Below are 115,343 nucleotides of genomic sequence, written 5' to 3' on the forward strand. Positions count from 1 at the left end.
AGAAAACACCGAGTTACCCACAGAACACCATTCGCTATCACAGTTTGATCACGTCGCTCCTTGACGCTGTGGACAGACGGGAGCCGTCGTGGTGAACGACACAATGGGGTGCCGTGTCACTCGTGCCGCCCGCCACGGGACGAGGACGCGGCCGGTAGGACACCGCTGGAAGGGGCGAAACATGGAAGGCCGCCGTGTCTGAGGGACAGATCAACCTCGCGATGGTGTGGTCGAGAGTGCTGGACAACCTCGACAACAACAGCCTTCCTCCCCAGCACCGGGCCTGGCTGCCGCAGACCCGGCCCCTGGGGCTCATCGAGGACACCGCACTGCTCGCCGCCCCCAACGAATTCGCCAAGGAAATCCTGGAAACCCGGCTGCGGACGGTCATCAGCCAGGCGCTCTCCGCCGAACTCGGCCGGGAGATCCGGGTCGCTGTCACCGTGGATCCCAGCGCGGTGCCGCCGTCCGCGCCCACCGAGGAAGCGTCGAGCACCAGCAGCCCAGACAGCTCGCACCCGGCTCCCGACCAGGGCTCGGCCAGCTACTCCGGGCCTCGCGACACGGCGCGGCAGCAGGCGTGGTCCCAGCAGCCTGTGCTGCCTGATCCACAGCCCACCGCGCCCCAGTTCACCCCGTCGGGACGGCCGGGCCCGCTGCCGGGCGAGCCGTTCTCCCGCGGCCCAGACCTGCTGTCCTCGGGGTGGAACCCCTCCTCGGCCGACCCCGGCAGTCCTGCATCCCCTGCCCCGGTCGCCGAGTCCGACACCGGCCCGCGCTACCAGAGCTGGGACACGTCGGCTCCCCACTGGGACCAACCCAACCGCTGGGAGACGCCGCGCCCGTGGGAAGGCGGCCCCCACCCCGGTGCCGGAAACCGTCCGCACGACGTCGGCGGCGACTCTGGCGTGCCTTCCGCAGAGCAGCCGCCGGTCACTCCGCCGCTGGGCGTGACCGAGCGGGGGGACGGGTCGACCAACCCCACGTCAGGCGGCCCGGACCAGCTCAACCCCAAGTACACCTTCGACACGTTCGTCATCGGCTCCAGCAACCGCTTCGCGCATGCCGCCGCGGTCGCCGTAGCCGAGGCCCCCGCCAAGGCCTACAACCCGCTGTTCGTCTACGGCGGCTCCGGGCTGGGCAAGACCCACCTGCTCCACGCGATCGGCCACTACACCCAGCGGCTCTACGAGGGCGCGCGGGTCCGCTACGTCAGCTCGGAAGAGTTCACCAACGAATTCATCAACTCCATCCGGGACGGCAAAGCGGACGGGTTCCGCCGCCGCTACCGGGACATCGACGTCCTCCTGGTCGACGACATCCAGTTCCTGGAGAACAAGGAGCAGACGCAGGAGGAGTTCTTCCACACCTTCAACACCCTGCACAACTCCAACAAGCAGATCGTCATCTCCTCGGACCGGCCGCCCAAGCAGCTCGTTACCTTGGAGGACCGGCTGCGCAACCGGTTCGAATGGGGGCTGATCACCGACGTCCAGCCCCCGGAGTTGGAGACCCGGATCGCGATCCTGCGGAAGAAGGCCGCCCAGGAGGGACTCAACGCTCCCCCGGAGGTGCTGGAGTTCATCGCCAGCAAGATCTCCACCAACATCCGGGAGCTGGAGGGGGCGCTCATCCGGGTCACCGCGTTCGCGAGCCTGAACCGGCAGTCGGTCGACCTGCACCTGACCAGCATCGTGCTGCGGGACCTGATCCCCAACGACGAAGTCCCAGAGATTACGGCCGCCGAAATCATGGCCCAGACCGCTTCATATTTCGGGTTGACCCCCGAGGACCTGTGCGGCACTTCCCGCTCACGGGTGCTGGTCACCGCGCGGCAGATCGCCATGTACCTGTGCCGGGAGCTGACCGACCTGTCCCTGCCCAAGATCGGGCAGCAGTTCGGTCGGGACCACACCACAGTGATGCACGCGGACCGCAAGATCCGCTCGCTCATGGCGGAGCGGCGCTCGATCTACAACCAGGTCACCGAGCTCACCAACCGCATCAAGCAGCAGGCCCACCACAACCACCACCATCTGTGAACGGGCGTCGGGGGTGGACCGCCACCCCCGACGCCCGTTCACGGGCTGGTCAGGGGGAGGTCACTGCACTCCCCAGGGGTGTGAAACCACTCACTTCGCGGCGGTTCGCCCCGGACTTTCCCCCTGTTTTCCCCATGCCCCTCCCGCGGCCCTATACCACATCCCAAGCTGTGGATAAGCCGTGGATAACTCTGGGGATAACTCCCAATTTTCTGTGGACAGCCTGGGGATACGCTGTGTATAACCCGCCACGACATCCAGTCATCCCATGAGGGGATCTGTGGGTAAAGTCGTGGACAAGCTGTGGACAACCTGGGGATGACTTGGGGACAACCGCGCTCTGTCCACAGGACGCCGAGTTTTCCACACCCGCCATCCACATCTCCTGTGGACAAAAATCACCGAGCTGACCTGCGAAAACAGGGTTTGTCCACAGTATCCACAGCCCCTATTACTACTGCGCCACAAAGAGAGATCTTCGTGGCTTAGTAAACGGGCTCGGCCGATTTCTGTGGACAACGCTCCCCGCTGCCCCAACTTCTGTCCACAACTCTCCTTCTCGGAGAGTCCCCTCCGACTCGACGCCTCGACCGTCGTACACTCGCGCCCGAATAGGGGTACCGTGGTGAACTCACCCCCGATGTCCTGACCGACATCCCGACGCGGACGGTCCCGTCCGTTGACCCGCAAGCGCCGACACGTGCGACCCAGGGCGTCGGTCGGCGGTTCATAGTCGTCGAGGAAAGAGAGACCGATCGTGAAGTTCCGGGTCGAACGCGACGTGCTCGCAGACGCCGTCGCCTGGACCGCTCGTACTCTGCCGGTCCGTCCGTCGGTGCCCGTCCTCGCTGGAATGCTGCTGGACGCCGACGACGTGGACGGACACCAGCGGCTCACCCTGTCCAGCTTCGACTACGAGGTCTCCGCCCAGGTATCGGTCGACGTCGATATCGACGAACCGGGACGGATCCTCGTGTCGGGCAAGCTGCTCGCCGAGATCGTGCGCAACCTTCCTCCACAGACTGTGGAAGTCAGCACTGACGGGGCCAAAGTCGTCGTCTCCTGCGGCAGCGCGAAGTTCACGATCCTCACCCTCCCTGTGGAGGACTACCCGACCCTCCCCGCCATGCCGGCGCTGACCGGATCCGTGCTCAGCGACACCTTCGCTGCTGCCGTCAGCCAGGTGGCCGTCGCCGCCGGACGCGACGACACCCTGCCCATGCTCACCGGGGTGCGCATCGAGATCGAAGGCTCCACCGTGACCCTCGTCTCCACCGACCGCTACCGGCTGGCGGTCCGGGAACTCACCTGGACCCCCGAGGACCCCAACGTGTCCGCGGTCGCCCTCGTCCCCGCCAAAACCCTCGCCGACACCGCCAAGTCGCTCACCGGCGGCGCCCAGATCTCCATCGCCCTGTCCACCGCGGAGAACGGCGGCGAAGGCATGATCGGCTTCGAAGGCGGCGGCCGACGCACCACCACCCGGCTCCTGGAAGGGGAGTTCCCCAAGTACCGGAAACTCCTCCCGGAGTCCTTCAACTCGGTGGCAGAAGTCCAGAAGAACGAGTTCATCGAAGCCGTCAAACGCGTCTCGCTGGTCGCGGAACGCAACACGCCGCTGCGGCTGTCCTTCACCAGCGACCGCCTGGTGCTCGAAGCCGGCACCGGAGAAGAAGCCCAGGCTGTGGAGGAACTCAGCGCCACCCTGGAAGGCGACGACATCCAGATCGCCTTCAACTCCACCTTCCTGCTCGACGGGCTCAACGCGATCGAATCAGACGTGGCCCACCTGCAGTTCACGACCTCCACCAAACCGGCCATCATCACCGGCAAGCCCGCAGACGACGGCACCGCCTCGGACTACCGGTACCTGATCATGCCTGTGCGGATCTCCAACTGACCCACCCGCGCCGGCCACCCGCACACCACCCACCTGGCTACGAGTAAGGGAAGACGAGCATGCAACTCGGCATGATCGGCCTCGGCAAGATGGGCGGCAACATGGCCGCACGGCTGCGCGACAAGGGGCACGAGGTCATCGGCTACGACGTCAACCCCGAGCTGCGCGACGTGGACTCCATCGCCGAACTCGTGGAACGACTGTCCGCCCCGCGGACCGTGTGGCTGATGGTGCCGGCCGGGGAGCCCACCCGGAACACGATCCGGGAGCTCGCCGACCTCCTCGACGAGGGCGACCTCGTCATCGAAGGCGGCAACTCCCACTACCGGGACGACCGCGTGCACGCCGACGAACTCGCCCGCCGCGGCATCGAATACCTTGATGCGGGAGTCAGCGGCGGAATCTGGGGACGCGAAAACGGCTACGGCATCATGGTCGGCGGCAGCGCCGAGAACGTGGCCCGCGCCAAGCCGATCTTCGACGCCCTCACCCCCGAGGCCGGGAGCGGGTTCGTCCACGCCGGGGAAATCGGTGCCGGGCACTTCGTCAAGATGGTCCACAACGGCATCGAATACGGCATGATGCAGGCCTTCGCCGAAGGCTACGAGCTCATGGCCGCCTCTGGGATCGTCAAAGACGTCCCCGGCACGCTCGCCAGTTGGCGCCAAGGCACCGTGGTGCGCTCCTGGCTGCTGGACCTGCTGGTCCGCGCCCTGGAAGAAGACCCCGAGCTGGAGCAGTTGCGCGGATACGCTGAAGACTCCGGTGAAGGACGCTGGACCGTGCAAGCCGCCGTTGACCACGCGGTGCCCGCCCCAGTTATCACCGCCGCCCTGTACGCCCGGTTCGCCTCCCGGCAGGAGGACAGCCCGGCGATGAAAGTCATCGCCGCACTCCGCAACCAGTTCGGCGGGCACGCGGTCGTCAAGAAGAACACCGACTAGGCTGCGCGGTCCACAGCCTGTGGACGACACGGCCGCCCCACACCTCCCGGGTTCGCGCCCACGCCCGCGCGACCCCGGTCTGCGTCCCCAGGAGCCGCCCCATGCACGTCTCCCACCTTCAGTTGGCCGACTACCGGTCCTACGAGGCCGCGTACCTGGAGCTGGAGCCGGGAGTCAGCACCTTCATAGGCCCGAACGGGCAGGGCAAGACCAACCTGGTCGAAGCGATCGGCTACGTCGCCACCCATAGCAGCCACCGCGTGGCCCACGACGCTCCCCTCGTCCGCCGAGGAGCCCAACGAGCCGTCATCCGCGCGGCCGTGGTCCGCCACGGCCAAACTGCCCTCATCGAGCTGGAGATCAACCCTGGGCGGGCCAACCGCGCCCGCCTGAACCGCTCCCCCAACACCCGGATGCGCGACGTCCTCGGCATCCTCCACACCGTCCTGTTCGCCCCCGAAGACCTGGCCCTGGTCAAAGGAGACCCGGGGGAGCGCCGCCGCTTCCTCGACGAGCTGCTGACCGCCCGCGCCCCCCGGTACGCGGGGGTGCGCTCCGACTACGAACGCGTCCTCAAACAGCGCAACGCGCTCCTCAAATCCGCAGCCGCCCAAAACCTCCACCACCGGGGCGGCCGCGACCTGCCCACGCTGGACGTGTGGGACGAGCACCTCGCCCAGATCGGCGCGGAACTCCTCGCGGCACGGCTCGCCCTGGTTGCGGAACTCCAGCCCTTGGCCGCGAAAGCCTACGGCGAACTCACCGCCACCCAAGACCCGATCAGCCTGCGCTACCGCTGCTCGGCCACTGACGAGGAGCTCGACACCACCAACCGTCCACAGCTTGTGGAAATCCTGCGCGCTGCACTGCTGCGCGCCCGCCCCGACGAACTGCGGCGCGGTGTCAGCCTCGTCGGCCCCCACCGCGACGACCTGCAGCTGTGGCTCAACGACCTGCCAGCCAAGGGCTATGCCAGCCAAGGCGAATCCTGGTCGTACGCCCTCGCGCTGCGGCTCGCCGGCTTCGAACTGCTCCGCGCCGACGGCGACGACCCCGTCCTCCTCCTCGACGACGTTTTCGCGGAACTCGACGCTGAGCGGCGGCGCCGCCTCGCCTCTTACGTCCGCACCGCGGAACAAGTCCTCGTCACCGCTGCCGTACCCGACGATGTCCCCCAAGAACTCTCCGGGGCACGATTCCGGGTCACAGGAGGGAGCGTGGAACGTGAACGGTGAGCACCCCGCCCCGGAACGCACCGACTCTCCCCAGACTGAGGAGAACATCACACCTCCCACCCCCCTGCGAGGTGTGGAACTCGCCCGCCAAGCCCTCGCTAAAGCCCGCGCCGAAGCCAAAGCCCGCGGCGCCGCCCCCCAAGGACAGGACCGCAAACCCCAGCGCAGCCTGGTCCGCAGCCGCGGCGAACCCCAACAGTTCGGCGACGCCATCCGCGCCTGGCTCATCGAACACGGCTGGCAGGAGCAGGTCGCTATCGGCGGCATCTTCGGACGCTGGTCCCGGATCGTCGGCGAACGCCTCGCCGAACACGTCCGACCCTGCAGCTACGCTGACGGGGAACTCGTCGTCGCCGTCGACTCACCCGCCTGGGCCACCCAGATCCGTGCCATGGCCCCCCAACTAGTACGCAAGCTCAACGAAGAGCTCGGCCACGGTGCCGTCCGGGTCATCAAAGTCAACGGCCCCGGCGGATACCGGACCTCACGAGGCCAGTGGCGGGTCCGGTGAACCGGCGCCCACGCCAGCACCGGGCCACGACCCGTGCCTACCCATCAACCAACAGCACTGATTCAACCGGGGCGTTCACGCCGGGGTAGGTCATGTGTTGGGGACTCGTCTCCTACACCGTTCGTTCGTTCAGGGCCGTTCCAGGCGCCTTAGATGCGACTTTTAGGTTTCGCGCAAGGTATCATGAAGGCAGTTCTCTTGGACGCCTCCACCGGCAGAGACCGCACCTAGGAGCGGATACCGGGAATCGGGGTCGCAGCAGCGTCTTGGCGGGGGCGTAGCATCGCGTTTCGCCTGGATCGCCGTGTGTCCGCCGGTTGTCATGCGGATGGTCGGCGTCCCCGGGCAGGAGGGTGTTTCCAACTTTGGCCTACGACGCGCGTTCAATCACGGTTCTGGAAGGCCTCGAAGCGGTACGCAAACGCCCCGGTATGTACATCGGATCCACGGGCGAGCGCGGACTGCACCACCTTGTCCAAGAGGTTGTGGACAACTCTGTGGACGAGGCGCTCGCCGGATACGCGACCGCTATCGAGGTCACATTGCTCGCTGACGGCGGGGTCCGGGTCACCGACAACGGACGGGGTATCCCGGTCGACCCGCACCCAGTAGAAAAGAAGCCCGCAGTAGAGCTTGTCCTCACCACCCTGCACGCGGGTGGCAAATTCGACAGCAAGTCCTACGCGGTCTCCGGCGGCCTGCACGGCGTCGGCGTCTCCGTCGTCAACGCCTTGTCCACCCGGCTCGAAGTCGAAGTCCGCCGGGACGGCTACCTGTGGACCCAGAGCTACGAGATGACCAAACCGGTCACCGAGCTCATCAGGCGGGAGCCCACCGACGAGACCGGCACCCAGATCACGTTCTGGCCGGACGGCTCCATCTTCGAAACCACCACCTTCAACTTCGAGACGCTCTCCCGGCGGCTCCAGGAGATGGCGTTCCTCAACAAGGGACTGTCCATCACCATCCGAGACGAGCGTCCCGAATTCGTCGGCGACTCCCCGGTCACCCAGACCTACTACTACGAAGGCGGGCTGTCGGACTTCGTCCGCCACCTCAACGCCACCAAGGAGCCCGTCCACTCCTCCATCATCGCGTTCGAAGAAGCCGGCGACGGGATCGCCGTCGAGATCGCGATGCAGTGGAACCAGTCCTACACCTCCTCGGTGCACACCTTCGCCAACACCATCAACACGGCTGAAGGCGGCACCCACGAAGAGGGCTTCCGCGCCGCACTCACCTCCATCGTCAACCGGTACGCCCGCGACCAGAAACTGCTGCGGGACAAGGACGAGAACCTCACCGGCGACGACATCCGGGAAGGCCTCACCGCCATCGTCTCGGTGAAACTCGCCGACCCCCAGTTCGAAGGCCAGACCAAAACCAAACTCGGCAACACCGAAGCCAAGTCCTTCGTCCAAAAGGTCTGCCACGAATACCTGCGGGACTGGCTCGACCGCAACCCGGGAGAAGCCAAAGACATCGTCACCAAGGCGACCCAGGCCGCCCGCGCCCGGATCGCCGCCCGCCAAGCCCGGGAACTCACCCGGCGCAAGACCCTGCTGGAGTCCACCTCACTGCCCGGCAAGCTCGCAGACTGCCAGTCCACCGACCCGGAACGCTGCGAGGTCTACATCGTCGAGGGAGACTCCGCCGGCGGCTCCGCCAAAGGCGGGCGTGACCCCTACTACCAGGCGATCCTCCCCATCCGCGGCAAGATCCTCAACGTCGAGAAAGCCCGCATCGACCGGATCCTCAAAAACAACGAGGTCCAGGCGATCATCACCGCGCTGGGCACGGGGATCCACGACGACTTCGACATCACCAAGCTGCGGTACCACAAGATCATCCTCATGGCCGACGCCGACGTCGACGGCCAGCACATCCGCACGCTGCTGCTCACCCTGCTGTTCCGCTTCATGAAACCGCTCATCGAAGCCGGACACGTCTACCTCGCGCAGCCCCCGCTCTACAAGATCAAGTGGGACCCCCGCGGAACCGACGTCGACTACGCCTACTCCGACCGCGAACGCGACGAGAAGATCGCCGCCGGTATCGCAGCGGGCAAGAAGGACCCCCGGCCCCGCGACCTCGTCCAGCGCTTCAAAGGCCTGGGAGAGATGAACCCCAGCGAACTGTGGGAAACCACCATGGACCCCGAACGGCGGGTGCTGCTGCAAGTGACGCTGGACGACGCAGCCCAGGCAGACGAAATGTTCAGCGTGCTCATGGGGGAAGACGTCGAATCCCGACGCGCCTTCATCCAGCGCAACGCCCGGGACGTCCGTTTCCTGGACATCTAGCCCGAACCTGACGTTTCCCGGCAGCGAACGACCCACCAGAAAAGGATCGACATCCCGTGACGGATGTGAACACGACTCCCGAGGCCCCCGACAACACCGGCGGCCGCATCGAACCGGTCGACCTCCAAGTCGAGATGCAGCGCAGCTATCTCGACTACGCCATGTCGGTCATCATCGGCCGCGCCCTCCCCGACGTCCGCGACGGTCTCAAACCCGTCCACCAGCGCGTCCTGTACGCCATGTACGACAGCGGGTACCGTCCCGACCGCGGCTACTTCAAGTGCGCCCGCGTCGTCGGGGACGTCATGGGTAACTACCACCCGCACGGCGACTCCGCCATCTACGAGACCCTGGTGCGGCTCGCCCAGCCCTGGGCGATGCGGATGCCGCTGGTCGACGGCAACGGCAACTTCGGCTCCCCGGGCAACGACCCGGCAGCGGCCATGCGCTACACCGAGTGCAAACTCGCGCCGCTGGCCATGGAGATGCTGCGCGACATCGACAAGGAGACCGTCGACTTCCGCCCCAACTACGACGGCCGCTCCCAAGAACCCGTCGTCCTTCCCGCACGCTTCCCCAACCTGCTCGTCAACGGGTCGTCGGGTATCGCCGTCGGCATGGCCACCAACATCCCCCCGCACAACCTCCGCGAGGTGGCCGAAGGCGTCTACTGGTACCTCGACCACCCCGACGCCTCCGACGAGGAACTCCTCGACGCGCTCATCGAACGCATCAAAGGCCCCGACTTCCCCACCCGCGGACGCATCGTCGGCCGGCGCGGCATCGAAGAGACCTACCGCACCGGACGCGGCTCGATCACCATGCGCGCCGTGGTCGAGATCGAAGAGGACAAGCGCGGCCGGCAGTGCCTCGTCGTCACCGAACTCCCCTACCAGGTCAACCCGGACAACCTTGCGCTGAAGATCGCTGAGCTCGTCAAGGAAGGCAAGATCAGCGGGATCGCCGACGTCAAGGATGAGAGCAGCGGCCGCACCGGCCAGCGGCTCGTCATCGTCCTCAAACGCGACGCGGTGGCCAAGGTCGTCCTCAACAACCTGTACAAGCACACCCAGCTCCAGGAAACGTTCGGCGCGAACATGCTGGCCCTGGTGGACGGAGTCCCCCGCACCCTCCGCCTCGACCAGATGATCCGCCACTGGGTGGCCCACCAGATCGAAGTCATCGTCCGGCGCACCCGCTACCTGCTGCGCAAAGCTGAGGAACGCGCCCACATCCTCCGCGCCCTGCTCAAGGCGATCGACCGGATCGACGAGGTCATCGCGCTCATCCGAGGCAGCGCCTCCGCAGACGACGCGAAGAACGGCCTCATGGAGCTCCTGGCCATCGACGACGTGCAGGCGCGCGCCATCCTCGACATGCAGCTCCGCAAACTCGCGGCCCTGGAACGCCAGCAGCTCACCAGCGAATACGACGAGCTGATGGCGCAGATCGCCGACTACAACGAGATCCTCGAATCCCCGGAGCGGCAGCGCAGGATCATCCGCGACGAGCTCGCCGAAATCGTCGAAAAGTACGGCGATGACCGCCGCACCGAGATCGTCCCCTACGAGGGCGACATGCGGATGGAGGACTTCATCGCCGAAGAGGACATTGTCGTCACCATCACCCGGGGCGGCTACGCGAAGCGCACCCGCCTCGACAACTACCGGGCGCAGAAGCGCGGCGGCAAGGGCGTGCGCGGCGCCCAGCTCAAACAGGACGACATCGTCCAGCACTTCTTCGTGACGACCACACACCACTGGATCCTGTTCTTCACCAACAAGGGCCGGGTGTACCGCACCAAGGCGTACGAGCTGCCGGAGCTCGCCCGCGACTCCCGGGGCCACCACGTCGCCAACCTGGTGCCGTTCCTCCCGGACGAGGAGATCGCCCAGGTGCTGGCGCTGCGCGACTACGACGCCGCCCCCTACCTGGTGCTCGCCACCCGCTCCGGCCTGGTGAAGAAGACCAAGCTGGCGGAGTTCGACTCCGCCCGCTCCTCCGGCATCATCGCCATCAACCTGCGGGAAGACGACGAGCTCATCGCCGCCCGGCTCGTCTACCCCACCGACGACCTGCTGCTGATCAGCAGCAACGCCCAGGCGATCCGATTCCCCGCCTCCGACGACTCGCTGCGCCCCATGGGCCGCGCCACCAGCGGTGTCATCGGTATGCGCTTCGCCGAGGGCGACTACCTGCTCAGCATGGACGTCATCCGGGAAGGCGAAGGCGCCACGGACGTGCTCGTGGCTACCGAAGGCGGCTACGCCAAGCGCACCCCGGCCGACCAGTACCCGGTGCAGAAGCGCGGCGGCAAGGGCGTGCTCACCGCCAGGATCGTGGAGTCCCGGGGCAAGCTCGTGGGCGCGCTGATGGTCGACCCCGAGGACGAGATCCTCGCGATCACCTCCAACGGCGGCGTGATCCGCACCAAGTGCGCGGAGATCAAACAGTCGCAGCGGGCCACCATGGGCGTCCGCCTCATGCACCTCTCCAAGGGCAACCACGTGGTCGCTATCGCCCGCAACACGGAGGGGATGGGCGACGACGCCGAGAACGGTGCACACGGTTCCGAGGACGCCGAAGACACCGAACAAGACTGAGTTTCACGTGAAACGCGTGCGCACGCGTGAGGGGAAAGGTATTACCCGCCCCTCGCGCGTGCCACTGGCCGCCATGTCCACCACTCAATAGAGTGGTTTTTCGTCATCAGTGACATTCGTTTCGTGGAGTTCGGTGCTCCTGTCCTGAGATCTCCCCGAATTCCACCGACTATAGGGAGAGTTCAGCGGTAACGTGGCTATGTCCGACAACGCGCAACGAGAGTCCGCTGCGGTGGAGCCGAATCCTGCCAATACCGACAAGAGCGGAGTAGACGCCGCAAGGACTACCGAGGTCGAGGGACCCGAGACCGAGACGCTCGGGACGGCCACGGACTCTGATGAAGTGACTGGGGCAGGGGGTCCCGAGACGACCGGAGGCGCTGAGGGGGAGTCTCCGGAGAGCGCGGACGCGGCCGAGGCATCGACCTCGGAAGCTGCACAGGGGGGTTCGGATATGGCAGCAGAAGCGGTTGCCGCGTCACCGAGTGCCGAAAGCAAGACCGCCAAGACCGCGGCGCGTAAGGCGCATCTGACGCTGAGCCGGATCGAACCGTGGTCGGTGATGAAGTTCAGCTTCATCATCTCGCTGGTGTGCTTCATCATCCTGTTCGTGGCGGTCGCAGTGCTCTACACCGGGCTGGAAGTCCTGGGTGTGTTCGACGCGGTGACGGAGCTGATCACCTCGCTGACCGAGGGGGACGAGGTCAGTGAGGAGTTCATCATCAACCCGGAGGTCTGGTTCTCGCCGACCCGGATTCTTGGATACACCGCGCTGTTCGGTGCGCTGAACGTCATCCTCATCACGGCTCTCGCTACCGCAGGTGCGATGCTTTACAACCTGTCCGCTGACCTCGTGGGCGGCATCGACGTAACGCTCAGCGAAACCGAGTGAGTCTTCTCGCGGGCCCGTGCCGCAGAGCACGGGCCCGAGGACTTCCAGAAGCGGGTAGAATTGAAGAAGACGGAGCAAACCACTCCGGACTTCCTCTCCCACCCGGGGGTTTCCGGTTCGCCCCACTCCCCTGGATGCGGTAGAGTTCTACACGAGCGAAGGGCGTATAGCTCAGTCGGTTAGAGCGCATCCCTGATAAGGATGAGGCCCCTGGTTCAAGTCCAGGTACGCCCACAGTTCAAGGCCTTCGCCGGATGCGGGGGCCTTTTAATTTCCGCTCTTGGGGAGCGAATCCGTCCCGCTGGATCCCCGCCGCTAGGCGTGGAGATCTCCATCGCGTTCGAGATCTGGTTGCGGCACATCTCGACACCCACCACGTAGGGCTGGTCATCACCAGGTTCCTTATCGCCCCTAAGAGGGGCAGCAACCCTGAAGTACAGGCGGCGCCGGACCGATGCCTTGCCCCTTCCTTCATTCCCAAGTGGTTGGCGATCTCCTGGGGTGAAGAAGTGTCAACGGCTCTCGAGAGGCCGCCCACGTTGAAGCGCGAACGTGATGGGCAACTGGGGGAGAGGTAGACGCCGTGCTCCCTGTCTATCGCAGAGACCGCCGGGATCCCGTGGAACGCTTGCGCGGCATGCGCCCTGCCCGGATGGGCCGCTAAGACTTTGCTGCTCGCCGAGGGTGAACTTCCTTTCCTTGTGAAAAGGAGGACTGTCGCAGTCGGCGCGGGTTGTCCTGGCGATGGTGGTGATGCCTGCGTGAGCGTTCACCCAGCACAGGCGGCACGGCGGAAGCCACCGCGAGCCCAGGGCGGGGAACCCTGCTCGAGTCTCGGCTGATGCGTGGCAAGACCAGTCGGGGCCTTCTCCAGCACGGTTTCCCTCTCGTCCTCCCAGTCCAGCTCCACCGCGGGATGTCCCACGCTCGCCACACACCGTCTGCCGAACCCGGCCGTGCCTTGCCATAGACCTGCGCGCAGAGGGAAGCGTGACACGCCGGACTTGGGGATCTCCGCTCCTGTTTCTTACTCCGTGCAGTAGGTCGACTTCCCGGAGTGTCCGCTATGAACAGCAGGTGAACGATCGGAACCGCCGTGCTGGCAGGGGAAGCAGCACCACCGTCTTCCGCAATGCCCGTTTTTGCTGTGAAAGATCCTGATACGCACCCTGTGCCGGATCACAAAGTCATATTCACTGTTTGCGGGGTTGCTGTTCACCCAGGTGTAGGGAAGTCCCATTACTGTCGATGGCCCCTGACCGGTTTTCGGGACCGGATGCGGGGGTTGTGTGTCCTCTTCTTCTCTTCCCGATCCTGGAGCCCAGCCTGTGAGCGTTGTCGCCGTCATACCCGCACGAGGAGGATCCAAGGGGGTCCCCCTGAAGAACCTCGCCAGAGTAGGCGGCCGCCCTCTGGTGGCGCGCGCAGTGGACGCTTGCCGCCGCGCCGACCTCGTCGACATGGTGGTTGTCTCCACCGACCATGACGGCATCGCCGCAGTCGCCCGCGACGCCGGGGCCACCGTGGTGGAACGCCCTGCCGACCTGGGCGCGGACACCGCGTCCTCCGAGTCGGTGCTGCTGCACGCCCTCGACCGGCTCGCGGAAGACGGCATCAACCCGCAGATCCTGGTCTTCGTCCAGTGCACCAGCCCGTTCATCGACCCCGCTGACCTGGACGACGCGGTGCGGCAGGTCCGCGACGACCTGGCCGACTCGGTGTTCTCCGCCGTGGAAACCTACGAGTTCCTGTGGCACATCACCCCCGATGGGGCACGCGGGGTCAACCATGACCACACCTACCGGCCGCGCCGCCAGGACCGCGCCCCGCATTACCGGGAGACCGGAGCGTTCTACGTGCTGCGCGTCTCCGGTTTCCGCGAGCACCAGCACCGGTTCTTCGGCCGTATCGCCGTGCAGCAGGTCAACCCCGCCCACGCGGTGGAAGTGGACTCGGTCGAGGAACTGGACCTGGCCTGCGCGGTCGCCCGTGCACTGGACCGGGAAGAACCGTTGGACGTCGACGCCGTGGTCACCGATTTCGACGGTGTGCACACCGACGACCGCGTCTACGTGGACCAGGACGGACGTGAAACGGTGGTGGTGAACCGCGGTGACGGTATGGGGGTGAGCCTGCTCCTTAAGGCAGGTATCCGCGTGTGCATTCTCTCCACCGAGGTCAACTCGGTGGTGCGGGCGCGTGCACGAAAACTAGGTGTCCCTGTGATGCACGGGCTGAGCGACAAGCGCACAGCCCTGCTCCAGTGGATGGCCGACGAAGGGCTCGACCCAGCCCGCGTCGCCTACGTCGGAAACGACGTGAATGACCTCGGTTGCCTGGCCGAGGTCGGATGGCCGATCGCGGTCCCGGACTCCCATCCGGATGTCCTCGCCGCGGCCCGGCTTGTTCTGACCCGTCCCGGAGGCTCCGGGGCGGTCCGCGAGATCTGTGAACGCGTCCTCGCGGCACGCAAAGGATAGGTAGCCATGACCCAGAACGCAACGACCGACCTCAGCGTGTCTGTTCCGGCTCCCGTAGCGATCGGTGACATTCTGGTCGGACCCGGCCAGCCCACCTACGTCATCGGCGAGATCGGAATCAACCACAACGGCGACGTGGACATTGCGCGCCAGTTGATCGAGGTCGCGGCGGAAGCCGGATGTCACGCTGTCAAGTTCCAGAAGCGGACACCTGAGATCTGTGTCCCCAAGGAACAGCGGGACAAGATACGGCAGACCCCGTGGGGCGAGATGACCTACCTGGAGTACAAGCACCGGGTGGAGTTCGGCCGGGACGAGTACACCGAGATCGCGAAGATCTGCGAGGAGAACGGTCTCCAGTGGTTCGCGTCCCCGTGGGATGTGCCGTCGGTGGAGTTCCTGGAGTCGTTCGACGTGGTCGCCCACAAGGTGGCTTCCGCGTCGATCACCGACCACGAACTGCTGCGGGCGCTGGCCGCAACTGGAAAGCCGATCATCCTGTCGACGGGCATGTCGACGATTGAGGAGATCGACGCGGCGGTGGAGATCTTCGACCGCAGCAAGCTGATCCTCATGCACTCCACCTCCACCTATCCGATGCCGCCGGAGGAGGCGAACCTGCGGACGATCATCACGCTGCGGGAGCGCTACGGGGTGCCGGTCGGCTATTCGGGGCACGAGCGTGGCCTGCAGATTTCGTTGGCCGCGGTCACGTTGGGCGCGGTGGCGGTGGAACGGCACATCACGTTAGACCGCACCATGTGGGGGTCGGACCACGCCGCCTCGCTGGAGCCCGCGGGGCTGCAGCACCTGGTCCGGGACATCCGGGTGATTGAGCAGGCGCTCGGCGACGGTGTGAAGCGCGTCTTCCCGGGGGAGGAGGAGCCCCGGAAACGGCTGCGCCGCACCACCGCGTGAGCCGGCACGGTGCTGTCGTGTTCGGGAGGCTGCGGCCTCCCGAACATTCCCGTTTTCGTTTCTGCTGGGGGCTCGTGAGTGACCACTCTGTCGGTCATCATTCCGGTGCGTGACGTTGCACCGTTGATCGCGGACACGCTGGAAAGCCTGCGGCGCAACGCACGGCCTGACTTCGAGTTCATCGTTGTGGACGACGCTTCTTCCGACGCCACCCCTGAGGTGGTGGAAGATTCGGGGGTGCCGGGGCTGACCCTGCTCCGTTCCGAGCGGTCGCTGGGGCCGTCCGCGGCCCGCAACCGGGGACTGGCGGTGGCGCAGGGCCAGTATGTCGCTTTTCTCGACGGCGACGACTGGCTGGCTCCCGGATATTTGGCGGACGCGGTCGAGGCGATCGCGGACCTGGGGGTCGACTTCATCAAAACCGACCATGTCAAAGTCACGGGGAAGGCCCGCAGCAGGGCGCGGGTCCCTGAAGGGCGGCGTGGGGTGGCGCTTCCCGCACGCTCCGGTATCCCCCCGGAGCATGCGACCACCATGGTCGACTATCCCAACGTGTGGTCCGGTGTCTACGACCGGCGCTTGTACGAGCAGGGCCTGCTCTCCTTCGACGAGGACTTGCACACCGCTGAAGACCGGTTGTGGACGTGGCGGCTGCACTTGCACGCCGACACGTTTGCGGCTGTCCCCCTGGTCGGGGTGTTCTACCGGCGGGAGGTCCCCCAGTCGCTGACTCAGGCAGGGGACGAGCGGCAGTTGCAGTTCTTCGACGCCCACGACCGGATCCGCGCGGAACTGGAGTCCCTGCCTGACGGGGAACGCTATCTTCCTAAGCTCATCCGCACCTACTGTGCGTTGATTGCCTTCCACCTTGACCGGGAGGACCGGTTGGCTCCGCGGGTGCGGCGACAACTGCGGTCGCGGGCTGCTGCGGCGCTGAGCGCTATGCCGCCGCGTCTTCTCGCCCGGGTGCTGCCCGCTTTGGGGGCGGAACGCGAACAGCTTCTCGCGGAACTGGTCGACCTGGAAACGGTGGTGGCCTGACCTGATGGCGCAGCTTTTCGTCGCCAGCACGTTTTTCGGTGCGATGTCGCTTGCTGCCGCGTTGGACGCGGGCCAGTTCGGTGCGGCAGACCAGCGGCGCATCCTCGTGGTGTCGAACAATGCGCTCGTGCCCGAGGTGGTTCCGCCGTTGGATGCCGCCCCCGGGTTTGATGTGCTGCGGTCGCGTTTCGGGGAGGTGGTGTCCTGGAACGAGCTGCTGTGGCCGTTCCACCCGTCCACATGGCAGCCGCGACAGCAGGAGCGGCCGCTTCTGAACCGGCTGCTGCGCCATTACTGGGATCTGGCGGAGGACGAGCCGCTGCACCTGGTGGTGGAGTCCATTCAAGTGCCGCCGGCGCGGGCGTTCGCTTCCGTGTTCGACGATGCCGCGATCACCGTGTACTCCGACGGGTTGATGAGCTACGGCCCGACCCGGGAGTCGCCGCCGCGCGAGGTCGCCACCCGTATCGACCGGGTCCTCTACCTTGACCTGGTGCCCGGGGTGGAGCCGCTGCTGCTCAGCGAGTACGGGGTTGCGCGCCGCACGATCAGCGGTGAAGCGTTTCGTGCCGTGGTGGCCGAGGTAGCGAAAGCTGTGGACGGGGTGGGGGAACGCACGGCGTGGGCGGGGGCGCCGCTCCTGCTCGGCCAGTATCTTGCGGCGCTCAACTTTCTTACCGCGGCTGAGGAGGATGCGCTGCACGCGCGCATGCTGCGCGGGGTGGCTGCCCAAGGCCACCGCACAGTGCTGTTCAAACCGCACCCGTCAACCACAGCGCGCACGTTCCGGACGTTGCACGCCACCGCTGAACAGCAGGGGGTGCAACTGGTGGTGCTCGACGAGCCGGTGCCCGTGGAAGTGTGGTACGAGGTGCTGCGCCCGGCTCTCGTGGTAGGTGTGTTCTCTACGGGGTTGAGTACCGCGTCCCGCTACTACGGTCTGCCAGTGGCGACCGTGGGCACGGAACTGCTGCTGGATCGGATCACCCCGTATCAGAACAGCAACCGGATTCCGGTGACGCTCGCCGACGCCACGATGCCGCGGCTGGCCGAGGACGGTACCGTGCACCCGCCGCGGATCACCGCCGACCGGGTAGCGGAGGAGCTGCTGCCGCTGCTGGTGGCGGTGGGCTACTGCATGCAGAACAGCGTGTACTCGCATCTGCGGGACGAGGCCGTAGCGTATCTGTCCCGCGGGCTTGACGAGGTGACGCGCCGCTATTTCAAGAAGCGGCGGCTCACCGCGCTGCGGCTGCCCGGCGCTGCCCCCGCCAAGCCGCGCTCGCTGCCTTGGCTGGCTGCCCGGGTGCGCCGCCTGCGGGGACGGTCCTGACGTGGGCTGCCGCGGGCCGCAGCACGGTTAGGCGACGAGCGCGTAGCCGACGGCGAGCGATCCGGTGAGGGACACGGCCCCCACCACCCATTCCGGCCAGGTTCCGGTACGAAACCGCATCCACCGGGGCACGCCGAGCATGGCCCAGCGGCGGCCGTTGACGGTGAACGGCCAGGCGAGGGGAACTCCCGAGGAGGTGAGCGCGTCTCCTAGGGAGTGGACGATCATGCCGAGGGCGACGACGGCGCCGACGATCCACCCGGGCGGGTAGTTGTCCCACGCGGTCAGGAACAGTGCGGCCACGCAGAGCGCGCCGAGGGCCGCGCCCGGCCACGAGCCGAGCGCGGTACGCAGTCCCCGCCACGCGACTTTGCGGAGCGCGCGGAGGCCGAGAAAAGCCAGGAACCATGCGGTGACCAGGGTCGCCCACCAGGACAGGTGGCAGAGCAGGCCGATCACTGCGCCGACTGCGGCCGCGAAGACGGGGGTGTGGCCTAGGTGGCGGTGTTCCCCGTCGGAGCGGTCGGCTGGGGTTCGGGTGCGCCGGTAGACGGCGAGCGACAGGGCGCGCATTCCCCGGGACAGCAGGCCGGTGACGAACCCTTGGGAGCGGGTGGCGGTCGAGGAGGGATGGTCGAGGTCGGGGACTAAGGCCGAGCCCGCGCCGAGTAACGCCCACGCCAGCAGGCCCATGGGGGTGGGAGGGGTGCCCGCGGCGGCAGCGAGCGGAGCAGCGACAGCGACTCCGACCAGGACTCCGGTGGTCGCATGGCTGAAGCCCATCATCGTGGTGGACTCCCGTTCTCCAATTGTTGGGGGGGACGGGCCATGTCCTACCCCATTGCGCGGGAGCCGATATTTACTGCTGTCCCGGTGGGGGGAGGACTCCCTGTCCGAAAAACGGGCGCCCCCTGGACCGCCAGTGCGCTGGGTGGGGAACCGCGGCTGCCCACGGGTCCGCTAGGTGGACGACTGTTCGGCCCGGTCGTGGTGCACCGGTTGCGCCGCGGGTTTCTTCGCGGGGGTGAGCAGGCGGCGGACTCGTTTGAGGCGTTTCCGGAACCGGCCGATCGTACGCAGCGCACCCGGTGGCACTTCCATGCGCAGCCGTCCCCGGCGGCGCCGCGCCACGTCTTTGGGACTGGTGAGCAGTGGGGGCCGTACTGGCAGCCCTTCCGTGCGGGCGCGTGCCACGAGCGCGCTCAACCGCGGCACCCAGTCGTTGTCGGCCGCGTCGTGGAAATAGTTCGCCGCACACCACTGCGGGTCCGGTTTCCGGAATTCGGCTGCGCGCAGATCTTCCAGGGTGCCGAGGGTGCCGCTGTCTTCGAACACCAGGTTGATCATTTCTGCGGATACGCCGAAGTCCGACAGGATCAGCAGCGGCACGTCGTAGGCGATCGCTTCGAGCGCGGCCGTGGAGCTGACCGTGACGAAACCGACGGCGTGCGCGAGCTGTTCCCGCATCGACCCGTCCGCGAACGTGACCGCGTCGGCGGGCACTTCCCCGGCCGCCACCAGGTTCTGCCACAGGGTTTCGTAGTGGTGGCGTTCCCGGTGGGTCTGCTGTTCGTGGGCGCGGGCCCGCAGTTTGACGACGACTTCCAGGTCGGGGCGGCGGGCCGCAAGGTCGGCGAGGGCACGCAGGATCGCTTCACGTTCTTCCCGTTCCACGGGCACTTTCGCCTGGGTGGCGAAGACGACGCGGTTGCGCGGCGCTTCCCTGGGAGCAGCCGGTGCGGGGAGGGCCGGGGCAGGGTTGTGGGGGAGGAACGGCAGGGTGGCGAGCCCGACTTCCCCGGTCACCCCCAGCTGTTCGCCCAATTCCCGGAACTCGGCTGCTTCCCGGTGGCTGTGCACGATGAACAAGTCGACGGGGGCGCGGTATAGCCACGCTTTCTCCGTGGCTGGAACAGACACCCCGGGCAGGCCGGAGACGAAGACCGGGCGCGGGGTGAGCCCGGCGAGCACGTCGTTGATGAGCACGTCGACCACGGGACCGGTGCACGCGGTCACCACCACGTCGGGGCGGGTGCGGCGTACGGCGCGGCGCAGCGCCGTGGCGGACAGCACGGGCGGCAGCGCAGCGCTCGCGCGGGTGCTTTCGAGCGCGCCCCGCATCTGGGTGGGGGAGGGGGCGATCGGGGTGCGGGCCACTGCGAGTTCCCCGGACCAGTCAGGGGGAAGGGCGTCGACGAGGCACGCCGCCCATTTCAGGTAGGAGTCGGAGTCGGCGATCGCCATGACGTGCACGGGTCCACGGTTGGTCACGACGGGTCCTTCGGATGTGTGACGAATGTGCTCAAGTGGGCTCGCAGACTGGGGGTGGCCTGGTCGGTCCACCACGTTTCCGGGATCGGTACCGCGCTGACCGTGGTGCCGTTCCGTTCCAGCAGAACGCGGAGCGAGGTCACGGCCGTGGACGGCAGGCTCACCACTTCGTGCCGGGCGGCTAGTCCGCGCAAGGCCAGTTCGGCGGGGAGGCCCTGGTCGGCGACCCGCAGGCGAGGGTGGGCGCGCAGGACTGCCAGGGTGCGGTCGTCTTCCCGCCGGTGCGGGTAGTAGAGGAGCGGTGCCTGCTCGGCTTGGTGCGTCACCCACGCCAGGTAGGGCTCGGCGTGGATGAGGCCGTCGCAGACCATTGCCGTGCCGAGCACCACGCGGTTTTCCTCGGGCAGGGTCCCGCCTGGCAGGGACCGCAGCCAGGGGAAGTCGTGCGTGATGATGCGGATGCCGACCGCGGTGGCTTCGTCGACTAGACGGTCGGGCAGCGGGAGCATGGTGAACACGGTGACCCGTCCGGTGCGTGCCGCCGCGCGGATCTTCCGTGCCGCTGCCAGGCCGAGGAGGCGGCGGGGCAGGGTGGAGCGCACGCGGGCCCGCTCCAGCGGGACTGCGGTGCGGCGGCTGAGCAGGCGGAGCAGGTGGAGGGTGGCGAGCCCGTCGTCCACGATGACGTAGTGGCGGGCGCGGCTGCCGAGCAGGGAGCGCTGCACTTGTCCGGAGAACGCGTCCCCGATGAACCAGACCCCGGACCCGCTGTGGTGCGGGGCCAGGCTGGGGACGGCGGGCAGGACGGTGAGCCCGTCGGGAAGATCGGTCTCGGCCAGTGCGGTGACCGTGTCCGCGAGGGACGGGGATCCGGCGCGGGGCAGGACCTGCGTGTGCTGGGCGAAGGCACCGGTGTGGTGGGCTTCGACCACGGACAGGAGTTGCAGCGGGGTTTCCACCCAGGCCATAGCGGTGGTGGTGCTGTCCGCACGGTCCGGGCAGAACGCGGGAGACGAGGAGTTCTTCACGATGCCGACCTGTCGTCCCGGTATGTCGACACCGGGGGAGAGAAAGGAAAGGAGGGCGGCACGCAGAGTACTCATCGTGGGTTAACGGGATCCAGGGTCGGGTGAACGGAAGACCAACGGGTGGTGTGGTCGTGGTGGTCTGCCGTGGTGGCGGCCGGCTGCTGGGCCACGGTGGCGATGATGATGCGGCCTTGGCCGGAGGCGAGCACGGGGCCGGTGCGGGCGCTGAGGAAGGCGGATTCTCCGCGGGCCAGGGCGAGGTTGCCTCCGCTGGGTGCGTGGAGTTCCACGGCGCCTTCGACGACGAGGGCGATGGCGGGGCCTTCGGGAAGCCACACCGCTTTCTCCCTGGGTTCGGCGACGATGAGCGCGAAGTCGTCGATGTCGGGCCGGTATTCGATCAGGCCGTCCCGCACCACGGGTTCCACGTAGGGGATGGGCAGCATGCTGTAGTCGAGCACCTTGAGGAGTTCCTCAGGGTCGACGTGTTTGGTGGTGAGGCCTGCGCGGAGCACGTTGTCGGAGGTGGCCATCACTTCCACGGCGACCCCGTGCAGGTAGGCGTGGACGTTGCCCGCGGGCAGGAACAGGGCTTGCCCTGGGGACAGCACCACGTGGTTGAGGAGGAGCGCTGCAATGGCCCCCGGGTCGCCGGGGTAGCGTTCCGCGAGGTCGAGCACGGCCCGCAGGTGGCGGGAGGGCGCTGTGGCGCGTTCCGCGAGTTCTTCCGCGGTTTCGGTGACCAGGGTGGCGCGCTGGTCAGCGGGCAGGGTGAGCAGCCGGGTCATGGCGGAGCGCAGTGCCGCGGACGGATCGGCTGCGGTCAGGTCGGCGTGGAGTGCCTGTGCCAGCGGGGTGGTGAGGCCGGCGAGGTCGGCCGCTGAGGCGGCCGGGGAGCGGAACCCGCAGAGGGCTTCGAATTCGCCGAGCGCCATGACGAGTTCTGGTTTGTGGTTGGGATCCCGGTAGTTGCGGTGCGGCGCGTCGATGGGAATCCCGGCGGCTTCTTCTGCGGCGAATCCGGCTTGGGCGCGTTCCTTGTCGGGGTGGGCCTGCAGCGACAGGGGTTGGGCGACGGCGAGGAATTTCAGGAGGAAGGGCAGGCGTTTGTTGAAGCTGCGCGCCACTTCTGTGCCGAGTGTTGTGACCGGGTCGGACGCGATCATCGCGTCGAGTCCGATCGGTTCCGTGCCGCCACTGGCGATCGTGCTGGGGGCACTGGGGTGGGCACCCAGCCACAGTTCGGCTTGGGGTTGCCCGTTGGGTTCAATTCCGAGCAGCCTAGGGATCTCGGTGGTGGATCCCCACGCGTACTGCCGAACGTGGTTGGCGAGTCGCCACATGGTCAGTCCCTCCGTGAGGCGGAACGGTGCGCCCTCGAACTCGGTTCACCAGGACGCGGTAGCCGCCACGCTAACCCCGACAAGACGGTGAAAACCGTGATCAGAGGGGTGTTCCCCCTGAATTTCGTCCTCGCGCCAGCAAGATTTAACTCGCTAGTAGGGAATCTGTAGGTTAGGCCAGGATCGTATGAAGTGGGCCACTTTTGTCCAGCAGTGAGCCTTGTGTGATCGTTGGCGCGGTTTCTTGGCGAGCGGTCCCGGGCCTGTACTCCACTGCCAGGCGCCGTGGAGGACCCGCGACGCTCCTCGCTGCTTGGGCGAGAGGACGCGGCTGGGCTCACAGGGTCCTCCTTCCGGCTGGGCACGCTCACCCCAGAGTCTCGTGACTTTCTGTTGTTGTATGCTTACAGTTCTGCGGCTCTTCGATGGGCATACCTTGTTCCTCCGGTTTCACACCCCCTGTGTGTTTCTCGGGCGGGGCCCGCCCAGCGGGAAGCGCCCATGGTGGGGCTGCTGCGGGTCGGAGCAGCCTGTCCCAGACGGCTGTGCGGCCGGGGCTCATGGGCAGAGCCTGTCGAGCGAGACCGGTTTTTTCCCGATCTGGCGGCCAGGGCTGTCGGGGGACGGTGACGGCTGCTTGGCGGTGTCGGCAGGGCCGTGGTCTTCGCCGTTGCTGCGGATCGCCCTGTCGACGAGTGTGCGGATCTCCGTCCAGTCGGGGTGCGCGGTGGTGACCTGGGGCGGGGAAAGCTGCAGGGTGTGCATGCGCGCTTGGGAGACCCGCCTGGCCAGGTCGACGAGGGCAGGCAGGTGGGAAGGGGGAATGTCGCTGGTGAGGGTGCGCTGTGTGGCGTCGGCGAGTTCGTCGAAGCGGCGCAGCACTGTCACCGGGTTGGTCTGCTCCGCGACGTATTTCAACAGGCAGCCTTGGCGGCCCATGCGGGCGTAGTCGTCGCTGTCTGTGCGGCTGCGGCTGTACCACAGCGCTTCTTTGCCGCTCATGCGCCGCTCCCCTGGTTCGAGCAGGCCTTCGCCGCGGCGGCCGTAGCGGATGGGTTCTTCCACGGGGACGACCACGCCGCCGATCGCGTCGATGAGGTCCGCGAACCCGCGGAGGTCCACGAGAGCGTAGTAGTCGATGGAGATGCCGAGTGCGTGCCCGATGACGTGCTTCAGCGTGTCCGCGGCTGGATCGGGCGCGTCGGGGTTGATGGCCAGCTCCTCGGGTTCTTCAGCCACCGTCTGGTAGACCTCGTTGAGCAGGTCGTCGAATCCGTAGGGCTCCGGGTAGCGTTCCGCGAGCGCTGTGCCTTCGGGGAACGGCACGTTTTCCAGGTTGCGGGGCACGCTGATGAGGACCGTGTCCCCGCTGTCGATGTCGATGTTGGCCACGATCATCGTGTCGGTGCGCAGCCCGTACCGGTTGTCGCCGGCGTCGCCGCCGAGGAGCAGGACGTTGATATGGGAGCGGTGGGGCCACGGGGTGTCGGCGGCAGCCTGGGACGCCGGTTCGGCGGGGGCGAGCACGCTGGTCAGCGTGCTGTGCAGGGTGACGGCGGTGCGGACGACGAACGCGAACGGCACGATGAGCGCGGTGCACAGGACGGTGACCAGTACCGCGCCTACGGCCCGGGACCCCCAGCGTTCGGGGCGCGGCCGGGTGAGCTGCCAGGACCGGATGATGATGCTCGACCACAGGGTGGCGAGGGCTACGGCGCCGATGGCGACCGCTTCCACCCAGTAGGGCTGGGCAGCCAGCCACGCCTGCCAGGACAGGTCGCTGCGCAGTTGGTAGAAGGCCGCACCGGCGGCGGTGGCGAGCAGGAGGAATCCTCCGAGGATGCCGGCTCCTGCGGCGCGTTTCCCAGCGCGCAGGTGGGCGAGGCCGGGCAGGAGGGCCGAAGCGCTCGTCCATAATGCGGCGCGCGCGGTCGCCCAGAACCGTGGGCGCCGCCCGCCTTCCGCTGGATATGCCATGGTCAACCACCCCCACGCATCCGTGGGGAGGCATCTAACCGGGAAACACGGCGACCACTCGGCGCCCTACCTTCCTTTTCGTGGTGAGTTGCGGAATTTTTGGCTTTTGCTGTGGAAAGTCAGGAAAACGGGGTTCGAGGGGAGAAGGGAAACGCCAGAGGGGCGGGGTAAGTATGCCTTGGGCCTACCTGGTTCAGCAGAGTGAACAGCGCAGATGCCGAGGAACCGGAACGTAGCGGGCCTTTCCGGGTGGTGGGGAAAACCGCTGTGTGCTGCAGCGGAAGCTGTTGTGAGAAGAGGATGGTGCGGGCCGCGGCGGCTGCGGTAGGAAAGGAATCGGCAATGGCAGGGCACGGGCCCTCGTTTCCAGGGGGTGTGTGCGGCGGGACGGGGTTTCCGCGCGGCCGCACCTGCCTCGGGTCCGGCGCTTCGCTGAGGACAGCGCCGCCCATGTCCCGTCGGTGCGTGTGAGGGTGCGGGCTGCGCCATCGCCTGCCGTAGCGGGGTTCGCGTAGCCGTCCGAGAGGGGTCGAGGGGCCTCGGCTGCCGCAGTGGATACGTGGGGAAGTCGGAGTCAAGAACATCCACAGGTGTCGCCCTAGCCTGTGGATAACTTGTGGATATCTATCTGCAGAATTTTTTTCATGCACAGCCCGTGGACAGAGTTTTTGCAGCTCAGAGGCTGTGATTAGAGGGTGGGGAAAAGTTATCCACAGGTTGCGTGCACAGGTTATCCACAACTAGACGCCAGTCATCCACAGGATGTCCCCAGGTTTATCCACAGGTTGTCTTTGCGACCGTCTCGTGAAGTGGCGAGAATCCTGGTTCGGGCATGTCACGTTCAGGCGTGAAGTCAGCCGGGGGGGAGCCATGAGCGTCGACCATTCAGTCGAGGAAGTGGGGTATGACCGGACCCCGCCCCACGACATCATGGCCGAGCAGTGCGTCCTCGGCGGCATGCTGCTGTCCAAAGAAGCCATCATCCAGGTAGTGGAGATCCTCAGCTCCTCCGACTTCTACCGCCCAGCCCACCAGACCATCTACGACACGATCGTGGACCTGTTCGCCCGAGGCGAGCCGGTGGATGCGATCTCCGTCCACGCGGAACTCACCAAACGGGGAGAGATCGCGCGGGTGGGCGGCGCTCCCTACCTGCACACGCTCACCGACACCGTCCCCACCGCAGCGAACGCCGGATACTACGCGCGGATCGTCGCCGACCGCGCCGTGCTACGCCGCCTGGTCGAGGCGGGCACCCGCATCGCGCAGCTCGGCTACTCGGGAGACGGGGACGTCGACGACCTTGTCGACCAAGCCCAAGCCGAGATCTTCAAAGTCGCGGAACGGCGCACCAGCGAAGACTATCTGCCGCTCAGCGACATCATGCCGGGAGCGCTCGACGAGCTCGAAGCAATCGCCTCCCACGACGACACCCTGACCGGGGTCCCCACCGGGTTCACCGACTTCGACGCCCTCTCCAACGGGCTGCACCCCGGACAGATGATCATCATCGCGGCCCGTCCCGCGGTGGGAAAGTCCACTCTCGCCCTGGATTTCGCCCGCTCTGCAGCAATCAAACACCAGTTGACCACGGTGTTCTTCAGCTTGGAGATGGGGCGCAACGAGATCGTCATGCGGCTCCTCTCGGCGGAAGCGCGCGTGCCCCTGCACACTATGCGCTCGGGAATGATGACCGACGAGGACTGGGCCCGGCTGGCGCGGCGGATGGGCGAGGTCGCGGGAGCGCCGCTGTTCATCGACGACTCCCCGAACCTGACGATGATGGAGATCCGGGCCAAGTGCCGTCGGCTGAAACAGCAGCACGACCTGAAACTCGTCATCGTCGACTACCTCCAACTGCTGAGCTCCCACGGCCGGGTGGAGAGCCGCCAGCAGGAGGTTTCCGAGATGTCCCGCTCGCTCAAGCTGCTCGCTAAGGAGCTTGAGGTTCCCGTCGTCGCCCTGTCCCAGCTCAACCGCGGCCCAGAACAGCGCACCGACAAGAAACCGCAGATCAGCGACCTGCGGGAGTCGGGTTCCATCGAGCAGGACGCCGACATGGTCATCCTGCTCTACCGCGAGGACGTGCACGAGAAAGAGTCGCCGCGGGCCGGGGAAGCCGACCTCATCGTGGCCAAGCACCGTAACGGCCCCACCGCCACGGTGACCGTGGCGTTCCAAGGGCACTACAGCCGGTTCGTCGACATGGCACCGGGGTAACAGGCGCCCCACCAGCAGGTCTCACTGGCAGGCGTCGCTAACGGGTGAGGGACCGACCAGCGTCTGGTCGGTCCCTCACCCGCTCAGGCGAACAATCTCAGATCCACCGCGCCTGAGGACGCAGACGGCCAGTGCTGTCCGGCAGCAAAACCCACGTCAGCTTCGGCCGTGTGTCGAGGGTCTCCGTGTCCGCAGTGTCCCGCTGCTGCGGCAGAAGGGTGGTGCTGTGCCGCAGAGAAGTCATCCGACGGGTCGGCCGACGGCGGCGTCGAGTCTGGGCGGGGCGGGTGGTCGATGGCGCCTTGCTTGCTCGCCAAGCCATGACATCACCCCCTCATTCAACTAGACGATGACCCAAGTTAACCTTCTGTTCACCTTGAAGTCAAATAGACCTTCCTTGCCGTGGGAACGGCAGCAAAAGTTGTGGGGCCCCGCGCTCGCGCGAGGCCCCACAACTCACGAGGGGTGGATCGTAATGGTGAGTGGGTCACTCACTTGTCGGGGAAGATGAGGCCCACCACTTCGAGATAAAGCTGCTCCGGGTAGGGGATGAAGTCGATCTTGCTGAGAGCCTGGTCCTGACCGGCCGACTCCATGACGAACGTGCCGTAGCCCAGCAAGCGGCCCAACAGGGTGCGTTCAAAGCGCATGTCGGTGACCTTGCCCAGCGGCATCATGTTGACCTGCCGGGTGATCAGGCCGTTCGTGCCCAACAGGCGCGCCGACGTGATGACGAAGTAGTCGACCGACCACTCGGCGACCTTCCATACGAACCACACCAGCACCAGCAGCCACAGCCACCAGATGATGGCCAGCATGGCCCCGCTCGTCACGAACGAGGTGTTGCTCAGAATCCCCGCGGCGATCAGACTGCCCAGCACGATCGCCGTCGGCCCCAACAGGACAGCAGGGTGTCGGCGGACCGTGATGACCTGCTGCTCGTGGGGGAGCAGGTAGCGGTTAACCGACGCGGGCGCCGAGTCGCCCGGTGTCACCAGCTTCATCCGGGCTCACGCCCCTCACAACAAGATGGTGTTGACGAACGTGGAGAGCGAGTTGGCGGCTCCGCCCAGCCCGGCGAAGATGTTCAGAACCAGAGTGCCCACCGTGGCCGGCTGAGTCAGCAGGTAGAAGATGGCAAAGGCAATGAGGGCGTAACCCAGCCATTTTTTCAATTTCGGCGGCATGAACGCACTCCCCACTAGAGCGAAGACCCACTAACCCACAACGATTGTTACACCAGTGCTGGGACACGTAAAGACAATAGGAAGCTCTGGCGTGCCGTTCCAGGTCAGAAGGTTAGGGTCGGACCTTCGTCCGATATTTGGTCAGCGCTGCTCCGCCAGGGCCAAGGCGAGAACTTTCAGGTGCTGCCGCGCAATCCGCTCCACGAGCTCCGGAGTGGCGTAGCCGACCACGTCCTCCGCCCCGTTCCGGGCCGCGGTGACGCAGCGGGACACGATCGATTCCGGGTGCACGTCCTTGAACTCGGCGCTGAGTCGCGTGACAACGGGGGCGAGGTCGCGCGAGAGCGCGTCATGGGTCTGGGACATGTCACTCCTCGGGACGGCAGAGAGCGGTCGTGGTGCTCCGATCTCTTTGTGAGCTCCGACGCAGTCCAGAGCGGGCGGGGCACCTTCCCGCAGGCGCGGGATTGTGCCGACCACCGAGCGCCCGATCAGGGACCGGGGGGATGAGTGGTGGAGATCACGGTTTTTCGGTTGGGGTTGTGCGGAGAATTATTAGGAGCCATAAACATCATTACCACAACGGGTCACGCGTATATCTCGATATGAGTTCGACTGGTACAAGAAACCCCTGGTTGTGATCCCAGGGGTAGAGTTTTAGATCCCGAACAAGTATTGCTTTATTCCCCAGGAGATAAAACTAAAACATAAAGTTTCCTTAATTTATCTGGGGAGTGGAGAAAGAAACTTTCCAGTGGCTATGCGGAGCCGTACAACCGGTCCCCCGCATCCCCCAGCCCAGGAACAATGAACCCCGACTCGTTGAGACGCTCGTCGATAGCGGCCGTCACCACACGCAGCCGCAGGTCGCCGCGCTCCTCCAACACCCCGCTCAAACCGGTGCGCAGCCGCTCCAACCCTTCCGGGGCAGCAAGCAGGCAGAGCGCAGTGATATGGTCGGCGCCCCGCTCCACCAGCAGCCGCAACGCCGCCGCCAAAGTGCCGCCCGTCGCCAGCATGGGGTCGAGCACATAGCACTGCCGCCCCGACAAGTCCCGAGGCAGCCGGTCTGCGTAAGTGCCGGCTGCAGCGTCTCCTCGTCGCGGACCATCCCCAAAAAGCCCACTTCGGCGGTGGGCAGCAGACGCGTCATCCCGTCCAGCATGCCCAACCCGGCGCGCAGGATCGGCACCACTAGCGGAACCGGCCGGGAAAGCTGGACCCCCACCGTCTCGGTCAGCGGAGTCTGCACCGTGGCTTCCGACACCCGCACATCCCTCGTCGCCTCATAGGCGAGAAGAGTCACGAGTTCGTCGGTGAGACGGCGGAAGGTAGGCGAATCCGTGCGCACGTCCCGCAGCGTGGTGAGCTTGTGGGCAACGAGCGGATGGTCCACAACGAAGATCTCCATAGGAGATCAAACTATCGTTCCGGGCGCCTTCCCACACATTCCCCGTCAAACCGATTCCACCAGGGGTTTCACGGTGCGTGCTCCCCGCGGGGCGTGCTGTCGCTGTCGCGGGGTGCGGTTGAAGACCGGATCACGTTCTGTTCCTACAGGAACGTCCGTTCTAATAGGAGACGTGAGCGCGGACTTCTACAACGGACCAGCCTTCCCGCTAGGAGAGCACAACACGGGCGAAGGCAGCCGTTTCAGTGACCAAGCAAGGGACGATCTGCGATTCTGGTTTGACCAAGGCCAGCCGGGTGGAGCGACGATGACGGAACTCGAACTGGACGATGGCGCAGGCGACTTCGCCGCCGTAGCTTATCGAGAAGAAGACTACTGGGATGTCGACCTGCTCCCAGTCGCGCTAACCCGCGACCTCAAAGGATTGTTGCACGCCCTCCACCAGCAGCCGAGCATCAGCGGAGCCATCGGCCTGGTTTCGGTCGCCGACGACTTCTTCATCCTCGCCCGCGTCTACGGACGGGACAACGTCAGCGTCTTCCTCTCCGATATCACCGCGTCGATGGACTGGAAGATCGCCCGCGATGTCCTGGAATACCTGGATATCGACATCCCCGACGACGAGGATGTAGACCAGGTGCTCCCCGCAGGAGACATGTCGATCCTCGCTGACCTGGGGCTGGATGAGATGGAATTGGGTGCACTGGCCGGAGACCTCGACCTGTATCCGGACGAGGTGCTGTCCAGTATCGCGGAACGTCTCGGATTTCACGCTGCTTTCCAACGCGCCCTGGACGCGTTGGGGTAAAGCCAGCGTGCACACCGGCTGGCACGTGGTTGAAGAAGCGCAGTAGACAGGAGTCCGGGTGGCGGTTTTCGCAGCGGTCTTCTCCCATGCAGCAGACGGGTGGACGGGGACCGAGGTGGATTTAGCGGAGTACGAGGGAATCGACGACCTTGCCGATCTGATGCGTGACACGGCCGCGGCCGAGTCCACCGCAGAAACCTCCGTCGTGGTGCTCGCGGAAGCCGACGACGAATGGTTCGGCGTTGCCAGACTGGACGACACCGGGGAGCCGCGAGCTTTCCTCTCCGACATGCGAGTGGTGTACGGGCACCCGGCAGCCCGCCTGTTCCTCGAAACCGACGGAGGAATAGACGACGATCAAGAAACCGAAGGCACGGGGCAGAACCCCTACCCCGAACCGGTGGGAGACCCCGACCTGCTCGACGACCTCGGCATCCCAGGCACCGAACTGATGGCGCTGACCACGCGCGAAGGCATCCTGCCCGCGGATGCGCTGACCACCATCGCTGACCGTGCCGGATTCGCCGGAGAACTCGACGAGCTGCGGGCATGAGCGTAGGGCGGAGTGGGGTCGACGCCGCCGTGCGGCGGGCGCTGGAAGAGGCCGAGAAGACATCGTCTAGCGGCGATGTTCCCGTGGGCGCTGTCGTCCTCGACCCGGACGGCGTGGTCATCGGCGCCGGCCACAACGAGCGCGAGGCCACCGGCGACCCCACCGCACACGCCGAAGTGCTCGCCTTGCGCGCCGCAGCACGGCGTCTAGGCAGCTGGCGGCTGAGCGGCTGCACCCTGGCGGTCACTCTTGAACCGTGCACGATGTGCGCGGGCGCCATCGTGCTGGCCCGGATCGAACGGCTCATCTACGGGGCACGCGACGAACGGGCAGGAGCCGTAGGGTCCCTGTGGGACGTGGTTCGCGACCGGCGACTCAACCACCGTCCCGAAGTGATTCCCCCCGACCTCGTGGACCCGGAACTGTCTGCCGCGTGCAGCCGCCTCCTCACCGATTTCTTCGCGCGCCACCGTACCCGATAGCACTGCCCAGTCCTGGCAGACACCACCGTCAGTGAGTACCAGCCGCACGCGTGCAACGAACACCGTTTCGTCGGACCCGGCGGTGTTGCAGGGTAGTCGGCCCGCCAGCATCCCGACGGCATGCGCTGCGTGGGCAGGAAAGCATTCGCCATGGGGAGCGGAAGCACAGAAAACCACTGGCCTGCAGTGAACTCCCCGTGCGCAAAAGGACTTCTGAAACCGCGTGCGCCAATCTTCCCCGTTGAACTCCACATCTGGTGAAGTCGAAATTGTGCCTTTCCGGAAAGCAGGAGCAGGGCATGGAGATGCTCGGTGATGAGGCGGATGACGGTATGCCGGGCTTTCGCGAAAGAAACGAATTTCAGGGGGAGTTTCCGGGGCGAGGCGGGCTGGTCGGGGAATGCGTCTCCGGGTAAAGGCTCGTATTCGTAACCGGCGTGCCGTACCCCATGGTTTTACGGGGGCGCTTCGCGTGAAGAGAGCATTTCCTCCCGTTGGCGCAGCCAGGGTGAGATTCATCCGTGACAGGGCAGCGAAGACGGGGACGAGGCGGCCCACCGATCCCCCAAACAGGGATCCGAGAGGCCGACAAGCCTGTCCGGCGGTCGAGCTCTTTACTGCTCGCTGGACGCCGCACTTTCCGGCCATGCGAGCCTGCCGGGGGCGCTGTGCTCGAGAGACGGGTGAAGCACGGTGGCGGTACCCGATGGCCGGGATGCTCCACTTGGCGCACTTTGTCTTCAATGTGACTTACCGCACATAAAGTGTCGGGTGGAGACCGCTCAACTCGCGGCACTTCACAGAGCCATGTAGAGTGGTCCGCGGTGGAGTCGCATAGCGGCCTAGTGCGCACGCCTCGAAAGCGTGTGAGGGGCAACCCTCCGTGGGTTCAAATCCCACCTCCACCGCCAGCAGGCCGGTCCTGGAGGACCGGCCTCTTGCTTTCCCCGGGGACGACCGTTGACCGCGAGCACATCCCAGCAGGTGCTGCTGCGCGGAGAACCCCGGTCCACCGCTCTGCGCGTTCCTGCGTCCCCTACCGGTCGCCCGGCACGCGGACAGCCTCCTCCAGGTTTGCGTCGCGCAGGTACGGCCCGATCTCCTCCACTGCGCGGTCGACGTCTGCCGCGTCCGTGGACAGGTGGAAAGCGCAGCGCATGCGGCCTGCGCGCATGGCCGCGACAATCCCCGCGTCGGCCAGAACCTGTTGCGCCTTGGCGTCCACTGCCACGCTGACGATCGCTGAATCGGTGGGCGGCAGTCCCAGCGCAGCGCAGAACCGGTTCGCCAACGCGACGTTATGGGCTCCGAGCGCTGCTTCCCCCAGGTCGGCGAGCAGCTCCAAAGCAGGGGCGAGCCCCACACACGACGCCCACGCCGGGGACAGGTCGAAGCGGCGCGCATCCGAGGCCAGGCGTAGCTCGGTGCCGTAGAACGCGCTCGTGATGTCCTCAGCCGCGAACCAGTTCGCCGCGATCGGCGTGAGTTCGGCCAGGGCATCGTCGGTTCCCGCGAAGAAACAGGCGCCCCGCGGTCCCAGCAGCCACTTGTAGGCGCTGCACACCAGGTAGTCCACGCGGTCTGCGGGAATAGGAAGCCAGCCCGACGACTGGGTGGTGTCCAGCAGCACCCGCGCGCCGTGCGTGGCAGCCGCGTCCAGCAGCGCGGGAACATCAACGATACGGCCGTCGGCGGACTGGACCACAGAGACCGAGACAAGGTCCACGCTCGTGTCCACGGCGTCGATGATCCGGTCCAGCGGAACCGGGCGGACCGTGACCCCTCGTCCGGTTGCGGCGAGGAAAGGGTAGGTCACCGAGGTGAAGTCCTCCTCGGCCACGACCACGGTTGCACCCGGGGGAAGAGAAGCCGCGACCAGTCCGACGAAGAAGGACGCCTGCGATCCGACCGCCACTCGAGACACGGGCACTCCGACCAGTCTGGCGAAGGCGGCCCGCGACCGCTCCACCGCCTGATGCGCAATGTCCAACGTCAACCGTCCTCGGGCGCGGTCGCGCTCCACGGCGAGAGTCGCCTCGTGGGCGACGCGGGGCGGAAGCCCGCAGGTGGCGGTGTTCAAATAGACCACCTCACGGGTGAACTGGTCGCGGATTGACGAGGGAAGTAGGGGTGCGGTGTCCATGCTTGGATTGTCAGCAACCCGATCTCAAAGATCAAGAAAAGATTTTCGTCTTCTCTCATAAATAGCTTTGATACCTTGGGGGTGTGCTGGACCTCACTCGACTCCGTGTGTTGTGCGAGGTGGCCCGACTGGGATCGATGAGCGCGGCCGCGCGCGCCCTCTCCTACACCCAGCCCGCCGTCTCCCACCACATTGCCCGCCTCGAAGCGGAAGTGGGCACGCCCCTCGTGGTGCGGCACGGGCGCGGGGTGCGGCTCACCGAAGCGGGCCGGGTCCTCGTCGGCCACGCGGAAGCCGTACTGGCCCGGCTGGACACGGCTGAAGAAGAAGTCGCGGCCATCGCGGGACTGCGGGCAGGCCGGGTCAGCCTCGCTGCCTTCCCTACAGCCACCGCCGGAATCGTGCCGCAAGCCCTGGCCACCCTGCGGGAACGCGCCCCCGATGTCGCGGTCACCCTGGTCGAAGCGGAACCCCCCGAATCATTGGACCTGCTCCGCGAAGGCGAAGTGGACGTCACCCTCGCCTTCTCCTACGACGAGACACCCCCTGATGCGAGCACCGGCATCCGCGAGGTCACGCTCTGCCGGGAACAGGTGCGGCTGCTGCTTCCCGGTGACCACCCGCTCGCCGCTGAGCACACTCTGGAACTCGCTGCCCTGCGCAAAGAGACCTGGGTGGCGGGCTGCGAGCGCTGCCGCTCCCACCTCGTCCACGTGTGCCGCCGGGCCGGATTCGAGCCCCGGATCGCCTACACCACCGACGACCACCTGGCCGTTCAGCGTCTCGTGTCCCTGGGCATGGCAGTGGGGGTGCTGCCGCAGCTTGCCCTCCTCCTCCACCAGGGGGAGAACGTCGCCGTGGTCGACTCCCCGGAACTGGGCTGGCGGCGCCTGTTCGTGGCTGTTGCCGGGGGCACGATACCGCCTGCTGCCGCGGCGCTCGTAGACGAGCTCACCGCCGCGGTGGGTCAACTCAACTCCGGGAACCAGGCCGGGTCGTAAACCCGGGCCGCCACCGTTTCCCGCTGCTGCAAGGCGGCGCGCAGCGTCCGGTGCAATCCGTCCTCCAAGTAGAGTTCGCCTTTCCACCGCACCACGTGCGGAAAAAGATCCCCGAAGAAGGTGGAGTCCTTGGAGAGGAGGTATTTCAAATCTAAAACACTCTTGGTGGTCACGAGCTCATCCAGCCGCACCTGTCTAGGCGCAATCTTGTACCACGCGCTTGGCGACAGGCCGTGATCAGGATAAGGACGGCCGTTGCCGACCCGCTTGAAGACCATGCACCAATAGTAAGCGGAACTGGACAGGTGGTGAGAGATGACAGAGAAACGGACACCCCCTGTTCAGAATGAGGTCGGCGGAAACAGCCCCGAAGAGGATATTTCAGCCCGCGAAAGGAAAAAGGGGGTGCACGGGGAATGTCCGCGCTGAAAAAGTTCGAGAAGCAGAGAAAAACAGCCGCCCAACCTAGAAAACCGCGGAGAAAACCCTCCGCGGCAGGCGGCTGTTCCTGAAGAGGTGTTGCGGTGGCCGCAAGACAGCAGCCGGTCCCCGGCCACCGGCCCCCCTCCTACTTCTTCGCGATCGGGTGCAGCACGTCCTGGCCCACGAACGGACGGAGCGCCTCAGGCACCACCACGGAACCGTCCTCCTGCTGGTGGTTCTCCAAGATCGCGACAATCCACCGCGTGGTGGCCAGCGTGCCGTTGAGCGTGGCCACGAACCGCGGCTTGCCGTCAGTGTCGCGGTAGCGGATGTTGAGACGGCGGGACTGGAACTCGGTGCAGTTCGACGTGGACGTGAGCTCGCGGTAGCGGCCCTGGCTGGGAAGCCACGCCTCGCAGTCGTACTTGCGTGCCGCGCTCGTCCCCAGGTCACCGGCGGCGATGTCCACCACCCGGTAGGGCACCTCGATCAGGTCAAGCATCTCGCGTTCCCACGCGAGCAGCCGCAGATGCTCCTCGTGCGCCTCGTCCGGGTGAGCGTAGACGAACATCTCCACCTTGTTGAACTGGTGGACCCGGATGATGCCGCGCGTGTCCTTGCCGTAGGAGCCCGCCTCCCGGCGGAAGCACGACGACCAGCCGATGTAGCGGGTCGGCAGGGCGTCAGCGGGCAGGATCTCGTTCGCGTGGTACCCGGCCAGCGGCACCTCGGAGGTGCCCACCAGGTACAGGTCGTCGGCGGGAAGGTGGTAGACCTCCGCAGCGTGCTCCCCGAGGAACCCGGTGCCGTCCATGGTCTCCGGTTTGACCAGCACCGGCGGGATCATCGGGGTGAAGCCGTTGGCGACGGCCCGCTGCATCGCCAAGTTGAGCAGGCCCAGTTCCAGCAGCGCGCCGACACCGGTGAGGAAGTAGAACCGCGCCCCCGACACTTTGGCGCCCCGCTCCGTGTCGATGGCGCCGAGCATCTCACCCAGTTCCAGGTGGTCGCGGGGGGTGAAGTCGAACTGGCGGGGCGTGCCGACCTCTTCGACCACGACAAAGTCGTCAACCCCGCCCACCGGCGCGTCGCTTTCCACCACGTTCGGCACGGAACGCAGCAGTGTGGTGAGCTCGTCGGAGAGCGCTTCGGCCTCAGCCTCAGCGGATTTGACCTCGGACGCCAGACTCTTCGCCCGGTTCAGCAGCGCTTCCCGCTCCTCTGCGGAGGCGCGGGAAACAGACTTGCCGACGCTTTTCTGTTCGGCGCGCAACGTTTCGAAACGCGCCAGGGCGGCGCGGTGCCGCGAGTCCAGATCCAGCAGCCGGTCGACGACAGATTCGTCTTCGCCGCGTGCCCGCTGCGACGCGCGCAAACGGTCAGGGTCTTCCCGTAGAGCTCGAAGGTCGATCACGTTGAGCAGGGTACCGGTATCACGGCTTTCCGCACACAGTGTCAGACGTTTCTGGAACGATAAAGGTGTCGGCCTCGTCGAATGAGGCCGAAAGGACCTGTCACGGGGACGCAGCGTGCGGCAAGGGGGGCCTACACGAGGACACGAGTGGGATCCCTCCTTGCGACGGGTCTCGCTTCGGCCGGGAAACCGGCCTGCGCTCCGCACCGGTGTGGTGGCGGAGCAGAAAGGGGGAGAACACAATGACACAGCACTGGGGGATGAAGCCGGTTGGTGCAATGACCGCCGCGGAAATCCGCGCGGCACTGGACCGGCTCGACGAGGTTGCACCCGAAGACACGGCTTTGGAGCTGGCACTGCGCCACGAGCTGTACCGGGTGGCCTCGGAAGACTGGATGTTCGACGAGGATTCGGTGCTGGTGGGCTGAGACCCCCGCCAGGCACGCTGTTCCCAACGTTTCAGGTGAGGGCCCCTCAACGTTCACCTGGGCATTCGGGAACGCGGAATCCTGGAACGTTCACTACGGAACCGCGGGGTGGAGTCGCTGCCCCTCCGTGAGGCGGTCGCCCCAGTGCGGGCCCTGATCGTGGCCGTATCGTGGTGCCCGTTGACGGTGTGCCACGAGTGGTCTGCCGGACTGTACTCGTCGGCGAAGCGAGACGGCTCGGTGACGAGAGCGGTGGCCCGCCGCGAGCTGCGCGACTCTGCCCCGTTCGAGGCTGCAAGAAGCCGGTCCACGTCGGTTTCGAACAGGTCGTCGTGGACGTGCTCTCCGGTGCCGGGGGATTCGTGGCGGCCGCTTTTGATCAAGCCGAGCAGGCTGTTGAGCGGGCCTTGCCGGCCGATGACGAACCATGCAACAGCGCCGAGGATCGGCAGTTGGAGAACGAGGAGCGTCCACAGCAGCTTGCCGCCCCGGGTCAGCGAACGCATGGACAGTACGGAGGCCAGCGCCGCGATGACCAAGGTGAGTAGCGCGATTGTGGCCAGGCCCGCGAGGATTCCTACGAGCATGGCGGTGCTGTCCGACATCGGCTGCTGTGTCACGGCTGCCGTGACCCTCCCTCTGCGACTCTTTTTCCGGCTGCTATCACCAGCATGGGGAGTCACGACCCAACGCACGCCAGCGGCACGGCCAGCCGACGGTAAAACTCCCTGCGATTGTCGGACACGCTCCGCATAGGAGCCCGGAGCATGCTGCCCGTCCACGGGCACAGGCTTGTGCGTAGGCGCATCGGAGCCGGGAAAGCAGGCTGACAGCGCAGACCGCGGTCTGGGCGGCGGGGCACGTCCCCCCGGGAAACAGCAGCGGAGACACCGCTGACCCGCGGGTCACCGCCGGGGCCGGACTCCCGGGACACGGGGTTGCGGATGGCGGCCGCTGCTCTCCACAGCGGTCCGGTCTCCACGTCGACGCGCCCTCAGAAAACCCCGAAGACATGTACTCTCCGTGACCGTCGGTCGGGTGGAAGAAAAGCGGGCTTCCTTCTTGATTTCTCTGCGCACGGGCACGACCTGCTGCTTTACTGGCTCCATGGGCGAGCGGCGACACGTCATCGCAAGCAGATCCGTATGCCCCGGGACCACAGTCGTGACACACAGTCTCGACCAGTGTCGTGGAGGCAGAGTCCAACCGTGCGGATAACCGTGACTGAGAAGCCCGGCTACCTGCGGGTCGCCGACAGTCTGCGGGAACCCATCCTCAACGGGGAGCTTCCCCCAGGGACTCGGCTGCCTTCGCGGGCCCAGCTGGCCCGCCGCCACGCGGTCAGCGAGCAGGTGGCGCGCTGCGCGTTACAGCTTCTCGTGGCAGAAGGGCTGATTGAGGGACGGGCCGGATCCGGGTACTACGTGCGAGCGCCTTCCGCGGAAGTCCTCTTATCCCGCACCTCCCACCTCCCCGGGCTCGACCCGCTGCGCACCGAGTGGCTGGGGGCCCGGACCGAGACCGCGTCCATTGCCATGGCCCGGCGGCTCGGCACCCGGGTGGGGGAGCCGCTGTACCGGACGGAATGCCTCGGATACGCGCAGGGCACTCCGATCGCGCTGTGGGTGGCGTGGGAGCCCGCCATTCTCACGCTGGGCACCGGCCTGACCCCGGGGGAGCGGCCAGACACCAGTGTGGCGGAGCGGCTCGCCGAGGTGGGGGTCACCGTGGACCGGATCGAAGAGGAGGTGTCGGTTCGTCGACTGCGGGAGGTGGAAGCGCGGCGGCTCGCACTGGAGCCGGGCACGGCCATCCTGCTCGTGCAGCGCACCCATTTTGCTGGGCGGCGGGTCGTGGAAACGTCGGACCTCATCGTCTCAGCGGAGCACTGCCGGCTCGGCTACCGGCTGGTTTCCCCGTCCCGGCCGGGGCGGACTGCCGCGGACAAGAACGGGCCGTCTCCCCCACGGTCCCGGGAGACGGCCGCTTCTTCTCAGATGGGATCGGCAGAGTGAGCAAACCCGCTGGAGTGAGGAGTACGCCTAGTTGGCGTGGTTGTGGACTTCAACAGTGTTGCCGATGCAGTAGTACTCGTTGAGGACGTTCAAGCCTAGGGACAGCAGCGGAAGACCACCGGGGTCGCCGGGGGCCAGACCTAGCACGAGAGCGTCCTGTTCGACAACGCACTGGTTGATGACGGTTCCCGCCCCGACAGTGTCCTCTTCCAGCCCTTCGCCTTCAGGCTGCTCGTTGAGGCCGGAGACCTCGTCGTCCAGGACGGGCAGGTCGATGCTCACGTCCGTAGACCAGTCCGCTTCTTCTTCGGCGAGGGCGGGGAAGGAGCTGACAGCGAGAAGACACGCGGCCGCCCCGCTTACTGCCGCCCCCCTGATGATCTGGCGCATCACAGAATCCATTCCTTTTCTTCGGGTTTTCGGACGTCCGCTGCTCGTGCGGTAGGCAGCGACGGACAAGGCCGAAGAAGCCGCAGCGGGGACGCTGGACAGCCCCACTCTTGCCACAGCGCGCAGAGCCACGGGAACCGTGTGCCGCTGTGGCCTTCGGAAAGCCGCCTTCCGAAGCAGTAGCGGACTCCTCCAGGCCGGATGGGACGGTCTTCGCGGACAGGCCCGAGACCGTCGTGCTTTCGAGTGCAGCCCTGGGCAAGAGCTGCGGGTGTGCTGGGCTTAAGGAGTAGTGACGGTGACGGAGTTGCCCTCGCATGCCGCGGCGAGCAAGGGGTGGTGCTGCGCTTCGGGGGCCGGCGCCGGCAGGTCCGGAGGCTCATCAGGCGCCGGTGCGGGGGAGGGAACGGTGACGTTCCCGGTGATGAGGCGCTGGGTGACCGTGCACAGCTCCATGACGATGGGGCGCGGCTCCTCACCGGCCAGAGCAGGAGCGGTGTTGCTGAACAGCCCTGCGGCAAGCGTCCCCACTGCTATGGCAGTGACGGTTCGACGCATTGAGGGTGTCCCTTCCGTGTGGATCTCGGTGTGTGAAACGGTCACGGCCGACGGGTCGAAGATGCGGGTGTGGTCCGTGTCGCGCAGGGATCGGGAGGCCGGGAGCCGGTGACGCGATGACAAAGAAAGAAGCAGAGCGGAAGACCAGGCGGAGAGGATCGGGTGGTGGGTCGCAACCATGACGCACAGCCCAGGGTGTGCGGGATCAATGTCAGTACGGGTGCGGCCGCCTTCTCCCAGAGGCCAGGTGGAAGGCGGCCGCCTTCCCTGCAGAGAGGGAGCTCCAGACGAGGTGTCAGCGGTTGATGACGACGGCCTCGTTGCTGATGCAGTTGTAGGTGTCCTCCCCCAGCGGCAGCAGCTCGGCGGGAAGGTCGAGCGGGCTGGAGATGGTCACGCGCTGGTCGACAACGCACTGGTCCACGACAGTGGTGTGCGACTCCCGGTCGATCTCAAATCCGCCGGCCAGGGCAGTAGCGGTGCTGAAGCTGAGCAGTCCCGCGGTGATCGCGCTCACCGCCGCGGCTTTGACGATTCCACGCATTGAGGGTGTCCCTTCTGTGAGGCCCGCTGACCGTGTGGGAACGGACACGGCCAGCGGGCGGGCGTTGAGAAGCACGTTTTCCGGCTTGATGCGGCGACGGTCTGCGGCCACGGGCGAACGAGGCCGGTGAAGACCGTGACTCCCTTACCCGGAGCGGGCTGGGCCGTCCGGGGCCGGTTTCATGGGAGAGTCAAAGACCGTCTCTGGGATGAGAAACGAGGGCTCCTCGCAGCGTTGGGAGGAGCCCTGGAGGCACTACTCGTTGACGACGACGACTTCGTTGCCGATGCAGTTGTAGGCAGAGCCGCCCAGCAGGTCCGGAGGGATGATGTCCGGAAGGGTCAGGCCGCCGGCCTCCAACTGCTGGACCACCACGCACTGGTCGATGTTGGTGAAGGTCTCCTCGCTGGAGAACTCGTGGTAGCCCGCCAGCGCAGCGGAAGCGCTGGCACCGACCAGGGCCAGGCTCATCGCGCCCACCGTGGCTAGCCTCGTCATCTGACGCATGTGACTCAAACCTTTCAAATGGTGACCGTTGGCGGTCAGGCGACCGTCAATCGACAGGTGTGCACCGAGAGTGATCTCTCGATTGCTGTCGGAAACTATGTCGCATGGGGTGGGCATGAGCCACGCGAAGACACGGGGATTGCTTTTCTTTTACTGAAAATGCCGCTAGCCCACGCCGCCGTGCGACGCGGGTTGGGTGTCGGGCCGCCTCCCACGGTCCAGACAGCCGTGCCGTGGGAGGCGGCGGGTGGAGAGCGATGGGGTGTCAGTCCAGGCGGACCGGAGCGCCCTCGAAACTAGTTGTTGTCGTTGACGTTGACGCTGCCAGCGCAGGCCGAAGAGTTGAGCAGGTTCAGGTTCAGGCCCAGGCCGAGGAGCAGACCCGCACCGGTGGCCTCCTGAGCCGAGATGCACTGCGCGGTCTCGGTGGCGGTGATCTCGGTGTAGTCGCCGGCCAGGGCGCTGGAGGCCCCGGCGCCGAGCAGACCCGCGGCCAGCGTGCTCACGGCAGCCAGCTTCATGATTCGCCGCATGACAAATACCTTTCGATGACGGTAACGACGGTCGCTACAACGACCACCGATCAACGGTCTGTGCCGAGCTGATCGCCCGAACACGTGCTGCAATACTGCCGTTAATCCAACGCGTTGTGAATGGACGAATGCGCGTTATGCCATTCCTTTGCTTCCCTTTATTGTTTCATTGCAATCCATTATCTGGGGAAGCAAGGGGAAGGGTATGGAAGAGGGTAAAAACGGAACCTCCTCCAGTAGAGTGTGGAGGAGGTCGTCTTTTCCCGAAGGGCAGTGGAATGGTTTTTAATGCAAATAAGAATTGCGGTTTCTAGTTGTCGTTGATGTTGACGCTGCCCGTGCAGGACGCCGCGTTGAGGGCGTTGACGTTCGCGCCCGCACCGATGAGCAAGCTGAAACCGCCAGCCTCCTGAGCCGAGATGCACTGCGCGGTCTCGGTGGCGGTAACCTCGACGTAGTCGCCGGCCAGGGCGCTGGAGGCCCCGGCGCCGAGCAGACCCGCGGCCAGCGTGCTCACGGCAGCCAGCTTCATGATTCGCCGCATGACAAATACCTTTCGATGACGGTAACGACGGTCGACAAAAGCGACCATCAGCTCACTGCGATGACGGTTGAGAGCATCCTTCAAACCGTGCAGCACAACAATGCCATGCGGGGGTTTACCTGCAACGCTTCGGAACGCGGGTTTTGCATTGTCTTTACCGGCAAAACCACAGTGTGACCGTCGCAAATCCGGGCGATCTGGGGGAGAGAGAAAGACGCGCCGCCTCCCCAGACTCCTGTGGGAGGCGGCGCTTTTATCTCAGGGCAGTGGAATGGTTTTTAATGCAAATAAGAATTGCGGTTTCTAGTTGTCGTTGACGTTGACGCTGCCCGTGCAGGACGCCGAGTTGAGGGCGTTGACGTTCAAGCCCAGCCCGGCGAGCAGGCCGAGGCCGACTGCTGGCTGCTCAGCGACACACTGTGCCGTCTTGGTGGCGGTGATCTCGGTGTAGTCGTGGGCGAAGGCGGTCGAGGCCCCCGCGCCGACGAGCCCCGCGGCCAGCGCGCCCACAGCGGCTAGCTTCATGATTCGCCGCATCTGAGACATACCTTTCTCTCGTGCCCTCGGCGACCGATAGGCGGCCGCCAGCCGTTATCGCAACGTCCAGGAGTTTTCTCCTGGACGCACACCACAACAGTGCCGCACAACCCAGTCGAGACAGACGAGAAAATCCGTGCCCTGGACTCTTTTTTGAACAATTGGCTCTCAACGTTACTAGCGGAGAAAGGTAGAGGAAGAGAAAATTTGGTTCTCCTTCCGAGATCTCCGAAAGAAAAGCGTTCCTGTGCAGAAGGGGAACGGAGTGCAATGAAAACAAGAATTACGGTTTCTTTTGTTGTTGGGATTGGCGTTGCCGACACAAGATCCGGAATTGATCCTGTGGCCGCTGCACCCTCCTCGCAGCAGAACGCGGCCCTCCCTAGCCGGCCCGTGGCGACATGCCAGTCCTCAAGATGCTGGTCAAAGCGGCCGATATAGCAGTGTCCGGACAACCGCCCCCGCAGCGGGCAGCCACACCGCGTCCATTCCCCCGCAACGCACGATGGCCGACGACACAAGTCGCCGGCCATCGCCTCAGACGTTGAACAGCACCAAACAAACGATGCCCGTACTACCGGTAAACAGAAACCTCGCCCCAGACATCCTTGCAACTGTTTTACTGTCCCTGCAGTTCGGATCACCGCGTTTCATGGGATAGAAGACATTTTTCTCCGGTTGAAAAGAAGAAACTGCTCTCCCCTTTTTCGAGGATAAGAAAACCGGAATTCCGGATGAAGCGGATCCGAAGCAGGGAAAGGACTGCGGCCATCGAACCCTCTCTCCCGCGCCAACCCCCGCCTCCGCTGCGCACCGGCCGCAGCACGCCCCGCCGAGACACGAAAAACGGGGAGGACCGCGCCACCCGCCGCACCGGCGAGCAGCCGTCCTCCCCGCAAACAGACCAGAACCGCGCTAGCTGGTGAACTCCTCAGCGAGCAGCTCAGCGATCTGGGCGGTGTTCAACGCCGCACCCTTACGCAAGTTGTCCCCACACAGGAACAAGTCCAGCGACCGCGGGTCGTCCAGCGAACGGCGGATCCGTCCCACCCACGTCGGGTCCGTACCGACCACGTCAATCGGGGTCGGGAACTCGCCCTTCGCCGGGTCGTCCTGGACCACCACGCCAGGAGAGGAAGCCAGCAGGCGCCGCGCCTCGTCCGCATCCACCTCCGTGGAGAACGTCGCGTGGATCGCAAGCGAGTGGGTGGTCACCACCGGCACGCGCACACACGTTGCCGACACCCGCAGGTCAGGCAGTCCGAGGATCTTCCGGGACTCGTTGCGGACCTTCAACTCCTCCGACGACCAGCCGTCGTCCTTCAACGACCCCGCCCATGGCACCACGTTCAACGCCAGCGGCGCCGGGAACGGACCCAAGTCGCTCACCGCAGCCCGCACATCCCCCGCACGAGTACCCAACGTGCGGTCCGTCGCCACCTTGGCGATCTGGTCGTACAGCGTGTCGACCCCCTGCTGGCCCGCACCGGACGCCGCCTGGTACGAGCTCACCACCAGGTCCGTCAGCCCGTAGGCCCGGTGCAGCGCCCCGATCGCCACAATCATCGACAGGGTCGTGCAGTTCGGGTTGCTGATGATGTTGCGCGGACGGTTGCGCACCTGCTCGGCGTTGACCTCAGGCACCACCAGCGGCACGTCGTCGTCCAAACGGAACGCACCAGAGTTGTCCACGACAACCGCGCCCCGCTCCGCCGCGATCGGCGCCCACTCCTTGGACACCTCGTCGGGGACGTCGAACATGGCCACGTCGACCCCGTCGAAGACCTCCGGGGAAATAGCCTGAACCTCGACCTCCTCGCCGCGGACCGTGAGCCGCTTGCCCGCAGACCGGGCCGACGCCACCAGGCGGATCTCCCCCCACACGTTCTTACGCGTGGAAAGAATGTCCAACATGACAGTGCCCACCGCACCGGTGGCCCCCACAACGGCGAGAGTGGGAAGACGGTTACTCATCGGCCGGTACCTCCATACACAACGGCCTCGACCTGGTCGGCGTCCAACTGGAACTCACGGTGCGCGGCGGCCACTGCGGCGTCCACGTCGTCCTGCGCCACCACGATCGAGATGCGGATCTCGGAAGTGGAAATCATCTCGATGTTGATGCCCTCGCGGGCCACAGCGTCAAAGAACCGAGCAGTCACCCCCGGATAGGAGCGCATCCCCGCGCCGATCAGCGACACCTTGCCGATCCGGTCGTTGTACAGCAGCGACTCGAAACCGACCTTGTCCTGGATCTTCTTCAACGCGGCCAGCGCGTTCTGCCCCGAGTCGGCAGGCAGAGTGAAAGAAATGTCCGTACGCGACGTGGAAGCCGCGGACACGTTCTGCACGATCATGTCCACGTTGATCTCAGCGTCGGCCAGCGCCTTGAAGATCGCTGCTGCCTCGCCGACACGGTCGGGCACCCCCACAACCGTGATCTTGGCTTCGCTCCGGTCATGCGCCACGCCGGAGATGATCGGTTGTTCCATGCCTTCGGTTTCCTCAACTTCCGAGACGACCCAGGTACCGGGCTTCTGACTGAAAGACGAGCGCACGTGCAGCGGAATGTTGTACCGCCGCGCATACTCCACGCAGCGCAGATGCAGGATCTTGGCGCCGGAGGCCGCCATCTCCAGCATCTCCTCGTAGGAGATCTGGGGGATGCGTCGAGCGGAGGGCACGATACGCGGATCAGCAGTGAACACCCCGTCGACGTCGGTGTAGATCTCGCACAAGTCGGCGTTGAGCGCCGCAGCAAGCGCCACAGCCGTAGTGTCCGAACCACCGCGGCCCAACGTGGTGATGTCCTTGCTGTCCTGCGACACCCCTTGGAAGCCAGCGACGATGCAGATCGCCCCTTCGGCGAGCGCATCCCTGATCCGCCCCGGGGTGACATCGATGATCTTCGCGTTGCCGTGCAGCGACGTGGTGATCACCCCGGCCTGCGAACCGGTGAACGACCGGGCCTCATAGCCCAAGTTCCCGATAGCCATCGCAACCAGGGCCATCGAGATCCGCTCCCCGGCAGTCAGCAGCATGTCCAACTCCCGGCCCGGCGGGAGCGGACTCACCTGCTTCGCAAGGTCGAGAAGCTCGTCAGTGGTGTCGCCCATGGCGGAGACCACGACGACCACGTCGTATCCGGCTTTCTTCTGAGCGACGATCCGTTCGGCTACCCGCTTAATGGCATCCGCATCAGCGACGGACGACCCGCCGTACTTTTGCACGATCAAAGCCACGGTCGGCGCTCCTGAGGAATCGGGTTCACGGTAATCGACCAGCCAGTCTAGTGATCGGAGATTCACGGCTCCCTGCGCGTCGGACAGGAGCCGAGGCAGGGAGATACCCGTGAACAGGACAGGGATATCAGTGGGGCCGTCGACCAATCACCCGGATACGGCTCTCGCCCGGCCGGGTGACCTGCCGCGGCCGCTGGGGCGAGGGGGCTGAAGTTCGGCTCTCAGAAGTCGAGGGCTCGGCGGCCTTCGAAGGCCCGGCCCAGGGTGACCTCGTCCGCATACTCGAGGTCGCCTCCCACGGGCAGGCCACTGGCGAGCCGGGTGACCTTCAGCCCCATGGGTTTCAGAAGGCGTGCCAGATAGGTGGCGGTCGCCTCACCCTCCAGGTTCGGGTCCGTGGCGAGAATCACCTCGGTGACCCGGCCTTCGGAGAGGCGCGCCATCAGCTCTTTCACACGCAGATCGTCGGGGCCCACGCCCTCGATCGGGCTGATTGCACCACCGAGCACGTGGTAGCGGCCGCGGAACTCCCGCGTCCGCTCGATAGCCACGACATCCTTCGGCTCTTCAACGACACAGATCACCGTGTCGTCCCGACGCGGGTCACGGCAGATCCGGCACTGGGTCTCCTCGGCAATGTTGCCGCACACGGCACAGAACCGGACCCGCTCCTTGACCGCGACAAGCGCGTTGACCAGACGGTGAACGTCAGCGGTCTCCGCGGCGAGCAGGTGGAAGGCAATACGCTGCGCGCTTTTCGGACCGACGCCAGGCAGCCGCCCAAGCTCGTCGATCAGATTCTGAACCGCGCCTTCGTACATTGCCTGCCTACTCGTGACGTGGATACTGCTACCACCGTAGTGGACACACGGAACCGGTGAGGACCCTACCCCACCGGACCCGCGACCCCGGCTGACCGGTCACAGACCGGGAAGCCCAGGAAAACCACCGCCCAACCCTTGGGCGAGCGGACCCATCTTCTGCTGCTGGATCTCTTCCACCATACGCTCACCGTCGCGGATCGCTGCCAGCACCAGGTCCGCAATCGTCTGCGCGGTCTCCGCAGCGTCATCAGGGTCCACCGCTTTCGGGTCGATGGACACGTCCTCCACCTGTCCGCGCCCGTTCATGGTGACACTGACCAGACCGCCACCGGAAGAGCCCGTCACCTTGGTCTCATCCAACTCCTGCTGGGCCGCCATGAGCTGCTGCTGCATCTGCTGGGCCTGCTGCAGGATCGCCTGCATGTCCAATCCGCCACCAGGATTCACTGTTCTGCTCCTTGGTCTGGGTTGTCCGTGCCTGCGAGCCTAGCCGCTCTCCCGCCCCCCAAAACCACGGATGCGACACCCCCAGCGGGTTTACCCACCCCCAAGAGGGATAGCCAGCAATAGTCACGGCAAAAAACCCTGCTCCACGCCGTAAGGCATCCGACGACAGGCGGAAGACACCATGACGAGCAACAGTTGTGCCCCGTCCTCCCGCCCGTACACCCCCACGCATCACAAGGATGCGCACCCAGCAACACCGTTCGACACGCCCGAGCGACCGGAGTTGCGACCATGACCACAACCACAATCCCGCCCATCAGCGAGTACGCGATGCTGTCCGACTGCCGCACCGCCGCACTCGTCGCCCCCGACAGCACCATTGAATGGCTGTGCGCGCCCCGTTTCGACAGCCCCAGCGTCTTCGCCCGCCTCCTCGACCGGCACCACGGCGGCGCCTGGGAGTGGACCGTGCCCGAAGCCACCACAGTCCACCGGGACTACCTCGCGGAAACCCTGGTGCTGCGCACCCGCTGGCACACCCCGAACGGAACCGCGGTAGGCCACGACTTCCTCGCCGTGGTCCCCCGCCACGCCTCCGGAATCGCACCCGCCGGAATCCTCGTGCGGCTCCTGCACTGCGAGCGCGGCACCGTGCGCCTCCAATCCCGGATCACGGCACGCCCCGACTACAGCACCCGCGACGCCCACTGGACCAGCCGAAGCCACGCGCTCATCGACGAGCACAGCGGCCTCCTCCTCTCCGGCCCCGCAGAAACCATCCCCGACCGGTCAGGAGCCGTCGTCACCGACATGGTGCTGCGCGCCGGAGAATCCGTGGCACTCGGCCTCGACTACACGGGCGACATGCTGCGCCGCGTCGACGCCACCACCGCCCACCACCTCCTCACCCAGACCACGCACACCTGGCAGGCGTGGGCATCCCGCTCCGACTACCAGGGCGTCGCAGCCGACTGGGTGCGGCACAGCGCAGTCGTCCTCAAAGGACTCATAAGCGACGACAGCGGCGCCCTCATCACCGCCCCCACCACGTCGCTCTCCGAATGGCCGGGAGGAGCCCGCAACTGGGACTACCGCTACGCGTGGCGCCGCGACACAGCCCGGACCATCCGCGCCCTGCTCCGCCTCGGCCACCACAACGACGCAGGCCAACTGCTGCGATTCCTCCTCGACTACTGCGCAGAAAAAGAAAACCGGGTGCCGCCCGTCACCCGCATCGACAACACCCCGCTCCCCAACGAAACCACGCTGACCCACCTCAGCGGCTACCACGACTCCCGGCCCGTGCGCATCCACAGCGACGCCTACCGGCAGCACCAGCTCGACGTCTACGGACACATCCTGGAAGCAGCCTTCGCCTACCACGAGGCCACCGGACACACCTCCCTAACCGACCTCAACGAACTCCGCAAAGTAGTGGAGATCGCAGGCCGGCTGTGGCGCCACCCCGATGCCGGAGTGTGGGGGATCAACACCAGTCCCCGGCACTGGACCGAATCGAAACTGTACGCGTGGGTGTGCTTCGACCGGGCCATCCGCCTCTTCCAACAGACCGGCACCGTCCCCGCTGACACCCTCGACCAGTGGCAGGCAGAACGCGACGCGATCCGCACCGACGTGATCGCGAAAGGCTGCCACGCCGGGCTCGGCAGGTTCGTGCAAACCTACGGGGCCGCCAACGTCGACGGCTCCCTGCTGCACATTCCCCTCGTCGACTTCCTCCCCGGCACCGACCCCCGCGTCGTCGCCACCATCGACCGGATCGACGCCGAACTAGGCGAAGCCGGCTTCCTCGTGCACCGCTACGACGCCTCCACCACCCGCGACGACGTGCCCGACACCGGGGAAGGCGCGTTCCTCCCCTGCTCGTTCGACATGGTTTCCGCGCTCGTCCTCGCCAACCGGGTCGACGAAGCCCACCACCGCTTCACCACCCTGTGCGCCCACGCCGGAGCACTCCGCCTGTTTGCGGAAGAAATGACCGCAGACGGCACCATGCTCGGCAACTATCCGCACGCGTTCACCCACCTGGCGCTGATCGAAGCAGCACTCCACTTGGACGAAGCCCAACGGGAACGCGCCCACCGCGTGGAGGCCCGCCGCCCCGCCTAGCCACGCACCACGCCGGGACGGCAGGCCCCCACACCACACCGGGATCAGTAGGTGATCGACTCCGGTCCCAGCAGGCTCTTCACCTCACCCGAAAACTCCGGGCTGACCCGCACCGGATAGTCGTCGATCGCGAAAATCCGCGACCGCCGCGGGTTGTCCACCCGGATCCGCACCGGCGTGTCCCCCCGGTGGCTGCGCAGCGTCTGCTTCAGCTCGCTGATCAACTCCCGGGTGACCCTCTTCTCCGGAATAGTCAACAGAACCGGCGGCTCCCCCTCAGACACATGGGAAATGTCCAAAATCGACATCTCGGACACGAAGAGGGAGAAGGTGCCGTCCCGGTCGTTGAGCCGCCCCTTGATCGACACCGCGGTGTCCTCCACCAAAGCGTCCACATACAGCGGATACACCTTGGGGAAGAACAAAGCCTCAATAGAAGCGTCCAAATCCTCGACCGTGGCGATCGCCCACTGGTTGCCCGCCTTGTTGATGCGCTTCTCCACCTTGGAGATCAAGCCCGCAATCCGCACCTCGTCGTTGTTGCGGCGCTCCCCGTTCACCACGTCCAGCAGCGGGGCGTCACTAGCCCGCGCCAGAATCCGCTCGGCCCCCGCCAAAGGATGGCTGGACACGTACAAGCCGAGCATCTCCCGCTCAAACGCGAGCTTGGTCTTCCGGTCCCACTCCTCACCCGTCCAGTTGATGGAGAAGCCCAGCGGCGCGCTCTCCCCGCCGTCCTCCTCGTCACCCCCGCCGAACAGGTCGAACTGGCCGTGCGCCTCCTGCTTCTTCGAACTGAGCACCGCATCCACCGCGGCCTCGTGGTGCCGGTACAAGTCCAGGCGAGAGTGGCCGAGCGAGTCGAACGCCCCCGCCTTGATCAGCGACTCGATGACCCGCTTGTTGCAGACCGTCAGCTCAATCTTCGACAGGAAGTCTACAAACGACGTGAACTTCCCCTTCTCCTCACGGGTCTTGAGGATCGACTCCACCACGTTGGCGCCCACGTTGCGGACCGCGCCCAACCCGAAACGGATGTCGTTGCCGACCGGGGTGAACTGCAGACCCGACTCGTTGACGTCCGGCGGCAGCACCCGGATGCCCATCTTCCGGCACTCCGCCAGATAGACAGCCATCTTGTCCTTGTCGTCCGCCACCGACGTGAGCAGAGCCGCCATGTAGGACGCCGGGTGATTCGCCTTCAAATAGGCGGTCCAATAAGAAATCATCCCGTACCCGGCCGTGTGCGACTTGTTGAACGCGTAGCCGGAGAAGGGAAGCATCACGTCCCACAAGGCCTGCATGGCCTCCTTGGAGAAGCCCCGGGACAGCATGCCTTCGGAGAACTTGGTGTACTCCTTCTCCAGGGCCTCCTTCTTCTTCTTCCCCATCGCGCGGCGCAACAAGTCCGCGCCGCCCAGCGTGTACCCGGCGAGCTGCTGGGCGATCGCCATCACCTGCTCCTGGTAGACGATCAGGTGGAAAGACTCGGCGAGGATCGGGTCCAACGCCTCCTTCAGCTCCGGGTGGATCGGAGTGATCTCCTGGCGCCCGTTCGACCGGTCCGCATAGTCGTTGTGCGCGTTCGCCGCCATCGGACCAGGCCGGTACAGGGCGAGCACAGCGGCAATGTCACCGAACTTCTTCGGCTCCATCCGCTTGAGCAGCGCCCGCATCGGACCACCGTCGAGCTGGAACACGCCGAGCGTGTCCCCGCGCGACAGCAGCTCATACGTCTTCTTGTTGTCCAACGGCAGGGCGGACAGGTTGATCTCCTTGCCCTCGTTGGCCTTGATGTTCTGGATCGCGTCGTCGATGACCGTCAGGTTCCGCAACCCCAGGAAGTCCATCTTCAACAGGCCCATCTCCTCGCACTGGGGATAGGGGAAGCCTGTGATGATGGCCCCGTCCGTCTCCCGCTTGTGCAGCGGGATCACATCGAGCAGCGGCTCAGCGGAGAGGATCACACCCGCCGCGTGCACACCCGTGCCCCGGGTCAGCCCTTCCAGACCGCTTGCAGTCTCATACACCTTGCGGACGTCCGGGTTGGATTCGATGAGCTGCCGCAGCTCAGCCGCCTCGTTGTAGCGGGGGTGGCTTTCGTCGAAGACCGCGGACAGCGGAATCTCTTTACCACCCACCGCCGGCGGGAACGCCTTCGTGATCTTGTCACCGAGCGCGTACGGGTAGCCGAGGATCCGCGTCGCGTCCTTGATCGCAGCCTTCGCCTTAATCGTGCCGAACGTGAGGATCTGCGCGACCCGGTCCTCCCCGTAGCGTTCCGTCACGTAGCGGATCATGTCGCCGCGCTTACGTTCGTCGAAGTCCAAGTCGATGTCAGGCATCGACACACGCTCGGGGTTGAGGAACCGTTCAAACAGCAGCGAGTGCTCCAACGGGTCCAAGTCGGTGATCCCGAGCACGTAGGCCACCATCGACCCGGTCGCCGAACCACGCCCCGGCCCCAGCGCGATCCCCGAACGCCGCGCGTACTGGCAGATGTCCGCCACCACCAGGAAGTAGGCGGGGAACCCCATCCGCTCGATGATGCTCAACTCGTGTTCGATACGTTCCCGCACTTCCCGGCTCGGCCCGTTGGGGTACCGGTTCGGGATGCAGCGTTCAATCTCCTTGCGCAGCCAGCTCGCCTGCGTCTCCCCTTCCGGCACCGGGAACTTCGGCATCAAGTCCCGGGGGCGGAACACGTCGTCGTATGCGCCGTCCTCCACCTGCTCGGCGATCCACAGCGTGTTGCGGCACCCCTCCAACCATTCGTCGAACGTGTTGAGGGACCGCATCTCTTCTGCGCTTTTGAGGTAGTAGCCGGTGCCGTTGAACCGGAAACGCGTAGGGTCGTCGAGGTTCTTGCCCACACCCACGGCCAGCAGCGCGTCATGCGCGGCCGCCTGGTCCTCGGTCACATAGTGGGAGTCGTTGGTGACCACGGGCCGCAGGCCGAGCTTCTTCGCCACAGTCAACAAGCCGGAGCGGACTTCCCGCTCAATATCCAGACCGTGGTCCATCAACTCCACGAACACGGAGTCGCGACCGAAAATATCCCGGAGCTTGCCCGCGTATTCGATAGCCTCCCGCTCCTGGCCGAGCCGCAGCCGGGTCTGCACCCCACCCGACGGGCACCCGGTGGTGACCATGATGCCCTCGCTGTACTGGGCCATCAGCTCCAAGTCCATGCGCGGTTTGGTGTAGTAGCCCTCGAAAGACGCGAGCGACGACAACCGGAACAGGTTGCGCAGCCCTTTCGCGTTCCGCGCCCACATGGTCAAGTGCAGGTAGCGGCCGCCGCCAGAAACGTCCTTGCCACCCTCAGCAGCCTCGTCGCCGGTCTTTCCCGTCCCCCAGAACACACGCTGCTTGTGGAAGCGGGACTCGGGCGCCACATACGCCTCGATCCCGATGATCGGCTTGACCCCCGACTCCTTGGAGGTCTGCCAGAACTCGTAAGACCCGAACATGTTTCCGTGGTCCGTCATCGCCACGGCAGGCATGCCCAACCGGGCAGCTTCCTCGAACAGCGGCTTGAGCTTGGCGGCACCGTCCAGCATCGAATACTCGGTGTGGACGTGAAGGTGGACGAAGGGATCGTTCGTCACGACGCGACTACTCCCAAAGGCGACTAAAGAGAAGAGACGGCTGTGGCACCTGAGCCTACGACTCTTCCCTGCCCTGTGCTGAGCTCTTTACGAACAGATGTGCACCCAGATGCGCTGCGCGGGCCGGGGGAAACGCTGCGTGCTCGACTATCGGATGCCACGCCGAACCCGGTGTTTCCTGCAGTGGCTAGGAGAGCACATCCCGAAGCCTTCGCCAACCCAGGGGTGCCCCATCCCCAAACGCCCTTGTGCGCCTCGCTGTCCCCGGTGCCAACGGGCACAGCGGGGCGCAGGGGATGGTCAGCGCCGCTTCGCGTCCCCGGCGTTGCGGATCGCGTCGATGAGCAGCCACACCGTGGTGGAGGGGTTCGGTCCCTTGTGACAGGTCTCCGTGTGTTTGGGAGCGGCACGCAACGCCCGGGCTTTCGCCTTGGGATGGGCTGCGTAGGGAAAGTTCACCGGAAGGCGTTTGTTGTACCCGGAGAGGTACTTCGGCAGTTTCTCCTTGAGGAGCACGGTGCGGTGCACCCCACTGGTCAGCTCTTGGAAGTGGTAGAGCAGCCACAACTCGAAACAGGGGTTGGAGACGACGACCTTGACCTCTTCGCGTCTGCCGAGGGCTAACGCCTGCTCCAACCGGGTGTGCTCGTCGACGTCGACAAGGCACTACACCTCGTCAAAGGCGAGGTTCGCGTCTTTGGTCCGCCGAGCATTGACCCGCGCCTCATGGAACCGGTCAATAGCCTCCTGGACGACCTGGAGCGGATCCCTGCCCAAGCCGACCGCTTCCACCTCTACGGGAAGCGCCCCAAAAAAGGAAGTGATTCCTTTCAGATAGTCGACTTCGGTGCGTTCCCCCTCACACACAACGAGGATACGCGAGCGGGCTTTACGCGTATTGACTTTCCGGCGGAGGTCCCGTTTCAGCCGACGCGGACGGTTCACCGGCGGCCCCGTGAAGTTCGGCGAAGAGCGACCGGATCTCTTGGAAATTCACGTGGGGCACAGCGCCGTATCTGCCTTGAAGGTAGCCCCGTTCCGGATTCTCGTCGCCCCGCGGATGGAATTCGACGAGGGAGTAGAGGGAGGTCGCCCCGTGGGCATCCTTCTCGGTGAACCATACTTCGTCCCGTTCGAGAAGTTTGTTTTCCAGCATGGTACCGAGAAGAGTGGTGTCATGTGAGGCAAACACCATTTGTGCACCCTTGGGGTTGATGACCGGATCTTTGAACATCCGGATGAGAGTGGACGAGAGGACCGGGTGCAGGCTGGAGTCGATCTCGTCGACGAGGAAGACGTCCCCTTCCTCAAGCACGCGCAGCACAAATCCCACGAGACCAAACCACGAACGCGTCCCATCGCTCTCCTCGTCGATAGGAAGCGGTCGAGGTTTTCCCGAGTAATCGTGGATGAACAGCGGGCGCTGCTCTATTCGCTTGCGGAATTCTTCTTCAGGGATATCGGGGAGTCTCTCCCTGATGAAAGAGATGAATTCTTTCTCGAAGCCGTCGATTTCTCTTTTGGAAAGGACGATGTCTGTGATGCCCAGGTCAGCGACTCGTACGAGCCGGCTGACGTACTCTGCCCCTTTGCTCCCGGGGTCCTCGATCAGAGACTGGGTGAAGCGGAACCTGACGCCTTCATCGAAGGAATTCTGCGTAGCGAAACGGATGTGAGTCCCGATCCAGTGGTGGATGGAAGAAAGATAGGGGTGGTTGTTCGACGCCGCGCACGACAGGTAGAGGGAATTAGGGCGGGTAAGTTTCTCAATACGGCGCAATTCCCCTTTGAGGGATTTGCCGAACTTGTAGTCCTGTGGTCCTTCCCGCTCGAAAAGCCGCTTGGGGCGCCCGTGCGGGAACACGAAAAGCCACTCTCCCACGACTTCGCGGTCGGTGACTTCGAACCCATAGGAGTGCCGTACACCCTCAAAAACGAAGTCGATCTCGTAGAACGAAGGCTCTTCGTGAGAGGTGTCGTCCAACCGGAACGGCTTCCTTGGCACCCCGGCATCAGGCTGCCAGTGGATGTGCGAGTACTTGACCGCTGCGCTCATCCACCGCAAGGCATCCAGCACATTAGATTTTCCCGAGGCGTTGGCCCCGTAGATCCCTGCAACGTGGACCGTGGGCGGGATCTCGTGAGCCTTCGGCTTCGCCTCCCCCCGTTTGGGGACCGCGACGAGAGACAGTTCCTGCTCCTCGCGGATCGACCGGTGGTTGGCCACTCTGAAACGCAGCAACATCGAGGGCCTCCCCAACAGAGGTATGACGAAGAGGGAGCGGAGCGTGATGGACCTATCGTATGCCGCTCCAAGCCTTGCCAGGAAGGTTTTCTCCGTAACAAGGGTTCAAACGGCACTACTGAATATCGGTCCAGGACCTGCGCGAAGAAACTATGTGCTCCCGCTCAGTCGGTGTGGTCGATTTCTTTGATGAGCTTGCCGCCCAGTTCCTTCTCAATCAGCGCGGCACCGGTGAGCGAGCTCTCATCCAGGTCGTTGTCGGCTGTGTCCTCCGGATTGGTTTCCTCGGCCTCCCCCGCAGGGGACGCGTCCACCGGTGAGGCAGGAGGAGCTGGGGCAGGTTCAGCAGCCGAGGGCGGCTCCGGTTCTGGTTCAGGTACCGGAGCCGGCTCCTGCGTGGAGACAGGCGTCGACGGGGGGACAGCAGCCGGGGCGTCCCAACCGGTTTCCGCTGCCGCCCGAGCGTCCCGCGGTTCGCCAGGCGGCTGGGCAGTAGAAGGCTGGACCGGCTGAGGTGGGGTGGACTGGGCAACCGGCTGCGGCGGACGAGACATCGGAGCCTGCGGGGGCGCCTGCCGCACATTGCCGGGATGCCCCGCCTTTGCTTCCACGGCCACTTCGAGACCGAACACGCGGTGCACGGCCTCAGCAATGTCCCGGGCCCGCCCGCCCGTGACAAAGCTGCGCATCAGTCCTTCAGTCTCAAAGAACAGGGTGAGGGTGCGCCCCTGCAGCAGAGTGGCGTGCACCCCGTCGCGGACGATGGCGTGCGCGGCCCGCTTCCGATTACTCGCCAAATACTCCACGATGTGCGGCCACCGGTCATCAAACGACCCCTCCCCTGCTGGGCCAGGGGCCGCGGGTTGGGGAGCAGCCGGTGCGGGCTGGCTGGGCCGTCGGGGAGCGCCCCAGTCGTCTGCAGCAGCCGGAGCCGGATGGGGGCGTGCCGAGGGCGCGGGCGGCTGCGGTGGCCGCGGCTCAGCCGTGCTAGGCCGGGGCGCAGCCGCAGGGGTGGACGGCGGCGCTGTAGCAGGCGTGCCCGCTGCGGGGGGAGACACCGCGGGAGCGGCCGGAGCAGCCGCTATACCGTTGCGCTCCAACCGTTCCAACCGGGCTGCCAACGCCAGCTCGTCCCCAGGGTCGACTCCGGGCAGCAGAATCCGAGAGCACATCAACTCCAGCAGCAGCCGCGGCGACGTCGTCCCCCGCATCTCGGTGAGACCCTTGTTGAGGATCTCCGCGGCACGCGTCAACTGGGCCGCACCGAGACGGCTCGCCTGCTCCCGCATCTGCTCCACCGCATCGGGCGGCACGTTGATCAGACCCTTGTCCAACGCGTCCGGCACCGCGTTGAGTACCACCAGGTCGCGGACCCGCTCCAACAAGTCGGCGGCGAACCGGCGCGGATCATGCCCGCCCTCGACCACCCGGTCGATCAGCTCGAACACGGCTGCGCCGTCGCCTGCGCCCAGCGCGTCCACCATCTCCCCCAGCAGGCTGGAGTCGGTGTAGCCGAGCAGCTGCACCGCGGCCTCCCGGGTGATGCCCCGCTCGTCAGAACCCGCGAGAAGCTGGTCGAGGATGGACAGCGTGTCCCGCGCAGACCCCCCACCGGCGCGGATCACCAGCGGCAGCGCCGCGGGGTCGTAGGGCACCTTCTCCTCGTTGAGGATCTCCTCGATGAGCTCCCGCAGCGTGTTCGGCGGAATCAGCCGGAACGGGTAGTGGTGGGTGCGTGACCGGATCGTGCCGATCACTTTCTCCGGCTCGGTCGTGGCGAACACGAACTTCAAATGCGGCGGCGGTTCCTCGACGAGTTTGAGCAGCGCGTTGAACCCTTCCCGGGTCACCATGTGCGCCTCGTCGATGATGTAGACCTTGTACCGCGAGTTCACCGGCGCAAAGAACGCGCGCTCCCGCAGGTCACGGGCGTCGTCGACACCACCGTGGGAGGCGGCGTCGATCTCGATGACGTCGATACTGCCGCCGCCGTCGGGGGCCAGCGCCACGCACGAGTCGCACTCCCCGCACGGGTCAGGCGTGGGACCTTTCGCACAGTTCAGCGACCGAGCCAAAATCCGCGCGCTGGAGGTCTTCCCGCAGCCGCGTGGACCGCTGAACAGGTAGGCGTGGTTCACCCGCCCGTTCCGCAACGCCTGACGCAGGGGTTCAGTGACATGCTCTTGGCCGCGTACTTCAGCGAAGGTCGCGGGACGGTATTTGCGGTACAGGGCGATGCTCACGGCGCGCTCACTGCTCCCTCCGCGGACCAGCGCTGTGGGGTCACAGGCTCCTCGGTGGTATCTCCAACCACCTATTCAACCCGGTTCCGGTGACAGTCCGGGCTGTTCCGCGTGATCGGTGGCTCAAACGCGAAGGACCCCCCGCGCACCCGTCAGAGCCTACTTATCCTTGCTGCCTTCCGGCCCTGGGGAGGTTCGTAGGATGACGCCGCACGAGGGGCCTGACCCAGAGTCTATAGGCCCCCTCCCGGTTTCGCGAACCGGGTCTTGCACCCGCGCCGATCAGCGGTTTCGCGCAGGAGCAGGGATATCAGTTCGGCATAGTGCCCGTTTCCATGTAGAGTGGTCCGCGGAGGATTCGCCTAGTGGCCTAGGGCGCACGCTTGGAAAGCGTGTTGGGGGCAACCCCTCAAGGGTTCGAATCCCTTATCCTCCGCTTCGCCTGAGAGGCAGGACGGGGTCCGGAGTTCTTAACTCCGGACCCCGTCGTCGTCTAGGACGAGTTCACTCTTCCATCCGGCCTGTTCCAAAGCAGTCCAGGCCCCGCCACGGCGGTCTTCCCAGGCCTGCAACCAGCGTCGCTCTCCGGCGTTGTCCGCAGTGGGCAGCATCCGGTGTCCGCCCATGTAGGCGTGCATGCCGCTGCTTTCCCTCTTTGGGGCAGGTCTGATCCTGATGCAGTGGTCCATGCAGCAGCTGCCCCAGCTGCCTGACGCGGTGGGGTCGTCGTTCGAGAGGCTGAAAACGCTACGCGACCGCGGCGTGGTGTCCCGAAAGAGTCCAGCCTGGCCTGGCCGTGACAGAGGAGGACCGCTGCAGTGGGAGGACACCCGAGATCCTCGCGGTAGCTGCGGAATATCCACAGGCTGTGGATTCCTCATCGTGCCTCCGCGGGAAACCACCAGGACACCTCCACGCTCAGCGGGAAGCTTCTCGAGGTTGGCCGCGGCAGTAGCCGCCTCGGTGGTCGGAAATCGGAATGCCAGATCATTCCGCGACAGTGTCCGAAATTACGTAATACCCGCGCCCTCTCTGAAAGAAGACCAAGGACTCCCCTGCACACCAGGGGATTCAAAGTGCGGTACTAGGACAACAGAAAGTGATTCCACGCCAACCATTAATCTCCCGAGCTACTGTCCTTTTTATTTCCTCGCCTGCGAACGGCAATAGTGTCTGCGGCGCGCGGACATGCTCGACCGAGACGCTGTCCACCAGTGCCCCTTACCGCCCACCCTGGCGCACGAAAGGTACTGAGAGCGCCTTGAACCTGACAGGGAGCCCAGAAAGGCATACTGACTGCGGCAAGAACTCCACAACAGTCAAGCGCTAGAGATCCCGCCTACCTTTCACCCTCGCCACACTCCTTTGACCAGGGAAAACGAATCAGCACGGGCGGGATCGACGCGGCGGAGACACCCGGGAGCCACCACCGAACACAAGAACAGACTCCCGCAGACCTCATATCCACCGTCGATCATTCCCAGCAAGGGACAGGGGATTCCTGTACATACACTCCTCGGTGTCTGATCCCTTTCGGCATCAATTTTGGGTATTTCTGGCTATTCGAGGGATGGAAGCGCCCAATCAGCTCTAAGCTGGGACTGTCAGTGGCCGGCGGAGGACTTGGCTGGATGAATCCAAGAAAAAATCTCGTCGTCATCGGTCTGACCGGGGTGCAGCGGTCCATCACTGAAGTGCACAGCACCGCCGATCCGGCGAACGTCAGCCGCATCATGGCGCAATCGGCTGCCAGAGTGGCACGCCAATTCAACCCAGAGGAGCTGCTGCCCGCGGCAGCGGACCCGGAGGGCATGCCGAACCGGATCGCGGCACTGCCGGCGGCAGGGAGAGGACAGGGCCGAGTCCGCTCCGCAGTGCAGGCAGTACGCGAAACCTGGAAATCCTGGATGGCTTGCGTGTCCGGCCGCGTTATCAAAGTCCCTGGCATCCCGGGAGTCTCCCGGAGTATGGCCGGACTTGAGGTCAGCGACTACGCGCAACAGTGGGAAGCCACACACGTGGCGCTTCCCGAACCCACCCTGCAGCGCGCGTTCGCCTGGGTGACCTCCACGATCGCGCTAGGCCACCTCACCTGCAAAACCATGCCCTCGGCCGCACACCCCTGCCCGCCATCCCCGGCGTATCCGCTGATGCGATCGCGCTCGACCCCGCGTGGAACGACTCCCTTGTCACTGTCGCCAAGGACATGCTCACCCCCACACCAAGCCCTACGACGCGACCGCCGACCCCCGGGCTAACCGTGGCATCCCTCCACATGCCGAATACCACCAGCCCGTTCCAGCGCACTTCCTGACAGTGTCTGTGGGGTGGTTCAACGCCGCGGTCGTCGGCGACAGCGAGCAGGCAACCGCGTAGGCCGCCCAGTAGCTAGCCGAGGCCGTGATTGAACTCGGGAGCGGCGTCAAAGTCAGCTCCGGATACGGATATATCAACGCTGAGGAGGAAAAATGACCGTCCACATCGCCCCCGTCGGGCTGAGTATCATTGGCAACCTCGCAAAAATCGAAAAATTGAAGTTTGTTGAAGAACCGGCCGGGCCAAATCCGATCGAACAGGATTTTCCGTGGACTGAACTGATCAAGCAGGTGCAGGCCTCTGGCTACCTCGAATCCATCTACCCCGGAAAAAAGCCAAAAGATGTCATGGAGGCTATGTTCGAAACGGGATCCGCAGCGGATTCTCCGGAACGGGATGAGCTCCAGGAGATCGCTGACAGGATCAACGTCGGAGAGTGGATCCGCTACCGGGGCGTGTCAGCAGAATTGGACACCCTACGCCAAGCAGCCATTGAGATTTCTTCCGCAAAGAAGAAGGAAGAGTTCCTCCCTTCTAGAAAAGACACGGTATTTCTCCTTGCCACCGACACGGATAAAGGTATCGCAGCTGCCTGGTGGAACGCAATCGCACTGGCAAACGGCGACATCCGTCGAATTCGCTATCTGTCTGATCTCGACGAAAACGCCCGATTGGACAAGACGGCAATCGGATGCATCCACATTCTTCGAATTCCCGGATTGGATGCCTTCAGCTCCGACCAGGCGTTTCGGGAACCCATGAAGATTATGGGACGTCTGGGCCGCTTGCTTGTTGCTCCTCCCGAATCTATGTTGGAAAAAGTGAAGCGGATCATCCAACCTCGAGAAGAAATCCGCTTCTACCTCTCCGGAGGATATAAAGCCACTATTCCCTATCTTGTCGCTCTAGCCGAATGGGTGCGCAGTCTGGGTGAGGATGTATCGGCATGGATCATGCACGAAACATCTCGAAAGCCTTTCCAGCTTCCGCTTCGACGGCTCGAGGTCCGTCAGGTTCGCCATGAACTCAAACCGTTCTACAAGGATGGAAAAACAAAAAATCTAGAAACCAATTTTTTTGAGGGATATGCCTATGAAATAAGAGGGAAGGAATATCGCCTGACTGCGTTCGGTCAGGGTATGTGCGAGCTGTTTGGTATTCCGACAGAGTCTGTGCCGCAATGATTGCGAATTCTACCTGGCAAGACAGGGTACATGGCGCCTTCTTCGAGCGGGAGCGTTCCGCTCTCGGTGACGTGTTCCAGAGGGCCCGGATCAATGGAAACAGAGACAGGGATGCTCGGCTCCTTCAACAGGCCAAGGAGCTGATTAGGGAATACGAACTAGTATCGCACCTGCGTATCCACAACACGAGCTCTGACCGGTCACCGGATACGATAGAAGACCGCCTCCGTACTATCACCGGGCTGCTGGCTGAAAATCGCGCCTTGCTCTTGGCTGCCTTGTACTCACCACTTGCCCTCGTTGCTGCGGCGAATGAGCAGTATGGCGAATGGGGAGCACATAAGCAGTGGATCGCCTGGTGCTGGACCGTGGAAGCGGTGTGGCGATGCATAGCCCGTTTGGACGAGATCAAACCCAAAGGGTTCATCGACACTGAACTGGACATCCTGCTCCCCGTCGCCGCGCGGCAGCGCTGTATAGCGTTCCTCGAGGTCTACCGGTCCCGGGATGATTCAGAGGAGCAGATAGCTACTGCTGCTCCTTATGTGTTCGGTGCCACCCCTGGAAGCGATACAGAACACCTGTTCACTACACGCAGCATCGAGGCGCGGCGTATCTGGGTGGAGTGTCTCGACCACTACGAATCCCATACAGTACTCAGCCATGCGGACTCTTCTGAGCTAGAGCAGGAGATCACAGCGCTACTATTCGATAGCGGTCGTTGTGGTCCTCTACTGGGCGTGTCCACCGATCGTTTGAATGCACTGGGTAACGATCACAAACACAAGAAAAAAGAGAGAAAATGCCGAACGCTGAAGCAGGACGACAAGCGCATTATGTCCAACCTTGCTGAACGTCACCTCCTGCCGCGTTTCCGGCTCTGGGATACGTTACGCGTAGCCATGGCGATCACTCAGGAGCGTAGGTGCAGAGTGGGCATAGCCTTCTGTACCAGTGTGTCGGCCCTTGCCACATTGTTGCTGGTGATCGTCGCGCTGTTCCGGCCCAAGTTGATAGGTTGTCCCACTCTTACTTGGGCCGCGGTAGTAGCTGGGGGCTGCTGTCTGCTGGGGATAGCCGGCATTATTGTGCACGGCCGTGTATGGGCGCTGCCGTTGCTGCTGCGGATGCCCGCCGCCGCAGCAATCGGCCTGTTCATGCTCACCGCTATGCACCCTTCGTGGTGGCATGCCGCATTCGGTGACGCTCTTCCCGACATCTCCTCAGGGTCCCAACCTGTGTCACCCCCGCTGGGCCCGCTCTGGGCCACGGTCCTGCTGAGCGCTGCCGCCTACGCCTACCTGTTAACCACCGCCCGCAACAACGGAATCGACTGGCGGAGCGCCTTAGGCCGCTCTTTCATGGTTTTACTGGTCGGCGCCCTGCATGCCCTCATAGTTTCCCTGCTGGGTTTGGCCTGGGTGGTTCCCGTCTTCAGCGAGAACGGCGCAGAACTCGCCCAAGGCTGGGCCGCCCACAGCCGTGCAGGTGTCATCACTCTCGTTCAGGCGACCGCCTGGTGTCTGGCAGCAGGCGTGTTCTCCCAAATCCTGTGGGACGACCGTCCCATCACCGCACCGCTCACCCACACTCGCTGGCGTAAGGACATGTAGCTCAAGGGTGTGGAATGCGCGGTTCCGGAAGCCATTGAACTGGATTTGGACCCGGCGCTGCTGTGGAGTTTCGCCTATCGCAAAGGTTTGGGGTGGAGACGCCGTACATGCGCTGGCAATAGCTCGGGAGGCGAGCAACAGGTGGGTGGTGCGCGCCGATATCGAGGACTACTTTGAGAGGATTCTGCGCTGACTCGTGGTGACCCGAGTACGTGAGCTAGTTCCTGACGTTGAACTGTGCCTGCTGGTGCCGAAGTTCGTCACCCGACGAGCAGTAGGCCTGGCCGCGCACCGGGCCCATGAAGCGAGGTCGACGCTTATACCAGGGCAGTGCTCTGTCGCCAGTGCTCACCAACCTGTTTTGACCGAGCCATGATGGAACGTGGCCATCAGGGGCTGCATATGTCGATGACATCCTCCCTGTGAGGGGGCACCGGGTAGAAGGGAGGGCATGGACGCTCATGAGTGGGACCAGCGCTACCGGGAGCAGGAACTGGTGTGGGGTGTGGAGCCCAACCGGTTCGTTGTCGAGGTCGTCGCTGATTTACCTCCGGGACGGGCCTTGGATGTGGCTGCGGGCGAGGGCCGTAACGCGGTGTGGCTTGCAGAGCAGGGTTGGCAGGTGACGGCCAGCGACTTTTCCGCGGTTGCTGTGGAACGGGGGAAGAAGCTCGCCCGGGAACGTGGTGTGGAAGTGGAGTGGCTGTGCGCCGATGCCCGCAACCCCGCGCCTCGGCGTGAAGGCTACGACTTGGTGCTTCTCAGCTATCTCCAACTGCCTCCCGGCGATTGGCGGCGCGCGCTCACTGAGGCGGTGCGGGCCGTGGCTCCGAGGGGTCGGCTGGTGAGTGTGGGCCACGCTTTGGAGAATCTCACGCGCGGCGTGGGCGGGCCGCAGGATCCGAAGGTTTTGCACATCCCTGAGGACATCGCCATGGCGGTGGCTGAGATCGCTGCTGGGGAAGGGTTCGCGGTCCAGGTGGAGCGCGCCGGATATGTGACCCGTGAGGTCGCTACGGAGGAGGGGCCGCGGACCGCGGTCGACTCTCTCGTCGTGGTGCACCGCTCTGCCTGACGGGAACAGACACACCGAACTGAACTGTCTTGAGGTGTGCTCTCCTCAGTAGAGAGGGGCCTGTCGAGGACTCGGGCACCAGAGTGTTTCCCTGCCAGTTCCGAGGGCCGGGACAGAAAACCGGGCTGACAGAGTGCCGGACTGGGGAGGAGCAGGCGCGGGGTTATTCCGTGGCGATGGGCCAGATACGGATAGTGCCGTCTTCGCTTGCGCTGGCTAGCGTGGTGCCTTCCGGGTGGAAGGCTACGGAGTGGACGGGCTCGGTGTGCCCTTCCAGGGTTGTGTGTTCTTCCTGGGCGGCGACATCCCACAGGCGGATGGTGCGGTCGTCGCTGCCGCTGGCGAGGAGGGCGCCGTCGGGGCTGAACGCGACAGCACGCACCCAGTCGGTGTGGCCTTCGAAGGTGTGCAGTGCTTCGCCGCTGGCTACGTCCCACAGGTGGACGGTGCTGTCGCTGCCGTGGACGAGCATGCTCCCGTCGGGGCTGAACGCGAGGGAGACGACATTCTCGGCGGGTGCTTGCAGCACGTCGCGTTCTTTTCCGGTGGCGACATCCCACAGGCGGATGGTGCCGTCTCTGCTGCCGCTGGCCACCATCGAGCCGTCGGGGCTGAACGCGACAGCGTAGACGTAGTCGGTGTGCCCTTTGAGGACGGCGTGTTCTGTCCCGGTGGCGACGTTCCACAGCCGGGCGGTGCCGTCTCTGCTACCGCTGGCCACCATCGAGCCGTCGGGGCTGAACGCGATGTCCAGCACGTAGTGGGTGTGTCCTTCGAAAACGGCTCGTTCTTCTGCGGCGGCCACGTCCCACAGCCGCACGGTGGCGTCGTCGCTGCCGCTGGCGAGGAGGGCGCCGTCGGGGCTGAACGCGACGGCACGCACCCAGTCGGTGTGGCCTTCCAGGGTGTGGAGTTCGTCGCCGCTTGCCACGTCCCACACGTGGATGAGTTTGTCGCCGCTGCCGCCGGCGAGGAGGGATCCGCCGGGGCTGAATGCGACGGCAACCGCTTCCCGGTCGGTGGTGAGGATGCGAGGCTCGTTGAGTTCGTGCGGGTCAGCGGACTCTGAGGGGGCGGTGCTGCTGTCGGGGCGCAGCGGGGTCTCGGGGAGTGTCCACTGCCAGACGAGGAAGGACACGACGAGGCCGGCCGTGGCGACTGCGGTGAGGATGCCGGCCACGGGTTTCTTCGTGATGAGTTGTTTCCACCGGGGTGGCTGGACCCGGGGCGGGGACCAGGGGGGTTGGGGCGCTGCCGGGCGGGGATTTTTCGGTTTTATCGCCCCTCTGGCGGGTTCGCGGGGGCGGGGCGGGGTGGGTGCAGGGCGTTCCGGTTCGTGGATGACCTGGATGGGTTTTTCTTCCAGTTCCGGCGGCTCCGGTTCCGGAAGGGTCCGACTGGGTTTCTCCGCAGAGGGTTCGTCGGCGTCGTCCCCGGGGTCGGGCAGCGGTTCGGACGGCCGCGGGGGGCCGTGGGAGGGGGGTGGCGGTTCGATGGCGAGCGACGGGTTGGGGGAGGTGGTTGCCCCGAGTGGGAGCATTGAGCCGATCAGGTCGCTCAAGTGGGGCGGGGGCCAGTCGTCGCCGGTGTGGTCGGTGCTGAGCTGGGCGAGGAGTTCGGCCGTGGTGGGCCGCAAGTCAGGGTTCTGCTCCCAGCATGCGTAGACGAGTTCCCGCAGGTCGTCGGGGAGTTCGGGGAGTTCGGGAGGCGGTCCGGAGATGCGCGCGATGATTTCGCCGATGGAGTCGGCCATGAACGGGGACCGTCCGGTGGCGGCGAAGGCGAGCACGGTGCCGAGGGAGAACACGTCGCTGGCGGGCCCGACTTGGCTGCCGTCGGTTTGTTCGGGGGACATGTAGGCGAGGGTGCCGATGACGGCGCCGCTTTGGGTCATGACGCTGCTGTCGAGGGGGCGGGCGACGCCGAAGTCGATGACACGGGGGCCGTCGGCGGCGAGGACGATGTTGCTGGGTTTGAAGTCGCGGTGGACGAGGCCGCACGCGTGGATGGCGGCGAGGCCTTCGACGAGTCCGGCAGCGAGGGTGCGCAGGTTGTTTCCGTAGAGGGGGCCGCGTTCGGTGACGGCTTTCCGCAGGGAGGGGCCGGGGATATAGGCGGTGGCCATCCACGGCGGGTCGGCGGTGGGGTCGGCGTCGATGACTTGGGCGGTGTGGAAGCCGCCGACGCGGCGGGCAGCTTCGACTTCACGCGCGAAACGAATGCGGTATTCGTCGTCGTTGGCGTATTCGGGCAGGATGACTTTGACCACTACCGGTCGCCCTCCAGGGGAGCGGGCGAGGAATACCTGCCCCATTCCTCCCGCGCCTAGTCGGCTGACGAGCCGGTAGGGACCGATCCGCCCGGGGTCGCCGGGCTGCAACGGCTCTATCAATTCCCTCCTCGCCGTAACCGCGCTGACCGCCACGATCGTGCCCACACAGCATTATGTCAAGAACCTTTCTTCCCCACGATGGCGGTGAATTTCTTTCACCTCATCGTGATATGTCCCTTTGTGTCGGGTGGGTGGGGGTGTCGTCGGGGAATCGGGACAGCGCAAACCACATGCGCATTCGCTGTTCCGGGTCGGACAGGTCGATGCCGAGGTCGCGTTCGATGCGGCTGATGCGGTAGCGGACGCTGTTGCGGTGGGCGCCGAGGTCGGCGGCGGTCCGGTCCCAGCTGCCGTGGTGGGCGAGCCAGGCGCGGAGGGTGGTGCGCAGGGTGCGGGAGGTGCTGTCGTTTCCGGCGAGCGGGCCGAGGAGGGTGCGGGCTGCGGCGCGGGCTTCGTCGGTTTCGAGGAGGGTTTCGAGGGGGTCGGGCTGGGTTTCGGGCAGGAGGGGGCGGCCGGTGGCGTGGGCGCGGATGAGAAGCATCGCGGCTTCTTGGTCGGCGTCGGCGAGTGCGCTGCCGGGCACGGGGCGGCTGAGTGCGGCGAGCCATCCGGCGGCGTGCAGGTTGTCGAGGAGTTCCAGGTGGGCGTGGTGGGTGCCTTGGTCGGCGAGGATGGCGCGCACGGGGGTGCTGGTGTCGTCGACGAGGCGGGTGCGGAACAGCGTGGGGGAGGGGGTGGGCTGGGAGCTGGGGCGGGTCCAGCGGGCGTGGAGGACCCGGTAGGCGGTGGGGGCTGGTTCGTCTCCGGTGAGGAGGGCGGGCAGAAGCCGGAGGACGGTCGTGTCGGGGGTGGCTCCGGTGAGGAGGAGCCGGGTGGCGAGTCGGCTTGCGTCGTCGACGACGGCGGGTTGGGCGCGGGAGAGCAGGCCGAGTAGGGCGACGGCGATGCCGAGGATGGCGCGGTCGGTGCTGTCCAAGGGTTTGGGGCGGCCGAGGAGGAGCACGGTCCGGTCGCGGGCTTGGTCGCCGATGGCGTGCAGGACGACTTCGTCGGGGGGGATCCAGAGTTTGGCGCTGAGGGGGCCGCCTGGCGTGCGGACTTTGCGGATGAGTTCGTGGGCTTCGTCGGGGAGTGGGGGGACGCGTCCGACTTGGCCGAGAGGGCGGGTGCCGAGAAGCTGGGTCCAGCAGCCGAGTGCGGCGCTGAGCGTGGTGAGGAGTTCTTGGACCGGGGTGGCGCCGATTGCGGCTTTGGTGAGGGAGCGTCCCGCGGCGGTGAATCTGCGCTGGCCGGCGAGGCGGAGCCGTTCGAGTTCTTCACCGACGGCTTGGCTGACGGCGACGAACGGTGTTTCACGTGGAACGAGCAGGAGGGGGAGCCCGTGGGCGCGGCAGCGTGCCACGAGCGTGTCGGGTACTGCGTCGTGGACGGGGGTGACGCCGAAGCCGAGCGCGGTGACCTGTGCGGAGACGAGGGCGGTCACGTACCGGTCGAGTGCTTCAGGGTCGGTGGGCAGGTTGGTCCCTGCGGTGAGGAGGAGTTCCCCGCCTTTGAGGTAGGGGGCGGGGTCGAGGAGTTCGCTGACTGTGGCCCATCGAACGTGCGCGTCCGGGGCCGCGGGAACAAGGGGTTCCAAGGCGAGGTCACGGCGGGCGAGGATCGTGCGGAGCGGCACGGTTTGGGCGTCGGAGACGCCGTCACGGAAAGGTGCGGGAGACAAGTGGCTGCTTCGTCCAGGTGCGGCACAAGAGGTGTGCGGGGCGTCCATCTGTGCGGAGTTTCTTTCGAGTCTATGGTGTTTGAGGCCTTGACCTGTGCCTTTAGCGGATCGAGGACCGCATGTTCCGCGCCGTGTTAGCCGATCACGACAGTGAGGGAAGGCGGTAATCCCGTGAGCACACCGATCGGTCCCACCGACTCCAGCTTGGTTCCCCGGTTTGCTGGTCCGGCGACTTTTGCCCGACTGCCCCGCACCGATGAGGTAGCCAAGACCGATATCGCCGTGGTCGGTATCCCGTTCGACAGCGGTGTGTCCTACCGTCCCGGCGCCCGGTTCGGTCCTGCTGCTATCCGTGAGGCTAGTCGGCTGCTGCGCCCCTACAACCCGGGGTTGGATGTGTCCCCGTTCGCTGAAGTCCAGGTGGCCGACGGCGGTGACATCGCGGTCAACCCGTTCGCGATCAAGGAGGCCATTGCAACGGTCGAAGCCTCAGCCAGCGAGTTGTTGTCTCAGGGTACTCGCTTGGTGACTTTGGGTGGAGACCACACGATCGCGTTGCCGCTGCTCCGCGCCGTGCACCGGGTGCACGGGCCGGTGGCGCTCCTGCACTTCGACGCCCATTTGGACACGTGGGACACCTATTTCGGTGAGCCTTACACGCACGGCACCCCGTTCCGCCGTGCCGTGGAGGAGGGGATTCTCGACACGGAAGCCCTCACCCACGTGGGGATCCGCGGCCCCCTCTACGGCAAGAAGGACTTGGAGGACGACCGCCGGTTCGGTTTCGGTATCGTCACCGCCGCGGACGTGATGCGCCGCGGGGTGGACGAGATCGCTGACATGGTGCGGCAGCGGATCGGGAACCGGCCGCTATACGTGTCCGTGGACATCGACGTCCTCGACCCGGCGCACGCTCCCGGCACCGGCACCCCGGAGGCGGGCGGCCTGACCAGCCGGGAACTGTTGGAGCTGCTGCGTGGGCTGGCCTCCTGCAACCTGGTGGGGGCCGACGTGGTGGAGGTTTCCCCCGCATACGACCACGCGCAGATCACGGCGACCGCGGCCGCCCACGTCGCCTACGACTTGGTGTCCCTTCTCGCGTTGACCGCGAAGAAGGACCGCTAGGCCACAGATACCGGGACGTGCCAGTGCCGCCGCGTCCCGGTTTTCTTCTTCACCCCCGCACCCAGCAGCCATGCTGGTTTCCCCCCTGTTGGGAGGCACTATGTCCGCATCCCGTCTTGCGCCTGAACCGGTCACGAAGATCGAAAGCTACGGGATCGCTCCGATCCCGGTGGAGGCCCAGACGTCACGCCCGTTGGACTTGTTCCGGTTGACGTTCGGAGGCGCGAACACGTTCGCGACCATCATTTTGGGCACCCTGCCGGTGGCGTTCGGGTTGAGTTTCTGGGCGTCAGTGGCAGCCATTGTCACCGGTGTTGTCGTGGGTGCGCTGATCCTCGCCCCGATGGCGTTGTTCGCACCGCGGACCCGCACCAACAACGCGATCTCCTCGGGAGCACACTTCGGCGTGGTAGGCCGGGCTTTGGGTTCGTTCCTGTCGCTGCTGACCGCTGTCACTTTCTTCTCCCTGTCGGTGTGGGGGAGCGGTGACGCGATCGTCGGCCTCGCGCTGCGGCTCGGCTTCGACGGCGGAGACGCGCTGCAAGCCGCCTCGTACGGGGTGATCGCGGTGGCCGTGTTCACGGTGTGCATTTACGGCTACCAGTTCATGCTGCTGGTCAACAAGGTGGCGGTGGTCGCGTGCACGGTCATCATGCTGCTCGGCGTGGTGGCGTACGGCGGTGTTTTCGACCCGTCGTACGCGGGCACCGGCTCCTACATTCTGGGGAGTTTCTGGCCGACGTGGATTCTGGCGGTGCTCACCGTCATGGCCAACCCGATTTCTTTCGGCGGGTTCCTCGGCGACTGGGCCCGCTACATTCCTGCCAGCCACAGCACCCGGTCGCTGCTGGCCGCGCCGTTCTTTGCCCAGGTGGCGACACTGGTGCCGTTCTTGTTCGGTGCGAGCACTGCGACGCTGGTCGCCGACCCGAACAACTATGTGACCGGCCTGGCCGTGGTGTCGCCGCTGTGGTATGCGCTGCCGTTGATCGCGGTGGCGCTCATCGGCGGCCTGTCGACGGGCACGACCGCGCTCTACGGCACGGGGCTGGACTTCAGTTCGCTGGTGCCCCGGTTGAACCGGGTGCAGGGCACGGCTGTGGTGGGCACGCTCGCGCTCGTGCTGATCTTCGTGGGCAGTTTCGTCGTCAACATGGTCGACGCGTTGAGCGCGTTCTCGATTCTGATCGTGCTGCTGACGTCGCCGTGGATGGTGGTCCTCATGATCGGGTACGTGGTTCGGCGCGGCTACTACCTGGTCGACGACTTGCAGGTGTTCAACCGTGGTGAGAAGGGCGGCGCCTACTGGTTCACCCGCGGGGTGAACTGGCGGGCTGCGGCGGCGTGGCTGGTTGCGGCGGTCGCCGGGCTGCTGTTCGCGAACACGTCGATTATTGTGGGGCCGTTTGCGAACGCGGCCGGGGGGATCGACATCAGTCTGCCGGTGACGCTGCTTGCCGCCGCGGTGGTCTACCCGGTCATGCTGCTGCTGTTCCCGGAGCCGCGCGGCGTGTTCGGCCCGGAAGGGCCGCGGTTCGTCCCCGCCCGGGACACGGTGATCGAAGAGATCCGGCAGCGCCGTTCCGTGGAACCGACCACCAGCGTGTAGACGTCGGGTCTGGCAGGGCCGCGCCCCGTCCCCTAGGGTGCGGCCCTTTTCTGTGGGGTCCCTCCCAGCGTGGGGACCGTGTGTGGACCGGGGATGACGTGCAGTTTCCCCAAAAATGACTTGACGAAGTATCACCAAAAGAAGGTGGGATGCGCTGGCGGGGCCTCCTAGGCTCACCAGGTGAGCGGGTCCGAACCAGGACGGCGGTCCGACCGGGTCGCCGCGGGCCGGGGCCCGACCACCCCGGTCTGGCCCGTATCCGACGGGGAGGTCCCCATGGCTCAGCTCAACAGCACGACAGTGACCGGTACCGCGGTCGCAGAATTCCGTTCCGAGTTCGCCGGACAGGTCCTGGAACCTGGCGACTCCGGCTACGACCAGGCCAGGACTGTGGTCAATCCTCTCGTGGACTTGCGTCCCCGCGTGATCGCCCAGTGCGAGACAGTGGACGATGTGGTGCGGGCGGTCAGGTTCGGCCGCGAACACGATTTGGAGATCGCGGTCCGCGGCGGCGGCCACGGGGTGGGCGGTGAGGCGCTCACCGACGGCGGAATCGTCATCGACTTGCGGCGCATGAGCGAGGTGACGGTCAATCCCGAAGAGGCGAACGCGCGGGTCAGCGGAGGGGCCACGATGGGGCACCTGGACCGCGCCGCCCAGCCGTATGGTCTGGCTACGACCGGGGGCCGGGTGTCCACGATCGGGGTGTGCGGGCTGGTGCTCAACGGGGGCAGCGGCTGGCTGGACCGCAGGTTCGGTTTGGCGTGCGACAATTTGCTCGCCGCGGAACTGGTGACGGCTGACGGTGACGTGGTGCGTGCCTCCCCCGAGGAGAATCCGGAACTGTTTTGGGCCCTGCACGGCGGCGGGGGGAATTTCGGCGTGGTCACGTCGATGACGCTGCGCTTGCACGAGCTGCCGTCAGTGAACGTGTCTTTGCTGCTGTGGGATGCCGAAGCGGGCCCGGATGTGGTGCGTGCCTACCGCGAGTTCATGGGGGCGTCCACGGATGACGTGTGCGGCGGGTTGATGTATATGACGGCGCCGTCGGAAGATTTCGTGCCGCTGTGGCTGGTGGGCCGGTTGGTGTGCGCGGTGCTGCTCATCCACACCGGCCGGGACCCGGACGAGGTGGCGCGTGACTTGCAGCCGATGCGGGAGGCCGGGCATGTGGCGGAAATCTCCGCGGAGATGGCTTATGCGGATGTGCAGTGCCTGTTGGACGGTCCGCCCGGCTACCACACCTACTGGTCGGCGGAGCATGTGACGACGCTGCCGGATGAGGCGGTGGACCGCTACTGCGCGGGGGCGCAGAGGATGCCGGCTCCGTCGCCGTCGCAGTATCTGCTGGCCCCGCAGGGCGGCACCGTGTCGCGGGCGTTGACGGATTATCCGATCCCGTGGCGGTATGCCGCGTGGGGGGTGTACCCGTTCGGGGTGTGGCGGGATGCTGCGGACGAGGAGCGGGTGGTCCAGTGGGCGCAGAGTGTGCGCGCGGAGATGAGTCCGTGGGCGACGGGCGCGGTCTATCTCAGCGTGGCCGGTGATGAAGAGGAGCACCGTATGGTGTCCGGGTTCGGCGGCTGGGACAACTATCACCGCCTGGCACGGGTGAAAGCCCAGTACGACCCGGAGAACGTGTTCCACCGCAACCCGAACATCAAACCCGCCTGACCAGGGCGATCCGGGGCGGCAGGCCGCCGCGGGCTCAGTGGTCCGCGGCGACCCGGCTCAGGAATTCAAGGGCTCCGTCCAGGTCGAGGGCGTGCGCGGCATAGGAGCGGGACAGCAGTTCCTCGCCTAGGTAGCGGTCGTATTTGTGGCGGCGTTGATCAGCGACCCTGCGCGCGAGTTCCACGGGGTCGGGCAGGTCGGCTGCCACGAGGTGGGCGGCTGTGGCACGTACTGAGTCCGCGGGTGTGCCTGGCACGGCGAGGAACGCTCCCACGTGGACGGCTTTCATTCCGGCCCACTGGAACAGGTGGCGGAGGGTTTCCGCGGTTCTGTCTCCCCGCCACGGGAACAGCAGCGTGTCCCCGTTGTATTCGTAGACGTCGGTGTCCGCGAGTCCCATGGCACGGAACGCGGAACGTCCTTCGTCAAGGAGGATCGCTGCGGCTTCGTCGAGGTAGCGGGGCACTTCAGTGTCGAGGTACACCTCGCGCATGCGCTGCCGGATCCGGTCGTGGACCGGGGCGGCCGAGCCCATGAACCCGGGTGGGACGGCGGAGCCGCGGGCGGGGGTGACGAGGATGCGGCGCTCATCGGGTTTCACCTCTACGACCTGCCAGGTGCGTCCCGCGAATGCGAGGAGTGCGCCCGCGTCCACGCTGGGGCTGAGCGGCATGGTGCCCATGTCGCCGTCCACGGTGGCGATCGCGTACTCTTCGGCGACGTCGAACGCCGAATAGAACGCGTAGTGGTTGAGTAGGGCTTCCCCGATTTTTCCGGGCAGCAGCAGGCCGCTGCGTTCTTGGGAGATGAGCTGGTGTTCGCCGAGGGACCGCAGCAGGCTCGCAAAAGTGTGCTCGTCTACTCCCGGGAATGCGCCTGTAGCGCACAGCTCCCGGTACAGGCGGAGGGCGTGCGCGCCGCCGTGTTGGGCGAGGACGGACAGGATCTGCTGGACCAGGGTGGACAAGTGCGGGGTGTCCAGGTTGGGCGGCTCATACCAGCGGCTCAACAGGAGTTCCACCATGGCCACGGTCTGCACCAGGTCAAGGCGGAGCCGGTCCACTGGCATGTCGGGGTGGGCTTGTTCGGTGATGTACAAGTACAGTTTCGCGGCGGCACCGCCCCGCCCGGACCGGCCGAGCCGCTGCCGTAGCCCGGCCACGCTGGGAGGCACCCCAAGCTGCACGACTGTGTCCACCCAGCCCACGTCGATGCCGAGTTCGAGGGTGGACGTGCACACCACGGTGGCGGGTGCCGACCGGTTTTTCAGTCGTTGTTCGGCGTGGGCGCGCAGTTCTGCGGAGAGTGAGCCGTGGTGGGGGAAGAACGGGTTGGGCAGCCGCTCTTGGCGGGCGAGCGCGGATAGGGCGGAGACACAGCTTTCTACTGCCCCGCGCGAGTTGACGAACACCATGTTGTGCCCGGTGCGGACCACCTGGTACAGGTGGGCGAGCGCGTCCGGGCTCATGCTGGTGCCGGGGTCGCTTCGCATGTCCGCCACATAGCCGCGGAGTTGGAGGAGGAGTTCTTTGCCGCCATGCTGGTCTTCCACGACCACGACCTGTTCTCCGTGGCCGGGGCGGAGGAATTCGGCGGCGGCGCGCAGGTCGGCGAGGGTGGCGGACATGCCGATCCGGGAGACTCGGCGGCCTGCCGCGTGTTCGAGCCGGTTCATGAGGGAACGCAGTTGCGCGCCGCGTGCTGTGCCGAGGAAGGAGTGCAGTTCGTCGACGACGATGTAGCGCAGGTCGCGGAAGAGCTGCGACACCGTGGAGCCGCGTCTGACGAACATTGCTTCCAGTGACTCTGGGGTGATCAGCAGGATGCCGGCGGGGTCTCCCCGCAGTCGGTCTTTCTGGGTGACGCCGATATCGCCGTGCCAGGCGGTGACCGGGACTTTGATGCGCGCGCACAGTGCGGTGAGACGCGCGTGCTGGTCGTTGATGAGCGCTTTGAGCGGGCTCAGGCACACCGCCTGGATGCCGGTGGCCTCCCCGTGGTCGGCGTCGCGGGCCAGCACCGAGCACACGGGGAGGAACACCGCTTCGGTTTTCCCGCCGGCGGTTGCCGCTGCGAGCAGCACGTCGACGTTACCGCTGATGATCGGCTGGATGGCTTGTTCTTGGATGGGGCGCAGGCTGGTCCAGCGCTGCTCCCATACCCAGCGTTGTACGTCCCGGTGCAGGAGCGAGAACGCGTCCGGGGCGGTCGGGTTAGAGCCGGAAGGAGGCGAGGGGCGAGTCATTCTCCACGTCGTCCTTGGGGTCCAGCGGCTGCAGGTCGGGGTTGGTTTCTTTCACGACTTCCATTTGGGTGAGGAGGGTGCGCCAGTCAGCGTTCTCGTTCTGCACGAGCACGTCCATGAGGCCGATGAACTGTTTGATGGTGCTGCGCGGGGTGCGGAAGTAGGCGTCGCCGACACGTTCTTCGCAGTGCCGCATGAACGCTTCGATGGCCTCGTCAGGCAGCGGGTGTTTCGCCGGGTCGCCTGAGGCGTAGACGTGGCGGACTTTGCGGAGGAGCTCGTAGAAGTGCTCTTTGGTGAAGTGGCTGAGCCGCATGACTGGGCCGTGGAAGTCGACGAGTCCGCCGGTGGCGTAGGGGTTTTCTTCGAGCCGGGAGCGCAGCGCCTCGTAGGAGTAGAGGCCGCGCAGCGGGTCTTCGAGGAATTCCGGGGTGCCGCCGAACAGGAAGCCGATGTATTCGGCGCGGCCTTGCTGGGTGTCGTTGATGATGTTGAGGATCTGCTCGTAGTTGGCGTGCCGGGACCCTTTGTGGCTGAGCTTGTAGAGGTTGACGAGCTCGTCGAAGCAGACCAGGAGCCCACGGTAGCCGGCCATGGTGGTGAAGGCCGCCATGAGTTTGAGGTGGTCGAACAGGGACCGGTCGTCGATGATTTCGCTGACGCCCAGGTCTCGGCTGGCTTCGGTTTTCTTCGCGTATTCGGCGCTGAGCCAGCGCAGGGCGTGGGCGCGTAGTTCTTCGTCTTGGTGGACGTGGGAACGCCAGTACGCTTCGATGACTTTGGCGAAGCTCGGACCGCCAGGGAATTCGCGTAGTCCCCACAGGCGTTCGCTGAGCTGGTGTTCCACTGTGGTGCCGTTAGCTTCAGCGTCCCGCCGCACTTGGGTCACGAATTTTTCTACGACGGTGGTGAGTGCGCGGCCGCCGGGCTTGCCGCGGGTCGCCATGTTCGCCATGAGGGTGGAGTAAAGTCTGCGGGCTCGGCCTTGGCTGCCCTGCAGTCGGCGGTCCGGGGTGAGGTCAGCGTGGACGGTGACCAGGTCTTCTTTGTGGGCGATGGACCGGACCAGGTGGAGGAAGAACGTTTTTCCGGCCCCGTAGTCGCCGATGACGAACCGGACGGCGCCTGCCCCGTTTTTGATCTGCTTGATGCTGGTGTGGAGGGCTTCGAGTTCTCTGCCCCGCCCGACTTGGATGAGATGGGCCCCGCGGTAGGGGACGACGCCGTTGCGGAGCGCGTCAAGCAGCGGGCCTCTGTCTTTGCTGCGGATGGTGAGGGAGGGGACGGGCGTTTCAGTCACTGGGTCATCTCCTCGAAGATCACCTTGTGCACGGTGATGTGGTCGTCGTTTTCGCTGAGGACAACGGTGCCGGTCCGGTGCAGCGCTACTTCGTTGATTGCGTCGATCGCTTCGTAGACGTCGATGCCGTACCAGTGGGCTAGCCGAGTGGTGTCGGCAAGGTTCCAGTGGTCGCGGGTTGCAAGGTCGGTGAGCAGCGCGATGTGGCGCTGGCTGAGCGGCGTGATTTTCGGGAGTTTCTTTGGGGTGAGCGGTGTGTCGGGGGAGGCCGGGGTGAGCGGGTTCCCGGAGTGGGGGTTGTCGGGCGGGGGAGCGATCCCCCGGTAGCTCAGTCTCAGCCGGAGGATTGCTTCCAAGCCGAGGATGCGGTGGACGCTGAGCAGGAAAACAGTCTGGTTCTCGGTGGTTTTTCCGCCCACTTCGGCGACGTCGAGCAGCAGGTCGCCGAGTTTTTCCCGCTCGCGTAGCGGGAGTTGGGCGAGGCGGGAGCACAGGTTGAGCGGGGGTTCCGTGGCGGCTGTCTCCCGTTCGTGCAGGCGCAGCTCCCGCCAGTCTTTCTCGAACAGGTCGGCTATGGTTTCGGCCGCTCTCGTGATGAGGAGCCGGTGTTCGACGGTCAGCGGTCCTGCCAGGGATGCCAGGTGAAGAGCAAGCTCAGCGAAGTCCCGGATGGTTTGCTGTGAGGCTGCCGCTGGAGCGGGGACTGGTGGCGGGGTGACTGCTGGGGGTTTCGGCGCGGCGGGAGCTGCTGTTGCCCGGTTGGCGGGGGAAGAGTGCAGCGTCGTATTCCCCGTGGCGAGGTTTCCCGCGGCGAGGGTTGAGCTTGGGGTTGCCGTGTTCCCGGCAAGCCGGTTCCGTTCCACGGCTTGCGCGTAGATCTTCTGTACCCGGTTGACCAGGTCCTGCGGCGGGGCGATGTCGGCCACGTCGCGCACCCCAGGTACCGGCAGCCGGACTTCTCCCAGGCCGGGGCAGGAAGCCCGGTAGACGTATTCGAATTGCGGGGCGGTTGCCGGAACGATCTGATCGCCTTGGTAGGGGAGGATGAGACCCTTGTAGGGGAGCGGCAAGTTGAGGGAGGAGAAGTTTTTCCGGTATTCCTCAGGGTTTTCTGGACGTAGATGGTAGAGAACCCATTCCAGTGCCCACTCGGGAGGCAGGGAGAGGTTGTCTCGAGCCAGCAGTCCTAGCCCGAGTCGGAATTCTTGTGGAATCTGCTGGGTTGCTGGAGAGTAGCGGGGCGGAGAGCTAGGGGCCGCGAGTTTTTCTCCGCTGGCGATGTCGGCAAGGATGAGTAGGCGGCGTGTTTGCTCAGTGAATTCGGGGCTCGCCGCGAATTCTTCGATGAGTCGTTTCAGTTCTTCGCGCAACCGCGGAGGGATGCGAATTTTCTCTTTCGTGGACCGGATCATTTCGATGATCCGGCGCTCTAGCCCATTGCGGAATAGTCTTCCGAAGACGATCGGAACTGATGCTCCACTGTCCCGGTTTGCCAGCCATGACAGGTATCGGGCCCGCTCCTGCGGGGTGAGGTCGGGGTATCCGGCTACTGGACGGCGGGGAGCCCTGCCGTGCGGGCTGACAACAGAGCTGTCGATTTCCAAGGAGAGGTCGATGGCTGAAGAGCGCTGGATGTCGTCGTCTGCCTCTCGCGGGGCATAGCCTGTATACACCATTCCATCGGGAATAGTGTATTTGCTGATGCGGACAGTTGTTCCGGGTGCTTTCCAGGAAGACCAGCGGATTTTTTGGGTTGTTTGAGAGAGTTCGGCTTCTGGGTGGGGAAGGGGTGTAGCGAAGGGTTGCGCAGGACGGGCTTCTTCTTTCTTTGTCTTCTCTACATCGGCTTGTGCTGCGCGAACAATACGCCCCAAATGGCTCAGCGGGAGGGCTAGGTTGCTGATGTCATAGATTTCGGGGACGGGGACTCGAATCGTGTCAAGATCGGGGTTGGCGGGTGTGTAGACCCAGGTGAATTCTTTTCCTTCGTTGAAGGGAACAGGCATTCCTCCTGGGAATTCTTCGGTGAAGCGTCGCCGGAACGCTTCGTGGAAAGCCTCGTCGGTGCGCAGAGCCATGGGCGGGCGTACCTGCTCGTGGTGGACAGCCCAGGACAGCGCCCAATCGGCGGGGATCTGCTTGTTGTGTGCTTTCAACACACCCAGCCCGTAGCGGAGTTCGTCGGGCAGCGTGTCGTAGGGGTCTTTGGGCGACGGTGGTTTGCCGGGGCTGTGGAGGTTTCCTTGAGCGAGGTATCTGACGAGCGCGCGTAGTGTGTATGCGCGCTGCCGGAAGCGCCGCATGATGCGGTACGTGTCGATGAGGCGGTCCAGTTCCGCGTGGATGGTTGCCAGTTCGCTGGTGGGTGCACTGCCTGGGAGGATGTCGCACAGCACCCGCTGCTCTAGCCCGTAGAGGAAGAGGAAGAGCGGGGTGTCTTCGGACACCACTCCGATGCGTCCCGCGGCGAGCCAGTCTAAGTAGCGGCCTCGGGCGTCAGGGGGAAGCTGGTGGTAGCCCTTGCCGTGATGGTTGGAGGCGGGGGTGCCTGGAGCGCTCTCAGCCGGGAGGCCGGGGTTGATGAGCGCGGCTTGCCGATCGTCGACCGGGGTTCCGACATAGACCAGTCCGGTTGTGATTTTCCGTCCTTGGACGGAGACGGTTTCCCCGATCCTGACCCAGAAGCCTTCCTGACCTCGGGCGGCTGGCGGCTCTGGCAGGACAGCCGGAGGCGGTGCGCTGCTGGACGCGGCAGGCTGCTGCTCTGCTTTGGTTGGAGGCGTCTCGACGGAGGCGGGCAGGGCTCCTTGTTTCCGGAGCACCTCTACCACTTCAGGGTCGACTTCGATGGTGTCTTCTTGCTCGTCGACAAGCTCCATGTCGACGAGGTCGAGTGCGTATTCGTTGATCTCGGCTAGCGCACCGTCGATCATGAGGCCGTGGTGTCGGGCGAGCGAGGAGACTTCGACCCGAGCCCATTCCTGCTTGGTGATCAGGGTGGCGAGGAAAGCGTGGAGCCGGTGTTCCAGCCGGGAGAGGACTGCGGTGTCTGTGTCCGTCTCGGTTCTGGTGGACGCGGCGGGAGGAGCTAGAACGGGGGCTGTTTCTTCCGTGTGCTCCTCGTCTTCTTCGTTTTCGTACAGGTCGGCGAGGAATGCGTCTGTGTGACGCACCTCGTCTTGGACGGCGGCGAGGCGCTTGCGGTCGAGGAAGTCGCTTTGTTGGGGAGCAGAGCGCGGTTGGACCGCTTCGCTCTGTGGTTTTTCTGCTGGTTGTGCGGCCGGAGTCGGGATGGGTTTTCCAGTGTCGGTGTTGGGGGCGGTAGGGGTCGGGGCTGTTGTTGTTTCCGCGGGTTTTTCTGGTTGTACCTGTTGTTCGAAGAGGGCGGGTTTGCTGGGGACGGTTTGAGGCTTGTGCGGCTTCCGGTAGTGGACGGGTTGGCGCTGGGAGATGGATGGACGGTAGGTCTCCTCTCCGGGCGAGGGGTCTTGCGTCCAGCTAAGCTGCCAGTCCTGTTCAGGGGTGTCCTCGAGGTAGGTGAGCAGCTTGAGGAAGTGAGCTGCCTGCTTTTCTAACCTGGCGTCAGCGCCGTAGACGGCTAGCAGCCGCTCGGTTTCTTCGCGGATGGCTGAGAGGTCGCTTGCTCGTTTGTGCTCTTTCAGATTCCGCAGGATCCGGCTTTCTAGTCCGGTGAAGAAGAGGTAGACGAAGCTGATGGAGAGGCCGCGTCTTTTTCGGCCGCTGGCTAGCCAGCGCAGGTAGGCGGTTCTGGCTGAGGGGAGGAGGAGACGGTAGGGGAGCATGGAGGCACCCCGCGGCAGGGAGGGGTGGAAGTCGGGAGCCCAACCGACGGGCAGCGAGGGGTCGAGCTGTGAGAGTTCGGGGGGCGGTTCTTTGGTGGAAGGGGTTTGCCCGACGTACACCATCCCGTCGGGGATGGTGATGAAGTTGACGACGACCGGGGTGCCAGCAGGGATCCACCAGAGATTGTCGCCTTCTTGCTGCCAGTGCTGTTCCGGCTGGAGACCGCTTCTTTTCGATCCCGTAGGCGACGTTCTCTTGGTCAAAGTCCCGCTCCTTAACTCTTGTTGAGATGCTCCCGAGGCCGGTGGCGTGTCTCCGCGGCTTATCCGAGCGGTTTGGGGGGTGAAGCCGACCGGTGGTCTGTCCGCACGGTGTCCTCTATGAGGACATGCGGCCCTCTCTGCACGGATGCCTCCGTCCATCTCCTCTCTTATCAGCTCTTTTAGGGATTTACGTCCCGAATTGTGGCGATTTTCAGGCGGGGTGCCTTCAGGAGTGCCACGATCTTCAGTAAGCTACACATTCCGACTGCGATGTGAACGTAGCTAACAATTTAGTGTCTTTTCTTGGTGGGTCACACTGCTTCCCTTGTGTTAGGGGCACGCTTGTGACCTTCCGTCCGCAAGAAGAAACCCACAGCGAGCGCAATCGAGGCCATACCTGCCCAGGCCCGGTTGCGGTTCGCAGAGAGAAGCGGGGGTGGCGCCAGGTCGACCCGGTCAGACAGGCCACTTCGGTGTCCCTGTACAGCGTCGAAGACGACCGGTTCGGCGAGACCTTGGCCAATGATCTGAGGCCTCGACCCGGGTGTACGGCCCCTCCTAGCCGCAGACCGCGAAAGTCCGCGCCTTACCAGAGCGAGCCACAAAACTGCGGACAACTGCACCGGTCTTCTTGAGAAGTGCGAATGTCGCGATACGGTCGAATAACGGGTGGGACGGAAGGAAACAGTTCAATGGCGCGCCTGGCGATTGACCGTGACTTTCTCCTCGACTTCGCGAAACTGGAGAAAAGCGTCCAGGACCGGGTCACCGAGGTCTTCACGAAATTCGAGCATGCCCGCCACACGGGAATCCACCTCGAAAAGATCGCCAATGCCCGCGACGACCGGTTCCGCACCATCCGCATCGACCAGTTCTGGCGCGGCGTAGTCCTCGCCCCCGAGGCAGGCGACATCTACACCTTGCTCAAAGTCCTCCCGCACGACGACGCCTACGCGTGGGCGCAGCGCCGCACCGCCACCGTCAACGGGGCCACCGGCCGCATCGAAATCCGCGACGTGGAAGCCATCGACGCTTCCCTGCCCCACCTCGAACAGGTTGCCCAAGACGCCCCGCGGCGGTTGTTCGACCACGTCAGCGACAGTGACCTGCGCCGACTGGGAATCGACGGGCAGACACTCGCGTTCGCCCGCGTACTCACCGACGAAGCCCAGTTGGAAGCCGCCGAAGGCCTCCTGCCTTCCGTGCAGTGGAAAGTCTTGACCGCGCTCGCCGCAGGCTACACCCCGGAGGAAGCGTGGGACGAGCTGTGTGTCGACATCACCAGCGAGCAGATCGACCCTGACGACTTGGACGCGGCAGTCGAACGCAGCCGCGACCGGGTGGTGTTCGTCGACGGCCCCGACGAACTGCTGTCAGTGCTCGCCTACCCCTTCGCGCTGTGGCGGGTCTACCTGCATCCGGTGCAGCGGAGCGTGGTCGAAGCCAGCTATCGGGGTCCGGCCCGGATCACCGGCGGGCCCGGCACCGGGAAAACCGTGGTCGCCCTGCACCGCGCCCGCCACCTGGCCCGCACCGGGGAAGGAAAAGTCCTCGTCACCACGTTCACGTCGACGCTCGCCGAGTCGCTGCGGGCAGGCCTGATGCTGTTGGACGACTACGACGAGTTCGTTGACCGGATCGACGTCGCCCACGTCGACCAGCTCGCCCACCGGATCGTCCGCGAAGAGCACGGCGCCCTGCGGATGCTGACCGGCGCGCAAGAACGCGAACTGTGGTCCACGATCATCCGCGACCTGGGGCTTTCGTTCACGCCCGCGTTCCTCGCCGAGGAGTGGCGGCAGGTCGTCATCGCCCAGCAGGTGCGTTCGGCACAGGACTACCTCGCCGCGAAACGCACCGGGCGGGGACGGCCCCTCGGCTCCCAGCAGCGTGCCCACGTCTGGCAGGCGATCTGGGAGTTCGAAGCCGCACTGCGCGAGCAGGGTCTGTGGACGCACGAAACCGTGTGTGTGGAGGCAGCGCGGCTGCTCGCCGAACGCGACCGGAAACCGTACCGACACATCGTGGTGGACGAAGCCCAAGACCTCAGTCCGGAAAAATGGCGGCTGCTGCGCGCCGCCGTGTCTGAAGGCCCGAACGACTTGTTCTTCGCTGCCGACACCCACCAGCGCATCTACCAGCATCAGGTCACTTTACGTGACGTCGGTATCACCATTGCGGGACGCTCCACCCGGCTGCGCATCAACTACCGCACCACCGCGGAAATCCTCGCCTGGAGCCTGGGCCTGCTGCACGGGGAACGGATCGACGACATGGACGGCGGCGTCGAATCGATCACGGGCTGCCGCTCGGAACTGCACGGTCCCCCGCCTACCGTGCAAGGGTTCGCCAGCAAGGAAGACGAGCTGTGCGCTGTCGCCGCCGCAGTCCGGGAGTGGATGGACAGCGGGGTGGCCCCCGAAGAGATCGGGGTGGCTGTGCGCTCCAACCGGCTGGTGAAAGAGGTTGCCGAGACGCTGAACGCAGAGTCGATCCCCGTGCGGGAACTCGCCGGAGGGCTCCCTGAGGACGGTGCGGTGTCCGTCGGCACTATGCACCGGATGAAAGGACTGGAGTTCCGTTGCCTGGTGGTCGCCGGAGTCAGTGAAGGGCAGTTGCCCGCCCTCAAAGCGGTTGTCCCGGAATCTGAGGACAAAGCCGCACACCGCGCTGGCCTGCAACGGGAACGCTGCCTGTTGTTCGTGGCGTGCACGCGGGCCCGTGAACAACTCCTGGTCACGTGGAGTTGCGAGCCGAGCCCGTTTCTTACCGCGCTCTCTTGAGGTTTTCTCTGCAACAGTGAGAAAGGTTCCTTATGGCCAAATTGTCTACATTGCTCGACCAAATCGACTCAGGAACGATCCTGCTTCCTGAGTTCCAGCGCGGTTACGTGTGGAACCGGGACCAGGTGCGCGGGCTGATGCGGTCCCTGTACCGGGGGTACCCGGTGGGCAGCCTGCTGCTGTGGGAGACCGCGGCGACCGATGTGGCTGCTCGAGGCGGTACGGTGGGAGACGGCCGGACCCACCTGATGCTGCTGGACGGCCAGCAGCGTATCACCTCCCTGTACGGCGTCATCCGAGGTCGGCCACCCGCGTTCTTCGAAGGGGACGCGAAGGCGTTCACCGGGCTGTACTTCCACGTGGAAGACGAGGTCTTCGAGTTCTATTCGCGCAGCAAGATGGCCTCAGATCCCCGTTGGGTGAATGTGACCGAGCTGTTCCAGCAGGGGCCGGTTCCCTACTTGGCGAGGTTCACCGATGCTCCCTCTGAACTAGCCACCATCTACCTGCAGCGGCTCAACCGACTCCACCAGGTGACCGAGCGCGAGTTCCCCCAGGAGAAAATCACTGGGGCGGACAAAGAAATCGACGAAGTTGTCGACATTTTCAACCGGGTGAACTCGAGCGGTACCAAGCTGTCTAAGGGTGACCTGGCACTGGCCAAGCTGTGCGCACAGTGGATGGAAGCCCGCAGCAAGATGCGTGAAGCTCTCCGCCGGTGGGAGCGGGCTGGGTACCGTTTCGACCTGGATTGGCTGCTGCGCACTGTTACCGCGGTGGCAACAGGACGTTCCCAGTTCGAAGCACTGGAACGGCTCAAAGCTTCTGAATTCAAGGCCGCCCTAGAGAAGACGGTCGCTCACGTCGACACTTTCCTTAACACCGTGTCTGGACGGCTCGGGCTCGATCACGACAGAGTGCTGCCCGGCCGGTACTCCATCATGGTGGTGGTACGACTGCTGGAGCTCAACAACGGCTCCTTCACGGACGGCGTGCACCGGGACAAGACCCTCTACTGGTACATCCACTCCGCCCTGTGGGGTCGCTACTACGGTTCCGCAGAGAGCAACCTGCAACAGGACCTCGAGACCTTGGCCCGGGAAGGCATTGACGGACTTATCTCTTCCCTGGAACGGGTTCGAGGCGGTTCTCTCACCATCCGCCCGCACGACTTTGAGGGGGCTACTAAGGGCTCGCGTTTCTACCCGGTGCTGTACATGCTCAGCCGGGTCAAGGGAGCCCGCGACTTCGGAACAGGACTGGAACTGAAGGCCGAGACGTTGGGCAAGTTCTCATCTTTGGAGATCCACCACGTCTTCCCGAAGCCACTGCTGTACAACGGCTACGACCGCAAGCATGTGAACGCAATCGCGAATTTCTGTTTCCTCACCCCGCAGAGCAAACTGGAGATAGGCAACCGCAGTCCTGAGGAGTACCTTCCTGAGGTGGAGGCCCGGCATCCTGGGGTGCTCGCTTCGCAGTGGATTCCCACCGATCCTGCGTTGTGGAAACTGGAACGCTACCGCGATTTCCTCTTCGCCCGTCGGGAACTGCTGGCTGAGGCAGCCCAGTCTTTCTTGGAGGAGCTGCGCTCCGGGACAGCAAGTGCAAACGAGACGGTGCTCCGCCCGATCAGCGTGGTCACGGAGAAGTCCGACGACGCGCGTGCCGTACAGGTCCGCGAGCTTATCGAAGAGCTGCAGCGGATGGGATACTCGGAGCCGCTCGTCGACACCGAAGTGCCCGACCCGGAGACGGGGCGGGCAATCGCGGTTGCCGAGGCGTTCTGGCCGGAAGGGTTGCAGGCCGGACAAGGGGCTCCCGTGGTGTTGGAGTTGGATCCTGGGGAAGCCGACCTCCCCCGGTTGAAGGAGTTGGGCTACGAGGTGTTCACCTCGGTGGATGCCCTGCTCGGCTATGTCAAGCGGCGGAACGCGGACGCAGCTGGGGAACGCCTGATCGAACCGGAAACCGTGGCGGCGGAGCCCCGGGAGGAAAACGAACCGCTGCTGCGGGAGCTGGGATTGGCGCTGCGTTCGCTCTACGACCGAGCCCGCGACGAGGCCGGATACACCCCCTCCCAACTGTTGAGCATGATTGCGGACTTGGGGCCGTTGGGTGCGGCACGTCGACTGCTGCACGCGCCCACAGTCTCCGACGGGTTCTCTGCGCTGTGGGAGCGCGGCCGCCTCGACCTGACCGTGGAAGCAGTGGTGTGCGAGCCCCGGTTCGCCCCGCTGTTCACTGAAGAGGAGTTGGAGACAGCGCGTCGGCGTCTCAACCAGTTCGGCTATTCCGTTGACAGCGCGGCCTGAAATGCTCCACCGCGTGCCCGGTGCCAGGGCTGCATACCGGAAAAGCCTTGGCGCCGGGCAGCGGTGACGCGCCCGAAAGCAGAGTTCGCGGCCGTGATTCTTCGCGGCGTAGAGGGCGGTTAAGGCAGTCAGGAGCACTCAGGCGGACACCACCGCGGATCTTCCGGTGGGCAGAAACAGCGGGTGCTCGGATGAGGGCTACGACGTGAGGGGCCGCATCAGGTCGTCAAACCCGGCAGCGTACTCGGTGAACGGTAAGGACAGGTGGACGGCCTGGTCACGCCAGAGGTTTGCTTAGACAGTCTGTTCAGGGTCGGCGACGAGTTCAGCGGACAGGAAGGTTCCGTCGTCGGCGTAGTTCATGCGCACCAGGATTGAGGAGTCGAACAGCCAGTAGTCGAAGCGGGGGAGTCCTGCAGGCTACTGGCCTTCGGGTACGGCGATGATGCGTACGTCCTCTCCGGCCGCCACGGTGTGGCGATAGGCCCACGCGCATTCGAAACGCACATAGTCGGAGAGCGGCTCGGTCACCATCATGTGAACACGGTGGAATCGTTTGCCGGCCCGGACGCCTCGCCGGACCCGTTCCACCCAACGGGTGATACTGGGGAAGTTCCCTCCCGCTTCACCCTCCTGGAATCTGGAGAGTTCCACCATTTCGTAGGGACGCCATAGACGAACAGCGACGCGCTTAAGTAGAGCTGTTCCCTTCAGGAACCCCCGCTCCTGAGCTGTGCAGCCGAGTGAGCGTGTCGGGGCATCGCCAGGGTGTCATGGGTGTCCGCCGCCTCCTGGGGCAAGGCCGTGCCCTCGCCTTCACGAGGCACACGACCGTGGCAGCGGTCCGATCATGAGTGCCACCCCACCATGGGGGCGCTTCTCGGTCACGGTCTGTGCATGGCTACTCTGCGGTTTCGTGCCGTGGGAGACGGCGGCGACACACCGTGGAGGAGCGATGGGGGAGTTCATCAGGTTCGAGTCGGACGGCCCGGTGCGGCACATCGTCCTCAATGCGCCGCAGCGGCTCAACGCCCTCGACCGGCCGATGCTCGCCGAGTTGGCCGAGGCGGTCCGCGCGGTCGCGGCTGATGAGGAGGCGCGCGCCCTAGTGGTCAGCGGCGCGGGCCGGGCGTTCTGCGCGGGCGCGGATGTCACCAGCCTGTTCGGGGATCCCACGCGTCCGCCCGCGGTGATCCGCGACGAGTTGAAGCAGGTGTATGCGAGCTTTCTCAGCATTGCCGACCTGACGATTCCCACGATCGCCGCGGTGGGCGGTATCGCGGTCGGTGCCGGGGTGAATATTGCGATGGCCTGCGACATGGTCGTGGCGGGCCCGAAAGCGAAGTTTGCGATCACGTTCGCTGAGATGGGGCTGCACCCGGGCGGCGGCTGCAGTTGGTTCCTCACCCGGCGGATGGGCGGGCACCGGGCGTTGGCGACCCTGTTGGACGCGGAGCGGATCGACGCTGAAGAGGCGTTCCGCGCCGGTCTGGTCACCCGGCTGGTGGAGGATCCGGTGGCTGAAGCGCTGGCTATGGCCCACAGCTACGCCGAGCGTGATCCTGGCCTGGTCAGGGACATGAAACGGGCGGTGCGGATGGCGGAGACCGCGGATCTCGCCACGGTGTTGGAGTTCGAGTCGTGGGCGCAGGCGTCGTCGGTGAATTCGCCGCGTTTCCAGGAGTTCCTCGCCGAGTTCGCGGCGCGGAAGAACAAGAAGGAGTGAACGGGTGTGGGGCGGTCCACCTACCGCCCCACACTCTTCTCCCTTCCCCCGGCTTGGGTTAGCGGACGACCGTGACCGTGTGTGCCGTAGCGTCGCGGGCGAGGTGGCGGCCGATGACGAGCCGCTGGATCTGGTTGGTGCCTTCGAAGATCTGCATGACTTTGGCTTCGCGCATGTAGCGTTCGACGGGGAAGTCGCGCGTGTAGCCGTAGCCGCCGAGGACTTGGACTGCGTCGGTGGTGACGCGCATCGCGTTGTCGGTGGCGATGAGTTTGGCGATGGACGCTTCTTTGCTGTAGGGCAGGCCGGAGTCTTTGAGGCGGGCGGCGCGCAGGGTGGCGGCGCGGGCGGTTTCTACGGCTGCGGCCATGTCGGCGAGCAGGAAGGCAAGCCCTTGATGTTCGATGATGGGTTTGCCGAAGGCTTCGCGCTGCCGGGCGTAGTCGACGGCGGTGTCGAGCGCGGCTTGGGCTAGGCCGGTGGCAACGGCGGCGATGCCGAGCCGTCCGGCGTCGAGGGAGGACAGCGCGATCGACAGGCCTTGGCCTTCGGCGCCGATGCGCTGGTCGGCGGGGATGCGCACCCCGTCGAAGCGCAGCATGGTGGTGTGCGAGGCGGTCAGCCCCATTTTCCGTTCGGGGCGGTCGGCGCTCAGGCCCGGGGTGTCGGCGGGGACGAGGAAGCAGGAGATGCCGCGGGAACGGTCGTCGCTGGTGCGGGCCATGACCGTGTAGAAGTCGGCTTGCCCGCCGTGGGTGATCCACGCTTTCACGCCGTCGAGGATGTAGTGGTCGCCGTCGCGTCGGGCACGGGTGGTCATGGCGGCGGGGTCGGAGCCGGCGTGCGGTTCGGAGAGGCAGTAGGCGCCGAGCAGGTCGCCGCTGAGGAGGTCGGGAAGCCACCGTTGCCGTTGTGCTTCGGTGCCGTAGACGGCGAGGGCGTAGCAGGAGAGTACGTGCACGCTGACGCCGACGCCGACGGAGGCCCAGACTGCTCCGATTTCTTCGAGGATGTTGAGATAGGCCTCGTAGGGTTGGCCGCCTCCGCCGTACTCCTCCGGGTAGGGGAGGCCGAGGACACCGAGTTTGCCGAGTGTGCGGAACGCTTCTCGGGGGAAGCGTTCGGTTTCTTCGGCTTCGGCGACGTGTGGTGCGAGTTCCCGCGACGCTACTTCGCGGACGAGTTCGACCAGGTCTGCGGTTTCTTGGGACGGCATCAAGCGTGTGACGGACATGAGCACACCCCCGTACTATTTCGAGTACCAGAGTACTGTTTTGAGTACTCGGAAAACAAGAGGGCCTCTCGGTACGCTGGGGCCATGCCTGCCCTCCAGAGGTTGTCGGAGAAGACCCGTGCGCGCCGCGAGGAACTCCTCGACGGTCTGCGCCGCCTGTTCCTCGCTGAGGGGTTTGCGCGCTTCAGCGTGAGTGACATGGCGGAACGGCTGCGCTGCTCCAAGAGCACCTTGTATCTGGTGGCGCCGAGCAAAGAGCAGATCGTGGTTGCCGCGGTGCGTTCCTATTTCAAGAGGGCAGCCGAACGCATCGAGGCCCGCGTGGCCGAAGCGCCGCCCGAGAAGCGGCTCGTGGTCTACTTGGAGGCAGTCGCCGCAGAGTTGGAGCCGGTGTCGGAGCAGTTCTACGCCGATTTGGCGGCGTTCGCTCCCGCCAACGAGGTCTACCAGGAGAACACGCTGGTAGCGGCCCGGCGGGTGCAGGAACTGGTCGCCGAAGGGGTGGCTGCTGGCGTGCTGCGCCCGGTCAACGCTGCTTTTGTGGGGGCTGCGGTGGCCCGGGTCATGACGGGGATCCAGGACGGCACGATCAAAGAGGCCACGGGGCTCGACGATGCCGAGGCCTACCGCCACTTGGCTGACCTGGTGATGGCGAGTCTGACCCGGGAGGCCACCGAGTCGCCGCTGGCTTAGCGGAAAGGGCGCGGCGGCACCGCTTGCTGGGTTTGTTTCTGCTGCGGCCCCCGGGAGCGTTCAGTGTTGGGGTAGAGGATGCGCTCCCGCGGGGCCGCCTTGTGCGGTGAAGGATGAGGGCAGTGCTCACCGCTGCGGGAATCCGGGCAGGCAGTGCCAGTGCTGCCCCTGTGGGCGTCCCGCGGTTACTGCAGGCTGGGGAGGGCGCGCAGCACGTCCAGGGAGACTGCGATCCGTTCCCGGGCTGCTGCGGGCACCGTCCCGCCGACAGGGTCTTCGGCTGTTCCGCCCCACCGGCGCAGGATCTGCAGCGGGCGGAGTCCTTCACGCTCGCTGTGCGCGATCCGGTCGGCCCAGAAGCGTGCTGCGGGTTCTTCGGCGGTATCCAGTGCGAGGAATCCGACGGCGTCGTCGGTTTCTGTTGCCCACAGGAAGCCCAGCAGTGCTCCCTTGCGGACTACGGGGAGGTAGCGGATCAGCGCCGTGGACGTGGGAGTGTGGCGTGGCGCGGTGTCCGGGGAGGTGGGCGGGGGGATCGAGGCGGGGGATGCTCCGTCGGGGTGCGCGGTCAGATCGTCCACCGGTTCCGTCTCTTTCGTCATTTGTGCTGGAAGTCCGCTCGTGGCGTGCGGCCACGCTGCCTCCACTCGACCTCGCGCACCTCCCGTCCTGGTGGGGTGTCGGGTGGATCGCCGTGGCTGCTCCTTCCTCACCAGCGACAACGACAAATTTCACTTAATGGTGAGGATGCGGTTTTCTGTGATGGTTTTCGGAACTTCGGACATTACCACGTCTGCCGACATTGAATTACTGTGCAGGACATAAGGGGCAAATTCTGCCATATCAGACAGAGGTCTGATGTGTCCTATCATCTCTTGGGCCCCTGCAATCCACTCTCGGCGGAGCCGGGATTCCCTCTGGGCGCTCAGGAGGAGAATTCCGCTGAGGCCAAGGCCTTCCCTAGAACGAATCCATCATCCGGTCATCCTAGGAAAACAATTCTGAACAGATGGCGGTGAATCTTCATTTTCGTGAGGGAGTGGCAGGTGCTAACGCGAAAAGAATTCTGAGAAAACGAAAACATCTTTCATTTTCTCGGTGGTGGTCAGCACAAAGGCCACGGGCGGGACCGCTTACTGCGGTCCCGCCCGTGGCCTTCTCCCCCCTTATCTTCCCCCCGGGAGACAGGTCAGGAATCTCGGACTTTAAGCCGTCAGCAGCGACTTACCGGGATGCTTCCGTGCTCAGCAACCACGCCCGCGTCAAGGGCCGTCATGCCTGCGAAACCCCCTGTCGTGGGCTGCAGGGAGAGCGCAGCCGAGTGCGCCCTCCCTATCCTGCGCCGCGGCCTACCTGGGACAGCGACCACATCCCCATGGCCCCGGGCAGCCCGCAGTGTGGGGGACCCCGCTGCCACCCCGAGGCCGCCAGCCACGGCTCCCCCGCTTGCCTGCTGGCTGAGCGGCCACGGTGGTGAACCCCCACGTAAGGCCAGCGCACCGCAGTAGCCCCCGAGTAGAAAACCCTGGCTGGAGGCTTCCCCTGCGGTATTCGCCACCCTTTCCTCGTCACCGGAATCCGTGCCACACGAGTCCCCGATAAGCCCGGCTGCCGGGATACCCCCCTCCTTGCCCGGCGTGCCATCGGGAGAAACGGCGAGATGCGCGGCCTTTCGATGGAAGAAATCCGCCATCCACCTCACCTCTCCTCTTGTGTCGGGGACACCGCTGCCGATTTACGGCAATGGTGCTCGACTCCGGTGATAGGAGCAGTGAAATTCTAAAAATGAACCATCCCCCTTCGCAGGGGATTCGCGCATATTCCCACCGTCTTGAACAAAAAAATTCGGGCTTTGCGTGCAAAGCCCCCTAAACGATCAGTGGTGAACACGCCGGATCGGATAGCGGACGAGTCCTAAATCCTGAATCGGACTGACAGAAACTGGGGAAGGTGTTCCTCGGCCCGGGACCCCGTCGCAGCCCCGAAAAAAAGACACACGGTCCCGCCCGCCGACTCCGCAGTCCCCGACACACAACACGGCTCGGGAAGGCGGGATGACACCCTCCGCCCCCGAGCCGTCTCACTGATCCATGGCAGCGGGCCGCGGCCCAGCCCCAGGTATGCGCCGACCTACAGGTACGGTCCCGAGCTGCCCTGCACCCGACCCTGCTGGGCGTGCTCGCCCTCCCCCTGCTGCTGCAGCGCAGAAGGCAGCGCCCGGCGCATGTTCTCCAACTGGGCGCGCGCCGCCATCTGCTGGGCGAACAGTGTCGTCTGAATACCGTGGAAGAGACCCTCCAACCAGCCCACGAGCTGAGCCTGAGCGATCCGCAACTCGGCCTCGCTCGGCGTCTCCTCGTCGGTGAACGGCAAAGACAGCCGCTCCAGCTCCTCCACCAGTTCCGGAGCGAGCCCGTCCTCCAGCTCCTTGATCGAGCTGGCGTGGATCTCCTTCAACCTGACCCGGCTCGCCTCGTCCAAGGGGGCGGCCTTGACCTCCTCCAGCAGCTGCCGGATCATGCTGCCGATCCGCATGACCTTGGCAGGCTGCTCCACCATCTCGGTGACCGGACGCCCCTCCGACTCCTCCTTCTCCTCCTCATTCGAGGGCGCAGGGGGCACGGCGGCCGGGCCGCTCGGCCCCAGAATCAGCACCTGGGGCTGCTCTTCCTGACTGGGTCCGTTGTTCATCGCATCTCCCACCTTGCGGCTGTTGACGTTGGAGACACTACGCCGATTTCGCGGTGAGTGTTATTAATTGGTAACAAGCAGAATCTTTCCGACATGCTCGCTGGCTTCCAGGACACGGTGCGCTTCGGCGGCCTGGCTGAGTGGCAGTACCCGGTCCACGACCGGCCGGATCTCCCCTCTCTCGACCAGCGGCCATACCCGCTCTGTTACCTGCGCGACGATCGCGGCCTTCTCCTCCAACGGGCGCGACCGCAGCGTCGCGGCGTGCACAGACAGCCGTTTGATCAGCATCCGCCCCAAGTCGAGCTCTGCTCTGCGCCCGCCCATCAAACCGATGACGACCAGCCGTCCGCCCACCGCAAGTGAACGGAGATTAGCCTCCAGGTAGCTGCCGCCCATGATGTCGAGCACCACGTCGACGCCGCGGCCGCCGGTCTCTTCCCGCACCCGCGCAGCAAAGTCCTCGGAACGGTAGTTGATCGCCACATCCGCACCGAGCTCCCGGCAGCGGGCAAGTTTCGCTTCGCTTCCCGCGGTGGTCAGCACGCGGGCGCCGAACGCGCGGGCCGCCTGGATCGCGAAGGTGCCGATCCCGCTGGCGCCGCCGTGCACCAGCAGAGCCTCGCCTTCACGCAGCTGGGCGGTCATGAACACGTTGGCCCACACCGTGCAGGCAACCTCGGGCAGGGCTGCGGCCTCGACCAGGCCGACCCCTTTGGGGACCGGCAGCAACTGGCCGACAGGAACCGCTACCCGCTCGGCGTAACCGCCGCCGCTCAGCAGCGCGCACACCTCGTCGCCCACCCGGTAACCAGAGTCTTCAGTGCCGGGGCCGAACGCAATGATGCGGCCGGAGCATTCCAGCCCCAGGTATTCCGGGGCGCCCGGAGGCGGCGGGTAGTTGCCTTCCCGCTGGCTGATGTCGCCTCGGTTGACCGCTGTTGCCGCAACCTCGACGAGGACTTCTCCCGGCCCGGGCTGGGGGTCGGGGACCTCCTGCCAGACCAGATTCTCCGGACCGCCGGGGGCACTGACGACTATCGCTCGCATGGAATCCACGCTACCCACCCCGTCGCGGGCGGGGCAGACCCGTCAAACAATGCCGAGATGCGGCTTTCGCTCCCTTCTCATCTCATGACCACTAGTTCTATCGTTGATGACCGAGTGCCCGACGAACCCGGAGACGGCGCGACTCGCCGAGCGCACCGTCTTTCGACTATGAAATAGCCAAATACCACGCATACCCAGTACGGTCTGCGGAATGTCCTGAGGAGTGGCGCGGTGTCCTACGAAGAGCACGACGGTTCCGAACACTTCGGTGCTCGTTCGCCGCGCTCGCGATACGAGGATCCCGCGGTCGACACCGAGCTAGGGGAGGACCGCTACGAGGGAGCCGACGAGTGGTTCGGCGACGACGATTTCGACTTGGACCTTGCCCCTCCCCCACCCTATGCCCAAAAACTGAGCCCTGAACCGGCTCCGACCACCTCATCTCCCCCCGAGCCTGCCCCGTTCGCGGACCAGTCCTCCGGCGACAGCCACGGTCCCGGCCGGCTGGCGCCGCCCGGTCCGCTCGCCCAGCCGCAGCCTTCCCCACCGCGGCAGTTCGACGGGCCTGCGCCGGCAGCCCCGTCGCCTGACCTGCCGCCGGACCCGCTCCCTACCGTGTCGTCCCCGGACTTGTTCCGGGCCGACGCCACCCGGGGCGGACCGGAAACAGGACCGCCGTCCCCCGCCGTGCCCGATGCGAGCGGCCCCGGCAGCGAAGCCCACTCCCCGGAATCCTCGGCGCCGAAGGCGGATGACTCGCCCGCCGAATCGGTGCGGTCGCGCTTCGGCCGTAACCGGCCGCAGCTCCGCCAGTTGCTGGAAGAAGCCCAGCAGCGGTCCGCTCCCCCGCCGCCCCCGCCCGAGGACGTTCCCGAGCCGGAACCGCTTCCCCCGCTGGACTTCTCCGGGGCATTGACCACTCCCCCGCCGGGCCCGGCCCCGACGACGCCCCCGCCTGCCGCCCCAGCCTGGCGTGACCCTCACCCGCCGCGCCGGGAAGACACGCCGCCTCCACCAGTCCACGACCCGCGGACCACGGACCCGGAGACCCCGCGGTCTACGGCAGCGTCGCCCACGCCTTCCAGGCCCGCGCCCGCGAAGACACCCCCGTGGTTGTCCTCCCCGTCGCAGGGGAACAGCGCCACCGGTCCCGCGACGTTCGCCCCGCCCGTGGTCACCCCGGGCCGGGAGTGGAGCGGCGGCTACCGTCCCGGCGCGGTCACCGGGTGGCGGCGGGCCGTGCGGTCGATCACCTTCGGCCTCATCAACCCGGGGAACTCGCGGGCGGAACGCCGCCGCCAGGAGATGATCGCCCGAGCCTGCACCCATGTGGTGGGCGGCCACCACCGGGTTGCGGTGCTCTCCCTCAAAGGCGGGGTCGGCAAGACCACGACGACCGCTGCCCTCGGATCCATGCTGGCGTCCCTGCGTGGCGACCGCGTACTCGCCATTGACGCCAACCCGGACCGGGGCACCCTGTCGGACAAACTCCACTTGGAGACTCCCACCACGATCCGGGACCTGCTCAACGAGAAGGACACGATCTCCCGGTACGCCGACATCCGCGCGTTCACGTCCCAGGCCCCGTCCCGGCTGGAAGTGCTCGCCTCAGACCAGGATCCTGCCGTCTCCGAAGCGCTCAGCGAATACGACTACCGTGAGGTCGCCCGGATCGTCGAGCACTTCTACTCGATCACGCTCACCGACTGCGGCACCGGGCTGCTGCACTCGGCGATGCGGGGCGTGCTTGGCCTGGCCGACCAGATCATCGTGGTCTCCACCCCGTCGGTGGACGGAGCGCGCAGCGCGTCCGCCACACTCGACTGGTTAGACGCCCACGACTACGGGTCACTGGTGCGGGGCGCGGTCGTGGTGATGTCCATGGTGCGCCGCAACAGCAAGTCCAACGTGGACTTGCAGCGGTTGGAGGAGCATTTCGCGTCCCGATGCCGCGCCGTAGTGCGCGTGCCGTGGGATCCGCACCTGGATGAGGGCGCCGAAATCTACTTGGACCGGCTGCAGCCGAGCACCCACGACGCCTACCTGGAACTGGCCGCCACCGTGGGGGAGGCGTTCGCCTGGCCGCGGTGACCGCCGCGGGGCTGGCGTGCCTTAGGCAATAGGGAAGAACACGGAGCAGCGTCGCGCACCAACACACCGTGTCGGTGCGCATCAGCATGCCCGCGCGTATGCCCGCTTTTCCTCCGGGGTGCGGCGCCGTGTGCGGCTCCTCCGATAGGGGTTGAAGACACCGATTCGCGGTCCAATATGTGCCACAGCAACATGTGAATCACATCACTTCTTCTCTACCTTCGGTGGCACACCCCTGATCCTGCCGTCCCCACCGCCGCCCGCAGGGTGGCGGGGACACCTGGAGGAGACCATGCGTTATCCCCCTTACGCACCTTTCGCAGCCGCGCTCTGCGCCGGTGCTCTCGTCCTCACCGCCTGCGGCAGCCCGGAGAGCGCCGCCACAGGCGACGCTGACGGCCCCATCAAAATCGGCCTCGTCTACTCCATGAGCGGGCCGCTCGCCACCTACGGCGAGCAGTACTACCAGGGCTTCGAAGCCGGACTCGAATACGCCACCGGCGGCACCATGGAAGTCGACGGCCGGCCCATCGAAGTCACCACCCGGGATGACGCTGGCGACCCCACCAAGGCGGTGTCCGCGGCCCGGGAACTCATCGGCGAAGGCTACGACATCATCGCCGGGTCCACCGCGTCCGGCGTGGCCGTCCAAGTCGCCCCGCTCGCCGAACAGAACAAGGTGCTGTTCATCTCTGGACCGGCCGCCACCGACGCCATCACCGGCATCAACGACTACACGTTCCGTTCCGGCCGCCAGACCTACCAGGACATTCTCGCCGCGGGTTCTTTCATGGACGACCCCGAAGGCAAGAACGTCATCGTCTTCGCCCAGCAGAACGCGTTCGGCCAGGACAACGTGGACGCGGTCACCACCGTCCTCGAAGCCCAGGGCGCCACCGTGGACAGTGTCCTCGCCCCGCCTGACACCACCGACCTGACCCCGTTCGCGGAACAGGTCCGCCAAGCCGACCCTGACCTGCTGTTCGTGGCGTGGGCGGGGGAGACCGCCTCCGCCATGTGGAAGGCCCTCAACCAGCAGGGGGTCCTCGACGCCACCGAGGTCGTCACCGGACTGGACATCAAAGCGTCCTACCCGGTGTTCGGCGAAGCTGAAGGCAAGATCTCCTTCCTCTCCCACTACTTCGACGGGGCCGCGCAGACCGAAGCCGAGCAGATGATGCGCGAATTCGTCGAAGACAACGGCGGTGAAGTGGACCTGTTCACCCCCGACGGGTTCACCGCCGCGCAGATGATCGTGCACGCCATCTCTGAAGGCGACACCACCGAGGAGCGGATCAAAGCCCTGGAAGGCTGGACCTTCGAAGGCGTGAAAGGCACCCTGACCATCCGGGCGGAAGACCACGCGCTCCTCCAGCCCATGTACCAGGTGCGGTTGGTCGGCAGCGGCGCAGACGCTGTCCCCGAACTGATCGCGGAAATCCCTGCCGCCGACGTGGAACCCCCAGTCGCGGAGTGACGTGATGACCTCCCCCACCCCCTCTCCACCAGCCCCGGTCCTGGTCCTCAACGACCTGAGCTGGTCGGTTGGCGGCGCCGTCATCGTGGACGGCGTGTCCATGACCGTCTCCGACGGTGAATTCCTCGCCGTCATCGGCCCCAACGGAGCCGGGAAAACCTCGCTGTTCAACCTGGTGTCCGGGCTGACCCGGCCCACCCGCGGCACCGTGGAACTGCTGGGGACCGACATCACCCGGCTCCCGCCGCACCGGAGGGCCCGCCTGGGCCTGGGCCGCACCTTCCAGACCTCCAGCGTCTTCGCTGACCTGTCCGTTGGCGCGAACGTCGGTCTAGCGGTCCAGGCCCGGTTGGGGGAGTCGCGCCGCTTCTGGCAGCGCGCCACCCCCGTGACCGGGCCCGAGATTAGCCGGGTTTTGGACCTGGTCCGGCTCTCCCACCGGGCCGACGCACTCGCCGGAGACCTGTCCCACGGCGACAAACGCAAGCTCGAACTCGCGCTGCTGCTGGCCCGCGAACCCCGCGTCATCCTGCTCGACGAACCCATGGCCGGGGTGAGCGCGGGGGAGATCGGTGAACTCGTCGACGTCATCCGCACCGTGCACCGCGAACAAGGCTGCACGGTGCTCATGGTCGAACACCACATGGAGGTGCTGCTCGATATGGCCGACCGCCTGGCCGTCATGCACCACGGCGCGCTCCTCGCCCTGGCCGACCCGGACACCGCCATGGCGGACTCGCGGGTCCAAGCCGCCTACCTTGGGGATGCGCTGTGACCGCCGCCGAGCCGCTGGTGGACGTCGCCGATGTGCACGTGTGGATCGAGGGCTCCCACATCCTGCAAGGGGTGTCGTTCACCGTTGCTGACCACGGGGTCACTTCGCTGCTCGGCCGTAACGGGGTCGGCAAGACCACGACCGTCAAAGCGATTCTCGGACTGGTGCCGCGCACCGGTCGGATCGTGTTCGCTGGCCGCGACATCACCGCCGACCCCACGCACGCGATCGCCGCGATGGGTATCGGCTATGTGCCGGAAGACCGGGGCGTGTTCGCCGGGCTGACCGTGGCCGAGAACCTGCGGCTGGCGGAGCGGCGCGGGCACACCCCCCGCTACGACCTCGTGCACGACCTTTTCCCCGAGCTGGCGCGGCGCGCCAACCAGCCCGCGGGCACCCTGTCCGGCGGCCAGCAGCAGATGCTCGCCATCGGCCGCGTCCTGCTCAACGACAACCGGCTGCTCATCGTGGACGAGCCCACGAAAGGGCTTGCCCCGCGGGTGGTTGCGGAGGTGGCGGACGCGGTCGCCCGGATCGCGGAAGAAGTGCCGGTGCTGCTTGTCGAGCAGAACTTGGCGCTGGTGCGCCGGGTGGCCGGGCAGGCCGTGGTCGTGGACGCCGGCCGGGTCGTGCACACCGGCAACGTGCTCGACCTGCTGGACGACGCCGAACGCACCCGGGAACTGCTCGGCGTGTCCAAAACCTCCGTTCCCGCACACGGCCAGCCGGGAGGAGCCGCATGAGTACCGTTGTCTTGCTCGTCGTGACCGGGCTCGGGCTCGGCGCGCTCTACTTCCTCATCGCTTCAGGCCTGTCCCTCATCTTCGGCCTGATGGATGTGCTGAACTTCGCGCACGGCGCGTTTTTGACCATCGGCGCCTACGCCACGTGGTGGGCCAGCGTCTATCTGCCTGGCGCAGGCGGGGACGGGGTCGGTTTCCTTGTCGCTGTAGCGTTCGGGGTTGCTGCGGGCACGCTCGCTGCCACCCTCGTCGAACTCGGGGTGATCCGCCCCTTGTACGGGCGGCACCGGGAGCAGATCCTCGTCACTGTCGGACTCAGCTTGGCGGTCCCCGCTCTCGTGCAAGCGATCTGGGGCGCGGACCCGCTGCCGTTCCCCCGCCCGGAGCTCGTCTCCGGCACGGTGACTCTGCTTGGCGCGGCCATTCCCACCGACCGGTTCCTGCTGATCGCGGTTGCTGCCCTGGTCCTCGCCGGGCTGCTGCTGTTCGGAACCCGCACCCGCTACGGCCTGATCGTGCGCGCCGGAGTGGAGGACCGGGCCATGGTCACCGCGCTTGGTATCGACGTGCGCAAGTCCTTCACCTTGGTGTTCGCGATCGGCGGGGCCGCGGCCGCGCTCGCGGGCGCGCTCGGCGGCCTCTACTTCGGGGTGATCACCCCGTTCCAAGGCACGTCCCTGCTGGTCTTCGCGTTCATCGTGGTCGTGATCGGCGGTACCACGTCCACGGTGGGCTGCGCGGTCGCGTCGGTCGCGGTCGGCATGGTCCAGCAGTTCGCCAACTACTACACCGTCGCCGGGCTCGGCGACATCGCCGTGGTGATCGTGCTCGCCGCAGTGCTGTTGACGCGGCAGGGCGGGCTCGCCAAAGCAACCGCCGGGAGGGTGGCATGAACGTCGACACCGACACCAAGCACACAACCGAGGCCCCTGCCGCCCCCGCCGCACCGGTCGCCGAGGCGGTGCGCCGCCCCCGGCGGGTTCCCGCGTGGGTGGCCCCGGCCGTGGTCGCGGTGGTGCTGCTGTCCCTGCCGTTTTCCACGCTGCGGATTCCCGGCCTGTTCGAAGGCACTTTGAACAGCCCGTCCACGCTGCACGTGCTCGCCACCTGCCTTGTCCTGGGCGGGCTCGCCACCAGCTACGACCTGCTGTACGGGCGGGTGGGGCTGCTGTCGTTCGGGCACGCCCTCTACTTTGCGGCCGGCGCCTACCTGGCGGTGCTGCTCATGGGGATTCTGGAGCTGCCGCTGCTGTGGTCGGCGCTGATCGCCGTGGCTTCCGGCACCCTGCTGGCCTTGGTGTTGGGCGCGATCTCGCTGCGTGTCTCCGGCATCGCCCTGGCCATGGTGACCTTGGCGTTCGCGCAGGCCGGGTCGATCCTGGTGGTCCGCGACCCGGGGCGGATGACCGGGGGCGAGGAAGGGCTGTCGCTCAACCCGGACCTGGTGCCGGACGCGTTCATCGGCGTGGTCAACACGGTCAACCTGTACTGGCTGGCTGTCGGCTACGTGGTGGTGGCGCTGGGCGTGGTGTGGTGGCTGAGCGCCACCCCGGTGGGCCGGGTCTGGCAGGGGATTCGCGCCAACGAGCAGCGGGTCTCGGTGCTGGGCGTCAACCCTTACCCGTACAAGCTGGCCGCGTTCACGGTCGCGGGCGCGCTCGCCTCCCTGGGCGGGGTGGTCTACCTGGTCGTGTCCGGCGGGGTCACTCCGGCGATCACCACCGCCGAGTTCACGCTGACCCTGCTGGTGATGGTGTCGCTGGGCGGCGCGGGCACCCGCTGGGGGCCCCTGGTGGGCGCGGTCGTCTACACCTACGTCGACCACCGGCTGCTGCAGTTGGCGGCCTCGGACGTGTTCGACGGTCTGCCCGCGGTGGTGCGCGCCCCGCTGAGCCAGCCGCTGTTCATCCTCGGCACGCTTTTCGTGCTGCTGGTGTTCTTCTTCCCCGGCGGGCTTGCCGCACTGCCTTCCCGGATCCATGCGGCGCTGCGCCGCCGCGCCGCCGCGGCATAGCCGTCCCAAGCCCGGCCCCTGCTGTGCAACCGTCAAGTTCCCTCACCTAGCGGGGGCCGCGGGCCGGTTCCGGGCCGTTCCCTGGCGGGCGTACGGTTCGGAACCGGCCGTCTCGCACCCGGTAACCGTTTGAGGAGTCGTGTCGTGACCGGAACTGAATTCACCGTGGACGTGGCGGGTGGCGCCCTCACCGTCACCCGGTGGGGATCTGCTGAGGCGCTGCCCGTCGTGGCTTTGCACGGCATCACCGCTAACGGGCACTCGTTCGCCCGGGTCGCCGCCGAGCTTCCCGACACGCTGGCGCTGCTCGCCCCCGACCTGCGGGGCCGGGCCCGCAGCGCCCACTTGCCCGGCCCGTACGGGCTGGGGGCGCACGTCGCCGACACGATGGCCTTGTTGGACGCGGTGGGCGTGGACCGCACGGTGCTGGTCGGGCATTCCATGGGTGCGTTCGTGGCCTGCCTGGCTGCGGTCCGCCATCCCGACCGGGTGGCAGGGGTGGTGCTCGTCGACGGCGGGTTCGGGCTGCCTGCCCCGCCGGGAACCGACATCCAGCAGGTGATCGGCCCGGCAATGGCTCGACTGTCGATGACGTTCGCCGACCGGGACACTTACCGTTCTTTCTGGCAGAAGCATCCCGCGTTCGCGGGCCGGTGGAACACGTGGGCCGACACCTATGTGCAACGCGACCTGGTGGGGGACCCCCCGGAGATGCGGTCCAGTTGTGTGGCGGACGCGGTGCGGATCGACGGCGCCCAAGTATTGGAGGATCCGGAAGTGCTGGGGGCGATCCGTGCCCTGCCGTGCCCGGCGTGGCTGATGTGGGCGGCGCGCGGACTCTTGGACGAAACCCCCGGGCTGTACACGGCGGAGCGGCTCGCCGCGTTGGACGGCAGCGGAGTGCAGTTGGTGGAGCTGCCGGACGACAACCACTACACGCCGCTGTTCTCGTCAACCGCGGCCACGGTTGCCGCCCAAATCCACACCGCGGTCCAGCAGACCATGGAGGCGGAGCGCTAGCTGGATCTCCAAGGCCCGGCTGGGCTCCTGCCAGTCGTCGCCGATGAGCTGGGAGATCCGCTCCAACCGCTGGGAGACCGTGTTGACGTGGACGTGCAGCGCGTCTTTGGCGCGCGACAGGTTGCCGCCCGCCGCGAAATAGGCGCGCAGCGTGTCCACGAGCGCGGTCTTCCGGCGGGCGTCGTAGTCCAGCAGCGGGCCCAGGGTGGCGGTGACGAACCCGTCGACGTCCCGGTCGTCACCGAGCAGCAGCCCGAGGAACCCTAGGTCGGTGGGGGCGGCGACTTCCCCGGTGCGACCCAGGGCCTGCAGGGTTTGCAGGCAGCGCAGCGCCTCGGTGAACGAGGACCGGAATCCGGGCAGGGCTTCGACCGGCCCCGCCACCCCCACGGTCACCGGACCGTTGACCGCGACCCCCAGGTCAGCGCCGATACGGCGGCCCACCGTGGTGGGGTCGGTGCCGGGCAGGACGAGCACGACCCGGCCGCCGCGGATCCCGGCGAGCCCGCCCGTGGTTTCAGCGATGTGCATGGCGGCGAGGCGCAGCCGCCCCACATCAGCACCGGGGGATTCCGCGACCGCAACCACGTGGGGGACGGTGAGGTCCGCGCCGAGGCGGGCCGCGCGCTGCCGCAGCGACTCGGGGTCCCGGTCCGGGGTGTCCAAGAGTTCGTCGAGCAGGTCGCCGCGGACCCGGTGCTCCGCTTCGGTTGCGGAACGGCGGATGAGCAGCAGCAGCGCGGTGACGACGGCGGCGCGTTCCAGGATGCGCTGGCCGGTGATGTCGGGTTCGATGCCGCGCAGGACGAGCATGCCGAGCAGTTCACTGCCGGCTGCGGCCGCTGCCACCCACGCATCCCCGGCGCGGGCGGTGCGGCCGCTGTGCAGCGCGGTCTGCACGGCTTCGGCAACGGCAGGGTCCTCGCAGCAGGGCGGGGGAGTGGCGGCCGTGTTGAGGTCGTGGATGCACACTTGGCCGCCGAGGACGTCGCCGACTGCGGCCGCGACTTCTTCGATCCCGCCGCCGCGCAGCACGAGGTCGGTGAGCCGGTCGTGGGCTGCCGCGGCGCGTTCCACGGATTCGGTGTGTTCTTGGAGCCGCTGGTTGACGGTGTTGAGTTCGGCGAGCGCCCGCCGGGTGTCGTCGATGAGGTTGGCGTTGTCGATAGCGATCGCCGCGTGCGTGGCCAGCGAGCTCAACAGGGCTACTTCCGCGTGGGAGAACGGCCGTTCCCGCCGGTTGGCGGCGAACAGGACGCCGATGACACGGCCGTTGAGTTGGAGCGGCACGCCGAGGATCGCGACCAGGCCTTCTTCGCGCACCCCCGCGTCGATGTGCTCGGTGTGCTGGAACCGGGTGTCCGCGAAGTAGTTGGCGGTGACATAGGGGAGGGCGGTCTGGGCGACCAGGCCGCCCAGACCTTCCCCGTGGCCGAGGCGTAGCTGCTGGAAGCGGGCTGAGACGGAACCGGACGTCACCCGCATGTAGGTGTCCCCGCGTTCCGGGTCGCTGAGTGTCAGATAGGCGACGTCGGTGTTGAGGAGGTGGCGGGCCCGGTCCACGATGGCGCGCAGCATCTGGTCGAGGCTGCGCATCCCGGTCAGGTCGTTAGCGGTTTCGAACAGGGCCGTGAGTTCGGATTCGCGGCGCTGCAGGTCGCGGAGGACGGAGCGGACCCGTAGCGCCAGGAGTTTGGCGCGTTCCAACCGGGCCAGGGTTTCCGGGGTGTCCCCGCGGGCACGGGCTTCCAGCAGCGGCCGTTCGTATTCGACCGCGGGAGCGTCGCGCAGCAAAAGTTCCAGGAAGGCCGACTGGGCGTCTACCGCCCACGGGTCGTCTTCGGGGGGAACCGGGGTGTTGTTCAGCTCGCGCTCCATGCTCCATCAATGGTCAGGGAGGCGCCGTTGATGAAAGACGCCTCGGGACAGCACAGGTAGGCCACCATTTCAGCGACTTCGGCGGGTTCGATGAGCCGTTTGATGGGGCTGCGGGCCAGCAGCACGGTTTCCACTACGTCGCTGGCGGGGATCCCGTGGGCGCGCGCCTGGTCGGCGATCTGCTGTTCCACGAGGGGGGTGCGCACGTAGCCGGGGTTGATGCAGTTGGAGGTGACTCCGTGCGGGGCGCCTTCGAGGGCGACGACTTTGGAGAAGCCTTCCAAACCGTGTTTGGCGGCCACGTAGGCGGACTTGTAGGCGGAGGCCCGCAGCCCGTGCACGGAGGAGATGTTGATGATCCGCCCCCAGTTGCGCGCGTACATGTGCGGCAGCGCGGCCCGCACGATCCGGAACGGGGCTTCCAGCATGAGTTTCACCATCATGGAGAAGCGTTCCGGGGGGAATTCGTGGACGGGGCAGACTGTCTGCACTCCAGCGTTGTTGACGACGATGTCGACGCCGCGTGCCACAGTGTCGACCGCGTCCAGGTCGGTGAGGTCTACGTGGTGGGGTTCGCCTATTCCGCGCTGGGCGAGTTCGTCGAGGGCTTCCCGGTTGAGGTCGACGAGGCGGACGGTGGCCCCGGCGGCGGCTAGGCGGGTCGCGCAGGCGCGGCCGATGCCGCTGGCAGCGCCGGTTACGAGAGCGGTCCGGCCGGTGAGGTCCACGTCAACAGAGGTCCCGGCCGCAGCGGAGGTGGGGGGTGCGGCCGTGTCGGGACGAGTGTCATGCGGTGTCATGGGCCTCAATGTAGGTTTTGTGAGGTTCGTCGCTGATATGGGCGGCCACCACAGGGTTGGGCGGTTCTATGTGGCGTTCGGCTATGTGGGGGAGAGCTGTGTGGGGTCTTCACGGGTCGTGTCGCCGCAACCTCCACACCAGACACATGTTATTTAGGTCACATTGTTCGTAGGGTGTGGGCACTGGTGTTCGGCCGAACCCGTGTCCCCCGCAGGGTCTTTCCAACGGAGGCACCATGCTGCACCTGACCCGACGCATACCCGCCCGGGTATGGGTGGCGCTGACCGCTGTCCTCGGCCTGGGCGCCGCCCTTCTCGGCACCACTGCCCTCGCCCCCCGCGCGGAAGCCGCCACCCTCACCCAGGTGTCCGCGTTCGGCTCCAACCCGGGCAACCTGAACATGTACGTCTACCGGCCCGCCACCCTCCCCGACAACGCCCCGCTCGTCGTCCTCCTCCACGGATGCTCCCAGGACGCCGCCACCTACCACGCCCACTCCGGCTGGGCCAAGTACGCCGACAGCCTCGGCTTCGCCCTCGTCTACGCAGAGCAGAAATCAGCGAACAACAGCTCCTCGTGCTTCAACTGGTTCCAGAAGTCCGACACGGCGCGCGGCTCCGGTGAAGCACAGTCCATCCGCTCCATGGTCGACTACGCGGTGCGCACCTACAGCCTGGATGAGGAGCGCGTCTACATCTCCGGCCTGTCCGCGGGCGGCGCCATGGCCTCCGAGATGCTCGCGGCCTACCCGGACGTGTTCGCCGGGGGAAGCATCGTCGCCGGAATCCCCACCGGCTGCGCCAGCAGCCTGCTGGACGCGACCACGTGCATGTTCTCCGGCCGCAACCTCACCCCCAAGCAGTGGGGCGACCTCGTGCGCGCTAAGAACCCGGGCTGGCAGGGACCGTGGCCGCGCGTCGCCATCTGGCACGGCACCGCGGACGCGGTCGTGACCCCCAAGAATGCGCAGTCCTCCCGCGACCAGTGGACCAACGTGTGGGGTATCGGGCAAACCCCCGCGCGGACCGCCAACCTCGGAGCGAACACCACCGTCGAGTACTACCAGGACAGTTCCGGACGCGACGTGGTCGCCCGCTACCTGGTCTCCGGCATGGGGCACGGCACTCCCGTGGACCCGGGGTCCGGCACGGACCAGTGCGGCACCGCCGGCGCCTACTTCCTCGACACGATCTGCTCCACCTACCACACGATCCAGTTCTGGGAACTCGACGGCGATCCGCAGCCGTCCCCGTCCCCTTCTCCGTCCCCGTCGCCCAGTCCGTCCCCGACCACTCCGCCCGCGGGGGAGTGCGTGACGGCGAACAACTACCAGCACGTGGCTGAAGGCCGCGCCTACGTCAGCTACGGCTACGCTTACAGCGTGGGCGGCAACGACCTGCTCGGCCTGTGGAACATCTACGTCATCACGTCCGTCCAGGAAACCTCTCCCGGCTACTGGGAGCGCGTATCCGGATGCTGATCCGACCATGACCACCGTGTCAGCCCGTGGCGGCCGGGGCGCGACCCCGGCCGCCCGCGCGTATCTCAGCCCTCCACTCGCGCCGGGAAACCGCCACGGAAAACACCGGAATGACTGCCGAGAGTTTTTGACTTACCCCGGTGAGCCCGATTCGAACCGGGCATCTATGCTCTTTTTCAAACTGTCTCGGATGCGCCCTCATGGAATTCCCTTCCGCGCTTTCTGAAAAACCGGCTCCAAGGGAACTCCTTCCGCTATCACAACACCGTGACCTACCCCGCAGTATTCCGTGTTCATCCCCTGTGACGTGGGCAGCTGCTGAAATAAAACCCGTGCAAGAGAAACTCTGCAGCGGGTAGAGAACACATTGCACAACCCTCAAATGGTCTAGTCCATAAGCGTGGCAAAGGTCTAGTCCAAGGTCTATGCCAACTGGTGGTAATAGGGGGTGATCGTTCATCATTTGAAACGACCCCTGAGGAGGAGGAATCGTGACTACTGCGGTCCACGGAAATAACGTGGCTCCGACTAGCCATCAGGAACTAGTCGACTGGGTACGCGAGATCGCGGAACTGACACAACCGGACGAAGTGGTCTGGTGTGACGGTTCGGACGCCGAGTGGGAGCGACTCACCTCCCAGCTCGTCGAACAGGGAACCCTGATCCGGCTCAACGAAGAGCTCCGCCCGAACAGCTTCTACTGCCGCTCCGACCCCAGCGACGTCGCCCGAGTCGAGGACCGCACCTTCATCTGCTCAGAGCGCCAAGAGGACGCCGGGCCCACCAACAACTGGGTGGACCCCGCCGAAATGCGCGCCACCCTCAAGGAGATCTTCACCGGATGCATGCGCGGCCGCACCATGTACGTGGTGCCCTTCTGCATGGGACCGCTCGGCGGCAAGATCTCCCAGCTCGGCGTGGAGATCACCGATTCCCCCTATGTCGTGGTGTCGATGCGCATCATGACCCGGATGGGCGCGCCCGCACTGCGCCTCATCGAGGAGCGCGGCACCTTCGTCAAAGCGGTCCACTCCGTGGGCGCCCCCCTGGAGCCCGGCCAGAAGGACGTGCCGTGGCCGTGCAACTCCACCAAGTACATCACGCACTTCCCTGAGACCCGGGAGATCTGGTCCTACGGCTCCGGCTACGGCGGCAACGCGCTGCTCGGCAAGAAGTGCTACGCGCTGCGCATCGCCTCGGTGATGGCACGCGACGAAGGCTGGCTGGCCGAGCACATGCTCATCATCAAAGTCACCCCGCCGTCGGGCGAACCCCGCTACATTGCCGCGGCGTTCCCCAGCGCCTGCGGGAAGACCAACCTCGCCATGCTCCAACCGACCATCCCCGGGTGGAAGGTGGAGACGATCGGCGACGACATCGCGTGGATGCGGTTCGGGGAAGACGGCCGCCTCTACGCCATCAACCCGGAGTACGGCTTCTTCGGGGTCGCCCCCGGCACCGGCGAGTCCACCAACGCCAACGCGGTCAAGGCGCTGTGGGGCAACAGCATCTTCACCAACGTGGCGTTGACCGACGACGGGGACGTGTGGTGGGAGGGCCTCACCGACGAGCCTCCCGCACACCTGACCGACTGGCGGGGCCGCGACTGGACCCCCGACTCCGGCGAGCCCGCCGCGCACCCCAACGCCCGGTTCACCACCCCCGCTTCGCAGGCGCCCACGATCGCCCCCGAATGGGAAGACCCCAACGGGGTGCCGATCTCAGTGATCCTGTTCGGCGGCCGCCGCGCCACCGCGGTGCCGCTCGTCGTCGAGGCGTTCAACTGGCAGCACGGCGTCTACCTGGGCGCGAACGTGGCCTCCGAGCGCACTGCCGCCGCTGAAGGCAAGGTCGGTGAACTGCGCCGCGACCCGTTCGCGATGCTGCCGTTCTGCGGCTACAACATGGGCGACTACTTCGGCCACTGGCTGAAGATCGGCCGCCAGACCGACCCGGACAAACTGCCCCGGATCTACTACGTGAACTGGTTCCGGAAGAACGACGAGGGCAAGTTCATCTGGCCGGGCTTCGGCGAGAACAGCCGCGTGATCAAGTGGATCATCGAACGGCTCGAAGGCAAGGCAGCAGCCCAGGACACCCCGATCGGCCGGGTGCCCACGCCTGAGGCGCTCGACACCGAGGGCCTGGACATCTCCCAGGAGGACTTGGAGCTGCTGCTGTCGGTGGACCGCGAGGTCTGGCGTCAGGAAGCCGACCTGGTCCCCGACTTCTTCAACTCCTTCGGGGACCGCCTGCCCAAGGAGCTGTGGGACGAGTATGAGGCGCTGCGTCAGCGGCTCGGCTAGCCGCTGCCAGGCGTGACGTCGGCGACCTCCCCGTGGTTTCACCTCGTCGGCGTCACGGCACACGTTGGCCCCCTCCACAACGGCGTGGAGGGGGCCAACGGTTTGCGCGGAGGGTGTGGGATTTGAACCCACGAGGCCGGGGCTACCGACCTAACGCTTTTCAAGAGCGTCGCACTCGGCCGCTATGCGAACCCTCCTTGCGGGCATATGCCCTTGCAGTGATGGTAGCCCACCTAGGCGCCACGTGATGAGCGGATGCGCCACCCCAGCGGGGTTCCTTGCCGGGCCGCCGCGCCCCCGGTAGCGCAGCCGTGCAGGTCTTAGCGGGGGAACAGTTCGAAGGTGACCGCAAGTCGGCCGCCGAACCGCGGGGCGTTGGCGGACAAGGTCTCGTCCAGGAAGGACCGCACATAGGTTTCCGGGTCTTCGTCGGTGAGCCCTTCGATGTAGGCGCGGTGCTCCAGCAGGGAGCGGACAGCGCGCTCGTAGCCCGGGGTGGCGTCCACTGCGTGCGTGGGCTGGGGCGAGGCCGCCACGGCAACCCAGCGCACCCCGTTCCACGGCTCCAGTCCCTGGTCGACGAGTTCCGGGAAGATCCACCGGTTGCCCGCGTCTGTGGCAGCGTCGAGCGTGGCCCGGCCTACCGCCTTGTGGTCAGGGGTGTTCCAGAAGCCGCCGTGGAAGGTGTCGCGGTGGTTGAGGGTGATGACGAGTTCGGGGCGGTGCCGCCGGATCGCCGCGGCGATATTCCGGCGCAGGGGGAGACCGTATTCGATCACCCCGTCGCGGTAGTCGAGGAACTCTACGGTGGTGACGCCGACAACGGCAGCGCTGGCGATCTGCTCCCGTTCCCGCAGCGGGGCCGCCTTGCTCGGGTGGATGCCGTCGATGCCCGCCTCACCGCGGGTGGCCAGCAGGTAGCTCACCTCTTTGCCTGCGTCAGTCCAGGCGGCGATCGCTGCGGCAGCCCCGTATTCCAGGTCGTCGGGGTGGGCGACGACGGCGAGGGCGCGCTGCCAGTCTTCGGGCATGGGGGAGAGCTGCTCGGTCACGGGATTCTCCTGTCGGTCGGTTGGGCGGCTCGCTGGTTCTGGCAAATGCGACGATTCGGGACTAATTGGGGTACCCAGGATTTTTACTGATCAGTAATATCTGCGGGCATGGTCATCAGTGAGGCTGATTTCGCTAAGTCGTCCATCATGGCGGCCATGCCGCTCGCCCGCATCCTCGGCGTGGAGTTCGTGGAGTTGGCAGAGGAGCGGGCGGTGATGCGGCTCCCTGACAACCCTGACCATTACGACCACACTCAAAACCAGCACGCTGGAGCGCTGATCGTCCTCGCAGAGACCACGTCGGGGGCAGCCGTGTTCAACGCCCTTGGCGACCGGCTCAAACTCGCGCTCCCCGTGTCCTTGGACGCCCGCGTCGACCACCGCCAGCCGTTCTCCGGCCCCGTGGTCGCTGAAGCCGTGCTGGGAGAGGAGTGGCGCACAGCCCTCACAGAACTGGAAGCCGGGGGCCAACCCGAATTCCCCGTGGACGTGGCGCTGCGCGCCGAGAACGGCTCCACCACCGGCACGGCCACGATCACGTGGATGCTGCGGCCCCACCCCTAAACCACCCTGCCGCCCGGATGCGTGCACTGCTGAACCAGCAGGCAGGGCACGCGCGAAAACGCACGTCTACCCCGGTCCTCTCCGCTGCGGCCCGCTGGTAGGTGCGGGGACGACGAAGGTGGATGCGTGGTCGACCGCGGCATCGAGGGCGAGCGGACCGCCCCCGCCCCACCGCCCTCAAACGCGCGAAAGGCGGCCGGTCAACGTATCGGACAGCTGGCTCCCCGCAGCACCAGCTGCCGCCCCGCGCACACCCTCGGTATGCGTCCGGTGGCGGCCGCGACAAGGGAACGGACGCCACAGCCGCCGAGATCCGTGCTGCCCTGATCCCGCCACCGTGCTGCTCCACGGCGACACCCAGTGAGCAGCGGAAATGCTGGCACAAGTTTGTCCACAGGCTGGGGACAACTTCTCGGGTTTTGTCATATCCGCCAGGTAGGGTCCTCCCCAACCCGACTCTGGAATGCCGGACGGTACAGGGAGGCCCCAGTGAAATTCCGAGTAGACCGCGACGCCTTCGCGGACGCTGTCACCTGGACAGCACGGGCACTACCCGCACGCCCCGCTGTTCCCGTGCTCGCGGGAATGCGCCTGGAGGTCGCCGACACCGCCTCCGACACCCTGCGGCTGTCCGGGTTCGACTACGAGGTTTCCGCTCAAGCGTCCGTGGACGTCCACGCTGAGGAAGCCGGCAGCGTTCTCGTCCCCGGCCGTCTGCTCGCCGAAATCGTCCGCACCCTGCCCCCGCATCCCGTGGAATTCCACGTGGAAGGCTCCCGAGCCCTTCTCACCTGCGGCAATGCCCGGTTCACGCTGCTCACTCTGCCGCTGGAGGACTATCCGACCCTGCCGGCCATGCCCCGCACGATCGGCTCGGCTCCCGCGGACGTGTTCGCCACCGCGGTACGCCAGGTGCTCCCGTCGACCAGCCGCGACGACACGCTGCCCATGCTCACCGGCGTGCACCTCACCTTCCGAGGCGACACGATCCTGCTCGCCGCCACCGACCGCTACCGCATTGCCGTGCGGGAAATGTGGTGGAAACCGGAAGAGGTCGACATTGACACATCCGCCCTGGTCCCGGCCCGCACCCTCGGCGACTTCAGCCGGTCCCTGACGGGCGGCAACGTCGACATCGCCCTGTCCACCAGCGACAGCCGAGGCGCAGGCGAAGGCATGATCGGCTTCGAGCATGACGGCAAACGCACCACCACGCGGCTGATCGACAGCGACTTCGTCTCCTACGAGTCGCGGTTCCCCACCGAGTTCGCCGCCCAAGCCGACGTTCCGGTCGCACCCCTGGCCGAAGCGGTGAAACGAGTAGCGCTGGTCGCGGACCGCAGCACCCCGGTGCGGCTGTCGTTCACCTCCTCTGAGGTGGTGCTGGAGGCAGGCTCCGGTGACGACGCCCAAGCATTGGAAGCCTTGGAGGTGAATTTCGAAGGCGAACCGATGCGTATCGCGTTCAACCCGCAGTACTTCCTCGACGGGCTCACCAACGTGGAGACGGAGCGCGCCTTCCTCAGGTTCGTCGCCCCCACCAGACCGGCGGTGATCACTGGAACCCCGGCGAAGGAAGGCGGAAAACCGGACTTCCGCTACCTGGTGATGCCGCTCCGCTTGGCCTAAGGCTCGACAGTACGGAGCAGGGCTGCCGCGAGGGCAGAGCGCAGGGCAGGGCTGACAGCGGTGAGGTGAAGAGAGACCCGGCGCGGGAGGAGATCAACGGGGGATGTCCCCTGCTGTTCGGTGCCGTGGCGGGCCAGCAGGGGAGTGCGGGAACAGGGCGGCCGCTACTCGTCTTCTCTTTCTCTGCGGGGTGCGGGCACGACGGGAGCGGTCCAGGTGCGGTCGTAGGCGTCAGTGCAGTCGCCGTCGTGGCCTTGGGGCCGTAGACAGGTGCTTTGGTGGACGGGGTGACGGCCCGGGCAGGCGTCGTCGAGCCAGCTTGTGATGCGTGCCAGCAGATCCAGACTGGTGCGGCGGGTCCGGTCGAGCCAATAGGTGCGCTGCTGGCTGGCTGAGAACAGATCCTCGGCGAGGCCACGGAGGATCTGGGCTTCCTCAGGCGTCAGCTCGACCATTACGTGTCCTCCTCAGCCGAGGCGCAGGCCTTTTCGACGCGGGAGAGATAGGCGCGGGCATAGTCAGGCGGGCTGAACTCGATCAGCGTAAAGTCCAGGGCTTCCAGGTCGCTGGCCCCCACGACAAGGTCAGGCAGGAGCCGGTGGCGGGCAGTGAACATCACGACCTGGGTCGGGTCATAACCTAGCGCCCACAGCGGAGCATGCCGCCGCGCAACACGGACGAAATCCGTTGCCTGTTCGTAGGTCAGGGTTGCCGCGGGCAACGGCACAGCAGGCTGGGGGCGCGGTTCCCGGACTTCTGGTGACTCTTCAGCGGCGGGGGAAGAGGCGGCTGAGGTTTCTCGGCGGTTGGCAAAAGGCCAGGACCGGGCCACGAACAGCGGTAACGCTGTGACCAGCGGAAGCAAGACGCGAACAAGTCGCATAGCGCGCTCCTCTCGAACAGGGGGTGGACTGGCAGCCTCTGCTCTGACTCATTGCATCCAATATAACTTGCAAGATTCATCTTTGCACTCAGAAATTGTTTCTACATGTCTACTTAGAAAAATGTTGGGAGTTGAGTGAAATGTCTGGTTCTCTGAGGGGCGTCTTAGGATCTGATCAGCAGATTCGCTGTGACACGAGGAGCACACCGGACGTGGCTATCAGTCCCACTCTTCGCCGCCGACACCTCTCCTCGCTGCTGCGTGAAGCACGCGAGAAGCGAGGGCTTACGGCCAAGTGGGTGGCTGAGAAAGCCAAGGAGCGGTCCGGGCGGGAGCGCGGCTGGTCCGAGTCCAAGCTGAACCGGTTGGAAAGCGGCGTCTGGAAGCGGGTGCGCGCCGAGGACATCACCGTGCTGCTCGACATCTACGGGATCACCGCCCCGGACGAACGCGCCACCTATCTCACGCTTGTCCGGGAGGCCATGCAGAAGGGCTGGTGGGCCTCCTACAGCGACGTGCTTGGCACGGGCGAATTCGTCGGTTTGGAAGCGGAGGCATCGCGGATCCGCACCTTCGAATCAGCGGCCATCCCAGGACTGCTGCAGACCGAGGACTATGCCCGTGCGCTCATGCGCGATAGCGAACAAATCGGTTCCTCAGCCAGCCTCGACCGGAGAGTCCAGGCGCGCATGCTGCGACAGCAGATCCTTAACCAGAGCAGCCCGCCCGATTTCCACACCGTCATCGACGAATCTGTCCTGCTTCGGATTACCCCCGAGCTTGCCGGGCAGCTCGACCACCTGTGGGAGGCCAGTCACCGCCCGCACACCGACATCCGTATCCTCCCGCTTAGCAGAGGACCGCACGCTGCGATGACCGGGCAGTTCGTCATCCTGGACTTTCCCCTGCCCAATCAGCCGGTGGTCTACCTCGAAGCTCTGGCAGAAGAGATCTTACCTGGACAAACCTGAGGAAATCGACCGCTACCAGCGCATCTACGAGTACCTGCGGGACCAGGCACTGTCCCCCGAAGACTCACGGGACCTGATCCACACCCTCCGGCTGTCCCTGAACGAGAAACGCCATGACTGAGACACCCTGGCTACCCTTCCGCAAGTCCAGCTACAGCGGGTCGATCACGCAGAACTGTGTAGAAGTCGCTGTTACTTCCGAGTTTGTTGCGGTGCGGGATTCTGCGCACCGCGAGTTGGGGTATCTCACCTTCCCACTGGCCGAGTGGCGTGCTTTCCTCACCGAGCTCACCGACCGGTGACTCCAAGACGCCAGCACTTGATTGGACCGTTGGTGCTCGGTTGACGTGCGAAAAGAGCTGAAGACCGGTTCGCAGGCCAGCTCAAAAATCACCCCGGTGCGCGGTGCCGTTTGATTCGGCGCGACCTAATCGAGCGCTCCTCCCGTGTAACTACGACAAGGTCAGGGAGGAGTCGGTGGCGGGCAAGTGAGCATCACGACCTGGGCCGGGCCATAACCTAGCGCCCACAGTGGAGCTGCCACCGCGCACACGGACGAGATGCCTGCTCTTGAGCAAGGTAGCGGCACGGCAGGCTGAGAGCGCGATTCCTGGACTTCCGGAGACTCTTCAATAACGGGAGAAGGGGTGGCTGAGTTTTGCTGATAGGCGGCAAAAGACAAGGGGCCGGATCAGAAACATCGTTACCGCTGTCACCAGCGGAAACAAGACGAGAGTAAGCCGCATCGCACGCTCCCTCAAGGAAGGTGTGCGGACTTCGATCAGAGTTCTCGTCTTTCATTTAAAAATGAGATTTACAGTTTTTTGATCTTACAAATAAAAGATGAATATGAGATTCGTGGACTGTGAATCAGGAATTGATCCTCAAACTACGCGAGGCCTACCATGCATGCATGCGAGAACCCAGTGGTGACTACAGCCCCACGATCCGGCGGCGTCGCCTATCAGAAGAGTTGAGACGGCTGCGCCTTGCCCGAGGGCTCACCCTGGAGCAGGTGGCGGAGAAACTGGAGTGGAGCAGAGCCAAAATCGCCAACATCGAGACCGGCAAACGGCTCCGTCCCTATGTCACCGACGTCGAACTGCTACTCAACGTCTACGGGGTCGACGATCCTGACCAGCGCGCAGCGCTCCTCGACCTCACCCGGCAATCCCGCACTAAAGGCTGGTGGGCCTCCTACGGTGGCCTGCTCGGCGACTATGTCGGAATGGAGGCTGAAGCCTCCTCCATTGCCACCTACCAACTGGGCGCGATCCCTGGTCTCCTCCAGACTTTCGACTACGCCGTTGCTCTCGCGCAAGCAATGCGCTACCCGCCAGAGGACGTAGAGCGGATTGCCGCTTCCCGAGTACGGCGTCAACAACTCTTTGCAAGGAAGAATCCGCCGCGCTTCCACGCGGTCATCGACGAGGCTGCCCTCATCCGTCCCGCGGCTCCCGATCGTCCCGACGTCATGCGCGCGCAGATTCACCACCTCATCAACCGCGCAAACGACGCCAACGTCACCCTGCAACTGCTGCCTTTCACCGCTGGCTTGCACGCGGGGGTCAGTGGACCGTTTGTCCTCCTAGAATTCCCTGATCCGGCAGACCGGCCCGTCGTCTACCTGGAAACCCGGGCTGGCGGCCACTACTTGGAGGACACCGCTGAGATTACGGAATACCAGGACCTTTTCACTCACCTGCACACCACAGCGTTGTCTCATGAAGCAACTGTCGCCCGCCTCGCCCAACTCGCCGAATAGGACAACTGTGCACACGCCCGATCCCGCACCTCTTGCCTTCCGCAAGTCCAGCTACAGCGTCACCGCGCAAGAGTGCGTGGAAGTCGCTGTTACTTCCGAGTTTGTTGCGGTGCGGGATTCTGCGCACCGCGAGTTGGGGTATCTCACCTTCCCACTGGCCGAGTGGCGTGCTTTCCTCACCGAGCTCACCGACCGGTGACTCCAAGACGCCAGCACTTGATTGGACCGTTGGTGCTCGGTTGACGTGCGAAAAGAGCTGAAGACCGGTTCGCAGTCCGATCCGGAAGCCACCCCGGTGCGCGGTTCTGGTTGAGACGACACAGGAACGCAAACCGGGGGTGGTCCACGCTTCGGAACGTCTCATTGGAAGACTGGTCGCAACACACGTTTCGGGCGGGGTTGTGGCGTTCGAAGCGACCGGCTCGAGCGCTCTTCCCGCACAACCTCCGAGTGGACCAGGAGTGACAAGCATGGCCAAGGCTCCAGTCAACGTCACCGTCACCGGCGCTGCCGGACAGATCGGCTACGCACTGCTGTTCCGGATCGCCTCGGGCCAGCTCCTCGGCGTAGACACGCCCGTTCGGCTCCGCCTGCTGGAGATCCCGCAGGCGATCAAGGCGGCCGAGGGTACCGCGATGGAGCTTGACGACTGCGCGTTCCCGCTGCTCGCCGGGGTCGACATCTACGACGACCCCCGCAAGGCGTTCGACGGCGTGAACGTGGCCCTGCTGGTCGGCGCCCGGCCGCGCACGAAGGGGATGGAGCGCCGCGACCTGCTGGAAGCCAACGGCGGCATCTTCGGTCCCCAGGGTGCGGCCATCAACGACGGTGCCGCTGACGACGTGCGCGTCCTCGTCGTGGGCAACCCCGCGAACACGAACGCGCTGATTGCGCAGGCGCACGCCCCGGACATCCCGGCGGACCGGTTCACCGCGATGACCCGGCTCGACCACAACCGGGCGCTGTCCCAGCTCGCCGCCAAGCTGAACGTGTCGGTGAGCGACATCAAGAAGCTGACGATCTGGGGTAACCACTCCGCGACCCAGTACCCGGACATCTTCCACGCCGAGGTCAACGGCCGCAGCGCGGTGGAGGCCGTCAACGACGAGGAGTGGCTGCGCGACACGTTCATCCCGACCGTGGCCAAGCGTGGTGCGGCGATCATCGAGGCCCGCGGCGCTTCCTCGGCTGCGTCCGCGGCGAACGCTGCGATCGACCACGTCTACGACTGGGTGAACGGTACCCCGGAGGGCGACTGGACGTCGGTGGCGCTGCCGTCCGACGGCTCCTACGGCGTGCCGGAGGGCCTGGTGTCGTCGTTCCCCGTGGTGTCCCGGAACGGCTCCTGGGAGATCGTCCAGGGCTTGGAGATCAACGAGTTCTCCCGCGAGCGGATCGACGCGTCGGTGCGCGAGCTGGAGGAGGAGCGGGAAGCCGTCCGCGCTCTGGGTCTGATCAAGTAGTCCGCGTTCCTGCGGGGACAGGGTGCCTCCAGTGTGGGGACACCCTGTCCGAAACCCGGGGGCAGACGCGGGTGGCGGGCCAGCAGGTCGGGCTAGCCCGCCACCTTTTCCACAGGGTTGTCCCCAGCGTCGTCCCCGACCGGGAGCAGCTCGTAGTGGACGGGCTCGTAGCGCAGCATCCGATAGGACAGCGGCAGCATCCACCGCCGGGTGATCAGGTGGCCGCGCGCCAGCAGTCGCGCGGCGCGGTGGGCTTCCTCACCGCTGAGTGGTCGGACCCGGCCGCGGACCGGAGCACCGGTGGGTTCCCCGCGGAACGTGCATGTGCGCAGGTCAACGAGGGGATTCTCGGTCATTCGTGCGGCTGTGCTGGAGTCTTTGCCGACCCGGAACAGCAGTCGGTCACCGTCGAGTGCGA

89 protein-coding genes, 4 tRNA genes, 1 other RNA gene and 3 pseudogenes (1 of these 97 running past the window's edge) are annotated in these 115,343 nt (G+C 65.7%); 50 read left to right on the plus strand and 47 right to left on the minus strand.

Going from position 1 to position 115,343, the window contains the following annotated elements:
• Positions 1 to 194 precede the first annotated feature (194 nt).
• The 13 genes from dnaA (at position 195) to TFU_RS00065 (ending at position 18,202) form a co-directional block, all read left to right on the plus strand.
• Positions 195 to 2,042 (plus strand): chromosomal replication initiator protein DnaA, encoded by a 1,848-nt coding sequence (gene dnaA / locus TFU_RS00005; protein ID WP_011290450.1) that lies wholly within the window; start codon positions 195 to 197, stop codon positions 2,040 to 2,042.
• A gap of 757 nt (positions 2,043 to 2,799) precedes the next feature.
• A complete protein-coding gene (gene dnaN, locus TFU_RS00010; RefSeq protein WP_011290451.1) occupies positions 2,800 to 3,942 on the plus strand; it encodes a DNA polymerase III subunit beta in 1,143 nt (380 codons plus the stop codon).
• A 59-nt stretch (positions 3,943 to 4,001) separates the two neighbouring features.
• Positions 4,002 to 4,886 carry a phosphogluconate dehydrogenase (NAD(+)-dependent, decarboxylating) gene (gnd, locus tag TFU_RS00015; protein ID WP_011290452.1) on the plus strand — a complete coding sequence of 295 codons (885 nt, stop codon included), beginning with the start codon at positions 4,002 to 4,004 and terminating at the stop codon, positions 4,884 to 4,886.
• 101 nt (positions 4,887 to 4,987) lie between these two features.
• A complete protein-coding gene (recF, locus tag TFU_RS00020; protein WP_011290453.1) occupies positions 4,988 to 6,121 on the plus strand; it encodes a DNA replication/repair protein RecF in 1,134 nt (377 codons plus the stop codon).
• Positions 6,111 to 6,632, plus strand: coding sequence for a DUF721 domain-containing protein (locus tag TFU_RS00025; RefSeq protein WP_011290454.1), 522 nt, complete (start codon positions 6,111 to 6,113; stop codon positions 6,630 to 6,632). Before recF ends, TFU_RS00025 begins: the two co-directional genes overlap by 11 nt.
• 365 nt (positions 6,633 to 6,997) lie before the next feature.
• On the plus strand, positions 6,998 to 8,935 hold the full coding sequence (gene gyrB, locus TFU_RS00030) for a DNA topoisomerase (ATP-hydrolyzing) subunit B (RefSeq protein WP_016187959.1): 1,938 nt from the start codon (positions 6,998 to 7,000) through the stop codon (positions 8,933 to 8,935).
• 56 nt (positions 8,936 to 8,991) lie between these two features.
• Complete coding sequence (gene gyrA, locus TFU_RS00035; protein WP_011290456.1) at positions 8,992 to 11,538, plus strand: DNA gyrase subunit A; 2,547 nt, start codon at positions 8,992 to 8,994, stop codon at positions 11,536 to 11,538.
• A 199-nt stretch (positions 11,539 to 11,737) separates the two neighbouring features.
• Positions 11,738 to 12,430 carry a DUF3566 domain-containing protein gene (locus tag TFU_RS00040; protein WP_011290457.1) on the plus strand — a complete coding sequence of 231 codons (693 nt, stop codon included), beginning with the start codon at positions 11,738 to 11,740 and terminating at the stop codon, positions 12,428 to 12,430.
• Between the two features lie 160 nt (positions 12,431 to 12,590).
• A tRNA-Ile gene (locus TFU_RS00045) sits at positions 12,591 to 12,664 on the plus strand.
• Between the two features lie 1,094 nt (positions 12,665 to 13,758).
• Positions 13,759 to 14,910 carry an acylneuraminate cytidylyltransferase gene (locus TFU_RS00050; RefSeq protein WP_011290458.1) on the plus strand — a complete coding sequence of 384 codons (1,152 nt, stop codon included), beginning with the start codon at positions 13,759 to 13,761 and terminating at the stop codon, positions 14,908 to 14,910.
• A gap of 6 nt (positions 14,911 to 14,916) precedes the next feature.
• On the plus strand, positions 14,917 to 15,828 hold the full coding sequence (locus TFU_RS00055) for an N-acetylneuraminate synthase family protein (RefSeq protein ID WP_011290459.1): 912 nt from the start codon (positions 14,917 to 14,919) through the stop codon (positions 15,826 to 15,828).
• Between the two features lie 78 nt (positions 15,829 to 15,906).
• Positions 15,907 to 16,869 carry a glycosyltransferase family 2 protein gene (locus TFU_RS00060; protein WP_011290460.1) on the plus strand — a complete coding sequence of 321 codons (963 nt, stop codon included), beginning with the start codon at positions 15,907 to 15,909 and terminating at the stop codon, positions 16,867 to 16,869.
• A gap of 4 nt (positions 16,870 to 16,873) precedes the next feature.
• Positions 16,874 to 18,202, plus strand: coding sequence for a polysialyltransferase family glycosyltransferase (locus TFU_RS00065; protein ID WP_011290461.1), 1,329 nt, complete (start codon positions 16,874 to 16,876; stop codon positions 18,200 to 18,202).
• 27 nt (positions 18,203 to 18,229) lie between these two features.
• On the opposite strand, the gene TFU_RS00070 is transcribed toward TFU_RS00065, so the two are convergent.
• The 5 genes from TFU_RS00070 to TFU_RS00090 all read right to left on the minus strand — a co-directional run bounded on the left by TFU_RS00070 (position 18,230) and on the right by TFU_RS00090 (position 24,821).
• The gene (locus TFU_RS00070) at positions 18,230 to 18,988 is read right to left on the minus strand and encodes a metal-dependent hydrolase (RefSeq protein ID WP_011290462.1); all 759 of its coding nucleotides are present in this window, start codon (positions 18,986 to 18,988) and stop codon (positions 18,230 to 18,232) included.
• Between the two features lie 174 nt (positions 18,989 to 19,162).
• Positions 19,163 to 20,473 carry a DUF6716 putative glycosyltransferase gene (locus TFU_RS00075; RefSeq protein WP_011290463.1) on the minus strand — a complete coding sequence of 437 codons (1,311 nt, stop codon included), beginning with the start codon at positions 20,471 to 20,473 and terminating at the stop codon, positions 19,163 to 19,165.
• The gene (locus TFU_RS00080; protein ID WP_227480965.1) at positions 20,470 to 21,576 is read right to left on the minus strand and encodes a hypothetical protein; all 1,107 of its coding nucleotides are present in this window, start codon (positions 21,574 to 21,576) and stop codon (positions 20,470 to 20,472) included. The genes TFU_RS00075 and TFU_RS00080 overlap by 4 nt, the downstream gene beginning before the upstream one ends.
• Positions 21,573 to 22,844, minus strand: coding sequence for a mannose-6-phosphate isomerase, class I (gene manA / locus TFU_RS00085; protein ID WP_011290465.1), 1,272 nt, complete (start codon positions 22,842 to 22,844; stop codon positions 21,573 to 21,575). The genes TFU_RS00080 and manA overlap by 4 nt, the downstream gene beginning before the upstream one ends.
• A gap of 558 nt (positions 22,845 to 23,402) precedes the next feature.
• Positions 23,403 to 24,821, minus strand: coding sequence for an LCP family protein (locus tag TFU_RS00090; RefSeq protein WP_011290466.1), 1,419 nt, complete (start codon positions 24,819 to 24,821; stop codon positions 23,403 to 23,405).
• A gap of 870 nt (positions 24,822 to 25,691) precedes the next feature.
• Between TFU_RS00090 and dnaB the strand changes: the two genes are divergently transcribed.
• Positions 25,692 to 27,041, plus strand: coding sequence for a replicative DNA helicase (gene dnaB / locus TFU_RS00095; RefSeq protein ID WP_011290468.1), 1,350 nt, complete (start codon positions 25,692 to 25,694; stop codon positions 27,039 to 27,041).
• 491 nt (positions 27,042 to 27,532) lie between these two features.
• Here the strand turns inward: dnaB and TFU_RS00100 are convergent, their stop codons facing one another.
• From TFU_RS00100 to upp, 4 genes and pseudogenes are all read right to left on the minus strand, one after another.
• Positions 27,533 to 28,045, minus strand: a complete 513-nt coding sequence (locus TFU_RS00100; RefSeq protein WP_011290469.1) for a PH domain-containing protein — start codon at positions 28,043 to 28,045, stop codon at positions 27,533 to 27,535.
• Positions 28,046 to 28,060: 15 nt separating this feature from the next.
• Positions 28,061 to 28,228, minus strand: a complete 168-nt coding sequence (locus TFU_RS16135) for a hypothetical protein (RefSeq protein ID WP_011290470.1) — start codon at positions 28,226 to 28,228, stop codon at positions 28,061 to 28,063.
• Positions 28,229 to 28,369: 141 nt separating this feature from the next.
• Positions 28,370 to 28,594, minus strand: a complete 225-nt coding sequence (locus tag TFU_RS00105; protein ID WP_011290471.1) for a hypothetical protein — start codon at positions 28,592 to 28,594, stop codon at positions 28,370 to 28,372.
• A 392-nt stretch (positions 28,595 to 28,986) separates the two neighbouring features.
• A pseudogene (gene upp / locus TFU_RS00110) lies at positions 28,987 to 29,639 on the minus strand (uracil phosphoribosyltransferase).
• A gap of 307 nt (positions 29,640 to 29,946) precedes the next feature.
• Between upp and TFU_RS00115 the strand changes: the two are divergent.
• The 4 genes from TFU_RS00115 (at position 29,947) to TFU_RS00130 (ending at position 32,393) form a co-directional block, all read left to right on the plus strand.
• The gene (locus tag TFU_RS00115; protein WP_011290472.1) at positions 29,947 to 30,447 is read left to right on the plus strand and encodes a tRNA adenosine deaminase-associated protein; all 501 of its coding nucleotides are present in this window, start codon (positions 29,947 to 29,949) and stop codon (positions 30,445 to 30,447) included.
• Between the two features lie 58 nt (positions 30,448 to 30,505).
• Positions 30,506 to 31,000, plus strand: coding sequence for a tRNA adenosine deaminase-associated protein (locus tag TFU_RS00120; RefSeq protein ID WP_011290473.1), 495 nt, complete (start codon positions 30,506 to 30,508; stop codon positions 30,998 to 31,000).
• Positions 30,997 to 31,482: a nucleoside deaminase gene (locus tag TFU_RS00125; RefSeq protein ID WP_016187966.1), complete on the plus strand. Its 486-nt coding sequence runs from the start codon at positions 30,997 to 30,999 to the stop codon at positions 31,480 to 31,482. Before TFU_RS00120 ends, TFU_RS00125 begins: the two co-directional genes overlap by 4 nt.
• Before the next feature lie 823 nt (positions 31,483 to 32,305).
• Positions 32,306 to 32,393, plus strand: a tRNA-Ser gene (locus TFU_RS00130).
• 125 nt (positions 32,394 to 32,518) lie between these two features.
• Here TFU_RS00130 and TFU_RS00135 read toward each other — a convergent pair.
• Positions 32,519 to 33,625: an aminotransferase class V-fold PLP-dependent enzyme gene (locus TFU_RS00135; protein WP_011290475.1), complete on the minus strand. Its 1,107-nt coding sequence runs from the start codon at positions 33,623 to 33,625 to the stop codon at positions 32,519 to 32,521.
• A gap of 83 nt (positions 33,626 to 33,708) precedes the next feature.
• Between TFU_RS00135 and TFU_RS00140 the strand changes: the two genes are divergently transcribed.
• Positions 33,709 to 34,626, plus strand: a complete 918-nt coding sequence (locus TFU_RS00140; protein ID WP_011290476.1) for a LysR family transcriptional regulator — start codon at positions 33,709 to 33,711, stop codon at positions 34,624 to 34,626.
• On the opposite strand, the gene TFU_RS00145 is transcribed toward TFU_RS00140, so the two are convergent.
• Together TFU_RS00145 and serS are read right to left on the minus strand one after the other, a co-directional pair.
• Positions 34,593 to 34,904, minus strand: coding sequence for a type II toxin-antitoxin system VapB family antitoxin (locus tag TFU_RS00145; protein ID WP_011290477.1), 312 nt, complete (start codon positions 34,902 to 34,904; stop codon positions 34,593 to 34,595). The genes TFU_RS00140 and TFU_RS00145 overlap by 34 nt on opposite strands.
• Before the next feature lie 290 nt (positions 34,905 to 35,194).
• A complete protein-coding gene (gene serS / locus TFU_RS00150) occupies positions 35,195 to 36,463 on the minus strand; it encodes a serine--tRNA ligase (RefSeq protein ID WP_011290478.1) in 1,269 nt (422 codons plus the stop codon).
• 242 nt (positions 36,464 to 36,705) lie between these two features.
• Here serS and TFU_RS15970 point away from each other — a divergent pair, with 242 nt between their 5' ends.
• Positions 36,706 to 36,891, plus strand: coding sequence for a hypothetical protein (locus tag TFU_RS15970; RefSeq protein WP_061783847.1), 186 nt, complete (start codon positions 36,706 to 36,708; stop codon positions 36,889 to 36,891).
• Positions 36,892 to 36,944: 53 nt separating this feature from the next.
• Here the strand turns inward: TFU_RS15970 and TFU_RS00155 are convergent, their stop codons facing one another.
• The gene (locus tag TFU_RS00155; RefSeq protein ID WP_011290479.1) at positions 36,945 to 37,511 is read right to left on the minus strand and encodes a PLDc N-terminal domain-containing protein; all 567 of its coding nucleotides are present in this window, start codon (positions 37,509 to 37,511) and stop codon (positions 36,945 to 36,947) included.
• A gap of 600 nt (positions 37,512 to 38,111) precedes the next feature.
• Here TFU_RS00155 and TFU_RS00160 point away from each other — a divergent pair.
• Positions 38,112 to 38,906, plus strand: a complete 795-nt coding sequence (locus tag TFU_RS00160) for a GntR family transcriptional regulator (RefSeq protein WP_011290480.1) — start codon at positions 38,112 to 38,114, stop codon at positions 38,904 to 38,906.
• Between the two features lie 27 nt (positions 38,907 to 38,933).
• On the opposite strand, the gene TFU_RS00165 is transcribed toward TFU_RS00160, so the two are convergent.
• The 11 genes from TFU_RS00165 to TFU_RS00215 all read right to left on the minus strand — a co-directional run bounded on the left by TFU_RS00165 (position 38,934) and on the right by TFU_RS00215 (position 47,008).
• Entirely contained in the window at positions 38,934 to 39,308 is a 375-nt protein-coding gene (locus TFU_RS00165; RefSeq protein WP_016187969.1) for a hypothetical protein, read from the minus strand.
• 270 nt (positions 39,309 to 39,578) lie between these two features.
• The gene (locus TFU_RS00170; protein WP_016187970.1) at positions 39,579 to 39,854 is read right to left on the minus strand and encodes a hypothetical protein; all 276 of its coding nucleotides are present in this window, start codon (positions 39,852 to 39,854) and stop codon (positions 39,579 to 39,581) included.
• Between the two features lie 295 nt (positions 39,855 to 40,149).
• On the minus strand, positions 40,150 to 40,398 hold the full coding sequence (locus TFU_RS00175) for a hypothetical protein (protein WP_011290483.1): 249 nt from the start codon (positions 40,396 to 40,398) through the stop codon (positions 40,150 to 40,152).
• A 255-nt stretch (positions 40,399 to 40,653) separates the two neighbouring features.
• Entirely contained in the window at positions 40,654 to 40,905 is a 252-nt protein-coding gene (locus TFU_RS00180) for a hypothetical protein (RefSeq protein WP_038043006.1), read from the minus strand.
• 296 nt (positions 40,906 to 41,201) lie between these two features.
• The gene (locus TFU_RS00185) at positions 41,202 to 41,438 is read right to left on the minus strand and encodes a hypothetical protein (RefSeq protein WP_011290485.1); all 237 of its coding nucleotides are present in this window, start codon (positions 41,436 to 41,438) and stop codon (positions 41,202 to 41,204) included.
• A 310-nt stretch (positions 41,439 to 41,748) separates the two neighbouring features.
• Positions 41,749 to 41,982 carry a hypothetical protein gene (locus TFU_RS00190; protein ID WP_011290486.1) on the minus strand — a complete coding sequence of 78 codons (234 nt, stop codon included), beginning with the start codon at positions 41,980 to 41,982 and terminating at the stop codon, positions 41,749 to 41,751.
• 303 nt (positions 41,983 to 42,285) lie between these two features.
• A complete protein-coding gene (locus tag TFU_RS00195; protein WP_011290487.1) occupies positions 42,286 to 42,519 on the minus strand; it encodes a hypothetical protein in 234 nt (77 codons plus the stop codon).
• Positions 42,520 to 43,434: 915 nt separating this feature from the next.
• Positions 43,435 to 44,493 carry an aspartate-semialdehyde dehydrogenase gene (locus TFU_RS00200; protein WP_011290489.1) on the minus strand — a complete coding sequence of 353 codons (1,059 nt, stop codon included), beginning with the start codon at positions 44,491 to 44,493 and terminating at the stop codon, positions 43,435 to 43,437.
• Entirely contained in the window at positions 44,490 to 45,761 is a 1,272-nt protein-coding gene (locus TFU_RS00205; RefSeq protein WP_011290490.1) for an aspartate kinase, read from the minus strand. The genes TFU_RS00200 and TFU_RS00205 overlap by 4 nt, the downstream gene beginning before the upstream one ends.
• Before the next feature lie 221 nt (positions 45,762 to 45,982).
• Positions 45,983 to 46,582 carry a recombination mediator RecR gene (gene recR / locus TFU_RS00210; RefSeq protein WP_011290491.1) on the minus strand — a complete coding sequence of 200 codons (600 nt, stop codon included), beginning with the start codon at positions 46,580 to 46,582 and terminating at the stop codon, positions 45,983 to 45,985.
• Between the two features lie 99 nt (positions 46,583 to 46,681).
• A complete protein-coding gene (locus tag TFU_RS00215) occupies positions 46,682 to 47,008 on the minus strand; it encodes a YbaB/EbfC family nucleoid-associated protein (protein WP_016187973.1) in 327 nt (108 codons plus the stop codon).
• Between the two features lie 315 nt (positions 47,009 to 47,323).
• Between TFU_RS00215 and TFU_RS00220 the strand changes: the two genes are divergently transcribed.
• Positions 47,324 to 49,162: a glycoside hydrolase family 15 protein gene (locus tag TFU_RS00220; RefSeq protein ID WP_011290493.1), complete on the plus strand. Its 1,839-nt coding sequence runs from the start codon at positions 47,324 to 47,326 to the stop codon at positions 49,160 to 49,162.
• 44 nt (positions 49,163 to 49,206) lie between these two features.
• On the opposite strand, the gene dnaE is transcribed toward TFU_RS00220, so the two are convergent.
• The 5 genes and pseudogenes from dnaE to ffs form a co-directional block, all read right to left on the minus strand.
• Complete coding sequence (gene dnaE, locus TFU_RS00225) at positions 49,207 to 52,773, minus strand: DNA polymerase III subunit alpha (protein ID WP_011290494.1); 3,567 nt, start codon at positions 52,771 to 52,773, stop codon at positions 49,207 to 49,209.
• 300 nt (positions 52,774 to 53,073) lie between these two features.
• Positions 53,074 to 53,718 (minus strand): annotated as a pseudogene (locus TFU_RS16250) (RloB family protein).
• Positions 53,663 to 55,018 (minus strand): AAA family ATPase, encoded by a 1,356-nt coding sequence (locus tag TFU_RS00235; RefSeq protein WP_011290497.1) that lies wholly within the window; start codon positions 55,016 to 55,018, stop codon positions 53,663 to 53,665. Before TFU_RS00235 ends, TFU_RS16250 begins: the two are co-directional and overlap by 56 nt.
• 164 nt (positions 55,019 to 55,182) lie before the next feature.
• Entirely contained in the window at positions 55,183 to 57,261 is a 2,079-nt protein-coding gene (locus TFU_RS00240) for a DNA polymerase III subunit gamma and tau (RefSeq protein ID WP_011290498.1), read from the minus strand.
• A gap of 129 nt (positions 57,262 to 57,390) precedes the next feature.
• An RNA gene (gene ffs, locus TFU_RS15615) (signal recognition particle sRNA small type) lies at positions 57,391 to 57,486 on the minus strand.
• A 126-nt stretch (positions 57,487 to 57,612) separates the two neighbouring features.
• Here ffs and TFU_RS00245 point away from each other — a divergent pair.
• Positions 57,613 to 57,697: transfer RNA gene (locus tag TFU_RS00245), tRNA-Ser, on the plus strand.
• 34 nt (positions 57,698 to 57,731) lie between these two features.
• On the opposite strand, the gene TFU_RS15980 is transcribed toward TFU_RS00245, so the two are convergent.
• On the minus strand, positions 57,732 to 57,899 hold the full coding sequence (locus TFU_RS15980) for a hypothetical protein (RefSeq protein ID WP_155983522.1): 168 nt from the start codon (positions 57,897 to 57,899) through the stop codon (positions 57,732 to 57,734).
• A gap of 1,830 nt (positions 57,900 to 59,729) precedes the next feature.
• Here TFU_RS15980 and TFU_RS00250 point away from each other — a divergent pair.
• The 3 genes from TFU_RS00250 to TFU_RS00260 all read left to right on the plus strand — a co-directional run bounded on the left by TFU_RS00250 (position 59,730) and on the right by TFU_RS00260 (position 63,449).
• Positions 59,730 to 60,761 (plus strand): hypothetical protein, encoded by a 1,032-nt coding sequence (locus TFU_RS00250; RefSeq protein ID WP_011290500.1) that lies wholly within the window; start codon positions 59,730 to 59,732, stop codon positions 60,759 to 60,761.
• A complete protein-coding gene (locus tag TFU_RS00255) occupies positions 60,758 to 62,374 on the plus strand; it encodes a hypothetical protein (protein ID WP_011290501.1) in 1,617 nt (538 codons plus the stop codon). The genes TFU_RS00250 and TFU_RS00255 overlap by 4 nt, the downstream gene beginning before the upstream one ends.
• Positions 62,375 to 62,825: 451 nt before the next feature.
• Positions 62,826 to 63,449 carry a class I SAM-dependent methyltransferase gene (locus TFU_RS00260; protein ID WP_011290502.1) on the plus strand — a complete coding sequence of 208 codons (624 nt, stop codon included), beginning with the start codon at positions 62,826 to 62,828 and terminating at the stop codon, positions 63,447 to 63,449.
• 163 nt (positions 63,450 to 63,612) lie between these two features.
• Here the strand turns inward: TFU_RS00260 and TFU_RS00265 are convergent, their stop codons facing one another.
• Together TFU_RS00265 and TFU_RS00270 are read right to left on the minus strand one after the other, a co-directional pair.
• Positions 63,613 to 65,841, minus strand: coding sequence for a WD40 repeat domain-containing serine/threonine protein kinase (locus TFU_RS00265; RefSeq protein WP_011290503.1), 2,229 nt, complete (start codon positions 65,839 to 65,841; stop codon positions 63,613 to 63,615).
• Positions 65,842 to 65,941: 100 nt separating this feature from the next.
• Complete coding sequence (locus TFU_RS00270; protein WP_011290504.1) at positions 65,942 to 67,549, minus strand: PucR family transcriptional regulator; 1,608 nt, start codon at positions 67,547 to 67,549, stop codon at positions 65,942 to 65,944.
• Positions 67,550 to 67,672: 123 nt separating this feature from the next.
• On the opposite strand from TFU_RS00270, the gene speB reads away from it, so the two are divergent.
• The 3 genes from speB (at position 67,673) to TFU_RS00285 (ending at position 71,909) form a co-directional block, all read left to right on the plus strand.
• Positions 67,673 to 68,626 (plus strand): agmatinase, encoded by a 954-nt coding sequence (gene speB, locus TFU_RS00275; protein WP_016187980.1) that lies wholly within the window; start codon positions 67,673 to 67,675, stop codon positions 68,624 to 68,626.
• Between the two features lie 100 nt (positions 68,627 to 68,726).
• The gene (locus tag TFU_RS00280; protein WP_011290506.1) at positions 68,727 to 70,235 is read left to right on the plus strand and encodes a purine-cytosine permease family protein; all 1,509 of its coding nucleotides are present in this window, start codon (positions 68,727 to 68,729) and stop codon (positions 70,233 to 70,235) included.
• Positions 70,236 to 70,511: 276 nt separating this feature from the next.
• Complete coding sequence (locus TFU_RS00285) at positions 70,512 to 71,909, plus strand: FAD-binding oxidoreductase (RefSeq protein WP_011290507.1); 1,398 nt, start codon at positions 70,512 to 70,514, stop codon at positions 71,907 to 71,909.
• Between the two features lie 34 nt (positions 71,910 to 71,943).
• Here TFU_RS00285 and TFU_RS00290 read toward each other — a convergent pair whose 3' ends face one another.
• From TFU_RS00290 to TFU_RS00300, 3 genes are read right to left on the minus strand one after another with little or no spacing between them, the layout of a single operon-like run.
• Positions 71,944 to 74,154, minus strand: a complete 2,211-nt coding sequence (locus TFU_RS00290; RefSeq protein ID WP_011290508.1) for a DEAD/DEAH box helicase — start codon at positions 74,152 to 74,154, stop codon at positions 71,944 to 71,946.
• Positions 74,123 to 75,454, minus strand: coding sequence for an ATP-binding protein (locus TFU_RS00295; protein WP_011290509.1), 1,332 nt, complete (start codon positions 75,452 to 75,454; stop codon positions 74,123 to 74,125). Before TFU_RS00295 ends, TFU_RS00290 begins: the two co-directional genes overlap by 32 nt.
• Positions 75,451 to 79,521: a TerB N-terminal domain-containing protein gene (locus TFU_RS00300; protein ID WP_011290510.1), complete on the minus strand. Its 4,071-nt coding sequence runs from the start codon at positions 79,519 to 79,521 to the stop codon at positions 75,451 to 75,453. Before TFU_RS00300 ends, TFU_RS00295 begins: the two co-directional genes overlap by 4 nt.
• 692 nt (positions 79,522 to 80,213) lie before the next feature.
• Here TFU_RS00300 and TFU_RS00310 point away from each other — a divergent pair.
• Both TFU_RS00310 and TFU_RS00315 read left to right on the plus strand, forming a co-directional pair.
• The gene (locus TFU_RS00310; protein ID WP_011290511.1) at positions 80,214 to 82,304 is read left to right on the plus strand and encodes a UvrD-helicase domain-containing protein; all 2,091 of its coding nucleotides are present in this window, start codon (positions 80,214 to 80,216) and stop codon (positions 82,302 to 82,304) included.
• Positions 82,305 to 82,336: 32 nt separating this feature from the next.
• Entirely contained in the window at positions 82,337 to 84,619 is a 2,283-nt protein-coding gene (locus tag TFU_RS00315; protein ID WP_011290512.1) for a GmrSD restriction endonuclease domain-containing protein, read from the plus strand.
• 294 nt (positions 84,620 to 84,913) lie between these two features.
• Here the strand turns inward: TFU_RS00315 and TFU_RS00320 are convergent.
• Positions 84,914 to 85,276, minus strand: a pseudogene (locus TFU_RS00320) (DUF6879 family protein).
• Between the two features lie 298 nt (positions 85,277 to 85,574).
• Between TFU_RS00320 and TFU_RS00325 the strand changes: the two are divergent.
• Positions 85,575 to 86,345 (plus strand): enoyl-CoA hydratase, encoded by a 771-nt coding sequence (locus tag TFU_RS00325; protein ID WP_011290514.1) that lies wholly within the window; start codon positions 85,575 to 85,577, stop codon positions 86,343 to 86,345.
• Between the two features lie 58 nt (positions 86,346 to 86,403).
• On the opposite strand, the gene TFU_RS00330 is transcribed toward TFU_RS00325, so the two are convergent.
• Positions 86,404 to 87,579: an acyl-CoA dehydrogenase family protein gene (locus TFU_RS00330; RefSeq protein WP_011290515.1), complete on the minus strand. Its 1,176-nt coding sequence runs from the start codon at positions 87,577 to 87,579 to the stop codon at positions 86,404 to 86,406.
• An 84-nt stretch (positions 87,580 to 87,663) separates the two neighbouring features.
• Between TFU_RS00330 and TFU_RS00335 the strand changes: the two genes are divergently transcribed.
• Positions 87,664 to 88,272, plus strand: a complete 609-nt coding sequence (locus TFU_RS00335) for a TetR/AcrR family transcriptional regulator (RefSeq protein ID WP_011290516.1) — start codon at positions 87,664 to 87,666, stop codon at positions 88,270 to 88,272.
• 185 nt (positions 88,273 to 88,457) lie between these two features.
• Here the strand turns inward: TFU_RS00335 and TFU_RS00340 are convergent, their stop codons facing one another.
• The 3 genes from TFU_RS00340 to TFU_RS00350 all read right to left on the minus strand — a co-directional run bounded on the left by TFU_RS00340 (position 88,458) and on the right by TFU_RS00350 (position 92,013).
• Positions 88,458 to 88,874 (minus strand): hypothetical protein, encoded by a 417-nt coding sequence (locus TFU_RS00340; RefSeq protein ID WP_016187989.1) that lies wholly within the window; start codon positions 88,872 to 88,874, stop codon positions 88,458 to 88,460.
• Between the two features lie 1,528 nt (positions 88,875 to 90,402).
• Positions 90,403 to 90,963 carry a bacterial proteasome activator family protein gene (locus tag TFU_RS00345; protein WP_011290518.1) on the minus strand — a complete coding sequence of 187 codons (561 nt, stop codon included), beginning with the start codon at positions 90,961 to 90,963 and terminating at the stop codon, positions 90,403 to 90,405.
• A 63-nt stretch (positions 90,964 to 91,026) separates the two neighbouring features.
• The gene (locus tag TFU_RS00350) at positions 91,027 to 92,013 is read right to left on the minus strand and encodes an NAD(P)H-quinone oxidoreductase (RefSeq protein WP_011290519.1); all 987 of its coding nucleotides are present in this window, start codon (positions 92,011 to 92,013) and stop codon (positions 91,027 to 91,029) included.
• A 231-nt stretch (positions 92,014 to 92,244) separates the two neighbouring features.
• Here TFU_RS00350 and TFU_RS00355 point away from each other — a divergent pair, with 231 nt between their 5' ends.
• The 7 genes from TFU_RS00355 to TFU_RS00385 all read left to right on the plus strand — a co-directional run bounded on the left by TFU_RS00355 (position 92,245) and on the right by TFU_RS00385 (position 100,133).
• On the plus strand, positions 92,245 to 94,104 hold the full coding sequence (locus tag TFU_RS00355; protein WP_011290520.1) for a MinD/ParA family ATP-binding protein: 1,860 nt from the start codon (positions 92,245 to 92,247) through the stop codon (positions 94,102 to 94,104).
• A 292-nt stretch (positions 94,105 to 94,396) separates the two neighbouring features.
• Positions 94,397 to 95,581 carry a substrate-binding domain-containing protein gene (locus tag TFU_RS00360; protein WP_011290521.1) on the plus strand — a complete coding sequence of 395 codons (1,185 nt, stop codon included), beginning with the start codon at positions 94,397 to 94,399 and terminating at the stop codon, positions 95,579 to 95,581.
• A 4-nt stretch (positions 95,582 to 95,585) separates the two neighbouring features.
• Positions 95,586 to 96,356 (plus strand): ABC transporter ATP-binding protein, encoded by a 771-nt coding sequence (locus TFU_RS00365; RefSeq protein WP_016187991.1) that lies wholly within the window; start codon positions 95,586 to 95,588, stop codon positions 96,354 to 96,356.
• A complete protein-coding gene (locus TFU_RS00370; protein ID WP_011290523.1) occupies positions 96,353 to 97,099 on the plus strand; it encodes an ABC transporter ATP-binding protein in 747 nt (248 codons plus the stop codon). The genes TFU_RS00365 and TFU_RS00370 overlap by 4 nt, the downstream gene beginning before the upstream one ends.
• Positions 97,096 to 97,992: a branched-chain amino acid ABC transporter permease gene (locus TFU_RS00375; protein WP_011290524.1), complete on the plus strand. Its 897-nt coding sequence runs from the start codon at positions 97,096 to 97,098 to the stop codon at positions 97,990 to 97,992. Before TFU_RS00370 ends, TFU_RS00375 begins: the two co-directional genes overlap by 4 nt.
• Complete coding sequence (locus TFU_RS00380; protein WP_011290525.1) at positions 97,989 to 99,113, plus strand: branched-chain amino acid ABC transporter permease; 1,125 nt, start codon at positions 97,989 to 97,991, stop codon at positions 99,111 to 99,113. The genes TFU_RS00375 and TFU_RS00380 overlap by 4 nt, the downstream gene beginning before the upstream one ends.
• Positions 99,114 to 99,257: 144 nt before the next feature.
• Complete coding sequence (locus TFU_RS00385; protein ID WP_011290526.1) at positions 99,258 to 100,133, plus strand: alpha/beta fold hydrolase; 876 nt, start codon at positions 99,258 to 99,260, stop codon at positions 100,131 to 100,133.
• On the opposite strand, the gene TFU_RS00390 is transcribed toward TFU_RS00385, so the two are convergent.
• The gene (locus tag TFU_RS00390) at positions 100,065 to 102,011 is read right to left on the minus strand and encodes a helix-turn-helix domain-containing protein (RefSeq protein WP_011290527.1); all 1,947 of its coding nucleotides are present in this window, start codon (positions 102,009 to 102,011) and stop codon (positions 100,065 to 100,067) included. The two genes, TFU_RS00385 and TFU_RS00390, sit on opposite strands and share 69 nt — an antisense overlap.
• Entirely contained in the window at positions 101,996 to 102,811 is an 816-nt protein-coding gene (locus TFU_RS00395) for a 3-hydroxybutyrate dehydrogenase (protein ID WP_011290528.1), read from the minus strand. The genes TFU_RS00390 and TFU_RS00395 overlap by 16 nt, the downstream gene beginning before the upstream one ends.
• A gap of 236 nt (positions 102,812 to 103,047) precedes the next feature.
• On the opposite strand from TFU_RS00395, the gene TFU_RS00400 reads away from it, so the two are divergent.
• Together TFU_RS00400 and TFU_RS00405 are read left to right on the plus strand one after the other, a co-directional pair.
• Positions 103,048 to 104,292: an extracellular catalytic domain type 1 short-chain-length polyhydroxyalkanoate depolymerase gene (locus tag TFU_RS00400; RefSeq protein WP_011290529.1), complete on the plus strand. Its 1,245-nt coding sequence runs from the start codon at positions 103,048 to 103,050 to the stop codon at positions 104,290 to 104,292.
• A 518-nt stretch (positions 104,293 to 104,810) separates the two neighbouring features.
• Positions 104,811 to 106,598, plus strand: a complete 1,788-nt coding sequence (locus tag TFU_RS00405; RefSeq protein WP_016187995.1) for a phosphoenolpyruvate carboxykinase (GTP) — start codon at positions 104,811 to 104,813, stop codon at positions 106,596 to 106,598.
• Between the two features lie 107 nt (positions 106,599 to 106,705).
• Here the strand turns inward: TFU_RS00405 and TFU_RS00410 are convergent.
• Together TFU_RS00410 and TFU_RS00415 are read right to left on the minus strand one after the other, a co-directional pair.
• Positions 106,706 to 106,795 (minus strand) — tRNA-Ser (locus tag TFU_RS00410).
• Positions 106,796 to 106,918: 123 nt separating this feature from the next.
• Positions 106,919 to 107,650 carry a PIG-L deacetylase family protein gene (locus tag TFU_RS00415; protein ID WP_011290531.1) on the minus strand — a complete coding sequence of 244 codons (732 nt, stop codon included), beginning with the start codon at positions 107,648 to 107,650 and terminating at the stop codon, positions 106,919 to 106,921.
• A gap of 108 nt (positions 107,651 to 107,758) precedes the next feature.
• On the opposite strand from TFU_RS00415, the gene TFU_RS00420 reads away from it, so the two are divergent.
• Complete coding sequence (locus TFU_RS00420; RefSeq protein WP_011290532.1) at positions 107,759 to 108,214, plus strand: PaaI family thioesterase; 456 nt, start codon at positions 107,759 to 107,761, stop codon at positions 108,212 to 108,214.
• Positions 108,215 to 108,703: 489 nt separating this feature from the next.
• Positions 108,704 to 109,843 carry a DNA polymerase III subunit beta gene (gene dnaN, locus TFU_RS00425; RefSeq protein ID WP_011290533.1) on the plus strand — a complete coding sequence of 380 codons (1,140 nt, stop codon included), beginning with the start codon at positions 108,704 to 108,706 and terminating at the stop codon, positions 109,841 to 109,843.
• A 164-nt stretch (positions 109,844 to 110,007) separates the two neighbouring features.
• Here the strand turns inward: dnaN (TFU_RS00425) and TFU_RS00430 are convergent, their stop codons facing one another.
• Complete coding sequence (locus tag TFU_RS00430) at positions 110,008 to 110,298, minus strand: hypothetical protein (RefSeq protein WP_011290534.1); 291 nt, start codon at positions 110,296 to 110,298, stop codon at positions 110,008 to 110,010.
• On the minus strand, positions 110,298 to 110,726 hold the full coding sequence (locus TFU_RS00435) for a hypothetical protein (protein ID WP_011290535.1): 429 nt from the start codon (positions 110,724 to 110,726) through the stop codon (positions 110,298 to 110,300). Before TFU_RS00435 ends, TFU_RS00430 begins: the two co-directional genes overlap by 1 nt.
• 212 nt (positions 110,727 to 110,938) lie before the next feature.
• Here TFU_RS00435 and TFU_RS00440 point away from each other — a divergent pair, with 212 nt between their 5' ends.
• The 6 genes from TFU_RS00440 (at position 110,939) to TFU_RS00460 (ending at position 114,925) form a co-directional block, all read left to right on the plus strand.
• Positions 110,939 to 111,697 (plus strand): helix-turn-helix domain-containing protein, encoded by a 759-nt coding sequence (locus TFU_RS00440; RefSeq protein ID WP_370492280.1) that lies wholly within the window; start codon positions 110,939 to 110,941, stop codon positions 111,695 to 111,697.
• A gap of 22 nt (positions 111,698 to 111,719) precedes the next feature.
• The gene (locus tag TFU_RS16255; RefSeq protein WP_394295459.1) at positions 111,720 to 111,818 is read left to right on the plus strand and encodes a hypothetical protein; all 99 of its coding nucleotides are present in this window, start codon (positions 111,720 to 111,722) and stop codon (positions 111,816 to 111,818) included.
• The gene (locus tag TFU_RS00445) at positions 111,811 to 111,999 is read left to right on the plus strand and encodes a DUF397 domain-containing protein (RefSeq protein WP_041427538.1); all 189 of its coding nucleotides are present in this window, start codon (positions 111,811 to 111,813) and stop codon (positions 111,997 to 111,999) included. The genes TFU_RS16255 and TFU_RS00445 overlap by 8 nt, the downstream gene beginning before the upstream one ends.
• A gap of 563 nt (positions 112,000 to 112,562) precedes the next feature.
• Positions 112,563 to 113,462, plus strand: a complete 900-nt coding sequence (locus TFU_RS00450; RefSeq protein WP_255266165.1) for a helix-turn-helix domain-containing protein — start codon at positions 112,563 to 112,565, stop codon at positions 113,460 to 113,462.
• A 7-nt stretch (positions 113,463 to 113,469) separates the two neighbouring features.
• Complete coding sequence (locus TFU_RS00455) at positions 113,470 to 113,661, plus strand: DUF397 domain-containing protein (protein WP_011290538.1); 192 nt, start codon at positions 113,470 to 113,472, stop codon at positions 113,659 to 113,661.
• A 271-nt stretch (positions 113,662 to 113,932) separates the two neighbouring features.
• Positions 113,933 to 114,925: a malate dehydrogenase gene (locus TFU_RS00460; protein WP_011290539.1), complete on the plus strand. Its 993-nt coding sequence runs from the start codon at positions 113,933 to 113,935 to the stop codon at positions 114,923 to 114,925.
• A gap of 92 nt (positions 114,926 to 115,017) precedes the next feature.
• Here the strand turns inward: TFU_RS00460 and TFU_RS00465 are convergent, their stop codons facing one another.
• Positions 115,018 to 115,343, minus strand: partial view of a PPOX class F420-dependent oxidoreductase gene (locus TFU_RS00465; protein ID WP_011290540.1) — the 3' portion only. Its footprint extends 103 nt past the window's final position; 326 of the gene's 429 nt are visible here — the last part of the coding sequence; its start codon lies off the right edge, out of view — the gene reads right to left on this strand; its stop codon occupies positions 115,018 to 115,020.

The sequence above is a fragment of the Thermobifida fusca YX genome (assembly GCF_000012405.1).
GTDB lineage: Bacteria > Actinomycetota > Actinomycetes > Streptosporangiales > Streptosporangiaceae > Thermobifida > Thermobifida fusca.

What these genes read in the sequence shown, in the direction of transcription:
- TFU_RS00165 (WP_016187969.1), bottom strand. Translation starts at nt 39,308, where the DNA reads ATGGATTCTGTGATGCGCCAGATCATCAGGGGGGCGGCAGTAAGCGGG.
- TFU_RS00285 (WP_011290507.1), top strand. Translation starts at nt 70,512, where the DNA reads ATGGCTCAGCTCAACAGCACGACAGTGACCGGTACCGCGGTCGCAGAA.
- TFU_RS00195 (WP_011290487.1), bottom strand. Translation starts at nt 42,519, where the DNA reads ATGCGGCGAATCATGAAGCTAGCCGCTGTGGGCGCGCTGGCCGCGGGG.
- TFU_RS00310 (WP_011290511.1), top strand. Translation starts at nt 80,214, where the DNA reads ATGGCGCGCCTGGCGATTGACCGTGACTTTCTCCTCGACTTCGCGAAA.
- TFU_RS16135 (WP_011290470.1), bottom strand. Translation starts at nt 28,228, where the DNA reads ATGCCGCCGAAATTGAAAAAATGGCTGGGTTACGCCCTCATTGCCTTT.
- TFU_RS00445 (WP_041427538.1), top strand. Translation starts at nt 111,811, where the DNA reads ATGACTGAGACACCCTGGCTACCCTTCCGCAAGTCCAGCTACAGCGGG.
- TFU_RS00190 (WP_011290486.1), bottom strand. Translation starts at nt 41,982, where the DNA reads ATGCGGCGAATCATGAAGCTGGCTGCCGTGAGCACGCTGGCCGCGGGT.
- TFU_RS00250 (WP_011290500.1), top strand. Translation starts at nt 59,730, where the DNA reads ATGACCGTCCACATCGCCCCCGTCGGGCTGAGTATCATTGGCAACCTC.
- TFU_RS00185 (WP_011290485.1), bottom strand. Translation starts at nt 41,438, where the DNA reads ATGCGGCGAATCATGAAGCTGGCTGCCGTGAGCACGCTGGCCGCGGGT.
- TFU_RS00135 (WP_011290475.1), bottom strand. Translation starts at nt 33,625, where the DNA reads ATGGACACCGCACCCCTACTTCCCTCGTCAATCCGCGACCAGTTCACC.
- TFU_RS00215 (WP_016187973.1), bottom strand. Translation starts at nt 47,008, where the DNA reads ATGCAGGCGATCCTGCAGCAGGCCCAGCAGATGCAGCAGCAGCTCATG.
- TFU_RS00460 (WP_011290539.1), top strand. Translation starts at nt 113,933, where the DNA reads ATGGCCAAGGCTCCAGTCAACGTCACCGTCACCGGCGCTGCCGGACAG.
- TFU_RS00040 (WP_011290457.1), top strand. Translation starts at nt 11,738, where the DNA reads ATGTCCGACAACGCGCAACGAGAGTCCGCTGCGGTGGAGCCGAATCCT.
- TFU_RS00100 (WP_011290469.1), bottom strand. Translation starts at nt 28,045, where the DNA reads ATGAAGCTGGTGACACCGGGCGACTCGGCGCCCGCGTCGGTTAACCGC.
- TFU_RS00420 (WP_011290532.1), top strand. Translation starts at nt 107,759, where the DNA reads ATGGTCATCAGTGAGGCTGATTTCGCTAAGTCGTCCATCATGGCGGCC.
- TFU_RS00180 (WP_038043006.1), bottom strand. Translation starts at nt 40,905, where the DNA reads ATGCGTCAGATGACGAGGCTAGCCACGGTGGGCGCGATGAGCCTGGCC.
- TFU_RS00435 (WP_011290535.1), bottom strand. Translation starts at nt 110,726, where the DNA reads ATGCGACTTGTTCGCGTCTTGCTTCCGCTGGTCACAGCGTTACCGCTG.
- TFU_RS00260 (WP_011290502.1), top strand. Translation starts at nt 62,826, where the DNA reads ATGGACGCTCATGAGTGGGACCAGCGCTACCGGGAGCAGGAACTGGTG.
- TFU_RS00235 (WP_011290497.1), bottom strand. Translation starts at nt 55,018, where the DNA reads ATGTTGCTGCGTTTCAGAGTGGCCAACCACCGGTCGATCCGCGAGGAG.
- TFU_RS00280 (WP_011290506.1), top strand. Translation starts at nt 68,727, where the DNA reads ATGTCCGCATCCCGTCTTGCGCCTGAACCGGTCACGAAGATCGAAAGC.
- TFU_RS15980 (WP_155983522.1), bottom strand. Translation starts at nt 57,899, where the DNA reads ATGCACGCCTACATGGGCGGACACCGGATGCTGCCCACTGCGGACAAC.
- dnaB (WP_011290468.1), top strand. Translation starts at nt 25,692, where the DNA reads ATGAGCGTCGACCATTCAGTCGAGGAAGTGGGGTATGACCGGACCCCG.
- TFU_RS00055 (WP_011290459.1), top strand. Translation starts at nt 14,917, where the DNA reads ATGACCCAGAACGCAACGACCGACCTCAGCGTGTCTGTTCCGGCTCCC.
- TFU_RS00290 (WP_011290508.1), bottom strand. Translation starts at nt 74,154, where the DNA reads ATGACTCGCCCCTCGCCTCCTTCCGGCTCTAACCCGACCGCCCCGGAC.
- TFU_RS00115 (WP_011290472.1), top strand. Translation starts at nt 29,947, where the DNA reads ATGACGGAACTCGAACTGGACGATGGCGCAGGCGACTTCGCCGCCGTA.
- TFU_RS00390 (WP_011290527.1), bottom strand. Translation starts at nt 102,011, where the DNA reads ATGGAGCGCGAGCTGAACAACACCCCGGTTCCCCCCGAAGACGACCCG.
- TFU_RS00380 (WP_011290525.1), top strand. Translation starts at nt 97,989, where the DNA reads ATGAACGTCGACACCGACACCAAGCACACAACCGAGGCCCCTGCCGCC.
- TFU_RS00340 (WP_016187989.1), bottom strand. Translation starts at nt 88,874, where the DNA reads ATGACGAAAGAGACGGAACCGGTGGACGATCTGACCGCGCACCCCGAC.
- TFU_RS00365 (WP_016187991.1), top strand. Translation starts at nt 95,586, where the DNA reads ATGACCTCCCCCACCCCCTCTCCACCAGCCCCGGTCCTGGTCCTCAAC.
- TFU_RS00255 (WP_011290501.1), top strand. Translation starts at nt 60,758, where the DNA reads ATGATTGCGAATTCTACCTGGCAAGACAGGGTACATGGCGCCTTCTTC.
- TFU_RS00080 (WP_227480965.1), bottom strand. Translation starts at nt 21,576, where the DNA reads ATGAGTACTCTGCGTGCCGCCCTCCTTTCCTTTCTCTCCCCCGGTGTC.
- TFU_RS00360 (WP_011290521.1), top strand. Translation starts at nt 94,397, where the DNA reads ATGCGTTATCCCCCTTACGCACCTTTCGCAGCCGCGCTCTGCGCCGGT.
- TFU_RS00375 (WP_011290524.1), top strand. Translation starts at nt 97,096, where the DNA reads ATGAGTACCGTTGTCTTGCTCGTCGTGACCGGGCTCGGGCTCGGCGCG.
- TFU_RS00125 (WP_016187966.1), top strand. Translation starts at nt 30,997, where the DNA reads ATGAGCGTAGGGCGGAGTGGGGTCGACGCCGCCGTGCGGCGGGCGCTG.
- TFU_RS00315 (WP_011290512.1), top strand. Translation starts at nt 82,337, where the DNA reads ATGGCCAAATTGTCTACATTGCTCGACCAAATCGACTCAGGAACGATC.
- TFU_RS00335 (WP_011290516.1), top strand. Translation starts at nt 87,664, where the DNA reads ATGCCTGCCCTCCAGAGGTTGTCGGAGAAGACCCGTGCGCGCCGCGAG.
- TFU_RS00330 (WP_011290515.1), bottom strand. Translation starts at nt 87,579, where the DNA reads ATGTCCGTCACACGCTTGATGCCGTCCCAAGAAACCGCAGACCTGGTC.
- TFU_RS00325 (WP_011290514.1), top strand. Translation starts at nt 85,575, where the DNA reads ATGGGGGAGTTCATCAGGTTCGAGTCGGACGGCCCGGTGCGGCACATC.
- TFU_RS00175 (WP_011290483.1), bottom strand. Translation starts at nt 40,398, where the DNA reads ATGCGTGGAATCGTCAAAGCCGCGGCGGTGAGCGCGATCACCGCGGGA.
- TFU_RS15970 (WP_061783847.1), top strand. Translation starts at nt 36,706, where the DNA reads ATGACACAGCACTGGGGGATGAAGCCGGTTGGTGCAATGACCGCCGCG.
- manA (WP_011290465.1), bottom strand. Translation starts at nt 22,844, where the DNA reads ATGTGGCGACTCGCCAACCACGTTCGGCAGTACGCGTGGGGATCCACC.
- TFU_RS00090 (WP_011290466.1), bottom strand. Translation starts at nt 24,821, where the DNA reads ATGGCATATCCAGCGGAAGGCGGGCGGCGCCCACGGTTCTGGGCGACC.
- recR (WP_011290491.1), bottom strand. Translation starts at nt 46,582, where the DNA reads ATGTACGAAGGCGCGGTTCAGAATCTGATCGACGAGCTTGGGCGGCTG.
- recF (WP_011290453.1), top strand. Translation starts at nt 4,988, where the DNA reads ATGCACGTCTCCCACCTTCAGTTGGCCGACTACCGGTCCTACGAGGCC.
- gnd (WP_011290452.1), top strand. Translation starts at nt 4,002, where the DNA reads ATGCAACTCGGCATGATCGGCCTCGGCAAGATGGGCGGCAACATGGCC.
- TFU_RS00070 (WP_011290462.1), bottom strand. Translation starts at nt 18,988, where the DNA reads ATGATGGGCTTCAGCCATGCGACCACCGGAGTCCTGGTCGGAGTCGCT.
- TFU_RS00170 (WP_016187970.1), bottom strand. Translation starts at nt 39,854, where the DNA reads ATGCGTCGAACCGTCACTGCCATAGCAGTGGGGACGCTTGCCGCAGGG.
- TFU_RS00430 (WP_011290534.1), bottom strand. Translation starts at nt 110,298, where the DNA reads ATGGTCGAGCTGACGCCTGAGGAAGCCCAGATCCTCCGTGGCCTCGCC.
- TFU_RS00145 (WP_011290477.1), bottom strand. Translation starts at nt 34,904, where the DNA reads ATGGTCTTCAAGCGGGTCGGCAACGGCCGTCCTTATCCTGATCACGGC.
- TFU_RS00345 (WP_011290518.1), bottom strand. Translation starts at nt 90,963, where the DNA reads ATGAACAACGGACCCAGTCAGGAAGAGCAGCCCCAGGTGCTGATTCTG.
- TFU_RS00105 (WP_011290471.1), bottom strand. Translation starts at nt 28,594, where the DNA reads ATGTCCCAGACCCATGACGCGCTCTCGCGCGACCTCGCCCCCGTTGTC.
- TFU_RS00400 (WP_011290529.1), top strand. Translation starts at nt 103,048, where the DNA reads ATGCTGCACCTGACCCGACGCATACCCGCCCGGGTATGGGTGGCGCTG.
- TFU_RS00350 (WP_011290519.1), bottom strand. Translation starts at nt 92,013, where the DNA reads ATGCGAGCGATAGTCGTCAGTGCCCCCGGCGGTCCGGAGAATCTGGTC.
- TFU_RS00065 (WP_011290461.1), top strand. Translation starts at nt 16,874, where the DNA reads ATGGCGCAGCTTTTCGTCGCCAGCACGTTTTTCGGTGCGATGTCGCTT.
- TFU_RS00220 (WP_011290493.1), top strand. Translation starts at nt 47,324, where the DNA reads ATGACCACAACCACAATCCCGCCCATCAGCGAGTACGCGATGCTGTCC.
- TFU_RS00395 (WP_011290528.1), bottom strand. Translation starts at nt 102,811, where the DNA reads ATGACACCGCATGACACTCGTCCCGACACGGCCGCACCCCCCACCTCC.
- TFU_RS00270 (WP_011290504.1), bottom strand. Translation starts at nt 67,549, where the DNA reads ATGGACGCCCCGCACACCTCTTGTGCCGCACCTGGACGAAGCAGCCAC.
- TFU_RS00200 (WP_011290489.1), bottom strand. Translation starts at nt 44,493, where the DNA reads ATGAGTAACCGTCTTCCCACTCTCGCCGTTGTGGGGGCCACCGGTGCG.